Genomic DNA, 91,014 nt, shown 5'->3' with positions numbered 1-91,014 from the left:
CTTGCCGACCACACCGCGAATGTCATATGCCTTGAAGATGGATTGGGAGATCATCGATTCTCTCTGGGTTGCGTGCATGGAAAATAATCTGGCCGCCTTTCGCGCATGCCGGCCATCGTACATGCGGGCCTTGCGGAACAAGGAACGGGACGGCTGGAGCGGCCCCGATCCCACTTATAATCGCGGGTTTTGATGACGCGTATTTTGTCCATTTTAATGCCTAGCCGCTCCGCCGCCGCCAACCCGCCGCCTTCGGGCGCCCTGCCGGCCGCCTTCCGCTCGCGCGGCTGCCCCGCATGCTGAAGCGATTCGGCAACCCGGACGTCGCGAAGGCCGTCGCGAATCTCGTCTGGCTGGGGCTCGAACGGCTCACGCAGATCGGCGTCGCGATCGCGATCAGCGGTCTTCTGGCCCGTTATTTCGGGCCGGACGTGTTCGGCAAATGGCAGTATGCGAATACGCTTCTCCTCGTACTGGCGCCGCTCACCTGGGTGTGCGGCGCCGAAATCCTGGTTCCGACCATCGTCCAGCGCCCGCCCGCGCAGCTCGGCGCGGTGCTTGGCAGCGCCTTCGTGCTGCGCATCGGCGTGTCCGCCGTCGCGCTCGTCGCGACCTGGATCGCGATCGGCGCCGGCGCGTTCGACCCGCTGGTCGGCGCGATGCTCGCGGGCCTCGCGGTCACGATGGTGTTCCGCGAGCCGTTCGTCGGCGTGATCAACGCGTGGCTGCAGAGCCTGACCTACAGCAAGCCGCAGCTCGTGACCAGCATGCTCACCGCGCTGGCGAAGGCGCTGCTCGTCTGGCTGCTGGTCCGCGCGGCCGCCGGCCCTGCCCGCTTCGCGTGGCTGTGGGCGCTGGAGGCCGCCGTGATCGGCTTCGCGCTGCTCCTCTACTTCCGCCATCGTAACGGCGGCGCGCTCGGCTGGACGTTCGACAAACCGCTGTTCAGGCACTTTGCCACCGCCGGCACCGTGTTCTGGCTCGGCCTGATCTGCATGTACCTGTTCCTGAAGCTCGATCGCCTGATGCTCGAGCGTCACGTGTCGTTCGCCGACCTCGGCCGCTACTCGGCGGCCCAGCAGCTCAACGAGAACTGGATCACGCTCGCGCTGATGCTCGCGCAGACCATCGCGCCCGCGTTCGTGTACCGCGTGCAGGACGTCGCGCGGCTGCGCCGCAACATCGTCCGGCTGATCGCGATGACCGCCGGCCTGATGACGGCCGGTGCGCTGGTGCTGGACGCGGCCGCGCCGCTCATCGTCGGCAAGGTGTTCGGCCGCGGTTACGAGGCGTCGGTCGACATCTTCCGCTGGGCGGTCTGGCTGTCCGTGCCGGCCGGCATCGAGGCGATAGGCAATCTTATCGTTCTCAAATATCAAGCAAAATTCGTGTTGCTGGCGAAATGGGTGCTCGCGCTCGCGATCGCCGCGCTCGTCAACGTGTTCGCCATCCCCCGGCTCGGCCTGTACGGCGCGCTCGTCGGGCTGGCGGCCGGCTATGTCGCCGCCGCCGCCGTTAATTTTTATTACATTCGTTTCAAGCTGCGCCCATGACGTCTCCCGATTGCCCGCCCCCGCTCGACGATGTGGCCGTGCTGATGCCGGCCTACAACGGCCACGACGACGTCGTGCGCACTCTCGCGTCGTTTCGCGAGGACACGCCGGTGCACGTGCTGATCGTCGATGACGGCAGCACGCCGCCGATCGTGGCGCCCGACCTACCCGGCCTTGCGGTCGAGGTGCTGCGCATGCCGCGCAACGGCGGCATCGAGCGCGCGCTCGAGGCCGGCATCGACGCGCTCGCGGCGCGCGGCTTCCGCTTTGCGGCCCGCATCGACGCCGGCGACCTCGCCGCGCCGCGGCGCCTCGCGAAACAGCGCGCGTATCTCGATGCGCACCCGCGCGTCGCCTGCGTCGGCATGTGGACCCAGGTCGTGTCGCGTGCCGGCGAGCCGCGCTTCATGCTGACCCCGCCCGCCGACCCGCGCACGCTGCGCCGCACGCGCTTCCTGCGCTCGCCGCTCGTGCATCCGTCGGTCATGCTGCGCATCGACGCCGTGCGCGAAGTCGGCAATTACCGCGCGAAGTATCGCGCGGCCGAGGATCTCGATCTTTTTTTACGGTTAATGCAACGCTACGATTGCGCGAACCTGCCCGAGCTCGGCCTCTACTACGAGCTCAACGAGGGCGGGATCAGCGCGACCAAGCGCCGCCGCCAGCTGATATCGACGCTATCGCTGCTGCTGCGGCACTTCAACGTGCTGAACCCGTACGACTGGGCCGGCCTCGCCAAGAACCTGCTGCATTTCGTGACGCCGTACCGTACGCTGCAGCGGATCAAGCAGACGCTGTTCGCGGCGCGGCCGTCCGCGTAGCCCGCCTCCGGCATTTTCGACGCTTTATTTTTTGCTTTTTTTCATGTCCGCTACCTCCTCGCTGCGCATCGCGCTCGTCTGCAACACGGCCTGGGCGATCTACACGTACCGCCACGGGCTGATCCGTGCGCTCGTCGCGCGCGGCGCCGAGGTCATCGTGATCGCGCCGCACGACCGCACGGTGCCGCTGCTCGAGCAGATGGGCTGCCGCTACGTCGCGCTCGCCGTCGCGTCGAAAGGCACGAGCCCGCGCGAGGATCTCGGCACGCTTGCCGCGCTGGTGCGCCATTACCGCGCGCTCGAGCCCGATCTCGTGTTCCATTACACGATCAAGCCGAACATCTACGGGTCGATCGCCGCGTGGCTCGCGCGCGTGCCGTCGATCGCGGTCACGACCGGCCTCGGCTATGTGTTCATCCAGAAAAGCCGTGCGGCGAGCGTCGCGAAGCGCCTGTACCGGTTCGCGTTCCGCTTTCCGCGTGAAGTCTGGTTCCTGAACCGCGACGATCTCGCGACCTTCACCGACGAGCAGCTGCTCGCGCACCCCGAGCGAGCGCGGCTGCTGCACGGCGAAGGCGTCGATCTCGACCAGTTCGCGCCGGTGCCGCTGCCCGCCGGCCGTGGCCCCGTGTTCATCCTGATCGGCCGGCTGCTGTGGGACAAGGGCGTGCGCGAATACGTCGAGGCCGCGCGCGTCGTGCGGGATCGCTACCCGGACGCGCGCTTCCAGCTGCTCGGGCCGCTCGGCGTCGACAATCCGAGCGCGATCGGCCGCGCGGACGTCGACGCGTGGGTCGGCGAAGGCGTCGTCGAGTATCTTGGCGAGGCGCACGACGTGCGCCCGCACATCGCGGCGGCCGACTGCGTCGTGCTGCCGTCGTACCGCGAGGGCGTGCCGCGCACGCTGATGGAAGCGTCCGCGATGGGCCGCCCGATCGTCGCGACCGACGTGCCGGGTTGCCGCGACGTCGTCGCCGACGGCGAAACCGGCTTCCTGTGCCGCGTGCGCGACAGTGCGAGCCTCGCGGAGCAGCTGATCCGCATGATCGAACTCGGGACCGCCGGACGCGACGCGATGGGCGCGTGCGGCCGCCGCAAGGTGAGCGCGGAATTCGACGAGCAGCAGGTCGTCGAACGCTACCGGCAGACCATTCATACATTGACCGGCATCACACTCTGAAGGAGCGCATCAGCATGACCGCTAAAGGCACCATCCTCGTTACCGGCGGTGCGGGCTATATCGGCTCGCATACGGCCGTCGAGCTGCTCGACAACGGCTACGATGTCGTGATCGTCGACAACCTCGTCAACAGCAAGGCCGAGTCCGTCCGGCGCATCGAGCGGATCACCGGCAGGACGCCCGCGTTCCACCAGGTCGACGTGTGCGACGAAGCCGCGCTCGCGAAGGTGTTCGACGCGCATCCGATCACGGGCACGATCCATTTCGCGGCGCTCAAGGCGGTCGGCGAATCGGTCGCGAAGCCGCTCGAGTATTACCAGAACAACCTTGGCGGGTTGCTCTCGGTGCTCAAGATCATGCGCGAGCGCAACGTCCGGCAGTTCGTGTTCAGCTCGTCGGCGACCGTGTACGGCGTGCCGGAGCGCTCGCCGATCGACGAATCGTTCCCGTTGTCGGCCACCAACCCGTACGGCCAGTCGAAGCTGATCGCCGAGCAGGTCCTGCGCGATCTCGAGGTATCGGACCCGTCGTGGCGCATCGCGACGCTGCGCTACTTCAACCCGGTCGGCGCGCATGCGAGCGGGCTGATCGGCGAGGATCCGGCCGGCATCCCGAACAACCTGATGCCGTACGTCGCGCAGGTCGCGGTCGGCAAGCTCGAGAAGCTGCGCGTGTTCGGCTCCGACTACCCGACGCCGGACGGCACCGGCGTGCGCGACTACATCCACGTCGTCGATCTCGCGAAGGGGCACATCGCCGCGCTCGACGCGCTCGCGAAGCGCGATGCGAGCTTCGTCGTGAACCTCGGCACGGGCCAGGGCTACAGCGTGCTGGAAGTCGTGCGCGCGTTCGAGAAGGCGTCGGGCCGCCCGGTGCCGTATGAACTCGTCGCGCGCCGCCCGGGCGACATCGCCGAGTGCTACGCGAATCCGCAGGCTGCGGCCGACCTCATCGGCTGGCGCGCAACGCTCGGGATCGACGAGATGTGCGCCGACCACTGGAAATGGCAGGAGGGGAACCCCCGCGGTTTTGTATAATCCGCTGTCCATTTTTCGAGCGATCCCATGCTCAGCTTCGCGTCCGGCTTCATCGTCTCCCTGCTCGTCACGTTGTTCATCGTGCGCTATGCACATCTGCACGAGAAATTCTCGGTCGACAGCGACCTGGCCGGCGTGCAGAAATTCCACGTACGGCCGGTGCCGCGTGTCGGGGGCATCGGGATCCTCGCCGGGGTCGTCATTGCCGCGCTACTCGTGTCGCGGCGCTATCCGACGATCGCCGGCAGCATTCTCGGGATCGTCGCGTGCGGGATGCCGGCGTTCCTGTCGGGCCTCGTCGAGGACCTGACCAAGCGCGTGTCGCCGCGCGCGCGGCTGCTCTGCACGATGGGCGCGGCCGCGCTGGCGTTCTGGCTGCTGGGCATCGCGGTCAAGCGGATCAGCGTGCCGCCGCTCGACTTCCTGCTCGGCTACGTGGCCATTTCGGCGTTCATCACGGTGCTCGCGGTCGCGGCCCTGGCCAACGCGATCAACATCATCGACGGCTTCAACGGCCTCGCGTCGATGGTCAGCTTCATGATGTTCGCGTCGCTTGCGTATGTCGCATTCCACGTCAACGACCCGGTCGTGATGTCGGCGTCGATCATCATGATGGGCGCCGTGCTCGGCTTCTTCCTGTGGAATTTCCCTGCGGGGCTGATCTTCCTCGGCGACGGCGGCGCGTATTTCATCGGCTTCATGCTCGCCGAACTCGCGATCATGCTCGTGATGCGCAATCGCGAAGTGTCGGCGTGGTATCCGGTGCTGCTGTTCATGTATCCGATCTTCGAGACGTGTTTCTCGATCTACCGGAAGAAGTTCATCCGCGGGATGTCGCCGGGGATTCCGGACGGCGTGCATCTTCATATGCTCGTGTACAAGCGGCTGATGCGCTGGGCCGTCGGGACGAAGCACGCGCACGACCTCACGCGGCGCAATTCGCTGACGTCGCCTTATCTTTGGCTGTTGTGCCTCGTTGCGGTGATTCCGGCGACGCTGTTCTGGCGGCACACGGTGCATCTGTTCGTTTTTGTCGTGCTGTTCGCGCTGACGTATGTGTGGCTTTATCTCAGCATCGTCAGGTTCAAGGTGCCGCGGTGGATGGTGGTGAGAAAGGAAAGACGCGGGCAGTGAGTCCAGCACCCAAAACGAAAAAAGCGCCTCGCGGGGCGCTTTTTTCATGCTCGGGGCCAACGTGGGCGGCGTCCGCGAGAGCTCATTCGTTCGATACGGCTCGCGCCATTGGCACGCTCTGCAGCACCGGGGCGACGGTCGTCTGATATTCCGGCACCCAGCGCCGCAGATCCCGGCGCACCTCGTCGTCGCTCAGCACGCGGTGCTGCATCAGCCACGGCAACAGCTCGTCGAGCAGATGGTCCGGCACTTCCCGCGCACGTGCAATCCGCAGCTTCGGATGCGGCGTGCGCGTGGTCGTCTCGTCGTCCGCGAGCAGTTCCTCGTAGAGTTTCTCGCCCGGACGCAGCCCCGTGAATTCGATCCGGATCTGCCCTTCCGAGAAGCCGTAGAGACGGATCAGATCGCGCGCGAGATCCACGATCTTGACCGGCTCGCCCATGTCGAGAATGAAGATCTCGCCGCCGTGCCCCATGCTCGACGCCTGCAGCACGAGTTGCGACGCTTCAGGAATCGTCATGAAGAAGCGCGTGATCTCGGGATGCGTGACCGTCACCGGGCCGCCCTTCGCGATCTGCTGCTGGAACTTCGGGATCACGCTGCCGGCGCTGCCGAGCACGTTGCCGAAACGCACCGTCTCGAACTGCGTGCCTTCGCTCGTCTGCTGCAATGCCTGGCACGCCATCTCCGCGAGCCGCTTGCTCGCGCCCATCACATTGGTCGGATTGACGGCCTTGTCGGTCGAAATCAGCACGAAATGGCGCACGTTGTGGCGGATCGCCGAGCGGGCGACGCGATAGGTGCCCAGCACGTTGTTGCGCAGCGCCTGCCACGCGTTGTGCTCCTCCATCAGCGGCACGTGCTTGTACGCGGCCGCGTGGAAAACGATATGCGGCGCATAGCGCGACATCACCTGGTCGAGCAGCAGCGAATCCTTCGCGTCGCCGATGATCGGTACGACAGGCTGGTCGGGGAAGCGCTCGCGCAGTTCCTCGGCGAGCCGGTACATCGCATATTCGGAGAGATCGAACGCGACCAGTTGCGCCGGCTTGAAACGTAGGATCTGCCGGCACAGCTCGGAACCGATCGAACCGCCCGCGCCGGTTACCATCACGACGCGGCCGCGCAGCAGCGCCTCGACGTGCGGCGTGTCGATCGTGACGGCATCGCGTCCGAGCAAGTCCTCGAGATCGATATTGCGCACCTGCGACAGGAACCCCTGCCCCGGCATCAGCGCGGTCAGCGACGGCAGCACCATCGCCTTCACGCCGGCGCGCACGCACAATGTCGCAACGCGGCGCTGTGTTTCAACGGATGCCGACGGAATCGCGATGATCGCGTATTCGACCTTCATCGCATCGGTCCAGTGCTTCAGGTCGTTGAACGAGCCGAGCACCTTGTAGCCGTAGATCTCGCGCCCCTGCTTGGTCGGATCGTCGTCGAGGAGGCCCACCAGACGCCATTCCCCCGAACGCGACAGTTCGCGCGCGAGGCTCGCGCCGGCCGTGCCGGCGCCGAGCACGAGCACCGGCTTGCCCTGCCCGACGAGCCCGCCGTACAGGTAGAACTCCTTCGTTGCGCGGTACAGCGCGCGGGCGCCGCCCATCGCGAGGAACAGCATCAGCGGCGACACGAGCAACACCGAACGCGGGATGATCGGCGACGGCTGGAACATCACGGCGCCGATCATCACGATCACGCCGCCGCCAATCACCGCCTTCGAAATCCGAACCAGGTCCGGAAGGCTCGCGAACACCCACAGGCCGCGATACAGGCCGAACACGTGGAACATCAGCGCGTAGACGGGCAGCACCCAGACGAGCGCCGTCAGCGCGCCGCCCATGAAATCGGACGGAACGCTGCCGTTGAATCGGACGAGATAGGCGAACAACCACGCGGCGGTGACCGCCGTCAGGTCAAACAGGAAAGCGCTCAGCGAAAGCCATGATGCTTTGGATCGCAACATCGGCAGGAAACCTCAAGAGTTATTTTCGGCGGCCGACTGAAACCGGCGCCAGCGCATGTCGATTACCAGTCCGATACATGCCAGGACGCCGTACCACGCGAAGAACGACAGCCACTGCTGCAGTTCCGGGCGGCCCTTTGCCCACACGGCGACGATTATGCCCGCGAGCATGATGAGGTACCAATAAAGAGCGGTCCGGCGGTGACCTACGCCCGCCCGGACCATCCTTTGATAATAATGCTCCCGGTGCGCTTGCCAGAACTTTTCGCCACGTAACAGACGTCTCAAAAGTGTTACAGATGCGTCGGCAATAAAGGGCGCGAACACCAGCGCCGGGAACCAGATCGGCCAGACGCCGGCCCGCCAGCCCCAATAGCCGAGCGCACCAGCCAGGAATCCGAGCGGAATCGAACCCGCATCGCCGAGAAACAGCCGGGCCGGATGGAAGTTCAGCAGCAGAAAGCCGAGCGCGGCGCCGGCGACAGCCGAGCCGGCCACGGCCAGATCCGGTGACGGCATCGGGCCGGTCAGCGCCGCGACCGCATATGCGCCGAAGCCGAACAGCGCCATGCCGCCCGCGAGGCCGTCGGCGCCGTCCATGAAGTTGTACAGGTTCGTCAGCCACACCATCGCGAAGCCGATGCCGACCAGCAGCCACCACGGTGCGTCGGCCGGGAACACGGCGATCAGCGCGACGACCGCCGCGAGGTGCGCCGAGAATCGCACGCGGGCGGGCAGCCCGCGCCGGTCGTCGATCTGCGACATCGCGGCGAGTCCGGCGGCGGCGACGGCGATCAGCCACAAGTGCGGCGCCAGCGCGAGCAGCGCAACGACGCAGACCGGTACGATGCCCCATCCGCCGACGCGCGGCGTCGGCAGCGTATGGAGCGAACGGTCGTTCGGAATGTCGGTGGCAAGGCGCCACGCGAGGCCGGTCGCGAGCAGCATGCGCAGGATGGCCGTGGACGCGATGGCTGCGGCCAGCGCCACCGCGGCCGCTTCGGGCCACGTGGATATCGGGAGAAACATGGCGATTATTGTTGTGTGTTGCGCGAACGATACCATGCGGCCGTCGCTTCGAGGCCTTGTCTTGTCGTATAAGGCGGATGCCAGTCGAGCACGCGCGTGATCCGGCCCGTATCGAGCTGGAGGCTGCCGGTCAGACGGTCGATCGCCGCGCGGCGGCCGGTCAGTGCGCCGAGCGCCCGCAGCACGGAGGAAGGGACAGCGATCAGGCGCGCCGGCTTGCCAAGCGCATCGCCGACCAGGCGCAACAGGCCCGTGACCGACGGTGCGTCGTCGTCGGCGACGTGGAAGCATTCTCCGGCCGCGCGCGGATCGATCGCGCATCGCAGCAGTGCGTCGGCCAGGTTGTCGACGTAGACGATGCTGCGGCGTGCCGGGATGGAACCGAGCGGCAGCGGCATCCCGCGCGCAACCGCGTCCATCATGCGCAGGAAGTTGGCGCGGACGGTCGGACCGTAGACGAGCGGCGGGCGCACGACCACGACGTCGAGCCCGTTCGCCGCACCGAACTGTGCCAGCTGCCGCTCCGCGCGCAGCTTCGAGCGGCCGTAGGCATCCTGCGGGTCGGGACTCACCGCTTCCGACAGCGGCACCCCGCCATCGCTCTCGCCGACCGCCTTGATGCTGCTCGCGTAAACGATGCGGCGCACGCCATGCTGGCGCGCAGCTTTAGCGAGACGCAAGGTACCGGCGACGTTGGTCGCGTCGAATGCGGCGTCGGGGTCTGGCGACTCGTCGCGCATCACGTGCACGCGTGCCGCGAGATGAATGACGCAGTCGGCGGCAAGATCCGCTGGCCATCCCTCGTCGAGGCCATCGAAATCGGCTGCGTCGTGCACCCATTCACGCACGCCTTCGATAGTTGCGCCCGGACGCCTCACCAGGGCGGTCACGGTATGTCCGGCCTCCAGCGCGCGGCGGCAGACCGCACGGCCGACGAAGCCGTTCGCACCGGTCACGACGAGATGACTCACCACAGCCTCCAGCCGAAACGGTTGTAGAACTTGAACGCGGATGCCGCGAACATGCGGATGTGTGCGAAGCCCTTGCGGGACGCGCCACCGCCGTGATGGATCACGCGGACCGACGGCACATACGCGACGCGCGCGACATCGTGCGTGCGCAGGCTGAGATCGTAGTCCTCGAAGTAGAGGAAATAGCGCGGGTCGAAACCGCCCAGTTTCTTCAGCACTTCCGTGCGGAACAGCATGAAGCAGCCGCTGACGATGGGTGGATCCCAGACGATGTCGTGATCGTTGATCACGTCGCGCATTTCGTAGTGGGCGAGGCGTCGTCGGAAAGGCCTCCGGAGGGCTTGGGGCAGAAAGCCCCGAGTAAACAGATCAAGCAGCGCGGGGTAACGTCTGCAGAGGTATTGCATATCCCCACGCTCATCGTCGATTTGCGGTGTAACGAGGCCAACGTCGGAATGTGCGTTGAGGAAGTCGAATGCTGCCACAAGGGAATCCCCGTCCAAGTCGATATCGGGATTCAGAATCAAGTGGTAGGAGCTCGCTGCTTGTTCAATAGCAAGATTGTGGCCGCGACCGTATCCGACGTTGCCATGTCCTCCGATGTGGGTACAGCAGACATTGTGCGAACGCAATGCATCGATTGCTGGCAGTGATTTCGGCCCATCGCCGTTGTCAACAAGATATAGCGCCGTCGCAGCGCCCGGGCGCACAGCATCGATGCGCTCGAGAGCGTCGAGCAGACTTGTGAGTGTCCCCTCCAATTGCCCCAGATTCGGTCTGTAGACAACGATCGACACCGTCAGATAGTTTGATTGGGATTGATGCACCCGTTGATAAGCCTGTATCCGATAAACACTTTTGATTCAACCTGCCAGCCGCTTTAGAGCCGAGGCTGTATCCGCCGATACAGCGCCTTGATGCGGCGGCGCCATCCAGCCTGGGTCGATAGCAGGGAACGCATGAACGGCACCCGCGCCAGCTCTTTCCGTACCGCCTGACGTGAGATATGAACGACAGCCATTCGGCGCGCCTGCTCCTCCCCCATCGCTACAACTTCGAACGGGCTGAGCGTCACGCGCATCGCGCGTTGCCGCTCCAGGGCCAAAACATAAGCTTCGTGCAACTTCGCCTGACGGGCAAGCGCGACCTTGCTCGACATCGGTACTCTGTAACGCGATGTGACTCGCATAACTGACGAGAAATCCGTCGCACACGAATAGCGCACCCACAGCACCCAGTCTTCGAGTTGGTCGAGATCTTCGTCGAACCCGCCAAATTCGTCATACAAGCTACGATGAAACAGAACGGCTTGAATAGGAGCAAGATTCTCCTGCCAAAGCACTAAGCGCGAATATTCGCGATATTTCAGCGCAACCGGACCTTCGCGATACGTTACCGAGTCGGCAGTGAGCTCCAAAATCTCCGTCGGCACTTCATGCGAAGCACTGTAGACGACGCGGTTTGAACCATCTTTTGCGACCTGCATCAACGTCTCGACATGGTCTGCATAAAACTGATCGTCGTCGTCGAGGAATCCGATCCATTCTCCGCGCGCGATCGACAAGCCGAGATTTCCGGCCGCGCTCCGGCCAACCGGCACACCGGTCGCTTCATAACGCACGTTGAGGCGACCGGAAAACTCGGTGTCGACCATATCACGGCTATCTGCCGGCCCGTCCTCCACAACGACGACCTCGATGCGCGGATAAGTCTGATGCGACAGGGACATAAGCGCTTCGCGTAGCAATGCCGGACGGCGATGGGTGCGTACGACAATCGAAACCAGCGGCACTACATCAGCATCGAGTTCCTTGGTAGCAAACGCAAAAAATGCTCCATCACGGCGCTCGCCATAACCCCAGAAACGAAAATCCGGACGAAAACCCGCGTCCCGATAGCGAGCTCCCGTGCGCCGGAAATAGGCTGCGGTTTCCATGTATCGGATCAGGGTTGATACATGCTGGCGCCTCGCAGACGGAAAGCGCTGGGGTCGCGCGAATTCCAGGAGCCAACATCCATAGCCTCGCAACACGTCGCCCCAGAATCCAAAGCGAGTACGCAGTTGCAACGAAGCTAGCACGCCGCCGGTGATCTGGAGCGGCTTGACTTCCCTCGGCTTCGAGTAACTATCGTGTATGACGATCGCACGCGGTTCATACCGTAACCCCCATCCCGCGGCTCGCAATCGCCAGGACAGGTCGACGTCTTCACCATACATGAAGATTCGTGGCTCGAATCCGGCTGCTTGTGCAAACGCGGCCCGCCTGAACACGACTGCTGCGCCGGTCACCCAATCGGTCCGAAGTGTAACGGGGTCGTAAAGCTTGGGGTGCTCGTACGGAACTTGCCGCAACTCCCACGCACCGATGTTGTCGGGCGAGCCGATAATAGCCGTTTGCAACTCCGTCATCGCGTTTGAATGCAAACGTATGTCCGGATTCAACACGAAGAAAAAAGGCGCGGCCGCCAATTCAAACGTGGCATTGTGCGCAGCACCGAACCCTACATTCTGTTGTGAATGTACGATCGATATTTCAAACGGATAGCGGCCGCAATTGCAGGCAAACCGATCCCACCTTGCCGCATCGGCGGGATCGTTGTTGCGAAGCCAGAGACGGATTTCGATACCTGCGCAAGACTTTTGAGCAGCGAGACTGTCCAGTAGGTCGGCAACGATTGCTTCCGCCTCACGATATACCACGACGGATATGTCAAATCGCATTTCTCATCCTGTCTTCGTGATCGACGACATCCATCGTCAACATCGCGGCATCACCCCAATCGCCTAACAATTCTTCTAGCGACGATCCTCGAACTGTCATACGTCTTCCGAACGATTCGGTACAAGCGCGGATGCTTGATGAAAAATCGACGTAACGCATCCAGCTTGGCAGCCCCCTGGAGCACGGCGATGTCACTCTCAAGTTTTTTGATCCAATTTCGCTGATCGACAATGAGCTTGATAGTCCCAGGAGGGAAAACATGATACTGATCGTTGTGCTTCGCAACGATTTTCGCGTAATCACGCTGCCACTCAGCTTGCGAATGAACCGAGAACGACGATTCTCCAGAACGCCATTTTCGATAAATACCGGTGATCTCCGGGCTACTCTCGACGCCACAGACAAATGCAACACGCATTTCGAAATCCCAGTCCTCCGCCGTATCGAGCGACTCATCAAATCGAATGCCCATCTCTTGGAAGGCAGCGCGAGGAAACGCAAGGGAAAGAGGCGGAGAATAGTTCTGCGACAGATGTTCGAAAAAGTCGAAGTGCGACGGGTACGGCGTCGTGATTGCAGAAATAGTTCGATAGCCGAGCGCGCCATCCGGCCTGATGCCGGTCGACACAATGTCCTGCTCTGCGGCTGTTGCGCGCAATACGCAGCCCGCTGCCTTCTCGCTCAACTTCTTGAATGTCTCGACCCAGTGCGCAAACACTATTTCATCGTCGTCCAGGATCGCAACATAGTGCCCCATGGCGGCGGCAAAGCCGTCGTTCAACGGCGCGGTACGTCCGCCCCGATCACAACGAATTACGCGAACGCGATTCCGGATGTACTCAGGCAGATCTTCCGCGACACGCTTCACCGCGTAATACTGTTTCTCTTCAGGCTTGTGCGCAACGACAAGTACTTCAAAATCCTGGCAAGTCTGTGCAGTCAAACAAAGCAAGGTATCGCGTAGATTACCCAGGCGCTTGCCCTGCGTGCGAGTAATAATCGACAAAAATGGACGGCTTTGCTTGGGATCCGCGAGCAGAGGCGTATCCTGACGAGCTCCCGGTAAATAAGCACGCACTAGCTCATTGACTACCCCGAACTCGTCCGAGGCACTACGGATCTGCCACAGATAGCGCGACGCGAAAGTCTTTCCGGTCAATAGCGGATGTGCGTACGGGAATGCCTGGTCGCTCGACTCAAGATCATAGTCGCGTGCGCCCACTTGGTGCCACCCTGCCCGCTTCGTCATTGCCCCAAGCAATCTGTCGGTGTGGTGAATGACGTGCGTATGATCAAGCAGGCCGACTTCGGTATAGTCCCAGTGCCCGGTCAGCAGTTTAGCTCCGAGATCCCGATGGCCACCGTTCGGCACGCTGATCACGAGCAATATCGAACGCTGTGCGGCAAATTCGCGCAAGCGGTCCAGCAACGCCAGTCCGTTGGTTATATGCTCAAGCGTATCGATAATCGATATCGACGCGACTTGGCGGCCTTTGAGCACTCCATCGATTTCGGCGAATACACCGTCGAGATGATGAAGGTCGATTCGCCTCGTTTCGAAGCCCCGCGATTCGAGGTTCTGGAGCGCATCCGGATCCGCATCGAAACCGATGTAGGTGAGTCCGAGGTCGCGAATCGGTTCCGCAACCGCACCATATCCGCAGCCGATATCCAGGTGTACGCCACTACCGGTGCCGAATTCCTGGACCAGCGCGACGACGTTGCTGTAAATCGAATATTCGTGATATTGAAATTGATAGGTCGCTGAATTCATAGTTTAGAAGCGATGTTTCGCGTAGAAGCCGTCGATGAATTGAGCTACCCGATGCTCTCGGTCGAGCTGAGCCGGCAATTTGCCTGCATCCTTCAGTTCACGATATTTTCTTGCTGCCTTTTTCTCGACTTCGCTACCGCACGCGAGCAACTGGCGCTCGATACGGTCCGCCAACGCACCGTTCGAGAACTTATGCGCAAGGATCATCGCGGCTTCAGCGGAGTAATACTCCTCAGCTCCACCCACGATCCACTTGCCGGCCGTCGACAAGCGCTTGTCGTGGAACAGCGCAGCCGACGGCTGGAATACCACTTTGTAACCCGCTAGACGAACTCGCCACGAGAAATCCACGTCGTCGCAATATAGAAAGAACGCGTCGGAATCGAAACCGTTCACCTCTTTGGCTACGGCAGCCGAAACAAGAGCGCAGGCGGTCGTTGCCCAGCTCGTCTCACCAGTAACCTGATCGTAGTCCTTGGGATGCTCGATCGGCACCTGCCTTGCTTCGACGATAGCCACGCCGTGCTTGCGCATCGGACGAACCAGTTCGCCAAAAATATTAGGCGCCACTACCGTATCGGGATTCAGAATCAGCACGAGATCCGTATGCAGATCGGCGAGCAGCCGATTCTGCCCGGCTGCCGACCCAAGATTGGCGTCGAAAAACGTGTACTGGATCCGAGCGATACCTTGCGGACGAAGTTTCGCCGCCCGGCTCTCGATCTCTTCAGGCGTGAAGACGGGCTCCGGCGAACAATCGCCAAGCGCGACTTCCACCGATGACAATGCACCGGACGCAATCGCGAGATCTGCGGCGCGCGCGATACTTTCAAGCGCAACGTCAATATGTTCTTGACTGTTGTTGTACAGAACCGATTGAATCCGCAATGATGCGGGACCGGTGATTGTCGTGTCGTGCAGTGGCACTGGTAACCTCTGTTGTATAACTAGTTCTTTCGATCGAGCTCTCGCGCAATCCAAGTCTGCAATTCGCTGATCCCTCGCTCCAACGACCACTGAGGTTTCCACGCGAGGTTCGCCAGCGACTCACTCAAATCACAGGCCGCGTGTCTCACGTCGCCGTCGCGAAATGCACCGTTCACCTGGGGAGCAGGCGCACCGTAGTGATTGGCGATGATACGAGCCATCTCCAGGATGCTCGTTGCCTGACCTGAGCCGATATCAAAAACGGACAACGGCGCCGATTCACGCATCAGCGTCGCGACGATAGCATCTGCGACATCGTCGATGCTTACGAAGTCGCGCGTCACATTACCGTCTTCGTACAACGGAATGACCTTTTTTTCACGCGCAAGGCGGGAAAAGAGTGCGACTATCCCCGTATAGGAATTAGTCAACGACTGACCGGGGCCATAGACGTTTTGCAAACGTAGAATCGACAACGGTGTCTTGGTCGCAAGCGCCCACGCGCTCAGAACATGTTCCTGCGCAAGTTTCGTCCCACCATAGACGCTCGTCGGTCTCGGCTCAGTTCGATCTGCGCGGGAGGGCAACATCGTCATCCCCGGGAAATCCCACTGCGCCGCCTCAAGCTGTGCACGTCCGCGCTGACCGGGATAGACCACCGTCCCGTCATCCTTCCTCCAAGCACCTTCGCCATAGATCGCGCGGCTGCTGGTCAGCAAGATATGCTCGACGGCGACGCCGTGCTTGACGAGCGCATCCGTAAGTCGCGTCGTACCAACGACATTGACGAGCGAATGCCGGCTCGCTTCCGTCAATGACTGCCCGGTCCCGGTTTCGGCTGCAAGATGGATAACAATGTCAGGCTGGAAATCGGGCAACAGCGCATCCCAAGCTTCGGCCTCCGTAACGTCTGCGACGAAGAGCTCTGCCTTTTCATCGAGTGCATCGGGCCGAACCGCACGCTCGTGAATCTGCGGATGCAGGTTGTCCATTACAACATAGCGGCCTGCACGCGGCGCAAGACGTTTCGATATCGCACAGCCGATAAAACCCGCCCCCCCCGTTACGAGAACTTTTTTCCCGTCGATCAAGCTTGCGTTCACGTCGCTCATCACACTCCCTCTTTCTTCAAAATCGACTTACCCCAACAATTCTTCCAACCGCGCCCGGGCCCCCAATCTTTCAGTTCAAGGGCACGCTTCTCGATCAAATGCCAACTGAGCCATGCGCAGATGCATGTAAAGAAAACGGAGGCAGTCAGATATAAAACGAATCCATACTTGTAAACACCCGCGTAGGCCAGCAATTGCTGCACAAGGAATCCAAAAACGTAAATTCCATACGAGTAGTCGTTCTTGGAGCCTATCCTGCGTGCCCACAGTGGCAAACGGCATGCGAGCCAGAGGATCGCGTACACCATTGCCGGATAGCCAAGCAGCAGATAACCGCCCTTGAACAAGGAAACGAGGTAGACGACGATCGAAAACATGCCCAGTTTGTCGGTGATCGGCAAGGATTTCGAATACGCAGCCGCAGTCGATCCGATCAGAAAAATAGTTCCATACTGTATGAGGTGACGATCGCTCGCCCATGGAACAAGCTGCGCGGAAAATGCCGGATTCACGGTCTGAATAGCAAGCATGAGCCATGCAATGAACGTCGCGGCAAGCAGCACTCTTCGATGCTCCGTCAGCAGCCCGAACACGGCAAAAATACCGACCATCACGTAACATTTCGCCTCGTAGATCAGCGTCCAGATCGATCCGTTGAACACGCTTTCGGAAATCGAGCGGCCATAGGGCGTGGTATCACGAAGCAGATTGTTTATCCCGTATTGACCAATCGTAAGTTGCCAATTGTTCACGAGATATCCGAGGGGTCCACCGATGTTCGAATTCCAATACCCGTCCAGCGTTCCCGCCTGCAAGTAATGGAGCACGGGGCCGACACCGAACGCAGTCACCACTAGCACCGCCCAATAGGCTGGAAAGATTCGCACGCATCTGCGCCATGCGAACTGCAATAGATCTGCCCTCATGCCACTCTTGGCGATAAGGAAGCCGCTGATCGCAAAAAATCCAGACACACAAATCCCGCCCATCGAATCCTGACCGAGAGTCAGACGCCACATCGGGTCGGAGCCGAATCCACCAAGTGGGAATGCATGGTCCCAAAGGACCATCGTTGCAAACACGAGACGCAACAGCCCGAACCCGTTGTCATGGCTCGACAGCCGCTCCGAGGATTTCGATACTTGTGATGTCGCGACGCGGGCCGGCCCCGATGCAGGCGTCACTGCGACATCGCCGAATCGGTCCGGAGCAGTGACAGGGAGATCGGGTTTCATTGCAGTGCCTCCATCTTGTTTGATTCTTCCCGCTCAAGTGCAATTTCATGCATTGGGATCCCGATCAACCCCGTGCTCACGCTCGTCGAATGCGACTTAAGCAGTACGGCATCGTGCAACCATTGATGGATCACATGGTCGCTTTGCGATCCATCGGCAACGGCGACGGTCACCGAGTAGTCCCCAACTGGCAATACAGGCATCCGAAAAACAAACTTGACCGAGAAGACTTCGCCAACAGCGACGGAAAACGGCTCCTGCAGCGTCGTGAGATAGGTATTGTCACCGAACAGATTCTGCCCGAGGCGATCGCGGATGATGAATCCGACAATCGCACGCTCCAATGCCTGCAGCGCTTTGACGCTGATATGAACGCGGACGATCTCGCCGCCCACGATCCAATTCAGCGGCGCGCCCGCCTCATCTTCAATACGAACATGCTCGATCAGGGCGCCGCCAAGGCCGAAATTTTTTGCGTCGTGGCTGAACTGAAACAGTTCGACGTCGTTTCGCAACTTCGACGCGTTGATGAGTTGTTCGCGCTGATCACGCACATCACCTTCAGATATCGTCCGAACGACCGAGCTACGTTCGGCCGAACGCTTCTGCCGCCCAGATACTCGATGCTGTTCCTCGTAAAAGGCCTCGAGATACGAATCGCACACATCCTTCGCGGCTCCGATTTCTCTCACGTGACCCTTGTCGAGCCAAACGACGCGCGTGCATAAATTGACCACCGCATTCGTATCATGGCTGACGAACAAGATCGTTCCCCGCTCCATAAAAGCGCGAAGAAAACGCATGCACTTTTGCGTAAAGAACGCATCCCCGACCGCCAGTGCCTCATCGATCACCAGCACGTCCGCATCGACATGCGCGATAACCGCAAATGCAAGCCGCACATACATGCCGCTTGAATAGGTCTTGACAGGCTGGTCTACGAAATCGCCGATGTCAGCAAATGCAAGGATGTCGTCGAGCCGCTCCTCTATCTGCGTTTTCGATAACCCAAGCAACGCCGCATTCATGAAGACGTTTTCGCGGCCGGTAAACTCCGGGTTGAATCCCGCCCCCAGTTCAAGCAGTGCGGCAATCCGTCCGTTGATCGCGACGCGTCCGCTCGACGGCGTCAGCGTACCGCAAATGATTTGGAGCAGTGTCGATTTTCCCGATCCGTTCCGACCGATGATTCCAATCGTCTCGCCTCTTTGCACATGAAACGAGACATTTCGCAGTGCATGAAATTCTGCTGGGCCTTCTGTACCAAGGAATCGCGCTGGCACCAGCTTCGCGAGACCGCCGATGCGATGACGCAAAGCGGTCTTGAGCCGGTCGGCCGGCTTGGCGAAAACGCGAAAGTGCTTGCTGACACTCTCGACGCTGATTGCGGGAGTTTCACAGGACATCGGCAAACCCCTTTCGCATCAGCTGAAAATACTTGAAACCTGCGCATGCGATCACCGTGCCGCCGAGCAGCGCAAGGCCGAGCGAGTAAAAATCCGGCGTTCGACCATCGAGAAGTATCCCGCGCGATTGCTCGATAAACAATGTCAGCGGATTGAGTTCCAACCAGAAACGATACTTCTCCGGCAACGCGGACGCCGGGTAAAACACCGGCGACAAAAACATCAACACCATGGTGAACAAACCGGTAATCTGCCCAACGTCCCTGACGAACACGCCGGTCGCTGCGAGAAACCAAGCGACGCCAAGCGCCATCAGCATCAGCGGCAGAAGAACGATCGGCAGATACAACGCTGTCGCAAAAATGAAATGCTTGAATAACGCGAAACCGAGAAGCAAGACGACAAGGCTGACGAGTGTATGAAAGAACGCGGACAGCAACGCGACAAGCGGCAGTATTTCCAGAGGAAACACGATCTTCTTCACATAACTCGGGTTATTCAGGATCAATGTCGGCGCCCGGTTGACACATTCGGCAAACAAGCCGTGAATCGTCATCCCTACGAACAGCATCATCGCGAACTGCGCGCGCCCTTGATCGGCTCCGCTCCCCCATCGCGACTTGAACACGAAAGAGAAGACGAACGAATACACCGCCAGCATCAGCAGCGGATTGAAGAAGGACCACGCCAGTCCCAGCACCGACCCGCGATAGCGCCCGACGACTTCCCGTTTCGTCATCTGCCAGATGAGCGAAGCGTTTCGCGCGATCGAGCCTACGAGACTTCGCGGAGTAGTAACGAAAATGCTGATTATCGACATCGTGTGAAACAGGTTGGGCTCTCTTGCTTCATTTGAAGAACAGATCTCTTACGCACAGATCGACTGCGTATCTCCAGTCGGGAAGCTCGATGCCAAAGCGTGCGCTCAGCGCATCGTTCGACAGCACCGAGTTGGCCGGACGCTTCGCCGGCACTGGATAAGCGCTCGACGGAATCGGCATGACCGTTTTCACTGCAAGCGGCGACGCGCCCGGCAGTGAACGCCACGACTCAAAAACAGCCTCGGCAAAGTCATGCCATGAAGCCCGACCTGCGGACGTCATGTGATAGAGGCCCGATTCAAATGACCCGGCCTTGCGTTCGCGAATGGCAGCGGCCAACGCATGCGCAGTACCGTCGGCAATCGAGCGTGCCCAAGTCGGCGCGCCGAACTGATCGGCAACCACGCTCAATTCCTCCCGCTCCTTCGCAAGACGAAGCATGGTTCGAAGAAAATTCTTGCCACGCGCCGCAAAAACCCAAGTTGTGCGAAAGGTAAGCCAGTCTCCGCCCGCCTGCTCGACTGCCAGTTCTCCGCCCAGCTTACTTGCGCCGTAGGCATTTACAGGACAGGTAGCGTCCGATTCCATATACGGGGACGTTTTGGTTCCGTCGAAGACGTAATCTGTCGAATAGTGGACAAACAATCCGCCGATACGCTTGGTTGCGCTGGCCAGTTCACCGACCGCCTCCGCATTGATCACGTTCGCCGTCTCGATGTCCGTTTCCGCCGCATCGACTGCGGTATAGGCGGCAGCGTTGACAACCACATCCGGCATCAACTTGTCGATGGCGCGCGAGAGCGTGTCCGGGCGCGCGAGGTCCGCATCTTGACGCATCAGTGGAACAACCTGCCCTAGGACCGACAGGCTGCGGGACAACTCCCAGCCTACTTGCCCGTTGGCACCCGTTACGACGATCTTCATTCGTACACCTCGGCTTCGCCCAACCGCTTGCCCGCCGCATCCTTCGCAGCGAGCAGTGGCTCGAAATCAATCGGCCACTGGATGCCGATTTCGGGATCGCTCCACACAATGCTGCGCTCGTGTTCGGGGAACCAGTAGTCGGTCGTCTTGTAGAGGAACTGCGCCGCATCCGACAGCACGACAAAACCATGCGCGAAGCCGGGCGGCACCCACAGCTGGCGATGATTGTCCGCCGACAGCGTCACACCAACCCACTTGCCGAAGTTCGGCGAGCTCTTGCGAATGTCGACCGCGACGTCGAACACCTCGCCCTCCACCACGCGCACGAGTTTGCCCTGAGCGTGCTGGATCTGATAATGCAACCCGCGCAGCACGCCCTTCGCCGAGCGCGAATGGTTGTCCTGCACGAACTCGATACCGGTTTCGACGAGCTCGGCGAACTCATGCCCGTTGAAGCTCTCGTAGAAATACCCGCGCGCGTCGCCGAATACCTTCGGCTCGATGATCTTGACTTCCGGCAGCGCCGTTGCCGTTACTTGGATGGCCATGCGACTTGATCCGTGAGAATGTTCTTCAGGTACTGCCCGTATCCGTTCTTGGCGAGCGGCTGTGCCAGCTTCAGCACCTGCTCGGCATCGATCCAATGACGGCGATACGCGATTTCCTCCGGGCATGCGACGACCAGCCCTTGACGCTTCTGCAGCGTTGCGATGAACGTCGCCGCCTCGATCAGCGAATCATGCGTACCGGTATCGAGCCACGCATAACCGCGCCCCATGATCTCGACATTGAGCGCGCCGTCCTTGAGATAGCGAGAATTGATGTCGGTGATTTCCAGCTCGCCGCGCGGCGATGGCTTGATGTCGGCCGCGATGTCGCACACCCGGTTGTCGTAGAAATACAGGCCGGTCACCGCGTAGTTCGAACGCGGCTGCGCCGGTTTCTCTTCGATCGACAGCGCGCGGAACGACTTGTCGAACTCGACGACGCCATAACGTTCCGGATCGTGCACGTGATACGCGAACACCGTCGCGCCGGCTTCCTGCGCGTGCGCACGCTCGAGCTGCTTCGCGAGATCGTGGCCGTAGAAGATGTTGTCGCCGAGGATCAACGCCGACGGATCGTTGCCGACGAATTCCTTGCCGATGATGAACGCTTGCGCGAGGCCGTCGGGCGACGGCTGCACCGCATACTGAATGTTCATCCCCCACTGGCTGCCGTCGCCGAGCATCGACTCGAAGCGCGGCGTGTCTTGCGGCGTCGAGATGATCAGCACGTCGCGAATGCCTGCGACCATCAGCGTCGACAGCGGGTAGTAGATCATCGGCTTGTCGTACACCGGCAGCAGCTGCTTCGATACGACGTGCGTGATCGGATACAGCCGCGTGCCCGAACCGCCCGCCAGGATGATGCCTTTACGTGCCATCGTGTTTCTCCTCAGCTGCGCTTCGCATAGTTGGTTTCGACCCACTTGCGGTACTCGCCCGACGCGACTTCGTCGGCCCAGACCTGATTGTCGAGATACCAGTCGACGGTCTTCGCGAGGCCGGTCTCAAACGTTTCCGCCGGCTTCCAGCCAAGCTCACGCTCGAGCTTGCGCGCATCGATCGCATAGCGGCGATCGTGGCCCGGGCGATCCGTCACGTAGGTGATCTGGTCGCGATACGAACCGGCCGCCTTCGGGCGCGCCTTGTCGAGCAGATCGCACAGCGTATGCACGACCTCGAGGTTCTTCTTCTCGTTCCAGCCGCCGACGTTGTACGTCTCGCCCGGCACGCCGCGCGCGAGCACTTCACGGATCGCGCTGCAGTGGTCGCCGACATACAGCCAGTCGCGCACGTTCTGGCCGTCGCCGTACACGGGCAGCGGCTTGCCGGCGAGCGCATTCGCGATCATCAGCGGGATCAGCTTCTCGGGGAACTGGTACGGGCCGTAGTTGTTCGAACAGTTCGTCGTCAGCGTCGGCAGGCCGTACGTATGATGGTACGCGCGCACCAGATGGTCCGAGCCCGCCTTCGTTGCCGAATAGGGGCTGTTCGGCGCATAGGGCGTCGTCTCGGAAAACTGCGGATCGGTCGCCGACAGCGAGCCGAACACCTCGTCGGTCGACACGTGCAGGAACCGGAACGCCGCCTTGTCGGCGTCGTTCAGGCCGTTCCAGTATTGGCGGGTCGCCTCCAGCAGCGTGAACGTGCCAACGACGTTGGTCTGCACGAAATCGGCCGGGCCGTGGATCGAGCGGTCGACGTGGCTTTCGGCTGCGAAGTGCAGGACCGCGCGCGGCTTGTGCTCGGCGAACAGTGCGTCGAGCGCGGTACGATCGCAGATGTCGACGCGTGCGAACACATGTTTCGGATTGCCGTCCAGTGACTGCAGCGTACGGAGGTTGCCGGCATAGGTCAGCTTGTCGACATTGAGCACGGCCTCGTCGGAATCGCGCAGCCAGTCGAGTACAAAGTTGGCACCGATAAAGCCCGCGCCGCCCGTAACCAGAATCATGAGACTCCCTCAGTAGTAATGCGCGGCGGACGCCTCCAGGCGGTCGCCACGTCAAAATTCGAAGCACTTGGCGATGGTCGCCAGATCAGACCGCGAATTTTAACCGGTCGACATGTCCGCCAAAGTCATGAAATGCTAATTTTGTTCGGGAAAACGACAATTATAGGGAGCCGCGCGGCGCAAAAGCCATGCTGCTAACAACTTGATACAGCGCTCCGCACCCTCGCCGGCAACGGAATTTCCCACCAAATCAAGCGCATTTCCGAGAACATCGACCAAAAAATCACGCTGAATTCCGATTACTTTTCTTTTTTCCGGGAAACCCGGAGGATCCGCCTCTCATGACCCCCACCCCCATCGCCATCGGCGACATCCAAGGCTGTCATTCAGCTTTCCAGTCGCTGTCCGAAAAGCTTTCAGCCCCCGCCGACACCCCGCTATGGATCGCCGGCGACATCGTCAACCGCGGCCCCGACTCCCTCGCCGCGCTGCGCGCGCTGGTCGACCTCGGCCCGCGCGCGACCGTCGTGCTCGGCAACCACGACCTCCATCTGCTGGCGGTGTCAGCCGGCATCCGCACCGAACGCCCGGGCGACACGATCGGCGAAATCCTCGACGCCCCCGACGCCGACGCGCTGCTGGACTGGGTCCGCCACCGCCCGTTCGCGCACTTCGAAAACGACATGCTGCTCGTGCACGCGGGCGTACTGCCGCAATGGGACACATCGCTCGCGCTCGAACTCGCGGACGAACTCCAGCGCGCACTGCGCGCCCCCGACTGGCGCGACACGCTTCAAGGCCTGTACGGCAACGAGCCGAATCAATGGAGTCCGAACCTGAAAAAACGCGACCGGATGCGCGTCGCGTTCAACGCGTTCACGCGCTTGCGGTTCTGCACGCCCGATGGCGCGATGGAGTTCAAGACGAACGGCGGCCCCGACAGCGCGCCACCGGGCTACCTGCCGTGGTTCGACGTACCGGCGCGCCGCACCGAAAACGTAACGGTCGTGTTCGGGCACTGGGCCGCGCTCGGCCTGATGCTGCGCGACAACCTCGTCGCGCTCGATTCGGGGTGCGTATGGGGAAATCAACTGTCGGCCGTGCGACTGACGGCCGACCCGGCACAGCGTACGGTCACGCAGGTGCAGTGCGACGCGTGCCGCACGCCGGGCGGCGAGTAGCCCGCACGCGCGGCGTGCGGACGAAATGAAGCATCACCCTTCGCGCCCAGGCACCGGCTGTTCGGCAGCCGCATCGCCCGCCGTGCCGGCGCCGATTTCGGTCGCCGGATACGCATGCTTCGCCAATTCAGCCAGCGACTCGGGCGACGGCTTGCCGACCCTCGCCTGCAGCGTCTCGAGCGCGGCCGCGATCGCATCGCGCGCCGCCGCCGACGTCGCGCGCCGATCACCGCCCGGCGCGATCGGCTCGCACACGTACAGGTGCGCGACGAGCGGACCACCGCGCAACACCATGTCGAGCGACATTCCGAGCGACAGCTCGCCCGTATACGCCGGCGCGACCGACTGCCGCCGCTGCGCGTCCTCGTACATGAGGCAGATCGGCTGCACCGCGCAGCCGGCCGACACCGCGGCCTGAAACAGGTTCGCGTGGAACGGCAGCAGCGCCTGCCCGTCCGACGTCGTGCCCTCCGGAAACACACACATCACACCGCCGTTGCGCAACCGGTCGGCCATCTCGTGCATGACCCGCATCGCCTCGGTGCGCTTCTCGCGCTGCAGGAACACGGTGTCGAGCTTCTCCGCCAGCCAGCCGACCACCGGCCATTGCCGCACCTCGGCCTTCGACACGAACGGCGTCGGCCGCCACGCGTTGACGGTGTAGATGTCCAGCCACGACACGTGGTTGCCGACGACGAGCGCCCCCGCGTCGAGACGCGCCCCGTCGTTGTGGACGACGAGGCGCATCCCGCAGATCCGCAGCAGCTTGAGCGACCAGCGGCGCGTGAGTTCGAGGCGCCGCGCGGGGCCGACATGCGAAAAGCGCAGCGCGACGATCGCCATGCCGCGCAGCAGGTGAAAGACGAGACGCAGCTTGCGAAGAGCGGTCATGGCGAAGATCCGGCTGGGTTCAGTGACGCTCGAACGCGACCTGCCCCGCCACGAGCGTCGCACGCACGCAGGCCGGCAGTTCGTAGCCGAGGAACGGCGAGTTGTGGCCCTGGCTCTTCAGCACGCGCGGCTCGACGCGCCAGTGCGCGCGCGGGTCGAACACGCACAGGTCGGCCGCGCCGCCTTCGGCCAGGCGGCCCGCCGGCAACTGCAGCACGTCGGCCGGCGCGGCCGTGATGCGGCGCAGCGCCTGCGCGAGCGGCGTGTTCGTTTCATCGGCCCACTTCACCGTGAGCGACAGCAGCAGTTCGAGCCCCGTCGCGCCCGGCGTCGCTTCGGCGAACGGCAGCAGCTTCTCGTCGTCGTCGACCGGCGTGTGATCGGAGCAGATCGCATCGATCGTGCCGTCGGCGAGCGCCGCGCGGATCGCTTCGCGATCGCGCTCGCCGCGCAGCGGCGGATCGAGCCGGAACTGCGAATCGAAGTAGCCGATGTCGACGTCGATCAGGTGCAGGTGGTTCACGCCGACGTCGCACGTCACGGGCAGCCCCTCGGCCTTCGCCGCGCGCACGAGCGCAAGGCCGGCCGCCGACGACAGGCGGGCGAGGTGCACGCGCGCGCCCGTCACGCGCATCAGTTCGAAGATCGTGTGCAGCGCGATCGTCTCGGCCGCGACCGGCACGCCGGACAGCCCGAGCCGCGACGCGAGCGCGCCGCTCGCGGCGACGCCGCCGCGGCCGATGAACGCGTCGAGCGGCCGCAGCCACGTCGTGTAGCCGTAGGTGCTCGCGTATTGCAGCGCGCGCAGCAGCACCTGCGTGTCGCGCACCGGCACGTTCGCATGCGTGAAGCCGACGCAGCCCGATTCGGTCAGCGCGACCATCTCGGTGATCACTTCGCCCTTGAGGCCGACGGTGAGCGCGCCGAGCGGATGGACGTTCGCCTGGTGCAGGTTGCGGGCACGGAACTTGAGCATCTCGACGAGGCCCGGCTCGTCGAGCACGGGGTCGGTGTCCGGCGGGCACACGAGGGTCGTCACGCCGCCCGCGACGGCCGCGGCCATCTCGGACGCGAGCGTCGCCTTGTGCTCGTAGCCGGGCTCGCGCAGCCGCGCGCACAGGTCGACGAGACCGGGCGCGACGATCAGGCCCGACGCGTCGATCGTCTTCTCCGCGTCGAAACCGGCCGGCGCCGTACCTGCTGCCGCGAGCGCGGCGATCTTGCCGTCCGCGACGAATACGTCGGCCTGCCGCTCGGTGCCGGCGACCGGGTCGATCAGCGTGCCGCCTTTGATATGAATCTTCATGCGCTGTCTGTAAATGCGTTGATTGCGTGAATAAGGATGCGCGAAAGCGGGCTCAGTCGCTGTTGCCGGCGACGATGCCCATCACCGCCATCCGTACGGCGATGCCGAACGTGACCTGGTTGAGGATCACCGACTGCGGGCCGTCGGCGACCTGCGAGTCGATCTCGACGCCGCGGTTCATCGGGCCCGGGTGCATCACGATCGCGTCGGGTGCGGCGAGCGCGAGGCGCTCGGGCGTCAGGCCCCACGTCTTGAAATATTCCTGCGCGGACGGCAGCAGCGCGCCGCTCATCCGCTCGTTCTGCAGGCGCAGCATGATGATCACGTCGACGCCCTTCAGGCCTTCGTCGAGGTTGTGGAACACCTTCACGCCCATCTGCTCGAGGCCGCCCGGCAGCAGCGTGCGCGGGCCGATCGCGCGCACTTCCGGCACGCCGAGCGTGGTGAGTGCGTGGATGTCCGAGCGCGCGACGCGCGAATGCAGGATGTCGCCGACGATCGCCACGCGCAGCTTCGTGAAGTCGCGCTTGTAGTGACGGATCGTGTACATGTCGAGCAGGCCCTGCGTCGGGTGCGCGTGCCGGCCGTCGCCCGCGTTGATCACGTGCACGTGCGGCGCGCAGTGCTCGGCGATCAGGTACGGCGCGCCGCTCGACGCATGGCGCACGACGAACAGGTCGGCATGCATCGCCGACAGGTTGTTGATCGTGTCGAGCAGCGACTCGCCCTTGCTCGTCGACGACGCGTTGATGTTCAGGTTCAGCACGTCGGCCGACAGGCGCGTCGCGGCGATCTCGAAGGTCGTGCGCGTGCGCGTCGAGTTCTCGAAGAACAGGTTGAACACCGACTTACCGCGCAGGAGCGGCACCTTCTTCACCTCGCGGTCCGTCACGCTGACGAACTGCTCGGCCGTGTCGAGGATGTGGTTGACGATCGAGCGCGGCAGGCCCTCGATCGACAGCAGGTGTTTCAACTCGCCGTTTTTCGTGAGCTGCGGGTTGCCCTTCAGGAAACCGTAGCGGAACCGCTCGGGGCTCGCGGCCGCGGCGGGATTGCCGGTGCGGCCAGTGGTGTCGGTGGTCATGGTGTGCGTGATTCCAACTATGCAAACGGGCCGCGGTACGAACCGGCGGCCCGGGATACGGTTGCGCGGTTCGCTCAGGCGCCGTGCGCCTCGATGCGCAGCGTGAGCTGCGCGGCTTCGTCGCGCGCGAGCACGAGCGTCGCATCGGCCGGCACGTCGAGGGTGCCGCCCGCGAAACGCGCGGCGACCGGCAGTTCGCGGCCGCCGCGATCGGCGAGCACCGCAAGCTCGACCGCGGCCGGACGGCCGTAGTCGAACAGTTCGTTGAGCGCGGCGCGCACGGTGCGGCCGGTGTACAGCACGTCGTCGACGAGCACGATGCGCGCGCCGTCGACCTCGAACGGCAGCGACGTGGGGCTCGCCTGGCTGTGCAGCCCCTTCTTCGCGTAGTCGTCGCGATGCAGCGCGACGTTCACGACGCCGAATCCCGGCGCGCCGAGATCGCGCGCGAGGCGCTCGGCGAGCCAGGCGCCGCCGCTGTGAATGCCGGCGAGCCGCGGGCCGCCCGGCTCGGCGAAGGCCGTGCCGTATGCGTCGCGGATCTGGTCGAGCAGGACGCGGTAGAGCGCGTCGGCATCAATGGTGCTCATGGTCGGACAATTGATCGAGATACTGTTGAAGGATCACGCGCGCGGCCTCGGCATCGAGTATCTCGGCGCGTGCGCGCCCGCGCACGTTGCGCTCGCGCAGCCCGGCCTCGGCCTCGACCGACGAGTAGCGTTCGTCGACCCACGTGACGGGAAGCCCGAAGCGGCCGTTCAGCTGGTTGCCGAAACGCTTCGCCTGCTGCGTCATGTCGTGCGGCGTGCCGTCCGGATGCATCGGCAGGCCGACGACGAGCGCGTCCGGCCGCCATTCGGCCAGCAGTTCGCCGACCGCCTTGAAGCGGTGCTCGCGGTTCAGGTTGGGAATCACGACGAGGGCGCGGGCCGAGCGCGTCAGCGCATTGCCGATCGCGACGCCGATCCGCTTCTCGCCGTAATCGAACGCCAGGAGCGTCGCATCGCGCGCGCTCGCGCCACTCATGCGTGCCCTGCTTCGCCGGACAGCATCGACGAGCTGACGCCGAGCAGGCCAAGTGCGGCTTCGAAACGCTCCTCGGCCGGCGTGTCGAACACGATGCGCGGATCGGCGGCGACCGTCAGCCAGCCGTTGCGGGAAATTTCTTCCTCGAGCTGCCCGGCGCCCCACCCGGCATGGCCGAGCGTCAGCAGGAAGCGCTTCGGGCCGGTGCCCGTCGCGACCGCCTCGAGCACGTCCTTCGACGTCGTCATCTCGAGCCCGCCCTCGACCGACATGGACGAGTTGTAGTTCGCGCCCTCGACCGGCTCGTGCAGCACGAAGCCGCGCTCGGTCTGGACCGGGCCGCCGAAGTACACGGGAATGTGCAGCAGCGGCTCGATGTCGAGCTTCAGGTCGATGCGGCTGAACAGCGATTCGAGGTCGATGTCGGTGGGCCGATTGATGACGAGGCCGAGCGCACCGCGCTCGCTGTGATCGCAAAGATAGACCACCGTTCCTGAAAACGTCGGATCCGCCATGTTCGGCATGGCGATCAGGAACTGGTTGGTGAGATTGATGCGATCGGAAGGCTTTGACATGGTTTGAATTTTAGCAAAGACGCCGCGGCCTGACCGGGCCGCGATCAACAAGCAACGCCGCACGACGCTGGCAACGACGCGCGCGGATCACACGGCACTCTAACACGCGCGCGGGCGCTGTCGGCAGCGTGTTGCCGGCCCGCGTGGCAAGGGCTGCCGCGGCGGTCGCGCCCCGTTGCGCGTCAGCTCCGGGCAAGCGCCGCGCCGAGCGCCTCGGACGCCGCGGTCAGGTCCGGCGGCGCCACCCCCGCGGCGATCTTCAGCAGCGCGCCGCGCAGCAGGTCGGATGCCCGGCCGTGCGCGTCGAGCCCGCCGTCGGCGAGCGGCAGGCCGTGTGCGGCACGGCGCCACGCGAGCCCGAGCGTGTCGGCCAGCAGCGCCGCGTGACCGAGCCCGAGCGCGCATGCGGCCGTACCGACCCGGTAGGCGGCCGCGGACGCGCGCCATGCGGCCCCCGCATCGGCCGTGGCCGCATCGACGGCCAGATCGGCCATCGACGCGTCGGCCGTCTGCAGGAAATCCTCATACGCGTGCGCGTTGACGGTCACGACGCCGAGCATGCGGGTGGGCGCCGCCGCGACCGCCTCATGCTCGGCCTGCGCCGCGCCGGCTTCCCACAGCGCCTCGGACGCGGGCGTGCCGGCGACGTGCCAGTCCACGGTCAGCCCATAGTCGTGCAGCACGTCGACGAGCGCGACGTCTTCCGCGGCCGCGCCGAACAGCGCGAAATCGCGCCACAGCAACGCAACCGTCTCGCGCACGAGCGCCGGCGGCGCGCGGCGCCTGCCCTGCGCGTGCTCGCCGAGCAGCAGGTTGGTCCGTGCGAGGAAACGCTTCAGTTCGGGCGCGGCGCTCGCGCGCAGCGCGCGCAGGCACGCGGCGGCGAGCCGCCAGAAGTCGTACGGCGCGTCGTCGGCCAGCGCGGTCAGGATCGTGTCGAGCTCGTCGAGCGCCGCGTCCGGCGTGCCGTGCGGCGCCCGCAGCACGCCGAGCAGCGCCTGCTCGTAACGGGCCCGCGCGCGGCTCGCGAATGCGTCGGGCAACGCGCGCAGCGTCGCCGGCGGCGTCGCGCGCCCGACGAGTGCCAGCGCGTCGAGCGGCACGCTCGCGTGCAGGTCGGCCGAGCCTTGCGCGCGCAGCGCACGGAAATGGTCGAACAGGACGGGCGAGCAGGCCAGCTCGCGCAGATTGTGGCGCCCGACCGCCGCGCTGAAATCGCGCAACGCGAGGCGCCAGGCGGCGCAAGCCGGTTCGGCGGCGACGAGCGGCGCCGCGGCGGCGAGTTGCGCCGCGAATCGGGCGGCCGGCAGCCAGCCGGCCTCCGCCAGCACGGCGGCGGCGGCCGACAGCGGCGCGGCCGCGTCGTCGCGACGCTCGAATGCGTCGGCGGCCGCCGCGAGCCACGCGTCGGCCGCGCGCACGGCCCCGCCGCGCGGGTTGGGTAATGCGTCAGGGTGGGGAACGTTCGCCGGATCGGCCGTCATGGACACGCGCGCCTGTCATCGTCAAGTCGCTCGCGCCGGCCTCGGCGCGCAAGCACCGGGCAACCGCGAGGCCGCAGCCGGGTGTCCGTTGGCCAAGGGTCCGGTCAGATCTGGACCATCTCGAAGTCTTCCTTGCGAGCGCCGCATTCGGGGCACGTCCAGTTGATCGGGACGTCTTCCCAGCGCGTGCCCGGGGCGATGCCCTCTTCGGGCAGCCCGGCTTCTTCGTCATAAATCCAGCCACAAATCAGGCACATCCAGCTCTTGTATTCCATCTTAAGCCGCGTCGGGAAAAGTCGGTAAATTCGGGAGCCATGATGGTACCGTGTCGGGGCCGGACTGCCTAGCAATCGCGCTGGAGTACGGCGACTACGTTGCGCTGCGCTAAAAAATCCGTCGTGCGGGCCGGATTCCGCCGCATAATGGCTGGAAAGTGCGGCCTGCCGGGCAACACAGGGCCCAAACGCCCACTTCGCCTCGCCGTCCGCAGTTCCGTCGCTTCCCCGTTTTTTTCTTGCCCCATTTTTACATGTCCAGCAACGCCCCTCCGATCGTCCTCACCTTCGGCCTGTCCGATCCCACCGGCGGCTCCGGCCTCCAAGCCGATCTGATGACACTGGCGAGCATGGGCTGCCACGGCGTGTCCGTCCTGACGGGCTATACCGTGCGCGACTCGGCCGCCTGCGACGAAGTGACCGGTCTCGATCCCGATGTCGTCGCCGCCCAGGCGCGCATGCTGCTCGAGGACATGCCGGTCGCCGCGTTCAAGATCGGCGCGGCGACGCGCGCGGAAGTCGTGAGCGCGATCGCCGAAGTGGTCGCCGACTACGACGGCGTGCCGCTCGTGCTCGCGCCGGACTTCACGCTCGACGACGAGCACGTGCTCGCCGCCGACGACCTGCGCGAATCGATCGCCGACCTGCTCGCGCCGCAGACGACGCTGCTGGTCGCCGACCACGCGACGCTGATCGCGCTCGCGCAACCGGACGGCGATGCCGAGGCGCCGAATCTCGACGCGGCCGTGTCGCACCTGCTGTCGCAGGGCTGCGAGTACATCCTGTCGTCGGAGACGGGCTCGCACCGGCTCGTCAACACGCTGTACGGCGAGGAAGGCCAGCTTCGCGAGGACATGTGGGATCGCTCGCCGCACCGGTTGATGGGCATCACCGATACGCTCGGCGCGGCGATCGCGGCCCTGCTCGCGAATGGCCAGGAGCCGCCCGAGGCGGTGCGCGAGGCGCAGGAATACCTGTACCAGGCCGTGCGCGACGCGTTCCGGCCCGGCATGGGCGCGTACCTGCCCGACCGGTTCTTCTGGGCCCGCAGCAACGATGAGGAAGGCGGACGCCCGGTGACGGAAAGCAGCAAAACCTCGCCGCGGATCGCCCGGCATTGAACCCGCACGGCGGCCCCGCGCCGCCGTTGCACGCGGCTCACCCTCGCGCGGGGGCGGCAGGTCCGCCGCCGAATGTCCGCCCCTTTTTGCGCGCACATAAAAAAAGACCCGCATCGCTGCGGGTCTTTTTCTTTGGCTGGAACGCGCATCGCTGCGCGCCCCGGACACCATCGACCGAAGTCGATTACATGTCCATGCCCATGCCGCCCATGCCGCCCGGCATGCCGCCCGGCATCGGTGCATCTTCCTTCGGCAGTTCTGCGACAGCTGCGTCCGTCGTCAGCAGCAGGCCTGCAACCGAAGCTGCGTTCTGCAGCGCGGTGCGCGTGACCTTGGTCGGGTCGACGACGCCGGCTTCAACCATGTCGACGTACTCGCCCGTTGCTGCGTTGTAGCCGTAGTTGCCCGTGCCTGCAGCCACTGCCGCCACCACGACGCTCGCTTCTTCGCCGCCGTTCGTGACGATCTGGCGCAGCGGCTCTTCCATTGCGCGCAGCACGATCTTGATGCCGGCGTTCTGGTCGGCGTTCGCGCCGGTCAGGCCTGCGATCGCGGTGCGAGCGCGGATCAGCGCAACGCCGCCGCCTGCCACGATGCCTTCTTCCACAGCTGCGCGCGTTGCGTGCAGTGCGTCTTCGACACGTGCCTTCTTTTCCTTCATTTCGACTTCGGTCGCAGCACCGACCTTGATCACTGCCACGCCGCCGGCCAGCTTGGCCACGCGCTCTTGCAGCTTTTCACGGTCGTAGTCCGACGTCGCTTCTTCGATTTGCGTGCGAACTTGCTTGACGCGCGCTTCGATGTTCACGGCTTCGCCTGCGCCGTCGATGATCGTCGTGTTTTCCTTGCCCACTTCGATGCGCTTCGCCTGGCCCAGTTCTGCCAGCGTTGCCTTCTCGAGCGTCAGACCGGTTTCTTCCGCGACGACTTGACCGCCGGTCAGGATCGCGATGTCTTCCAGCATCGCCTTGCGACGATCGCCGAAGCCCGGCGCCTTGACCGCAACGGTCTTCAGGATGCCGCGGATGTTGTTGACGACCAGCGTTGCGAGCGCTTCGCCTTCGACGTCTTCTGCGATGATCAGCAGCGGACGGCCAGCCTTCGCGACTTGCTCGAGCACCGGCAGCAGATCACGGATGTTCGACACCTTCTTGTCGTGCAGCAGCACGAACGGGTTGTCGAGGACGGCAACTTGCTTGTCCGGGTTGTTGATGAAGTACGGCGACAGGTAGCCGCGGTCGAACTGCATGCCTTCGACGACGTCGAGTTCGTCAGCCAGCGACTTGCCGTCTTCGACGGTGATCACGCCTTCCTTGCCGACCTTGTCCATCGCTTCAGCGATGCGATCGCCGATCGACGTGTCGCTGTTCGCCGAGATCGAGCCGACCTGTGCGATTTCCTTGTTCGTCGTGCACGGCTTGCTGATCTTCTTCAGCTCTTCGACAGCCGCTGCGACTGCCTTGTCGATGCCGCGCTTCAGGTCCATCGGGTTCATGCCCGATGCGACGTACTTCATGCCTTCGCGAACGATCGATTGCGCGAGGACGGTTGCCGTCGTCGTGCCGTCGCCTGCGTTGTCGCTGGTCTTGGAAGCGACTTCCTTGACCATTTGCGCGCCCATGTTCTGGAGCTTGTCCTTCAGCTCGATTTCCTTCGCGACCGACACACCGTCCTTGGTGACCGTCGGGCCGCCGAAGCTGCGCTCGAGCACGACGTTGCGGCCCTTCGGACCCAGCGTGACCTTGACTGCGTTGGCGAGAATGTTCACGCCTTCGACCATCTTCGAACGGGCGGAATCGCCGAATACGACGTCTTTAGCTGCCATCTTCTAACTCCTTGAATTCTTGGGAATATGTACCGTCGGTGGACGCTTACTGCGCGTTGACCACGGCCATGATGTCTTCTTCGCGCATGACCAGCAGTTCCTGGCCGTCGACCTTGACGGTCTGACCAGCGTACTTGCCGAACAGCACGCGATCGCCGACCTTCACGTCGAGCGCGATCGCCGCGCCCTTGTCGTCGCGCTTGCCCGGGCCGACCGCGAGGATCTCGCCTTGATCCGGCTTCTCAGCAGCAGCTTCGGGGATCACGATGCCCGAGGCGGTCTTGGTTTCCTGATCCAGGCGCTTGACGATCACGCGATCGTGCAAAGGACGAAGGTTCATATTCACTCCTCTCTTGACTGAGATTGAAGAACGCTTAGGGAATCTGCCCGGCGGGTCGCCCGGCAGAGAATTGTTAGCACTCTCGTGCAGCGAGTGCTAATTATATGGACGGGTTTTGACAAATTCAAGAAGGGGAGCGGGAGGTTTTTTCGTGCGGGGCGGAACGGCGAGAAAACGGGGATAAATCAAGAAAGATCATTCAAAACAATCACATACACATCAACCCCGCACACCGGGAGCGGACGGGGATACGGGATATCCCGACCATCGCCCCAATTTGACACGGGGCAGGCACCGAGTTCCCGCGGTCGTCCGGTATCGCATGAAAAGGGCCGCTCGGACGCCAACGAGGCCGGGACAGACCGCGAGATCGTCACATGTCAGGACAGCCGGCGACCGGCTGGAACGTCCGGCCGTCGGTCTCGACCGTCGCGCCCAGCCGGCGCGCGAGCCCTTTTGCGCCTTCGCGCATCACGACATCGTGATTCCAGGCGAACAGCGGGCGCGCGACCGGCTCCAGCCAGTTCATCCAGCGCTCGCGCGTGCGGATGTGCCAGTCGTAGCGCACGACGGTGCGCGTGCCGTCGCCGGCGAACGACCAGCAGCCGTCGCCTTCGATCGCGCCGCTCGCGCGGCCTTCGAGCGCATGCAGCCGCTCGACGCGCAGCACGCGCATGTCGAAGGTCAGCCGGTACGGCAACGCGCCTTTCCACGTGTAGCGCTGCAGCGCGCCGACGCCGCGCGCATCGCCGGGTTCGATCTCGACGGTCCGCACGGCGCTCTTCCACCAGTCGGGCCAGCGATCGACCTGGTAGATCGCGTCCCAGACCGCCGCGAGCGGCGCGTCCACGCGCCACGTCGTCGAAAACCGGTATTCCGCCATGCTGCCTCCGGCATGAGTCGTCGGGATCAGGAATCAGGGGGAGAAAAAGCGGGCGGGAAACGCGACGTCGATCTCGACGTCGTCGAGCGTGACCGTCTCGAGCGGCGCGCCGTCGTCGTCCGCGAAGCTGACCACCTTCAGCGGAAAGCCGTCCTCGGTGTCCAGCCACAGACGATAGCGATGCACGCCGTCGACCACGTGCGCGGGTGCGCCCGTCACCGACACGCGCAGCGTGGTGCGGCCGCCGACGGTTTCCTGGCCCTCCGTCACCGTCGCACCGCCCTGCTGCAGCGCATGCACGTTGCGCAGCAGCACGCCGACGTCCGACCGGTCGACGCGATGGCCGCTGCGATTGCGCAGGAGCGGATTGGACGGCGACAGCGTCAACGCGGGCAGCGCATGCTCGCCGAACGGGCGCAGCCGGACCTTGCCGTCGCCGGGATCGTACGCGAGCACCGCGCCGTGATGCGGCGACACGAAGTCCATCCGGACGAAACCGGGTTTCAGGTACGCATAGTGGAATTCGGCGTGCTCGCCGCTTCGCGCCGACGAGCGGATCGTCGCGCGGTACGAGTGGACCTGGTCGAAATGCGTCTGCGCGACGGTCACGGGATCGGCTGTCATGCTCGCTCCTATCAGGCTCGCGGCCAGCAACGCGGCGATCACGGCGCCGCCTCGACGTCGAGCACGCCTTCCATTCCGCGCTCGCGATGACTGCGCAAGAACAGCAGCCGATGCGTGCAATAGTAGGCGAAGCGGCCGGGCGTCGTCGGCGTGAAGCGCAACGTGCGCGGCGTCGTGCCGAGTTCGGTGCGCACCGCGATGCCGGCCTGCGGCGCGTCGATCGCGAAACTGTGCGGCACGACGCCCGGTTCGGCCGATACGGTCAGCTCCACCGGCACGTGCGCGCGGACGATCACGTGGTTCGGGCGAAAGAAATAGCTGCCGCCGACGATCGCCACCCGCTGCACGCCGTCGGCGTCGACCGGCACGCGCACCGGGGCATCGCCGTCCGCCCGCGCGAGCCCGGCGCATGCCGCGAGCGCCACCGTCACCATCGCCACCTTCGCGTTCATCATTGGCTCCCTGCGGATGCCGCGTGCATCATCCCTTCCACGCGTCGGTCGGCCCGCCGAGCGCGCCGCATGCCTCGATCGCGAGTTCGCGCAGGCGTCGTTCGTCGGCGCGCCCGGAGAGCGCAAAACCCATGCCGCGATCCGACCAGAAATACGTATGGCGGCCGTCGGCCGACATCGCCTGGGGCGCGAAACGCCGCGCGTCGTAGGCCGTCATGTAGAGCGTCACGCGCTTGCCGTCCGCGCGCTGGTACATGAGTTGCGCCGCCGGCCCCGCGTCGCCCGGCAGCAGCCGGCCGCCCAGCAATGCATAGCCGTATTCGTCGAGCGACGGCGCGCGCACGGGCCGCCCGAGACGCGCGGACAACCACGCGGCAAGACGCGCCGGATCGCGTGCGTCGACCTCGACCGGATGCTCCCGCTCGGCCGCGTACACGGCGTAAGCGACGTCCGCGCGTGCGGCGAATGCCGGCTCCGCGCCGAACGTCGTCCAGCCCGCGTGCAGCGCGATGCCGATCACCAGCCCGGCCGCCAGCCCCGCGAACGCATAGGCAAGGCCACGCCAGCGCGGCGCGCGCCGCTGCACGAACAGCGCGGGTGCGGCAGCCGGCAGCGGGAACAGCGCGTGCAACGCATCGCGCTGCGCGCCGTAATGCGCGAACCGGTCGGCCTCCCGCGAATCGGACCGCAGCCGCTCGAGCACCTCGCGGCGCTCCTGCCCGGACAGCTCGCCGTCGAGCAGCGCCGACAGCAGCTGGGCCGACACGGCATCGTCCCGATCGTTCGAAGGTTTGCGCGGATCGTCGTCGTCCATCATGTCTTCCCGATCACCCGTAACGCGGCCGCGCCGTGCGCCGGCGGCTCGCCGGACAACAGCGCACGCATCTGTTCACGCGCCCGTGACAGCCGCGACATCACAGTCCCCACCGGCACGCCGAGCACCTGTGCGGCGTCGCGGTAACTCAGCTCCTCGAGCGCCACCAGCAGCAGCACCTCGCGCTGCTCGACCGGCAGCCGGTACAGCGCGCGCTGCACGTCGCGCAGCAGCAGGCCGCCGATCTCGTCGTTCGGCGCGGCCATCGTCTGCCACGGCGCGGTCGCATCGTCGACCGCGATCTCGCGCCGCGCGCGCAACTGGTCGATGAAGCGGTGGCGCAGCAGCGTCAGCAGCCACGCGCGCAGGTTGCCGCCGTCACGCGGCGGCCGGTTCAGCGCGCGTTCCAGCGTGTCCTGCACGAGATCGTCCGCCCAGGCCCGATCGCCCGTCAGCGCGCGCGCATAACGGGTGAGATGCGGCAGCCACACCAGCAGGTCCGATTCGTAGCTCATCCGGATGCCTTGCGCGTCGCCGCGCCGTCAGCCCGTCAGTCCGTTCTCATGGGCGCGCGACGTGCCACATGCCGCCGACGCCGTCACCGCCCGCGTCACCGGCCTTGTGGTCCATCTTCCAGCGGTACAGCGGACGGCCGCGGTACGCCCATTGCTTCTTGCCGTCGTCGCGCGTGACGAGGCTCAGTGCGCCCGACGCCTTGTCGTATCCGTCGGCGAGCGCAGGCGGCCAGTTGGCCGCGCAGGTGCCGGTGCACGTGCTCTTGCCCGGCGCGTCGTGATCGAACACGTACAGCGTCATGTGATCTTCGTCGACCAGTTTCCCGTCACCGGCCTGCGGCGGCTCGGCGGCCGCGGGCCGCACGATCGCGGCCATCAGCGCGATGGCGAACAGCATCGTCTTCATTCCCGTTCTCCTTGGCATGGCATCGCGGCACGGCGGCGCCGGACGGGACGTCGACTACGTCATGACCATTATCCCGCTGTCCGGCTGCGCCGCGACTCGGTAAGTAAACGGACGAATCCGGCCGGTTATTCCATTCCGCCCCGCAATTCAGTGCCATTCCTCCCGTGAGACAGACCGGGAACCCCAAAAAAAACGCGGCATGACATTGCTGTCATGCCGCGTTGTGCGACCCGTTGCGCGCGGCAGGCGATGAACCGTCGCCGCGCGCGCCGGCCGGTTACCTCGGCAATGCGCCCGTCACCGCCTGCAGCAGCGTCGACACCGGTGCGAGCGGGTTGTTCGCCGAGTTGTTGCCCGAGTGCGGCGTGACCGACAGGCTCGGCGTGGAACCCAGCGCCGTGCCCAGCGTCGTGCCGGCCGCATTGACGACCGTCGCCGTCGCGTTGCCGCCCGTCGACAGCAGCGAACCGGCTGCCCCCGCCGTGCTGCCCGCCGCGCTCGCGCCCGAGCCGAGCAGGCTGCCGCCCGCTGCAGCCGTCGAACCGGCCGCGCCCGACAACGCGCCGGCCGCCTGCCCGAGGGCCGCCGGACCGTTCGCCAGGGCCCCCGTCACCGAACCGAGCGCACCGGTCAGCGCGGCGGCCGGGTTGCTGCCGCCGGTCAGGCCGCTGACGAGGTTCGTGATCGGCGCGATCGGGCTGCTGCCGCCTGCGCCCGACAGCGTGCCGACGACCTGGTTCACGACGCCCTGCACCGGCGCCAGCGGGTTCGTGCCGCCGAGGCTGCCGAGTGCGCCCGTCACCGAACTGACCGCGTTGCTCAGTGCGCCGGCCGGGTTGCTGCCGCCGAGCGTACCGACCACCTGGTTCACGACGCCCTGTACCGGGGCCAACGGGTTCGTGCCGCCGAGGTTGCCGAGTGCGCCCGTGACCGAGCTGACCGCGTTGCCCAGTGCGCCGGCCGGGTTGCTGCCGCCGAGCGTGCCGACGACCTGGTTCACGACGCCCTGTAGCGGCGCCAGCGGGTTCGTGCCGCCGAGGTTGCCGAGTGCGCCCGTGACCGAGTTGACCGCGTTGCCCAGTGCGCCGGCCGGGTTGCCGCCCGTCGGCAGCGCGTTTTGCAGGCCGCTGACGAGGTTCGTGATCGGCGCGATCGGGCTGCCGCCGCCGGCGCCCGATAGCGTGCCGACGACCTGGTTCACGACGCCTTGTACCGGCGCCAGCGGGTTCGTGCCGCCGAGGCTGCCGAGCGCGCCCGTCACCGAGTTCACAGCGTCCGTCAGTGCGCTGGCCGGGTTGCCATTGCCGAGCGTGCCGGCGAGTTGCGTGACGGCGCCTTGCACCGGGGCCAGCGGGCTCGACGCGCCACCGATGTTGCCGAGCGTACCCGTGATCGTATTGACCGCGTTGCTCAGCGCACCAGCCGGATTGCCGCTGCCCAGCGTGCCCGTGACCTGGTCGACGACGTTCTGGATCGGCGCCAGCGGGTTCGTGCCGCCAACGTTGCCGAGTGCACCCGTCACCGTGCCGAGGGCGCCGGTCAGCGCGCTGGCCGGGTTGCCGCCGCCGACGTTGCCGAGTGCACCCGTCACCGTGCCGAGGGCGCCGGTCAGTGCGCCGGCCGGGTTGCCGCCGCCGAGGTTGCCGAGTGCACCCGTCACCGTGCCGAGAGCACCGGTCAGTGCGCCGGCCGGGTTGCCGCCGCCGACGCTGCCGAGCGCACCCGTCACCGTGCCGAGGGCGCCGGTCAGTGCGCCGGCCGGGTTGCCGCCGCCGACGCTGCCGAGCGCACCCGTCACCGTGCCGAGGGCGCCGGTCAGCGCGCCGGCCGGGTTGCCACCACCGAGCGCCCCCGTCACTTGATTGACGACACCTTGAACCGGCGCCAGCGGATTCGCACCGCCGCCGACGTTACCCAGCCCGCCCGTCACCGTGCCGACCGCATTGCTCAACGTCCCCGTCGCCGTATTCAGCGCGCCGCTCAACGCACCGGCCGGGTTGCCGCCACCGAGCGCTCCCGTCACCTGGTTCACCACGCCTTGTACCGGCGCGAGGGGCGTCACCGCGCCGCCACCGCCGCCGAGCGCGCCCTGCAGCGCGTTCACCGCGCCCGACAACGCCTGCGCCGGATTGCCCAGCGACGTCTGAATCGCGCCGGCCCCACCCGTCGCAACGGTGACCGAACCCAGCGGCGACGTGCCGGTCGCGGCCAGCCCGATCGATACGCTGTTGGTCGGCGGATTCACGACGACTTGCGGAATCGGCAGCGCATCGAGCGGCCCGGCGACAGCCGAACCGGAAACCAGTACCCCGAACACCGTCGTGACCGACAGCGCCACACCCGTCAATTTAAAGTTTTGTCTCATCCTTACCCCATCTCGTTGGCACTACGTTGATAAAGCATGGGGATCGATTGCACGAAGTGTGCCATCCGGATAAAACGGATTGATTCGTTGGCCTATTGCAAGCCAATAACGGTTTTATATGGATTTCCGGGTAAATAAACGGGTCGCGCAGCCGCAATCATCTGACGATAAATGTGTCGGGAGCGCGGATGTAACGTAACGTTTGCGAGGCCGGAAGTAACGTGTTCCGGTACATCCCGGGTCACATCGGAACGTCCGTTGCGAAACGTCGCCGGATGGCCCGGACGGACCGCCTGCTTCGCATTTCATCTTCATGAAATTTCATTAATAAATCGCGTGTTTTCTGTTTTGCTTATTTCGCGATTTCTTTCCGGTCAATTGCGCAGATCATTTCCGGCTGCAAGACTTCACTCAATACGGACAGCCGAATGAAAAACTGTGACGGCCGCACACGCGGCGGCCGTCGTATCGCAACGGGTTCAGTCGAAGCGCGCGGGCCGGTACGGATGGGGATCGATGAAGGTCGGCGCGCCCGTCATCATCTCGGCGAGCAGACGCCCGGTCGCGGGGCCGAGCGTGAGCCCGTGGTGACAGTGGCCGAACGCGAACCACAGATGACGATGGCGCGGCGCAGGCCCGATCACGGGCCGCATGTCGGGCGTGCACGGCCGCATCCCGAGCCACGGCGCCGGATCGAGCCGCTCGCCGATGCCGAACGCGTCGCGCGCCAGCGGCTCTGCACGCGCGAGCTGCACGCCGGTCGGCGGCGCGCCGCGCAACGCGATCTCGACGCCGGTCGTAAGCCGCAGGCGGCCGCCTTCCATCGGCGCGACGACGAAACCCTCCTCGGTATCGCACACGGGCACGTTCAGCGGCGCGCGGGTCGGCCGGTAATGCATGTGATAGCCGCGCTTCGCGCGCAGCGGAATCCGGTAGCCGAGCGGCGCGAACACGTGATCGGACCACGGCCCGAGCGCAACCACGGCCGAACGGGCCGCAATCGGCCCGTGCTCGGTATCGACCTGCCAGCCGTCGCGCACCTGCGCGAGCGTCGTCGCGTCGCCGCGTACGAACGTGCCGCCGTCGCGCTCGAACAGCCGCGCGTACGCCTTCGTGAGGCCGCCGGGGCTCGACACCGTCTTCGGGTCCTGCCAGTGGAATGCGCCGCAGAACGCGTCGCCGATGCCGGGCTCGCGTTCGCGCAACGCGCGCGCGTCGAGCACACTCATCCGCAACCCGTGCGCGTCGGCCACCCGCTGCTGCGCGCGCGTTTCCGCGTCGAACAGCGCGGGCGAGCGGAACGCCTCGATCCACCCGCCGTCATGCACGAGCGGCTGCGCGTCGGTGCGCGCGAGCAGCGCGTCGTGCTCGACGACGCTCGCCGCGACGAGCGGCAGCATGTCGCGTGCGGCGGCCGCGAGCCGCTGCGGCGACGATTCGCGCCAGAAACGCGCAAGCCAGCCCGCATACGCGGGCAATGCTTTGTAGTCCCAATAGAGATCGACCGAGCGGTTGCGTGCGTAGCGCAGCAGCGTGCCGAGCCGGCGCGGGAACGCGTACGGCACGACCGACGAGCGCTCGATCAGCCCCGCATTGCCGTGGCTCGTTTCCTCGCCGGGCGCGCGCCGGTCGACGAGCGCGACACGCAGCCCGCGATCCTGCAGATGCAGCGCCGACGACACGCCGACGATGCCGGCCCCCAGAACGATGACGTCGAAATCCATGCTTCCCCGTACTGCGTCGAGATTCGGTGCGACGCGCGCCGGCACCGCGGCCGGCGCGCGGCCTGGCTTACTTCGCGACGATGTCGCGCTTGAAATACTTCTGCGACAGCGCGCTCAGCGTGCCGTCCTTCTTCAGCGCGTCGAGCGCGCCGACGATCTTCGCCTGCAGCGCCTTGTCGCCCTTGCGCAACCCGAAGCCGGTGCCTTCGCCGAGCGTCGCGGGATCCTTCAGCGGCTCGCCGACGATCTGGTAGTCGCGGCCGGCCGGCTTGTCGAGGAAACCGTCCTGCGCGGTCTGCGCTTCCTGCACGGCCGCGTCGAGACGACCGGCGACGAGATCGGCATAGATCTGGTCCTGGTCCTGATACGACACGACGTCCACGCCCGCATTGGCCCAGTGCGCCTTCAGGAAATCCTCCTGCGACGAGCCCTGCAGCACGCCGACGTGCTTGCCGCGCAGGCTCGCGGCATCGGGCCGCAGCGGCGAGCCGCGGTGCGCGACCATCACGATCGGCACCACGTAGATCGCCGGCGTGAAATCGATGCTCTGCTTGCGCTTCGCGGTGATGTTCATCGCCGAATTGATCGCGTCGAACTTGCGCGCCTGCAGCGCCGGGATCAGCCCGTCGAACGCATTCTCGACCCACACGCAATTCATGTTCAGCTTCGCGCAGACGGCATTGCCGACGTCGACGTCGAAACCCTGCAGCTGGCCGGCCGGCGTCTTGCTCTCGAACGGCGGATAGGCGGCTTCGATCCCGAAGCGCAGCGTGGTCTGTTCCGCGTGGGCGGTGACGGCCGCGCACGCAAGCGCCGCGACGGCGCAGAGGGAAAGCTTCCAGTTCATGACGATGTCCTTCGATTCCGGATTGAGGCGATGAAGACCGTTCGCGCGACGCCGTCGCCGGGCGCCGGATCGGCATGCGATGCATGCCGGCCGCCGGGCGGCAACATGCCGGTCCGCATGTGAAATATAGACTCTTAGTCTACTATAGACTATAGGGGATACGATAATCACGGCCTCGCTGCTGCCCATCGAGATTCCGTCGATTACGCAAAATGCCTTTGATTCATCGATGTTTTTTCGACTGACAGTGGCTCGGGCCTGTCCTGAAAAGAAAAATTCACCCGACTTATTTTGTCTATATTAGACTTTTAATCCATCACGAACACCGCCGGACGCCCGCTTTCGAGACTGTCCTGTCCGGCCCCGACCGGAGAAGTTCCATGACGCAACCCGCCCCGACCCTGCCGCTGACCGTCGACGAAGCCGCGGTGCGCGCGGCGCTGCCGTCGCTCGACGTGCTCGGCACGCTGCGCCGCATGTTCGCGTCGCTCGCCTCGGCCCGCGCGGTGCAGCCGCCGCAAACCCTCACGCTGTTCCCCGAGCAGGCCGGCGATTTCATCACGTATCTCGGCGCACTCGCCGACGAGCAAGTGTTCGGCGCGAAGCTGTCGCCATACGTCGTGACGGGCGGCAAACCGATCGTCACGGCGTGGACCGCGCTGATGTCGATGCGCACCGGCCAGCCGCTGATGTGGTGCGACGCGGGGCTGCTGACGGTCGAGCGCACGGCCGGCACGACGGCGCTCGCGGTCGACTGCCTCGCGCCGCGCGATGCGCGCCGGCTCGCCGTGATCGGCGCGGGCGCGGTGGGCCTCGCACATCTGCGCCATACGGCGACATTGCGCGACTGGGCATCGATCAGCGTCCATTCGCCCGCGCTCGCCGGCGACCCGGCGCTGCAGGCGACACTCGCGCGGATCGATCCGCGCGCCCGTGCGGCCGCCAGCGTCGAGGCGTGCGTGCGCGACGCGGACGTCGTGATGCTGTGCACGTCGTCGGGCACGCCGGTGCTCGCCGACGGCATGCTCACGCGCCCCGCGCTCGTCACCTCGATCAGCACCAACGTCGCGCGCGCGCACGAGATCCCGCCGGCATGGTTGCCCGACATGGACGTGTACTGCGACTACCGGCACACGACGCCCACGAGCGCGGGCGAGATGCAGATCGCGGCGGCCGGGCACGGCTGGACGCCGGAGCGGATCGTCGGCGACCTGCCCGCGCTCGTCGCAGGCACCTGCGCGGCGCCGTCGCGCACGCGTCACGCGTTCTTCCGCTCGATCGGCCTCGGGCTCGAGGACATCGCGATCGCACACGCGCTGTACATGCATCTGACGCGCGCATGAGCGGCACGCGCACGCGGGGCCGATACAATGGCGCAACCGCCGCGGCGGCAGCGCGGGGGCGCACGGGCGAGCCGGTGGACGGCACGCCGGCGCGCCGTGCCGACGCACCGCCCGGCTCCCGCTCACCCGAGATGGCGATTCCGATGCGCAAGAAGCAATCCCCCGTCAAAGACCTGCTACTCACCCGCTACGCACCGATCGCCGACGGCATCGCGGCGCTGTTCTTCCCGTACGCGGAAGTCGTGATCCACGACCTGCACGACCAGACCGTGCTGTACCTCGCGAACAACCTGTCGAAGCGCGAGGTCGGCGACGATTCGGCGCTCGAGGAAATCGATCATTCGGCGCGCGAGCGCGTGATCGGCCCGTACGAGAAACTGAACTGGGACGGCCGGCGCATGCGTTGCGTGAGCAACGTGCTGTTCGACGACGAAGGCCGGCCGGCCGGGATGATGTGCATCAACTTCAACATCGCGGTGTTCGACGACGTCCGCGCGACGCTCGACGTGTTCATCAAGGGCGCGGGCATCGTCGCGCAACCGGACGAGCTGTTCCGCGACGACTGGCAGGAGCGCATCAACACGTTCCTGCACGGCTGGCTGCGCGAGCGGCAGGTCGGCCTGAACGGCCTCACGCGCGAGCACCGGCGCGAGCTCGTCGAGGCGCTTTATGCGGAAGGCGCGTTCCGCGGCAAGAGCGCCGCGAACTACGTCGCGAACGTGCTCGGGATGGGGCGCGCGACCGTCTACAAGCACCTGAAGCATCTGAAGGAAACGCAGGGCGACGTGTGAGCGACCTGTGCTGCGGGCGTGGTTGCTTGGTCGCTTGGTCGCTTGGTCGCTTGGTCGCTTGGTCGCCAAGCTTGCCGCCTTCACCGTTCACAATCACTGACATCGGCCCCGCTACCGGTTCGCGCGGTCCGTGACTATGCTTCGTGATACGTCAGGGGCCGGCCCGTTCCACGCGGGCCAGCCCACGGCGAAGCATCGAAGCGTCGAAGCGTCGAAGCACAAAATGCTATAGTCCCGGTTACATTTATTTGCCGCCCCGGACCGCCCATGACGACCACCCCCGCCCCGACTGCCCGCCCGATCCTGACCGTCGAAATCTGGTCCGACCTGATCTGCCCGTGGTGCTGGATCGGCAAGCGCCGCTTCGACGAGGCGCTCGCCGCATTCGCGCACGCGGAGCACGTCGACGTCGCGTTGCGTGCGTACCGGCTGATGCCGGGCCAGCCGGTCGAACCGGTGGAGGCGATGCTCGCGGGCAAGTACCGGATGTCGCCCGCGCAGGTCGACCAGATGTTGCGCCAGGTGACCGACGCGGCAGCGAGCGTCGGGCTGAGCTACGACCTGCCCGGCACGTTCGTCGGCGACACGCTCGACGGCCATCGGCTCGTGAAGCTCGCGGAAGCCACCGGCCGCGCCCATGCGCTGACCGAGCGCCTGTACCGCGCCTATTTCTGCGAGCACGGCTCGCTGTTCGACCATGCGGCGCTGATCGACTTCGCGGTCGAAGCGGGGCTCGAGCGCTCGGCCGTCGAAGCCGTGCTGCGCAGCGATGCATACCGTGACGAAGTCGAGGCCGACATCGCGCGCGCCGCGCAGATCGGCGGACGCGGCGTGCCGCTGTTCGTGTTCGGCGGCCGCTACGCGGTATCGGGCGCGCAGCCGGCCGACGTGTTCGCGCAGGCGCTCGAGCAGGCATGGCGCGACGGCGCCATCGTCGAATTCGCCGGCGACGCCGCCGCCGCTTGCGGCCCCGACGGCTGCGAACTCCCGGCGCGCGGATAACGTCCGGCGCCGCGCGACACGCGCTGCCGCTATGCGTCGCTCCTGCCACAAACCGGCAGGAAGCGCACGCGAACGACGTCTACAATTCAGCCTTTCAAATAACTATCAGAGAGAAGGCTGCCAGCCATGACCCACGGGATCCACGGCGAGAAGCGCTGGTACGCGCTGATCGTCCTCTGCCTCGGCGTGCTGATGATCGTGCTCGACAGCACGATCGTAAACGTTGCACTGCCGTCGATCAGCACCGACCTCCATTTCACCGAGACGGCCCTCGTGTGGGTCGTCAACGCCTACCTGCTGACGTTCGGCGGCTGCCTGCTGCTCGGCGGCCGGCTCGGCGACCTGTACGGGCAGCGGCGCATGTTCCTCGCCGGCCTCGTCGTGTTCACGCTCGCGTCGCTCGCCTGCGGCCTCGCGCAATCGCAGACGATGCTGATCGCCGCGCGCGCGGTGCAGGGCTTCGGCGGCGCGATCGTGTCGGCCGTGTCGCTGTCGCTGATCATGAACCTGTTCACCGAGCCGGGCGAACGGGCGCGCGCGATGGGCGTCTACGGTTTCGTCTGCGCGGGCGGCGGCAGCATCGGCGTGCTACTCGGCGGGCTCTTGACGAGCACGCTGTCGTGGCACTGGATCTTCCTCGTCAACCTGCCGATCGGCATCGCCGTCTATGCGATGTGCGTCGCGCTGCTGCCGCGCCTGCGCGCGCCGGCCGGCGCCGCGCGGCTCGACGTCGCGGGCGCGATCACCGTGACCGCGTCGCTGATGCTCGCGGTCTACGGGATCGTCGGCGGCAACGAGGCCGGCTGGCTGTCTACGCAAACAGTCGTGCTGATCGGCGCGGCCGTCGTGCTGCTCGCGCTGTTCGTCGCGATCGAGGCGCGCGTCGCGCATCCGCTGATGCCGCTCACGCTGTTCGCCGCGCGCAACGTCGCGCTCGCGAACGTGATCGGCGTGCTGTGGGCGGCCGCGATGTTCGCGTGGTTCTTCCTGTCCGCGCTCTACATGCAGCGCGTGCTCGGCTACGGACCGCTGCAGGTCGGGCTCGCGTTCCTGCCGGCGAACCTGATCATGGCCGCGTTCTCGCTCGGGCTGTCGGCGCGGATCGTGATGCGTTTCGGCATCCGCGGCCCGATCGCCGCCGGCCTGCTGATCGCGGCGTGCGGCCTCGCGCTGTTCGCGCGCGCGCCGGCCGACGGCAGCTTCGTCTGGCACGTGCTGCCGGGCATGACGCTGCTCGGCATCGGCGCGGGCGTCGCGTTCAATCCGGTGCTGCTCGCCGCGATGAGCGACGTCGATCCGGCCGATTCGGGGCTCGCGTCGGGCATCGTCAACACCGCGTTCATGATGGGCGGGGCGCTCGGCCTCGCCGTGCTCGCGAGCCTCGCGGCCGCGCGCACCGATGCGCTCGCGGCGGCACACGCCTCGCCGCTCGACGCGCTGAACGGCGGCTACCACGCCGCGTTCGCCGTCGGCGCCGCATTTGCGGCCGCGGCCGGGCTGCTCGGTCTCGCGCTGCGCATCCGCCGCCAGGACGCCGTTGCGGGCGCCGGCCCCGCGATGCATTGACGGCCGTCCGGCCTGAATCGGGGAGAGTTCCGCCCCGCCGCACCCGATGGCCCGCCATCGGCGTCGCAACCCGGCAACGCCGGCACGCCACCCCGCCCGGCCCGGCGCCTGTTCAAACGTTCGTTTGACCCGCCGGGAACGGCCCGTCCGGCGGGCCTTCCCGGCCGATTTTTAACGTAGTCGTACACCGAAGCGCCACTTTTGCGACAATGGCGGACTTTGATGCGCGCGCCGCGGCCGCGCGCCGCCGCCGAACGCCGCATAACCGCCTGCTTCCGATGTCGCTTCCCCATATCGATCTGCTGTACTCCCTGTCCGGCCTGTTCGTCGGCGTTCTCGTCGGCCTGACGGGCGTCGGCGGCGGTTCGCTGATGACGCCGATCCTCGTGCTGCTGTTCGGCGTCCACCCCGCGACGGCGGTCGGCACCGATCTGCTGTACGCGGCCGCGACCAAGGCCACCGGCACCCTCGTCCACGGACTGAAGGGGTCGATCGACTGGCGCATCACCGGCCGGCTCGCGGCCGGCAGCGTCCCGGCCGCGGCCGTCACGCTGTGGGTGCTGCACACGCACGGGATGAACTCGCCCGGCACCGCGCGAATGATCCAGCTGGTGCTCGGCATCGCGCTGCTGCTCACGTCGCTCGCACTGATCTTCCGCCCGCAGTTGACCGCGCTCGCCGCGCGCAACCCGCTCCCGCCGAATCCCGCGCGCACGTTCTGGTCGACCGTGCTGACGGGCGCCGTGCTCGGTGCGCTCGTGTCGATGACGTCGGTCGGCGCCGGCGCGATCGGCGTCACCGTGCTGTTGCTGCTGTACCCGCTGCTCGCGACCGCGCGCATCGTCGGCTCCGACATCGCGCACGCAGTGCCGCTCACGCTCGTCGCGGGCATGGGCCACTGGCTGCTCGGCTCGGTCGACTGGTCGATGCTGCTGTCGCTGCTGCTCGGCTCGCTGCCCGGCATCGTGCTCGGCAGCCTGCTGTCGGCGCGCGCGCCCGAGCGGCTGCTGCGCAACCTGCTCGCCTCGACGCTCGTCGCGGTCGGCGTGCGGCTCGTGCTCGCGTAAGCGGCGCAGCGGCCGCCCGCCACGGCGGACACCGCCATCTTCCCGCCCCTGACGGAAGAGATCGGCACGATTTGTCGGTGGAGAATTTCCCTCGATACAGGGACATGCATTCCCCTTTCGAGGATCAAGCCGCTGCGAATCTCACGCGGACCCGACAACGCCCCGTCGGTCGACGACTCACGGGCACCGTGGAAGCTCACAGCATCGCGAGCCGCATGCGCGATGTGATGCATGACCGGCCAGCACGCGCCGCCGGCTTCCCCCGCCGCAAAAAAACAGCCCGACCGGCCTGCGCCGATCGGGCTGTCGTCCATCCGGGGCCTCGCGAACTCGGGCCGCCCGGCCCACGGCCGGGCAGCGCAAGTCGCTCGCGATCCTTACTGCCCCTGCTGCTTCAACTGTTGCTGCTTCATCTGTTGCGTGCGCGCCTGCAGCTTCAGCACGCGCTGCAGCGCGGTACGGTTCGCGAGGATCCCGTCGTAGAAGTTGCCGAGGTCGCCCTTCAGCGCGGTCCGCGACGCGTCGTTCAGGTAAATCATGTGGCCCGACGGATAGTTCTTGATCGTCAGGTTCTGTGCCTTGAGCGTCGGATCGAGCGGCATCTGCGCGAGCGTCAGCTCGGTCTGGTGGAACGGCGTGACCGCATCGAAATAGCCGTTCGCCGACAGCACCTTCAGGTCCGGGTTCACGCTCATCGTCGCCGCGAGGTCACCGGCCGTGTACAGCGTATTGCCGCCGCCCCGGTTCGCGCCGGTCGGGTCGGTGTGGCTGAAGTCCCAGTTGTTGAAGACCTGGTCGTTCAGGTCCACGAACGACGACGTCGACGTGTACTTGAGGTCGGTGTTGATGTAGCTGTTCCACAGCACCGTGTACGCGCCGCCGACGTTCGTGATCGACGGATCGTTGCTGCCCGAGTTCGGCAGGATGTACGGCGCGATGCCCTTGCCCGTGAAGTTCGCGCGACCGTCGTACTGGCCGATCTGCGTGCCCGGCACGAGCGTCAGGAAGAACGTGTACGGCGGGTTGTCGTCCGACGACGGCACGTTGCCGAGCGCGGCCGGGTTGCCGAACGTCTGGATCAGCGACGTCGGATCCGTGCCGATGTACGCACCCATCTGCTGCGCGGTCTGCAGGTTCAGGTTCAGCCGCACGTTCACGAAGCCGCCGTCCTGCGGGTTCGGCTTCTGCGCGAGCGGCGCGAGCGTGTTGTCCGCGTAGTTGCGGGCCTGCACCATGTATGCGTCGAGATCGGTCGGCGTCGGGTTGAGCGTCGTCTTCTTCCAGTAGAACGCGTCGGCCGCGAGCGTCGGGAAGGTACCCGGCGCGGACAGCGCATTCGCATAGTCGAGGATCGACGACTGCAGCGTGATCCCGTTCAGGTCGATGCCGTCCTCATGCAGCACCCATGACACGACCGCGCTGCGCGCGGTGCCGTACGACTCGCCGTACAGGAACTTCGGCGAGTTCCAGCGCGAGTACTTGGTCAGGTAGCGCTGGATGAAGCGGTCGATCGAGCGTGCGTCCTGGTCGGTGCCCCAGAAATCCTTGTTCTTCGCCGGGGCGATCGCCGCCGAGTAGCCGGTGCCGACCGGGTTGATGAACACCAGGTCGGTGCGGTCGAGCAGGCTGTCCGGATTGTCGAGCAGCTTGTACGGGGCCGGCGGCGTGAAGTTCGGGAACGACGACTGCAGGCGCTTCGGCCCGTACGAGCCGAGCAGCAGGTAGACCGACGACGAGCCGGGGCCGCCGTTGTAGAAGAACGTGACCGGGCGCGGCTTCGACGGGTCCGGGTTGTCCTGCGTGTACGCGACGTAGAACATCTTCGCGTTCGGCGCCGACGTGATCGGGTCGATCGTGGTCAGGTGGCCGGTGGTGGCCGTGTACTGGACGGTCTTGCCGCCGATCGTGACCTGGCGGTGCACGACCGCGGCCCCTTCGGTCGAATCCGTGACCGCGTCGTTCGGCCCGGTGCCGTACACGTCGTTGTCGACGTACGGCTGGTCGGCCGGGACGGCGGCCGTTGCATTGGTGCTGGCCGACGTGCTGCCGTTCGACGTCGTCGCGGCTGCCGCGGTGGCGGCGGTCGGGCCCGCCCCGTCGTCGCCGCCGCATCCCGTGACGAGCAGCGCCGCGGCCGCGGCTGCGGCGAGCGGCACGCTCAGCGTCGTTCCAAATAGCGCGAAACCGTCTTTCAAGGACTTCAGTGTCGTCATTATTGCCTCTCGAACAGAACGATAAATACCGCCGGTCGCAAAGGATCATTTGCGCCGGCGCTCCGCACCGGGAGCGCATTCGTTTTGCGATGCACCCCGAGTTTTTTACCGCATCGGCGAATACCGACCGGCATGATTTACCCCACCCATATTCCGCGATCGCACAATGGAATCAATTCCATTGCAAACGACGATTCAATAATGTGCGGCACTGCGAATTCGCCCTCGCCATCCGCACGCGCGAGAAACCGCAAGCAAAAGCATCCCCTGCAAAGGCCGCCAGACAAGGCGCCTTCGCTTCGAACAGACGAACGATTCCCTCGACGAAATGCCGGTCAATCGCGAAAGGGCGACCAACCGCAACTCGAGCCGATTTAATAAAATCGAAAGGATCGATTAACTATACGGAAAGGAATATTGTCTTTACGGGAATTTATTAAATTAAGTTAAAATATCGGCGCATAATAGATTCCGGATTTTCCGCCGTAAAGCGATAATTTGTTACAGCGCATGCCATTCGGACCAAGGGCAATGCGGGACCGATTCCAGACGCTGAAAATAAAAAAGCCGGACGAGCGTCCGGCTTCCGTATCGCGGTGGGGCGGGTGCCGTCAGAGCGGCACATCGATCGCGCCCGCGCCGGCCGTGATCGCGTTCGCGCCGGGGGACGCCGAGATCGGCGGCAGGTTCGCGCTCGTCAGCGCCGGCGCGGCGCCCGGCGTGCCGCCGCGCGGCAGCGTGCGGACCACCTGTGACGGCGGCAGCGCGGCACCGTTCTTCAGGTGCCGCCACATCAGGTTCAGCGCCTGCAGGTTGTAGTAGTGGACCGGCACGAAGCGCGTGTCGAAGCCCGCGACGGGCAGGAACGCATCGAAGTGCTGCCCGTTCGTCACCTCGTAGAACACGAGCTGGCTGCGGCCGCCTTCACTGATGCCGTTCTGCGCGACGTACGCGCGCGACGCGTGATTCACGGGCACGAGCGCGTCGCTGCGGCCTTGCACGATGATCGCCGGCTTGCCCTGCAGGTTCGCGTTCACGCGCACCGCATCGACGTTCGCCGGCATGTCGAGCATCCCGTTGGTCCACAGCTGGCGCAGGCACAGCGCGCCCGCGAAACTCGCGTCGGGCGTCGCGAGCCGGTGGTCGACACCCGCGCCGGTGTTGAACACGAGATTGACGCCTGCCGTCGGCGGCACGCCGTTGCCGAGGCCGAACACGGCCGGCATCGGCGAGGCGGCGGGCGGCGCCACCGCGCCCGTCGCCGCATTGGTGGTCGCGAAGCTGAAATTGCACAGGTTGTCGGTCACGCGCGAGCGCGTGTACGCGTTCGCATAGGTGACCGCGATCGCCGGAATCGCCTGCGAATCCCACATCGGCGCCTGCAGCAGGTCGGAATCCGCGAGATAGCCGGCCGCGTGCAGTTGCGCGAGCGCGTCGGCGGCCTGGCTCTGCGTATCGGCCCCCGACACGAACCCGGCCGCGGCGAGCGTCGCGCAGCGCTGCGTGCGGATCGACTGCGTGGTGGCGGCCGGCAGCGCGCTCAGGTACGGCGCGCCCGCGAGCGACGACGACGCGGCCGCACACGGCTCCAGCAGGTTCGCGAGCGTCGCGTAGTCGGCCAGCGGCCGGCCGAACGACGGCACCGGCTGGCCGCCCTCGCGCACGACCGCGTTCGGCGCCATCCGCACGTTGACTTGCGGCTCGCCGACCACGACCGCGGTAATCCAGCGGCGCGTGTCCTGCTCGGCCGCCGCGAGCGCCGCGCCGCCGCCGTTGCTGACGGACGCGGCGATCGTCGTGATGTCGCCCGGGCGGTAGCGCACGCCGTGATGCGAGCCGTCGACGAGCGGCCCGAACTGTTCGTTGAGCGCCCAGTACGCGAATTCGACCGCCTGCAGCGTCGCGTGTCCCCAGTCCTGCTCCGGATTCTGTTGCGAATGCGCGTGCTTGAACGCGTAGCGATTCGGGAAGCGGCTGTTGAACGCGGCCAGGTCGCTGCTCGTCACATTGGCGGTAAAGAGACTCGCATTGCCGGCGAGCACCGCGTCGGCGAGCGTGCCGTCGATCAGCGTGATCGTGTCGGTGCCGAGCTCGTGCGCGCCGTTGCCGCCGCCCTTGTCGTTGTACGCGACCGCACAGCCGCGCTTGAGGCCCCACTCGCCGGCCGCCGAGATCGCGCCGTACACGCCGCGCGAACCGGACGACGTCGCGGTGACGATGCACGGCTGCGCGGGATCGAAGCTCGCGGGCACCTGCACGAGCAGCGTCACGTTCTTGCGGCCGCTGCCGTCGTCGGAATACGCGAGATATTCGGTGCCGGGAATCTTGCCTTCGCCGAGCGTGTCGTTGCCGTCGAGGTCGACGTTCGGTCCCCAGAAGCGGCCGTAGCCGCCGTTGGCGCTCATGTCGACGAGCGCGCGGTAGTTCGACCAGATCGCGAGCCGGCGCAGCTCGGCGCTCGTCGGCCGCGACGGATTCGCGAACGCCGGCGCGGTGGCGGTGGCGAGGCCCGTCTTGCCGAGACCGGCCGTCAGCAGGTCGTCGCCCGTACCGTCGTAGGCGGTGGTGCGCACGCTGCCGGACACGAACCCGGGCAGCCGGTTGCGTTCGGACGACTCGTCGCCGTTGCAGGCGCCGAGCAACGTGATCGCGACCAGCGCCGCGCCCCAAAGAATCCGACTGCCCCACCCGTGCGTTGTCATTGCCGCCCTCTCGATATCGTTATCGGTGCGCCGCTGCGTCGTGCGCGGCTCGCGGCCTGTCGGGAAAACGCCGGGCCGCCCAAGGTTTTCCGCCCCGAAGGAAGTTTCCTTGGGGGACGCCCGCTCCGGGGCCTGGCGCGAAGCGGCGGGCCCGGGGGGCATTCAAAAGTGCAAACGGGCCCCGGCACGCCGGGGCCCGCGTGAAAGCGGGCGCGCGGCGCTGGCGCGCCGCCGCCCGGCATCATTGCTGCTGAACCGTCAGCTTGTTCGTGACCGACGTCACGCCCTTCACGCCCTTCGCCGCCTCTTCCGCCTTGTCGATCTGTGCCTGGTCGGGCACCGTGCCCTCCAGCGAGATCGCGCCGCCCTTCGAGCGCACGACGATGTTCGCCACGTCGATGCCGCCTGCCTTCGTAATGGCCTTGCGCACCGCATAGCCGAGCTGGCGGTTGGCCTTCTTCGCGGTCTTGGCCGCCGCCTTCGGCGAGCTCGCTGCCGCGGCCGGCGCTTCGGTGGCCGCCGCATCGCTCGACTGCGCGTACACGCTGCCCGTCAGACAGGCCGCCACGGCCGCAACACCCAACGCTCTCAACACGATCGACTTCATGCTATCTCCTTGTAACTCCGGAACGGCCGTGCACAGTACGGCCGGATACCCCCAAAGGCAGCCGGCCCGCGCGCGAACGGGCGGGACGGCCGATGATTTCCACGGCGATGCGAGAGAGGCGACACGGGCCGGCGGCCGGCGCGCGCGAATGCGGGCCGGCCGGGCCGGACAGCCGCCGGCCGGGCGCGCCCGGTCTCATAACGTGCCGGGTCGTGCGCGAATCGGGCGCGGCTGCGTCGCACAATGTAATCCAGCGCCAGCCGAAGCGCAAAGCTTTTGACGCGTGGCCGCCCGCCATCCGCCCGCGCGCGCCCGTGTCCGCCGCCGCGCGACGGCGCCGGACTCGCGCACGCCGGGCGAAACCGGGTACCATCGCCGCCAGAACGCGCATCGCGTGCCTTGTCCGCGACGGCCGTCATCGCTGCGTCACGCCCGTGTCATCCGCCGACTCCATGAAGCCAGCCCGCCCCCGCCCGCCCCGCCGCATCCTCGCCCGCTTCGTCGCGGTGTCGTGGCGCGACCTCGCGCTGTCGATCGGCCCCACCGTGCTACTCGCGGTCGCGGCGGTCTGGTTCGCGGTCAAGCTGATCCAGCCGGCGCCGCCGTCCACGCTCGTGATTTCGTCCGGCCCGCCCGGCAGCACCTACTGGAACGCCGCGCAGAAATACAAGGCGATCCTCGCGAAGAACGGCGTCACGCTCGACGTCCAGTCATCCGAAGGATCCGCGCAGAACCTCGCGCGGCTGTCGAATCCGGACGCGCCGGTCGGCGTCGGCTTCGTGCAGAGCGGCATCGGCCCGAAGGAGCGCGATGAACACCTGGTCTCGCTCGGCAGCATCGGCTACGTGCCGCTCGCGATCATGTACCGCGGGCCGGTGGTCGCACGCCTGTCCGACTTCAAGGGCAAGCGGCTCGCGCTCGGCGCGGAAGGCAGCGGCGCGCGCGAATTGAGCCTGGCGCTGCTGAAGATGAACGGCATCGTGCCGGGCGGCTCGACCGAACTGCTGCCGACCGCCGGCGAGGACGCCGCGGCCGCGCTGCTCGACGGCAAGATCGACGCCGCGTTCCTGTCCGGCGACTCGACGCAGATCCCGGTGATGGCGAAGCTGTTCCGCGCGCCCGGCGTGCACGTGTACTCGTTCACGCAAGCCGAGGCCTACGCGCGGCGCTTTCCGTACCTGACCGCGATCACGCTGCCGATGGGCGTCTATGATCTCGGCCTCAACCTGCCGCCCGCCGACATCCACACGGTCGCGCCGACGATCGAGCTGGTCGCGCGCGATACGCTGCACCCCGCGCTGTCCGACCTGCTGATCGAGGCCGCGCGCGAAGTGCACGGCCACGCGACGATCCTGCAGCACGCGGGCGAATTCCCGTCGGCCGTCACGCGCGGCTTCCCGCTGTCCGACGACGCGGGGCGCTATTACAAGTCGGGCAAGTCGTTCCTGTACCGGCGGCTGCCGTTCTGGGTCGCGAGTCTCGTCGACCGGCTGCTCGTCGTCGTGGTGCCGCTGATCGTCGTGCTGATCCCCGGGTTGCGGCTGGTGCCGTCGCTGTACGGCTGGCGCGTGCGTTCGCGCATCTACCGCTGGTACGGCGCGCTGATCGCGCTCGAGCGCCGCGCGCTCGGCGAGCATACGGCCGAAGAGCGCGTCCAGCTGCTCGACGAACTCGACGATATCGAGGAAGCCGTGAACCGGATGAAGATGCCGCTTGCGTACGCGGGGCAGTTCTACGTGCTGCGCGAGCACATCGGCTTCGTGCGCGAGCGGCTCACCGCGCACGATCACGACGTCGCATCGGGCACGCCGGGCACACCCGGCGCCGGCGGCCGTGCAGCGGCGCGCGGCGGCGCCGCGGCGCCGGCCGGCGAGCCCCCCCGGGCGACTCCCGGTTCCGCATGAGCGGCCGATCCGCGATCATTGCTGCATCCGCGCGGTTGCATCCGCGCGCCGCAACGTAACATGAAGGCCGCCGCCAGGCGCGCACGCCCCACCCTCTGGAGATCGCCATGACAACCGGCCTCGACACTGCCCAGCCTGCCTGGTTCTTCGACTTCGTGTCGCCGTTCTCCTACCTGCTGCTCGAACAGCACGACAAGTGGCCCGACGTGCCGTTCGACCCCGTCGCCGTGTCGCTGCCCGACCTGCAGCGCCACTGGGGGCAGCGCCCGAGCGCCGACGTGCCGGCCAAGCGCGTGTTCACGTACCGCCACGCGCTGTTTCGCGCCGAACAGCTCGGCATCCGCTTCAAGATGCCGCCCGCGCATCCGTTCGACTCCGACAAGGTGCTGCGCCTCGCGATCGCGCTGCGCGCCGACATCGCGACCGTGCTGGAAATGTTCCGCTTCATCTGGCACGACGGCAACGATCCGTCGACGCCGGACGGGTTCGCGGCGCTGTGCGAGCGCGTCGGCGTCGGGCATGGCGACGAGCTGATCGAATTCGAGGAGACGAGCGCGCAGTTGCGCCGCAACACCGACGACGCGATCGCGCTCGGCGTGTTCGGCGTACCGACCTTCTGGATGAACCAGCAGCTGTTCTGGGGCGAGGACGCGCTGCCGATGGTGCTGTACTGCGCGCGCACGCCGAACTGGCTCGAGTCGCGCGAGGTCAAGCGGATCAGCGTGCTGCCGAAGGGGCGCACGTGATGGCCGGTATCACGCACGGCAACGTGCGGCTGCGGTAAGGTTACGCTTCTCCCGAACACCGCTCGCCGATGGAAGACGACGATCGTACCGCCTCGCTCGATATCTGGCTCGTGCGCGTATTGCGCACGCTGCTGCTCGAGCGCAGCGTCACGCAGGCCGCGCTGCGCCTGAACCAGACCCAGCCCGCGATCAGCACCGCGCTGCGCAAGCTGCGCGAGACGCTGAACGACCCGATTCTCGTGCGCGGCAAATCCGGGATGGTGCCGACCGAGTACGGCGCGTCGCTGCTCGGTGCCGCGTCGCGCGCGCTGCGCGAGGTCGACTTCATCGCGACGCCGCACGGCGACTTCGATCCATCGTCCGCGCGGCGCACGTTCCGCGTGGCCGCGCCCGACTACCTGAACGATTTCTTCATGCCGACGCTGATCGAGCGCTTTCGCGACGCGGCGCCGCATGCGCATCTGGAAATCGACTCATTGAATCCCGCGCTCGATCACGCGGAGGCGCTCGAATCGGGCGCGCTCGATCTCGTGATCGGCAACTGGCCGAAGCCCGACCCGCGGTTTGCGCGCCAGGACCTGTTCTCCGACACGATCGTGTGCCTGATGCGCGACGCGCATCCGCTCGCCCGCGAACCGCTCACGCGCGAAGCGTACGCGTCGGCCGCGCACGTCGCGCCGACGCCGTACACCGGCGACAAGCGCAACGCGATCGAGATCGGCCTCGCCCGCGCCCGTCTCACGCGACGGATCGTGACGACGCTGCCGTACTTCGGCATCGTGCCGCAGGTGCTGCTGCAGTCGGACCTGATCTTCACGACGACGCGCCGCTTCGCGACGCACTACGCGCAGCTGCTGCCGCTCGTCGTCGTCGCGCCGCCCGTGCCGTTCCCGCGCATCAAGAGCTACCTGCTCACGCACCCGCACCCCGATCGCCCGACCGACATCGCGTGGCTGTGTGCGCTGACGCAGAGCGTGTCCGACGAGCTGACGGCCGCACGCGGCCGCAAGCGCTGAAGCGGCGCTCAACCCGCGCGGAATCGCCCGCGCACGATCACGCGGCGCGGCCGCTCAGGCCGTGCAGAAGGTTTCCTGCAGATGGGTCCAGCGCACGACGCCTGCCGCGTCGCGCGCGAACACGGCGGTCGCGCGACGCGCGGGCAGTTCGCCCGACGCCGCCTGCTGCGCTTCGAGATAGGTGAGCACCGCATGCGACGCGTCTGCCGCGAGCACGCGGATGTCCGACAGTGTGATGCGCAGCCCCGGCTTCGCGCCGCCGAGCTTCGCGAACAGCGCGCGCGTGTCGTCGCGGTCGAACGCGCGACCGTCGGTCATGATCATCGTGAATTCGGCGGAGAAAGGCGCGAGCAGCGCATCGAGCGCCGCGGGTGAAGTATCGGCGCCGGACAGCCAGCGCTCGATGACGACGAGGCTCGCATCGAGCGCATCGAGATAGACCTGATGATCGGACATGGTACCTGCACGAAAGAACGCGCGGCCCGCTGCCGCGCGATCCGTGCAGTGTAGGCAAAAACGCGCGGACGTGGGTCGGGCGTGCCGCCCCTGATCGTTACCGCGCGCAACGCGCGTCGTCGCGCAAGCGCCCCGCCGCGGCCGCCTTCGCATCGGCCACCGGCATGCCCGAGCGGGCCTGCAGCAGTTCCGCGCAGACGGCCACCGCGATCGCACCGGGCGCCTTGTCGACGATGCCCGCGACGCCGATCGGACACACCATCTCGGTGAGCCGCGCCGGATCGACGCCGCGCGCGGCGAGCCGGCGCTCGAACTTCACGCGCTTGGTACGCGAACCGATCATCCCGAAGTACGCGAAGTCGCGCCGCCGCATGATCTGCGCGGCGAGCGAGAAGTCGAGCGCGTGGTTGTGCGTCATCACGAGGAAGTACGCGCCGGGCGGCGCCGCGTCGACGACGGCCTCGGGTATGTCGGTCGGCTCCGGCTGCACGTTCGGCGGACATTCGTCCGGGAACAGCTCGTCGCGCGTATCGACCCACTGCACGACGCACGGCAATGCGCCGAGCAGCGTGACGAGCGCATGGCCGACGTGCCCCGCGCCGAACAGCACGATGTGCATCGGCGCGGACGTACCGGTCGCGCGGTTGCGCTGGCCGGTACCCTGCGCGAATGCCGGGGTCGTCGCGGTGCGAAACGAACGTGCAGGCCCGTTCATCTCAACCTGCCTGACCGGCGCGCGCAGCACGCACCGCAGTGATCGCGCGCAGGATCGACTCGCCGGTGGCCGGCGCGTCGAGCGGCGGATTCACCCGGTAGTCGCCGACCGCCGCAATCGCGTCGCGCACCGCGAAGAACACCGAGAACGGCAGCAGCAGCGGCGGTTCGCCGACGGCCTTCGAACGATGGATGCTGTCCTCGACGTTGCGGTTCTGGAACAGCCGCACGTTGAATTCGGGCGGCGTGTCGTTGACCGTCGGGATCTTGTACGTGGACGGCGCATGCGTCATCAGCTTGCCGCCCTTGTTCCACCACAGCTCCTCGGTCGTGAGCCAACCCATTCCCTGGATGAACGCGCCTTCGACCTGGCCGATGTCGAGCGCCGGGTTCAGCGATGCGCCCACGTCGTGCAGCGCGTCGACGCGCAGCGTGCGCATCTCGCCCGTCAGCGTGTCGATCACGACCTCCGACACGGCCGCGCCGTACGAGTAGTAGTAGAACGGCCGGCCCTGCAGCTTCGACTGATCCCAGTACAGCTTCGGCGTCGCGTAGAAGCCGTCGGACCACAGCTGCACGCGCGCGAGATACGCCTTCGCGATCACCTCGCCGAACGGCACGCTCGCGCCGCCGATCCACACGAAGTCGTTGCCGAACTTCACGTCGGCCGCATCGACCTTGCCGTCGCCGAACTGCTTCGCCGCGAACGCCGCGAGGCGCCCGCGCAGCTGGCGCGCCGCGTCCTGCGCGGCCTTGCCGTTCAGGTCGGAGCCCGTCGACGCGGCCGTCGCGGACGTGTTCGCGACCTTGCTCGTGTCGGTCGCCGTCACGCGGATCCGGCCGAAGCGGATGCCGAGCTCGTGCGCGACGACCTGCGCGACCTTCGTGTTGAGCCCCTGCCCCATCTCCGTGCCGCCGTGGTTCACGAGCACCGAGCCGTCGGTGTAGATGTGCACCAGCGCGCCCGCCTGGTTGAAGTGCGTGACGTTGAACGCGATGCCGAACTTCACCGGCGTGAGCGCGATGCCCTTCTTCAGCACCGTGTTGCGTGCGTTGAATTCGCGCACGCCCGCGCGCCGCGCGCGGTAGTCGCTCGTCGACTCGAGTTCGCCGAGCAGTTCGTGCAGCACGTTGTCCTCGACCGTCTGCCCGTAAGGCGTCACGTTGCGCTCGGTCTTGCCGTACAGGTTCGCGTAGCGCACGTCGAGCGGATCGCGGCCGAGCGCGCGCGCGACGTCGTCGAGGATGTATTCGATTGCGAACGCGCCCTGCGGGCCGCCGAAGCCGCGGAACGCGGTGTTCGACTGCGTGTTGGTCTTGCCGCAGTAGCCGGCGATGTCGACGTCGCCGAGCCAGTACGCGTTGTCGAAGTGGCACACCGCGCGCGTCATCACCGGGCCCGACAGGTCCGCCGAGAAGCCGCAGCGCGACGTCATGTCGAGCGCGACGCCGTCGAGGCGGCCGTCGTCGTCGTAGCCGACGTCGAAGCGGTAATGGAAGTCGTGTCGCTTGCCGGTGATCATCATGTCGTCGTCGCGGTCCGGACGCAGCTTCACCGGGCACAGCAGCTTCCACGCGGCGAGCGCCGCGCAGCATGCGAACAGGCCCGACTGCGATTCCTTGCCGCCGAACCCGCCGCCCATCCGGCGGCATTCGACCAGCACGTTGTGCGACGCGACGCCGAGCACGTGCGCGACGAGGTGCTGCATCTCGCTCGGGTGCTGCGTCGAGCAGTACACGTGCATCCCGTCGTCGTCCTTCGGCACCGCGTACGCGATCTGCCCTTCCAGGTAGAACTGCTCCTGGCCGCCGAGCAGCATCTCGCCCGACTCGCGATGCGGCGCGGCGGCGAGCCGCGCGGCCGCGTCGCCGCGCGCGAGTTTCAGCGGCGGGATCACATAGGTTTCGGCCTGCCGCGCTTCCTGCGCGGTCAGGATCGCGGGCAGCTCCTCGTAGTCGACCTGCGCGCGGCGCGCGGCGAGCCGCGCGGTTTCGTGCGACGTCGCGACGACGATGAACATCGGCTGGCCGACGAACTGCACGATGCCTTTGGCGAGTACCGGATCGTCGTGGATGATCGGGCCGCAATCGTTGACGCCGGGGATGTCGTCGGCCGTGAACACGGCGACCACGCCGGGCGTCGCGCGCACCGCGTCGAAGTTCATCGACACGATCTTCGCGTGCGGCTTCGCGGACAACCCGAGCGCCGCATGCAGCGTGCCCGCGACGAGCGGGATGTCGTCGGTGTAGGTCGCGCGCCCGCTCACGTGCAGGTGCGCGGATTCGTGCGCGCGCGAGACGTGCACCTGCGCGGCGTCGGCCTGCGGGTCGAGGGTGTTCAGGAACGGTTCTGCTTGCTGGTTCATGTTCGGTGTTCTCCCTCGTCAGACGCGCGCCACGTCGTCGGCAACTTCGGCGGCCACTTCACGCACGTTCAGCGCCTGCGGCGGCAGCGGGTCGTGCGGGCGCGTCTCCAGCCAGAATCGGTACATCAGGTTCTTCGCGGTATCCAGGCGATACGCGCTCGTCGCACGCATGTCGGTGAGCGGCTGGTAGTCGCGCTCGAGCGCCTGCATCGCGGCCTGCGCGGTGGCTTCGTGCCACTGCGCGCCGTCGAGCAGGCTCTCCGTATGCGTCGCGCGCTTCGGCGTCGCGGCCATCCCGCCGAACGCGATGCGCGGCTCGCGGATCAGCTCGCCGTCCGCGATGAACGCGAACGCCGCGCACACCGCCGAAATGTCGGAGTCGAAGCGCTTCGACAGCTTGTAGGTGCGGAACTGCAGCTTCGCGCGCACGCCGGTGCGGGTCGGCACCTTCAGGCCGACGACGAATTCGTGCGGCGCCATGTCCTTTTGCTGATAGCCCGTGTAGAGCGCCTCGAGCGGCAGCTCGCGCACCGTGTCGCCGCCGCGCAGCACGACCCGCGCGCCGAGCGCGATCAGGCCCGGCATCGAGTCGCCGATCGGCGAGCCGTTCGCGACGTTGCCGCCGATCGTCCCCGCGTTGCGGATCGGCAGCGACGCGAAGCGCTTCCACATTTCGGTCAGTTCCGGATACGTGCCGGCGAGTGCCGCATAGCCGTCCTCGACCGTCACGCCCGCGCCGATCTCGATCCAGTCGTCGCCGTGCACGATTTGCTGCAGTTCAGCGATCTGGCCGACGTAGATCAGGTCGTCGAGGCGACGCATCTGCTTGGTGACCCACAGGCCGATGTCGGTGCTGCCGGCGAGCAGCCGTGCATCCGGGCGCTCGACCTTCAGCGCGGCCAGCGCGTCGAGCGTGCGCGGCGCGGCGAAGCGCGCGCCGTCGAGCGCCGTGTAGTCGAACGTGTCGTCACGCTTGAGCGACGCGAGCGTGCGCGCCAGCGCGGCCGTATCGACCGGTGCCGTCGGCGCCGGCGCACCGAACATCTGCACGGCCGCATCGACGATCGGGCGATAGCCGGTGCAGCGGCACAGGTTGCCGGTGAGCGCATCGGCGATCTCGGTGCGCGTCGGCACGTCCTTCGCCTTCGCGCACGTGCCGGCGCAGCCTTCATGGCCGTGCTTCTCGTACAGCGCCCACATCGACATCACGAAACCGGGCGTGCAGAACCCGCATTGCGAGCCGTGGCAATCGACCATCGCCTGCTGCACCGGATGCAGCGAACCGTCCGGCTGGCGCAGGTCTTCCACCGTCAACAGCGCCTTGCCGTCGAGCGTGGGCAGGAACTGGATGCAGGCATTGACGGCCTTGAACGCGACCGTACCCGTGTCGGTCAGCTCGCCGACGACGACCGTGCACGCGCCGCAGTCGCCTTCCGCGCAGCCTTCCTTGGTGCCGGTGCAGTGCGCATCCTCGCGCAGGTACTGCAGCACGGTGCGGGTGACGTCCGCGCCGCTGACTTCGCGGACCGCGTGACGATGGTAGAAGCGGATCGGCTCACTCATGTCTCTATCGTTCTTCCGGTGGGGGCAAGGCGGCCTGCGCGGGGCGCTCGACCGACGTTTCTCTGACAGTTTGCACGCTATCACCGTCAAATTCCGCAACCCATAGCCCATCACGCATGGGGCCCATATAACTGCCGCGATATGCGCGCCGCGGCCGCCCGGCAGGCGTCGGGCGCCTTGCCCGGCCTGGGTTCCGGCCTGCCCGCAGTGCCCCGTCGGCAATTCTCCGATGATGAAAATGGGTCGCGATTAACTAAATGGTACCTGCGTGAAAACCGGTTCCATGGGAAAATCCCGATTCCGTTTTTCGCCGCTTTCCGCTCCGTTTCGTCCATTCGATCCGACCCCATGTCAACCGATTCCGCCACACCGCCGCGCAGCGGGTTTGCCGTCACGCTGCAAATCGTGTCCGTCGTCTGTTTCACGTTCATCTGCTATCTGACCATCGGCCTGCCGCTCGCGGTGCTGCCGGGCTTCGTCCATGACGACCTCGGTTTTTCCGCGATCGTCGCGGGCGGCGCGATCAGCGTCCAGTATTTCGCGACGCTCGCGTCGCGCCCGCTCGCCGGGCGCTTCGCCGATACGCTCGGGCCGAAGCAGACGGTGCTGCGCGGGCTGATCGGCTGCGGCGTGTCGGGCGTGCTGCTGCTCGTCGCGCTGCTGCTGGCCCACTGGCCGGTCGCGAGCCTCGTGCTGCTGGTCGCGAGCCGGCTCGTGCTCGGCGTCGGCGAGAGCCTGTGCGGCACCGGTGCGATCCTGTGGGGCATCGGGCGGGTCGGCGTCGCGCACAACGCGAAGGTGATCTCGTGGAACGGCATCGCGACCTACGGGGCGCTCGCGCTCGGCGCGCCGGTCGGCGTCGCGATCGCGCACACGCTGAATCCGGCGCTGATCGGCGTGATCGTGATCGCGCTCGCCGCGATCGGCTTCTATCTCGCGCGCCTGATCGCTTCCGTGCCGCTCGTGCACGGCGAACGGATGTCGTATGCGAGCGTGTTTACGCGCGTACTGCCGCACGGCCTCGGCCTCGCGCTCGGCTCGGCCGGCTTCGGCTCGATCGCGACCTTCGTCACGCTGTACTACGCGGCGCGCCATTGGCCGAACGCCGCGCTGTCGCTGACCGTGTTCGGCACGCTGTTCATCGGCGCGCGACTGCTGTTCGCGAACACGATCAAGACTCACGGCGGCTTCCGCGTCGCGATCGTGTCGTTCGCGTTCGAATGCTCGGGCCTCTTGCTGCTGTGGCTCGCTCCCGTGCCGCACGTCGCGCTCGTCGGCGCCGCGCTGACCGGCTTCGGCTTCGCGCTGATCTTCCCGGCGCTCGGCGTCGAGGCCGTGGCGCTCGTCCCGCCGGCGAGCCGCGGCGCGGCGCTGTCCGCGTATTCGGTGTTTCTCGACCTGTCGCTCGGCATCACGGGCCCGCTCGCCGGCTATGTGGCCGGTGCGTTCGGTTATCCGCAGGTGTTCCTGTTCGCGGCGGTGGCCGCGGCGGCCGGCGTCGCGCTGTCGATGGTGCTGTACCAGCGGCAGGCGCGGCTCGCCGGGAGCGGCGCGGCGGCGTGAGTCGTGCTGCCGCGCGCGCAACGCCGTTCAACGCAGCAACACGTTGAAGTCGCGCAGCACGCGGACGGCTTGAGGATGACGCCGGAACGGAACGGCGTCCCGGAGCGAGAGCTTGGGTTCGGCACGATCGAAGAGCACGAGGGCTTCCGACGTGTTCAGATGGCGGGACATGTACAGGAACCCGTCGACCCGCCGCTGATGCCGGTGGACGGCCAGCGACCACTGCTGCGGAACGTCGTACGGCACGATCGTCGACAACGCACCGTCGCCGCCAAGGTTCTTCAGCGGCAAGCCATGCAGGACGGCCACGGCCAACGGCGCACCGTCGAATGAAAGCACGTAGCGATCGAGCTCGGTCGTGACGAGCGGGAAACCGCCCAGCACCAGATCGGCGACTTCGTCGTGCAGCACCGTCTCCGCGAATGCGCAAGAGTGCCTGATGCCCCGGTCAAGCCACGCGCAGGAACAACCGGCGCGTCAGGTCGAACGCAACAAGATTGCCGGCCAGCACGAGCAGCAGCCCGATCACCGCGAGCGGCGACCACTGGTAGCCCTCGAAGACCGTCGACACGGCCAGCGCGACGATCGGGAACAGCACCGTGCAGTACGCGGCGCGCTCCGGCCCGATCCGCCCGACGAGCGTCAGGTACGCGGTGAACCCGATCACCGAGCCCGGCACGGCCAGATAGACGAGCGCGCCGAGATAACGCGGGCTCGGGTCGATCATGAACGGCAGCCCGGCCACCGCACTGCCGACCGTCAGGATCGCCGCGCCGATCAGCATCGCCCAGCCGTTGGTCGCGAGCGGATGCAGCCCCATCGATTGCATCCGGCTCGACAGCAGGTTGCCGGCCGAGAAGCACATCGTGCCCGCGAACGCGATCGCGAGGCCCGTCCAGGTCGCGTGATCGTCGAGGTGGCCGGCCATCTGCTGCCAGAACAGGCAGGCGATGCCGGTCAGCCCGAGCAGCGCGCCGGCAATCGCGGACGGCCGCAGCGGGCGGCCCATGAACAGCCGGCCGTTGATCGAATTCAAGAGCGGCGCGGTCGAGAAGATCACCGCGACGAGGCCGCTCGGCACGACCTGCTCCGAGTAGTAGAAGCACAGGAAATTCAGGCAGAACAACGCGAAGCCCTGCGCGACGAGGTAGCGCCACGCCTCGCGCGGCGGACGCACCGGCCGGCGCATCACGCGCAGCAGCGCGAACAGCACGGCGGCCGCGAGCCAGAAGCGCCACGCGATCGACACGGGCGGCGGCACGGCGCCGAGCTGCCATTTGATCGCGATCCAGGTGGTGCCCCAGATCAGCACGGTGACGAAATAAAGCGACAGGTTCATGGCGGCAACGAAGCGAAACGAGTGAAACGGACTCAGACTGTGCCGCCGCCCCGCCCGCGCGGATTGTCCGGAATTGCGGTCTTTTTCGGGCGGCCGCACGGCGCGCCGCGCGCGCGCTTATACTCGTCGCACCATGAGTCCGCCCCTGTACGCCCCGCCCGCCGATCACGCCGCTGCCCTTGCCGGCGGTGCGATGCCGTTCGGCCTGCAGTCGGTGTGCCGCACGCTCGCCGAGGCGAACGCGACGCTCGAGCGCTTCACGTGGCTCGGCGATCATCTCGCGATCGCCGAATGGACGCGCATCACCGACGAAAGCGAGACGATCTACGAACAACCGGGCCACCACACGCTGTCGTGCTATCTCGACGGCGGCTACCGGACGGAGCGCGAACGCGTGCCGCGCTACGGCGCGCCGAGCCTGCTGTGCGCGCTGCCGGGGGACCATGAATCGCGCTGGTGGGTGCGCGGCGAGATGCACTTCATCCACCTCTACTTCCTGCCCGAGCACTTCACGCAACGCGCGATCCGCGAACTCGATCGCGAGCCGCGCGAGCTGAAGCTCGCCGACCGCACCTATTTCGAGGATGCGCGCGTCGCGGCGCAGTTCCGTTCGCTCGCGCTGGAGCGCTGGGACGATGCCGACGGGCGGCTGCGCGTGAACGAGGCCGCGCACGACGTATTGAGCCTGCTGCTGCGCGGCCAGAGCACGACGCGCACCGACGTGCCGTTCCGCGGCGGACTCGCGCCGGCCGTGCGCCGCCGCGTGCGCGACTACATCGACAGCTACCTGTCGCAACCGCTGACGCTCGGCGAACTGGCGGAGGTCGCCGCGCTGTCCGAATATCACTTCTCGCGGATGTTCCGGCTGTCGTTCGGCCGCGCGCCGCACGCGTGGGTGGCCGAGCAGCGGCTCGCGCGGGCGCGCCTGCTGCTGCGCACGACGGCGCTGCCGCTCGCGCAGGTCGCGGCCGAATGCGGCTACGCGAACGCCGGCCACTTCAGCCATCGCTTTCGCGACGCGCACGGCACGACGCCGAACGCGTACCGGCGCGCGATGCAGGGAGGCTGAGCCCCGCGCGCACCTTCAACGTGCCGGCTGGCGCAGCGCGCACCCGGCACGCATCACCGTCTCCGCTTACGCGCCCCGCTGCGACAGTTCCTGCTCGAGCGCGGCCACGCCGGCCGGCAGGTCCACCGGCACCTTCAGGTCGATCATCGTGCGGCCGAACGCGTGCAGCGTGCGGAACAGGTTGTGTTCGCGGCACTGTTCGCCCATCTGCCCGATCCGCACGATCGGCAGCCCGAACGAGCCCGAGATCTCGACCTGGTACTGCTTCGAGATATGGCCGCACACCATCCCGGGCGTCAGCCCTTCGGGCGTCTCGATCCCGACCACCGAGTTGAGCCGGCAGTCCTTCGGCGCATAGAGCGCGAGCCCCATCGCCTCGACGCCCGCCTGCAACGCGAGCGAGCAGCGCAGGTGGCGCGCGAAGCGGCTTTCGAGCGTCTCCGCGCAGACGAGCCGCAGCGCCTCGTGCAGCGCGAGCACGCCCGACACCGGCGCCGTGTAGTGGTAGCCCGCGTTGTGCCAGAAGTTCTCCGCGAGCGCCATGTCGAGGCACCAGTGCGCATTCGGTTCCGGACGCTGCTTCATCCGGTCCCACGCGGCGTCCGAGAACGCGATCAGCGATACGCCGGGAATCGACGACAGCCCCTTCTGGCCGCCCGTGATCACCGCATCGATGCCCCACGCGTCCATCTCGAGCGGCATCGTCGACAACGTGCACACCGCGTCGACGACGACCAGCGCGCCGGCCGCCTTCGCGAGCGCCGCGATGTCGCGCAGCTCGCGGTTCCACACGGTGTTCGACGTCTCGCCCTGCACGATCGTGACGATCTCGGGCCGCTCGCGCGCGATCGCGTCCGCGATCTCGTCGAGGCTCGCGACCGAGCGGTCGGCCACTTCAAGCGTGGCGACGTCGGCGCCGACGCGCGTGGCCATCTCGGCCATCCGCGCGCTGAAGAAGCCGTTGCGGATCGACAGCACGCGCGTGCCGCGCCACGCGAGGTTCGAGATCGCCATTTCCATCGCGGCGGAACCGGGGCCGGCGACGCCGAGCACCCACTTCGTGCGGGTCTGGAACACGTAGCGCGCCATCTCCTTCACCTGCTCGATGATCTTCGCCATCGTCGCGCCGAGGTGGTTGATCACGATCGTATTCGCCTTCGCGACGGCGGCCGGGATCGGGACCGGGCCGGCCCCCATCATCAGCAGCGGTTCTTCGGGCAGGATCGCGTCGAGCGGCACGACGACGGGACAGGGAATCGGCGAGTAATCGATGGACATGGCTGGTAAAAGAGGAACGGAGAAAACGCTCGGACGTCGTTCGCCGCACGGCACGGCGAACTGGTCGATCATTCCGCGTTCCGCGCCCGTGCGCAAGAGGCACGCGCGCCCGGACAGCGTGACGCTGGCCCGGTCGACGGACCGGGCCAGCCGGCCGCGCCCGCGCCGCACGACCGGGTTTCGTATTGCCGCGGCATTGCCGGCCGCATGCGAAACGGTTCCAACGGACGGTCGATGCCCGCGATTTTCTCCAGCAATATTGAGACGCGCATCCTGACGCCCGAGTTCAGCATGCCGCATGCATCTACCGGAATACCGGTCACCACGACAAAAATCGCGCGACTGGCATCGGCACACGAAAACCAGACCGGCACAAAAACATCCACTATCGCAGCATCTATTGGTGAGCGATTTCACCCATTACCGCACGACGTCGCATCCAGACCGCATCAACATATTGATTTATATGAGCAATATTAAAATACAAGGCGAACCTTCCGAATACACGCCGGACTAACCCAGGCGCATGCCAGCGCCGCCGATCCGTTAAATCGATACCCGCGATTTCGATTTTACGCAAGCCGCCCCTTTTCTCAGGTTGACGATATCGCTTCCGTAATGAACAATCGTCTGCAGAATCGAAAACCGATTTTTCGAGACGAACGAGACCCGGGGGTTGCGCGACGGTTTTCCAGGTCGTTTGACGAAAAATCCCAACCAAAATCAATCAACCGGGCCAGAAATTCGCGAGCCATGAACCAGATTCAGACCATGCGTGTGTTCGTCTGCGTCGCCGAGCAGCAGAGCTTCCGGCGCGCGGCGCACCATCTAGGCGTGTCCAACGCGCTCGTCACGCGCTCGATCGCGATGCTCGAGTCTCACCTGAACACGCGGTTGATCCACCGCACCACGCGCAACCTGTCGCTGACCGAGGCCGGCCTGCGCTACCTCGACGGCTGCCGTGCGCTGCTCGAGGAATTCGACCATCTCGAGGCATCCGTCGCGCACGCCGTGCGCGAGCCGGCCGGCACGCTGCGCGTCGTCGCGTCGGGCCTGCTGTCGCCGCTCGCGCTGACGCCGCTCGTCAGCCGTTTCCGGCACCGCTACCCCGAATTGCGCGTGCAGCTCACCGTCGCCGAGGGGCCGCTCGACGTGCTCGATTCGGGCTACGACGTCGGCATCGTGACCGGCAACCGGCTCGACGGCAACCCGACGCTGATCGGCCACGCGCTCACGCCGAACCCGTTCGTCGCCTGCGCGGCGCCCGCCTATCTCGAACGGCGCGGCGAGCCGCGCGCACCCGACGACCTGCCGGGCCACGACTGGGTCGCGCTCGCGCCGCACCAGCATGCGCCCGCGTGGCGGCTGGTCGGCCACGATGGCGTCACGCATTCGGTCACGGTGCGCCCGACCTGCACGGTCAACCAGCTGGCGCTCGTGCACGCTGCAACCGTCGCCGGGTCCGGCATCGCGGTACTGCCCGAGCCGAGCGTCGCCGACGCACTCGCCACCGGCACGCTGGTGCGGCTGTTGCCCGCTTACCGGATCGACGACCCGGACGCGCAGCTGTCGCTCGTCTACCCGAACCGCCAGTACGTGCCGGCCCGCACGCGCAGCTTCGTCGAGCATGCGCTCGAGCATTTCGGCGCGCAGACGGCCCGCGAGCGGACCGGCTACGGCTTCCTGCACACGCCCGATCGCGCCGAGATCGTCGCGGGCCGGCAGACGGGCCTGCAGTAAACTGCACGCGACAGCCATCGGAGGTGCAGCGTGCGCGTGATCCTGTTCAGCAGCCGGCAGTACGACGACGAATCGTTCACCGCCGCCAATCGGTCATTCGGTTATCGGCTGCACTTCCAGCCGTCGCACCTCGACGCGGAAACCGCGATCCTCGCGCACGGCTATGAGGTCGTCTGCCCGTTCGTCAACGACACCGTCGACGCGGCCGTGCTCGAACGGCTCGCCGACGGCGGCACGCGCCTGATCGCGCTGCGCTCGGCCGGCTTCAACCATGTCGACCTGGCGGCCGCCGAGCGGCTCGGCATCGCGGTCGTGCGGGTGCCCGCATATTCGCCGCATGCGGTCGCCGAACACGCGGTCGCGCTGATCCTCGCGCTCAACCGCCGGCTGCCGCGCGCGGTCGCACGCACGCGCGAAGGCGACTTCTCGCTGAACGGCCTGCTCGGCTTCGACCTGCACGGCAAGACCGTCGGCGTGATCGGCACGGGCCTGATCGGCCGCGTGTTCGCGAAGATCATGATGGGCTTCGGGATGCATGTGCTCGCACACTCGATGCCGCCGTACGACGAGGAGCTGATCGCGTACGGCGCGCGCTACGTCGAGCTGGACGAACTGCTGCACCATGCCGACATCATCAGCCTGCACTGCCCGCTGCTGCCGTCGACGCACCATCTGATCAACGCGCAGACGCTCGCGCGGATGAAGCACGGCGCGATGCTGATCAATACCGGCCGCGGCGGCCTGGTCGATGCGCCGGCGCTGATCGACGCGCTCAAGAGCGGCCAGCTCGGCCATCTCGGGCTCGATGTCTACGAGGAGGAAAGCGGCCTCTTCTTCGAAGATCACTCCGACCTGCCGCTGCAGGACGACGTGCTCGCGCGCCTGCTGACGTTCCCGAACGTGATCGTCACGTCGCACCAGGCGTTCTTCACGCGCGAGGCGCTCGCCGAGATCGCGCACACGACGCTGCTGAACATCGAGGCGTGGCACGCCGGCACGCCGACCAACGTCGTCACGACGGGGCGCTGAGCCACGTCGTTCCGCACGGCGTTGGCGGAGCGCCTGAGCGCACGCGATCCATCAACGATTCGTCAATTTATTTCGACTGATGTAACGCTGCGCGCGCGGCGTCTGCTATCGTTGCGCCGACCTCCCCCTGCTTCTGCCGCTCATGCGTTTCGACGACTCCGCCATTGCCGCGGTCTACCGCGCCATCTTCGAACGGCGCGACATGCGCCACTTCACGCCGGCGCCCGTCGATCCGGCCACGCTCGCGCGGCTGCTGCGCGCCGCGCATCACGCGCCGAGCGTCGGCTTCATGCAGCCGTGGCGCTTCATCCGCATCACCGATCCCGCGCTGCGCACCGCGATCCATGCGCTGGTCGAGGCCGAGCGCCGCGCGACCGCCGACGCGCTCGGCGAGCGGCAGGACGAATTCATGCGGCTGAAGGTCGAAGGCGTGCGCGAATGCGGCGAACTGCTGGTCGTCGCGCTGACCGACGACCGCGAGCGCCACGTGTTCGGCCGCCGCACGCTGCCGGAGATGGACCTCGCGTCGGCCGCCTGCGCGATCCAGAACATGTGGCTCGCCGCGCGCGCCGAAGGGCTCGGGATGGGCTGGGTGTCGCTGTTCGATGTCGACGCGCTGCGCACGTTGCTCGGCATGCCGGCCGGCGCGAAGCCGATCGCCGTGCTGTGCGTCGGGCACGTCGACGCGTTTTATGCGAAGCCGATGCTCGAGGAAGAGCGGTGGGCCGCGCGGATGCCGATCGAGGCGTGCCTGTTCGAAAACGGCTGGGATGCGTCGGCGGCCGGGGTCGCCGATGGCAACGCAGCATCCGGCGCGACCGGCGGATCATCGCCGTCGCCCGAGGTTGCCGCAGCGGACGACCGCTCCGGCTCGACACCCGCCGGCGCCGTGTCCGACCGCTGACGGGATGCACGAGGCACGGAACGGCCGCTTCGCCGGTCTTGCTCCGACCCGATATTACGCCTCGCTCTCGCTCTCGCTCTCGCTCTCGCCTTGCCTTGCCTTGCCTTGCTTTGCTTTGCCACCGCGCCGCCACCGAGCGCCGAGCACTGAGCACTGAGCACCGCCAAATCCCACACTTTGGGCGCACCCTGGCCGTCACCCGTCGCACGCCGGCAACAACCATTTTGACCCCGAGCATAGGGGTTTTCACTGAAGTAGAATCGCGGCTGATATCTCCTCGCCCCGCCCCTTCCGCGCATGCCGCGCCGATCTCGGGCCGCGGCCTTTTCCGTAGCCCACCGCGATGCCATTACCTCTTTTCGCCCTTGCCGTCGCCGCATTTGGAATCGGTACCACTGAGTTCGTGATCATGGGGCTGCTGCCCAACGTCGCCCGCGACCTCGGCGTATCGATCCCGGCCGCCGGGATGCTCGTGTCGGGCTACGCGCTCGGCGTGACGATCGGCGCGCCAATCCTCGCGATCGTCACCGCGAAGATGCCGCGCAAGCGCGCGCTGATGGGCCTGATCGGGCTGTTCATCGCGGGCAACCTGTTCTGCGCGATCGCGCCCGGCTATGCGGTGCTGATGGCCGCGCGGGTCGTCACGGCGTTCTGCCACGGCGCGTTCTTCGGGATCGGCTCGGTGGTCGCGAGCAACCTCGTCGCGCCGAACCGCCGCGCGCAGGCGATCGCGCTGATGTTCACCGGCCTCACGCTCGCGAACGTGCTCGGCGTGCCGCTCGGCACCGCGCTCGGCCAGGCGTACGGCTGGCGCGCGACGTTCTGGGCCGTCACCGGCATCGGCATCGCCGCGGCTGCCGCGCTCGCGGTGTGCCTGCCGAAGCACCTCGCGATGCCCGACAGCAGCATCACGCGCGAATTCAGCGTGCTGAAGCACCCGCAGGTGCTGATGGTGCTCGGCATCAGCGTGCTCGCGTCGGCGAGCCTGTTCAGCGTGTTCACGTACATCACGCCGATCCTCGAGGACGTGACGGGCTTCTCGCCGCGCCAGGTCACCTACGTGCTGCTGCTGTTCGGTCTCGGCCTGACCGTCGGCGGCACGCTCGGCGGCAAGCTCGCCGACTGGCGCCGGATGCCGTCGCTGATCGCGACGCTCGCGCTGATCGGCATCGTCCTCGCGCTGTTCGCAGGCACGATGCACCTGCCGTTCGCGGCACTCGCGACGATCTTCGTCTGGGGCATCCTCGCGTTCGCGATCGTGCCGCCGCTGCAGATCCTGATCGTCGATCGCGCGAGCGACGCGCCGAACCTCGCGTCGACGCTGAACCAGGGCGCGTTCAACCTCGGCAACGCGACGGGCGCCTGGCTCGGCGGGATGGCGATCGGATCCGGCGTGTCGCTCGTGAACCTGCCGTGGGTCGGTGCAGCGATGGCGGTCGCCGCACTCGCGCTCACGCTGTGGTCGGCGTCGCTCGAACGCCGCCCGGTGAGCGGGCCGACCGGATACGTATGACGCGTGCGCGGCGGCGACGCGCGGCGGCACGGCGCGCGTCCGCGCCCGCGCGCCGCCGCGATCGTTGCGCACGCAACCCCATTCGATCCTGACGGCCTTCATGGACCTTTCAGGGGCCACGGTGTAGCATCGCGGCCGATGAAAGCCATTCTCAATCGTGATTTCCTCGCGCTGATCCTCAGCGTCGCGGTGGTCGGTCTCGGCACCGGCGCCACGATGCCCCTCACCGCGCTCGCCTTGACCGAAGCCGGACACGGCACCAACGTCGTCGGCATGCTGACGGCCGCGCAGGCCCTGGGCGGTCTCGCGATCGTCCCGTTCGTCACCGCACTCGCACGGCGCATCGGCGCGCGCCGCGCGATCGTCGTGTCGGTCGTGCTGCTCGCCGCGGCCACCGCGCTGATGCAGTTCACGTCGAACCTGATCGTGTGGGGCGCGCTGCGCGTGCTGTGCGGCGCGGCGCTGATGCTGCTGTTCACGATCGGCGAGGCATGGGTCAACCAGCTCGCCGACGACTCGACACGCGGCCGCGTGGTCGCGATCTACGCGACCAATTTCACGCTGTTCCAGATGGCGGGCCCGGTGCTCGTCAGCCAGATCGCCGGCGCGACGCGCATCCGCTTCGCGCTGTGCGGCGCGCTGTTCCTGCTCGCGCTGCCGGCGCTCGCGACGATCCGGCGCGCGCCGCTCGCCGGCGACGACGCACATCACGCAGCGCACGACAGCTGGTTCGCCGTGCTGCCGCGCATGCCCGCGCTGATCATCGGCACGGGCTTCTTCGCTCTGTTCGATACGCTCGCGCTGTCGCTGCTGCCGCTCTATGCGATGGATCACGGCGTCGCGAGCGCGACCGCCGTGCTGCTCGCGTCGATCATGCTGTTCGGCGACACCGCGATGCAGTTCCCGATCGGCTGGCTCGCGGACAAGCTCGGCCGCGAACGCGTGCACCTCGGCGCCGGCTGGATCGTGCTCGCAGGCCTGCCGCTGCTGCCGTTCGTGATCGCGAACCCGTGGTTATGCTGGCCGCTGCTGTTCGTGCTGGGCGCGGCGGCCGGCAGCATCTACACGCTGTCGCTCGTCGCGTGCGGCGAACGCTTTCGCGGCGCGGCGCTCGTCACCGCGAGCTCGCTCGTGTCGGCGTCGTGGAGCGCCGCAAGCTTCGGCGGTCCGCTGGTCGCCGGCGCATTGATGGAGCAACTCGGCAGCAACGCGCTGATCGGCGTGCTGGTCGTCTGCGTCGCCGCGTTCGTCGCGGCAGCGCTGTGGGAACGACGCGCCGCGTTGCAGCGCGCGGTCTGACGGGCGCACACGCGCCACACCCCGCCGACAAAACGAAAACGGCCCACTTAATGCGGGCCGCCCTGTCCTTCCGGACTACGCGCTACGTGTCGCGCCGCGATCCGTCACGCGCCCCGCGCGGGAAGGATCTTGCCGGCACAGGTGCCGAAGCCGACGCGATAACCATCGCCCTGGCACCACCCGGCGAGCGTGAGCTCGTCGCCGTCCTCGATGAACGCGCGGCTGCCGCCGCCGTTCAGCGCGAGCGGCTCCTTGCCGTTCCACGTCAATTCGAGCAGGCTGCCGAACGAATCCTTCGTCGGCCCGCTGATCGTGCCCGAACCCATCAGGTCGCCCACGCGCGTGTTGCAGCCTGCGACCGTGTGATGCGCGAGCTGCTGCGCCATCGTCCAGTACATGTGCCTGAAGTTGGTGCGGCAGATCGACGTCGCTTCGGGCGCACCTTCGGCGCGCAGCGTCACTTCGAGCGCGATGTCGAATGCATGCTTGCCCGCGTGCCGCAGATACGCGAGCGGCTGCGGCGACTGTTCGGGCTGCGCGACGCGAAACGGTTCGAGCGCGTCGAGCGTGACGATCCAGGGCGAGATCGTCGTCGCGAAGCCCTTCGAGTTGAACGGGCCGAGCGGCACGTATTCCCACTGCTGGATGTCGCGCGCGCTCCAGTCGTTCAGCAGCACCATCCCGAAGATGTGCGCTTCGGCATCCTCGCACGCGATCGGCTCGCCGAGCGCATTGCCGCGGCCGACGATGAAGCCCGTCTCCAGTTCGATGTCGAGCTTGCGGCACGCGCCGAACACCGGACGTTCCTGGTCGGGCAGCTTCAGCTGCCCATTCGGGCGCCGCACCGGCGTGCCGCTCACGACCACCGACGACGCACGGCCGTTGTAGCCGATCGGCATCTCCGACCAGTTCGGCAGCAGCGCATTCTTCGGATCGCGAAACATCGAGCCGACGTTGGTCGCATGCTCCTTCGACGAATAGAAATCGGTGTAGCCGGGAATGTCGACCGGCAGGTGCAGCGTCGCGTCGCGCTGCGCGACGAGCGCTTGCGCGCGCAACGCGGCGTCATCGCGCAGTCGCGCGTCGTCGCGCGAAAACAGCGTCGACAGCTGCACGCGCACGCTGCGCCACGCATCGCGGCCGAGCGCGATGAACGCATTGAGCGTCGGCGCGGCGAACACGTCGGCGCCGGCCGGCAGCGTCACGAGGCCCGCACGCGCGAGCGCGGCGAGGTCGACGATCTGGTCGCCGAGCGCGACGCCTGCGCGGCGCGCCGGTTGCTTCGCATCGCTGAAGATCCCGAACGGCAGGTTCTGGATCGGGAAATCGCAGGCGGGATCGTTCGCCGTCTCGACCCAGCTCTTGCGAGCCGGGTCGAGCGTCGCGCGCCAGTCTTGGGTATCGCTCATCGTTGCTCCGGATTGAAGTGTTTCCTGATGCCTTGCCAGCATTCGAAGTAGTCGGCCTGCAGCTGCGCGGTGTCGAGCGCATAGCGCGTCGGCCGGATCAGCGTGCGGGTTTCGAACATGAACGCCATCGTCGCGTCGACCTTGTGCGGCTTCGTCGTGTCGCTCGCCGACGCCTTCTCGAACGTGTCCGCGTCCGGCCCGTGGCCCGACATGCAGTTGTGCAGGCTCGCGCCACCCGGCACGAAGCCTTCGGCCTTCGCGTCGTACGCGCCGTGCACGAGCCCCATGAACTCGCTCGCGACGTTGCGGTGGAACCAGGGCGGGCGGAACGTATCCTCGGCCGCGAGCCAGCGTGGCGGGAAGATCACGAAGTCGATCGTGTCGACGCCCGGCGTGTCGCTGGGCGACTGCAGCACGAGGAAGATCGACGGATCGGGATGGTCGAAGCTGATCGAGCCGATCGTATTGAACAGGCGCAGGTCGTATTTGTACGGCGCGTAGTTGCCGTGCCACGCGACGACGTCGAACGGCGAATGGCCGATGTCCGCGCGCCACAGGCGCCCGTTCAGCTTTGCGACCAGCTCGAACGCGCCCTCGCGATCCTCGTACGCGGCCTGCGGCGTGAGGAAATCGCGCGGGTTCGCGAGGCCGTTCGAACCGATGGGGCCGAGGTCCGGCAGGCGCAGCAGCGCGCCGAAGTTCTCGCAGATGTAGCCGCGCGCATCGCCGTCCGGCAGCGCGACGGAAAAACGCACGCCGCGCGGAATCACCGCGATCTCGAACGGCTCGACGTCGAGCCGGCCGAATTCGGTCGCGATGAAGAGCCGCCCCTGCTGCGGCACGATCAGCAGCTCGCCGTCGGCGCTGTAGAAAAAGCGGTCCTGCATCGAGCGGTTCGCCGCGTACAGGTGGATCGCACAGCCGTTCATCGCGGCCGCCGAGCCGTTGCCGGCCATCGTCACGAGCCCTTCGACGAAATCGGTCGGCTCGACCGGCATCGGCAGCGGATCCCAGCGCAGCTGGTTCGGCGGCGTCGGCGGCACGTCGGCCGAGTCGCCGAATTCCGACACGAGCCGCTGCGGGCCCGTGAACGGCTCGAACGGCCGGTGCACGGCCGCCGGCCGGATCCGGTACAGCCACGAGCGGCGGTTGTGGCTGCGCGGTGCGGTAAACGCGGTGCCCGACAGCTGCTCCGCATAGAGCCCGTACGGCGCGCGCTGCGGCGAGTTGCGGCCGTGCGGCAGCGCGCCGGGCAGCGCCTCGGTCGCGAATTCGTTCGCGAATCCGCTCAGGTAGCCGGCGGTCGCCGGTTTCGACAGGTCAAGCGTCATCGTTTCCTTTCTCCATCAATTCAAGGCGGCGTTCGGCGCCTGCGCCCCGCTGCGCCGCGTGACGCCGGCCAGGCCCAGCACGAACAGCGCCGAGCACAGCACGGGCACCGCGGCCGCATGGAACAGCGCGCCGTTGGTCCAGTTGAGCGCAATCAGTTGTCCGCCGACGAGCGGCCCGAGCACCGAGCCGATCCGGCCAATGCCGAGGCTCCAGCCAATGCCGGTCGAGCGCAGCGATGTCGGGTAATACTGGCCCGCGAGCGCGTTCACGGCCGGCTGCCCGCCGACCACGCAGAACCCGCCCGCGAACACGACGAGCAGCAGCCACGGCAGCGCATGCGCGACCGAGCCGATCAGCCCCACCGACACGGCCGCGCATGCGAAGCACGCGAACAGCACGCGCACGAAGCCGTAGCGTTCGATGAACCAGCCGAGCGACAGCGTGCCGATCACGCCGCCCGTCTGCAGCACAGTGCCGACGATCACCGCCGTGCCCGGCGAATAGCCCGCGTCGCGCATCACCGTCGGCAGCCAGTTCGACAGGAAGTACAGGTCGATCAGGTTCATGAAGCTGATTGCCCACAGCAGCAGCGTGACCGGCAGGCGGCCATGACGGAACAGCTCGGCGACCGGCGCGCCGCTCGCCGCGCGCTCGCGCACGACGAGGCGCGTGTTCGCGTCGATGCCGGCCTGCGGCGCGAAGCGCGCGAGCCAGGCGCGTGCCTGCGCGTCGCGCCCTTTCAGCACCAGGAACTGCAGCGATTCGGGCAGCCGCGCGAACATCGCGAGCGTCAGCACCAGCGGCACCGCGCCGCCGACGAAGAACACCGAGCGCCAGCCGAGCGCCGGAATCAGCGCGGCGCTGATGAAGCCGCCGAGCGCGGCGCCGAGCGTGAAGCCGCACGACACGATCATCATCCGCTTCACGCGATGGGCGGCCGGGCTGAACTCGCCGACCAGCGCCATCGCGTTCGGCATGATGCAGCCGAGGCCGAGGCCCGTGACGAAGCGCAGCGCCATCAGCACCGGGATCGAACCCGCGAACGGCGTCGCGAGCATCGTCACCGCGAAGAACAGCGTCGAGCCGATCAGCACCGGGCGCCGCCCGATCCGGTCGGCCAGCACCGACAGCCCGAGCGCGCCGAGCAGCATCCCGAACAGGCTCGCGCTGAACACGGGCCCGAGCGCCTGCTTCGGCACGCCCCATTCGGCGATCACGCTCGGCGCGACATACCCCATCGCCTGCGCATCGAAGCCGTCGATCACGAGACACAGCCCGCACAACACGAGCAGCATCCAGTGAAAGCCCGGGCGATGCGTGTCGTCGATCACGCGCTCGACTTCGAGCACGCGCGCGTCGGCCGGCGCCGCGCTCATTGCGCCGCCTCGGCGGCCGGATGCACGGGCGGCGTCACGCCCTGGCGCGCGAGCGCCATCGCTTCGCGCAGCACGTCGGCGTCGCCGATCTGGTTCGCGAGCAGCAGGATCAGCTTCGCGTTGACGAGCTGGCTGTCGGCGTCCGACAGGTCGCGATGCATGTCGATCAGCGCTTCGTAGAACGCGTCCGGATCGGCCAGGCGCGGGCGGGTGTCGAGTCGGGGCATGACGGGTGTCTCCGGTATCGTTGTCGTGGTCAATGCGCGGTTGCGCGTGCGCAGGTCCCGCGCGCCAGTGCGTCGGCGATCGCCTGGCGCTCGAGCGTGCGCATCCGTGCGCAGACGTGCTGGTCGGGACGCAGCAGGTAGAACGTGCCGGGCTTCGCGTCGTAGCGTTGCGCGACGAAACCGTCGACGTCCTCCACGACGTCGACGCCGGCCACCGGTTGCGCGTGCCCGGCCGGCACGACCAGCACCGGCCGCACCGGCAGCGCGAGGCCGTCGAGCGCCTGCGCGAGCGCGGCGGCGTCGCCCGGCAGCCCGAACAGCATGCCCGCGAAGCCGTCGCCCAGATGCCGCAGCAGCCAGCCGGACGCACCCTGCGCGCGCACCGGCGCATCGGCCGCCGCCGCGCCCGGCCGCATCGCGCACGCGAACGCGTCGCCGTTGCGGTCCGGCGTGTTCAGCGGCGAATCGGTCAGCACGGCAGGCACCGACAGGCGGCCGCTGTTCACGAGCTTGCGCGCGAATTCGCAGTCGCGCGCAAGCTTCAGTGTCGCGTCGCGGAACACGCGCGACACCGCGCTCTTCGGCGTGATGAAATCGGTCGAGCGCGTCGAATTGCGGATGTTCTCGTCGGCCGCGAACTCGCGCTCGCTCGCGTAGGTGTCGAGCAGGCGGTCGTGCGCGCGGCCGTCGAGCACGAGCTTCAGCTTCCACGCGAGGTTGTCCGCGTCCTGCACGCCGCTGTTCGCGCCGCGCGCACCGAACGGCGACACGCCGTGCGCGGAATCGCCCGCGAACAGCACGCGGCCGTGACGGAACGTGTCCATCCGCTGGCAGCGGAACGTATAGACGCTCACCCATTCGAGCTCGAACTCGACGTCCGGCCCGAGCAGCGCGCGCACGCGCGGGATCACGCGTTCCGGCTGCTTCTCGGCGACCGGATCGGCGTCCCAGCCGAGCTGGAAGTCGATGCGCCACACGTTGTCGGGCTGGCGGTGCAGCAGCACCGACTGGTTGCGATGGAACGGCGGATCGAACCAGAACCAGCGTTCGGTCGGGAATTCCGCCTTCATCTTCACGTCGGCGATCAGGAAGCGGTCCTTGAACGTGCGGCCGCGGCTCTCGAGGCCCATCGCCGCGCGCATCGGGCTGCGCGAGCCGTCGGCCGCGATCACGTATTGCGCGCGCAGCGTCTCGATCCCTTCGGGCGTCTCGACGGTGAGCGTGGCGTGTTCCGCCGATTGCGCGACACCCGTCACCTTGTGCTTCCAGCGAATGTCGAGGTTGGGCAGCGCGAACGCGCGCTCGGCCAGATAGCCTTCGACGTAGTACTGCTGCAGGTTGATGAACGCGGGACGCGCGTGGCCTTCCTCCGGCAGCAGGTCGAACGCATACAGCTGTTCGTCCTGCAGGAAGACCTTGCCTACATGCCAGCTCACGCCCTTGTCGACGAAGCGCTCGCCGCAGCCGAGCCGGTCGAAGATCTCGAGCGTGCGCTTCGCGAAACAGATCGCGCGCGAGCCCGTCGACAGGGTGTCGTCGTCGTCGAGCAGCACGACCGGCACACCCTGCTGCGCCAGGTCGATCGCGGCCGACAGGCCCACCGGGCCCGCGCCGACGACGATCACCGGGTGGAGGGTCGCGTCATCGCCGGCGGCGCGCGTCGCGCGCGGCCGGTAGTCGAACTTCAGCGTCTGGTAATCGATGCTCATGGTCGCCATCCGCTCCTCAACCCTGCCGTGCGCATGCCGGCGCGCGCACCGTCGTTCCGCTCATGCCCGTTGCCCGCCGCCGCCGCGGCCCGCCCTGTTCCGTCCACTTCCTGTCAACCGCCACGTCTCGCTCCTTGCTTCCTGTTGATCCGATTCGGGAAACGGCACCGCTGCGGGCGCCCGAACGCCGCTTTTCTTGATCGGCGACACATTCTTGGATTTACGAATAGTAAAACCAATTACGAATAGTGAAATCAACGTAAACCCTAGCCGCCGGTTCCGGAACGGGATAACCATATGAGCGAAACGCCAAGCCGAGCCGGGCTCGCGCTGCTAATATCGAGAGATGAGGCGGCCCTTTCGGCCGCCATTTTTTCCTTCCCACGCCGATGATTCCGCCCAACATTCCCGAGCTGGTCGTCCGTGCCGGGCAACTGCCGTATCTGCGGGAACACCTTGCGCTCGCCGAGGGCGGCACCGCGTGCGCCAATCTGCCGGAGCGCACGCTCGCGAGCGCCTATGAACCGATCTACGACGTGACGATGCCCGGCGCGCCGCAGTCGACGTCGTTCGCGGACGCGATCGAGCGCTACGGCGACGAACTCGGCTTCCAGGCCGTCACGCTGGTCACGGGCACGCCGCACGACCCGGTCGATTCGGCCGTCGACGACCAGACACTCGTCGCGATCGACCGGCTGTCGCGCGCGCTGCACGCGATCAACTTCTTCGGCGCGCAACGTCACGGGCTGCTGTTCCTGCGCGTGCACGAACGGCTGCTCAAGAGCGTGAAGTACGACCACGGCAAGCATTTCTCGTCGGTGCTGCAGCGCTTCGGGCTGCCGACCGAGCGGATCGTGATCGAGCTGCCGGCCGTCGCGGTCGCGCACAAGACCTTCCTCGGCTACCTGACGCGCAGCTACCAGCATCACGGCTTCAAGGTCGCCGACAAGCTGCCCGACCCGGGCCGGATCCTCGCGGTCGAATCGGAGATGGCGCGGCCCGACTACATCAAGATGGATGCAGGCATCGCGCTGCGCGACGGGATGGTGAAGGCGCTGGTCGCGTATGCGCAGCGCGTGCGGATTCCGCTGATTTTCGACGGCGTCGTCGACGAGACGCAGTGCGAGCTGCTGCGCCAGCACGACGTGCGGTTCATGCAGGGGCCGGTGTTCGCGAAGGTCGTCACGGCCTGATTGGCGGTGTGGCTGCCGGCGTGCGGGAGCAGCCGGCGCGTGGAGCGCGCCGCGCAGGATCGTGGATTCGATTCAGCGAGCGGGTTGCGGCGGGGATCGGGAGGTCGGTACGATCGTTCGTGACGCGATGCCGAACGGCAGCCGGTGCCTGATTCATCACGCGCAAAGATCGGAGCTGCGTTGAGCACGTTCGCGCGGCCGTGTCGCCGCGTCGGCCTCGATGGCCGCCGCCTACGCTCTTCCGCCGTCAGCGTACTTCGGCAGATCGTCGTCGACCTCGATACCCGGGAAACGATCCCCGTACCAGACATGCCATGCGGGACGCAGCCGCGCCGGCTCGTCGAGCGTTGCGTAGTTGATTTCCACGGTCGTCGGCGCATTCGCCAGCCGGTACTCGAGCTGCGCGCCGCAGCGGCCGCAAAAGCGCCGCTCGCCCCACGCGCTCGACGCATAGACCGTCGGCTCACCCTGCACATACTCGAATGCGTCGATCGGCACCGAGGCCGACGCGACGACCGCCGCGCCCGTCGTGCGCTGGCAGAGCCGGCAATGGCAAAAGCCCGCATCGGTCGGAACGCCGGCGATCCGGTAGCGGATCGCCCCGCATGCGCAACCGCCTTCCAGGGTTTCCGGGTGTGACATCGCGAACCTCGTCAGCGTCGGGAAGCAGGTGGACGATGATGAGCGCGGTTCGCGCGCGGTGCAACCGGCGGCAGCGCCCGCTCGCGTGCCCGGGCGCCCCGGCGACACGCCGCGCAGGGCCCGTTTCAGACCGTCTGCCCGAGCCGCTGCGCGAGCGCCTTCAGCTTCGGCCCGACCTGCGTGCGGAACACGTCCTCGTCCATCGACGACGCAGGCCCGCTGCAGCTCAGGATCAGCCAGCGCCCCTCGCGCGGCTCGCGAAACGGCACGGCCGCCGCGTTCACGTCCATGTGCCACGCGCGGAACGAATAACAGCATCCGCCCGCGGAGAATTCGGCCACCGCGTCCTGTGCGGCCGCGACGAGCGCATCCGCGTCGGCCGCGCCGCCCGCCGCCCGGTGCAGATCCGCGTAGAGCGCGCGGCGCACGTCCTCCGGCTGCACGGCCAGGTACGCGCGCCCCATCGAGCTCGTCAGCATCGACAGCCGCGAGCCGGGCGCCAGCCCGAGCGTCAGCGCCGTTTCGCTGCGGATCGTCTCCAGATAGATCATGTCGAGCCCGTCCCGGCAGCCGAGCGACACGGCCGCGCCGATCTCGCGCGCGAGCGCCTGCATGTGCGGCCGCGCGAGATCGAGGGTGCCCGAGCCGGACAGCAGCGCGTAGCCGAGCGACAGCACGCCGGCGTCGAGCGCATACTTTCCGAGCGTCTCGTCGTAGCGCAGGTAGCCGAGCACGGTCAGCGTGTAGGCGAGCCGGTTCACCGTCGCCTTCGGCAGCCCGGTGCGCTCCGCGAAGTCGCGATTGCCGAGCATCGTCTCGCCGGGCCGGAAGGCGCGCAGCAGGTCGAGCCCGCGCGCGAGCGCAACGACGAACTTGCGTTCGTCGATCGTGGTTTCGTCGATGGTTGAAAGCGTCATCTGATGCTACACTGGGTTCGTTTTGCAAAACATTGTTCCGCACAGCGGAACCTGAGTCAAGCGAACTTTAGACATCGGGCCAGGCGGCGAAGCGCCAACCCGGGGCCGACAGGAGATGAAACGATGGCTGCTGCAACCTTTCATTGGGACGATCCGCTGCTGCTCGACCAGCAACTGACCGAAGAAGAGCGGATGGTGCGCGATGCCGCGCACGCGTACGCACGGGACAAGCTCGCGCCGCGCGTGACCGAAGCGTTCCGCCATGAGCGCACCGACGCCGAGATCTTCCGCGAGATGGGCGAGATCGGCCTGCTCGGCCCGACGATTCCTGAAGAATACGGCGGCCCCGGTCTCAATTACGTGAGCTACGGGCTGATCGCGCGCGAAGTCGAGCGCGTCGACTCCGGCTACCGCTCGATGATGTCCGTGCAGTCGTCGCTCGTGATGGTGCCGATCCACGAATTCGGCTCGGACGCGCAGAAGCAGAAATACCTGCCGAAGCTCGCGAGCGGCGAATGGATCGGCTGCTTCGGGCTGACCGAGCCGAACCACGGCTCCGACCCGGGCAGCATGGTCACGCGCGCGAAGAAGGTGCCCGGCGGCTATTCGCTGTCCGGCGCGAAGATGTGGATCACCAACTCGCCGATCGCCGACGTGTTCGTCGTGTGGGCGAAACTGGAAGAAAACGGCAAGGACGCGATCCGCGGCTTCATTCTCGAGAAGGGCTGGAAGGGACTGTCGGCGCCGGCGATCCACGGCAAGGTCGGGCTGCGTGCGTCGATCACCGGCGAGATCGTCCTCGACGAAGTGTTCGTGCCCGAAGAGAACCTGATGCCCGACGTGAGCGGCCTGCGCGGCCCGTTCACGTGCCTGAACTCGGCGCGCTACGGGATCGCCTGGGGCGCGCTCGGCGCAGCCGAGTCCTGCTGGCACACCGCGCGCCAGTACGTGCTCGACCGCAAGCAGTTCGGCCGCCCGCTCGCCGCGAACCAGCTGATCCAGAAGAAGCTCGCCGACATGCAGACCGAAATCACGCTCGGCCTGCAAGGCGTGCTGCGTCTCGGCCGGATGAAGGACGAAGGCACGGCGGCCGTCGAGATCACGTCGATCATGAAGCGCAACTCGTGCGGCAAGGCACTCGACATCGCGCGGCTCGCGCGCGACATGCTCGGCGGCAACGGCATCTCGGACGAATTCGGCGTCGCGCGCCACCTCGTGAACCTCGAAGTGGTGAATACGTACGAAGGCACGCACGACATCCATGCGCTGATCCTCGGCCGCGCCCAGACGGGCATCCAGGCATTCTTCTGATCATTCTGATGCGCGGCGCGGCGCCCTTCGCGCCGCATCGTCGCCGCTGAAACGACACGGCCCGCCCGGCATCGCTGCCGGGCGGGCCGTTTTCATCGACGCGCGTTCGTCACGCGGCGCCGATGCGGCAGCCGCTCCTTACTTGTTCGGCTGCGGCGTGAGGCGCAGGTACGGCCGCACGGCGTTGAAACCCTTCGGGAAGCGTTTCTTCAGCTCTTCCGGATCCTGCAGCGACGGCACGATCACGACGTCGTCGCCGTCCTTCCAGTTGCCGGGCGTCGCGACCTTGTAATTGTCGGTCAGCTGCAGCGAGTCGATCACGCGCAACACTTCGTCGAAGTTACGGCCGGTGCTGGCCGGATAGGTGATGGTGAGCCGCACCTTCTTGTTCGGGTCGATCACGAACAGCGAGCGCACCGTCAGCGTTTCGTTCGCGTTCGGGTGGATCATGTCGTACAGCTGCGAAACCTTGCGGTCCGCGTCGGCGATGATCGGGAAACCGACCACGGTCGACTGCGTTTCGTTGATGTCGTTGATCCAGCCCTTGTGCGATTCGACGCCGTCGACCGACAGCGCGATCACCTTCACGTTGCGTTTCTCGAATTCGCCCTTCAGCTTCGAGGTCAGCCCGAGTTCAGTCGTGCACACCGGCGTGTAATCGGCCGGGTGCGAGAACAGGACACCCCAGCTGTCGCCCAGCCACTCGTGAAACTTGATGGGGCCCAGGCTCGATTCCTGCTCGAAATCCGGTGCGATGTCGCCAAGACGCAGACTCATGATGTTCCCTCCTCGAACGATGCTGGTTGAAACCGCGCGCTGGATGGCGCGGGACAGTCCATCAGCTTACGGGAAGCAATGAGACATGCGAACGATTATTACGTTTGATATTCATACTTTTTTGTCATTTTTGCCGGGTGGCGGCGCGGCACGAATGGCGCCCAGGGAAACTTTTCGTATCGTCTGAAGCTCTGTTGACGATTACGAGTCGTTTACCATGCAGTCTTGCACTGCCGCCGTTTATTTGTCCCGGCTCGCCAGCGGGCAGGCGTTTCGCTAGGATGTGAACCTGCAGCATGACAGCATGAAGGGAGTTGCAATGTCGGAAATCAACAAGGAGAAACTGATGTCGGATATCAAAACCGTTCTCGCGGACGCCGAGGATCTGCTCAAGCAAGCGGCGAGCAGCACGGGCGACCGTGCGGCCGAACTGCGCGAAAAAGCCCTGTCGCGCCTGAAGCAGGCCAAGGAAAAGGCAACCGACGTCCAGGTCGTGGTGGTCGAGAAAGGCAAGAAGGCCGCACGCGCGACCGACGACTACGTGCACGAGCATCCGTGGACGTCGATCGGCGTCGCCGCCGGCGTCGGTGTGCTGATCGGCCTGCTGATCAACCGCAAGTAACGCGCTCGGCGCCGTTCCGCCCCATGCGCCGCCCGGTGCGGCACATGGGCGCCGAAGCCGGCCGGCGGTTCGCCGCCGGCCAGCTTTGACCTAGACGCTCACTGCGCGCGCAAGCGCCTTATTCATGACGACAGACACCCACTCGCAGCCGTCCGGCCAGGGACCGTTGCGCCGCTTCGTCGGCTCCGCGATCGGCCTGCTGCAGACGCGCCTCGAACTGGTCGGCATCGAACTCGCCGAGGAGAAGGAACGCCTGATGGGCGTGCTGTTCCTCGGGCTCGCGGCCATGATGCTCGCGACGATGGCGCTCATCAGCCTGACCGTGCTCGTCACGATCGCGTTCTGGGACACCTACCGGTGGCAATCGCTCGCGGTCATCACCGCGCTGTACGCGATCGCCGGTATCGCATGTGCGCTGAAGGCGCGCACGGGCCTGCGCGAGGCGCCGACCGTGTTCGAAGCAACGCTCGCCGAGCTCGAGAAAGACCGCGAGGCTTTCCGCGGCAGGCCGTGAACGCAGTCGCGTTCACCCCTCTCACCTACTTCGCCGACGCGCCATGAGCCAGAACGTCACGGGCCACTCGCCCCGCCCCCATTCGTCGCGATCGAAGTGGAGCGCGTCGCAGCATCGCGCGCTCCGCAAGGAATTGCTGATCCTGCGATCCGAGGTCGAGCGGCTCGAGCTTACCGAAGCCGCCGCCGAAATGCGCCACGCCGTCACGCGCTTCAGCTGGCTCAAGGTGTTCATCCCCGGCCTGTCGAGCGGCAAGTTGAGCCAGTCCGCCAAGAACCTGAACGCGAACCTCGGCCAGCTCGTCAACCAGTATCCGATGCTGAGTTCGCTCGCGTCGCTCGTGCTGGCGAAACCCATTCGATCGCTGCTGCGCGCGAGCGCGGGCCCCGCGCTGAAGTGGGGCACCGTCGGCTTCGCCGCGTGGGAGTTCTACCGGATCTGGAAACAGTCGCGCGATGAACGCGCAATGGCCGCGAACGACGACTGATACGCAACGACGGGCGTGCACGGCCATCCGGCGGTGCGCGTTTTCCGTGCGTGATCGGACGATCGGGTAATCGGGCGATCAGCGCACGCCCCAGCATGTCCGCTCCAGTGTCTCGGACGCTGCGTCGCTCGATCCCGTATTGCCTTTCGTGCCGTCCGAACGCAGCGTGAATGCGCCGCATGCATCGGCACGCATCGGGCCTGCCTCGAGCGGGTTCGCAACGAGTTCGTAGACGACCTGCGCATCATCGCCGACCGATCGTTTCAGCCCCACGCGGTAAATCGCCTGCCCGTCCGGCGGTGCCTGTGCGTATGCGTCCGGCAACGTCTGCGGCGCCGGGCCGTCGAGCGTTTCGAGATATTGAGCGGCGCGATACAGCGCGGCAACCGCGGACGCGCGATGCATGCGCGCGACATGTTCGCGATATGACGGGACGCCCCACGCGGCCAGCACAGCGACGATCGCAAGCACGATCGTCAGTTCGAGCAACGTGAACGCCGCCGACCGGCGCAGCAATCCAGGCGCTTTCATCGATGCACCGCCGCGACGCGACGCCAGCGCTGCGCCACGATGCGTCCGTCGCGCAGCGCGACCTGGCTCTGCAGCCAGACCACGCTCGACGCATGGCCGCCGACACCACGCGCGGTGACGAGGTAAGCGCGACTCCCTTGCGGACCGACGCCTCGCCAGGCTTCGATCAGGCAACGCGGCGGCTGGGCCGCCATCGGCCAGGAGGCGAACGGCGCGAATGCATCGTCGACGCCCAGCGCGGGCGTACGCCGCCATGCATCCGGCTCGCCGGGTGACAGGGGTTCGTCCATGTACGGCGCCCCGCCGCGGAGCAATCGCGCAGTACAGGCTGCCAGTGCTGCGTCGGCCGCGTGAAATGCAATCAACCGGTCCGACAATGCACGCGTGCGGCGCGATTCCGTCAGCGCGGATTCGAACCATGTACCGGTCAGCGCGGCGACCGCCGCGCCGACAGCGATCACGGCAGGCAGTGCAAGGCCCGCGTCGCGACGCCAGCCGCGGCTGGCGGATGGAAAGCGTGCGCGCGTCGTTCTTCCGCTCAGCATGAGGCCCTCACCGCTTGCTGTGAGTCGAAGAAAGCAACGATGCGCCCCCTTGCGCGGACGGCCGCGATTCGCATCGCAAGCTCGCCGACGAATCCGGTTGCATGGATCATCGCGCTACCTCGTGGTCCTGCGCCGCGTCACGGACGGGATCCGCGAAGGCGACCGCGGCATTGCGCAACGCGACGATTCGATGCAGCACCAGATGCGCGCGATCATCCCGCGAAACGGCCGTGCGGCCGTCGCAATCGACATGACGCGCGGGCCCGTCAATCGGTTCGCCACGCGCCCGCACGCATACATGCACGGCGATGACATCGTGCCAGTCGCCGGCACCCATCGCCTCCGCGTCGACGAACCGCGCGCCTTCGCGACGCAGGTAACGGACCCGCAGCTGATCGATGCCGGACACGACAGGCTGCGGCGTACCCAGGCGCCCGCTTCCCTCGCAGTACAACTCGGGCTCGCCCGTCGACGGGCTGACATGCGCGTCGAAACGGTTTTCCACGAGCGGCCGCTCACCGGGAGCGCCGACACCCTGCCCGAGACAATCCGACACCTGTGCACCGACCGTCGGCCACGTCGACACGGCATCGCCGACATACCGAACCAGCACCGCATCCGACGCTGCGCGCACGGCTTCGCAGCGCACCTGCGCGCCATCGCCTCGCACGCGCCCCGCGGAACAACCGAACACCGGCGGCAGCGATGACGCCCCTTCGACATCGAGCGGACGAAACCCGGCCATCTGGATCTGCTGGCCGATCAGCATCAGCGCGGTCGCGGCCGCATCGCGCATCCGGAACCCGTCTTCCGCGCGCCGCTGCGCGATGCGCTGGGCGTGGTACAGCGCACCGGCCGCGGCAAGCACGAGCAGGCCGACGGTCATCGCGATCAGCACTTCGAGCAGCGTATGCGCGCGGCTGCGGCGATCAGCGTTCGTCCGCATCGGCATGGGCCTCCCGAAACGGTATCCGCACGCACGACGCCGGCTTGACCGTAGCGCCCGCACCTTCACATCGCGTGGAAGTCGCCGCGTAGGCGTTGGTGTCGCGCCAGCCGACCACCACGTAGCGGACACCGGCCGGCCCATCGTCGAGCGTCATCGTGCCGCCGGGCAGCGATGCAGCCGCGAGCGCCGCGATGCCGTCGTCGGCGCCCGTCGCCGCGCGCCGGCGCTCGATGCGAGCGTCGGCCAGCCACAGCGCGCGTTCACGCCAGATCGTCGCCCGCTGCGCGCGCGTCATCGTGAGCTGACTGCCGGCCACGGCCAGCATCACGGTTGCGAGCAGCGCGATGGCCAGCACCGCTTCGAGCAGCGACGTGCCGCGCATCGACTTGCGCGCGCACGTCATGCCGCGTCGCAACGACCGGCGACGACGCGTGCCCGACCGCCCGCCGCGATCCGGATGCAGCGCGATACGCGTGCGTCATCGCCGGGCAGCGCACGCTGCGGACGTAATTCGAAACGCCGGATCCCGCCGATCACCTGGCCTGCCGACGGCGCAAATGCCAGATCGTGCGCCGCGCCCGCGATAGCGACGTCGGCATCGCGCGGATAGCGCCGCAGCACGCGCGGCTGCCCGTCGAACTGCCCGCTGACGATCCAGCCGCACGACCATTCCGCCGGATCGCACCGCTCGCCGGGCCGCACGCAGTCGCCATCGCGCCCGGCCCTGCACAGCGTGACACGCACGCCGAGACGCGTCGCCTCGGTGCGCGCGAACGACAGCGCACCAAGCAGCGCGAGCGCGCGGGCCTCCACGCGTTCGCGCATGCGCCACTGATCGAATGCGGGTGCGGCGTAGAGTCCGATCGCGGCTGCCAGCGCGATCGCGACCATCAACTCGACGAGCGTGAAGCCGCCGCATCGCATGCGTTTTTCAACACCCTGCCGGTGCAGTCCCATCGCGATCGCCCTCCGTCAACGTGATGCGTCGACTGTAGCGACGCGAGCGAACGCGCGCCATTGGCCGAACGGCCGACTGGCGACATGCGATCGCAGCCGACACAATCGGCGCGAACTGAACCCACGGAGAAGACGATGAACGGACGCAGCGCGTCAGCGCTTACGCGGAGGCTTGGAGGGGGACGCGCGACGGAACTCTTCGATCACGTCGGCAAATTCGGAAACGTCCTCGAACCGGCGGTAAACCGATGCGAAACGGACATAGGCGATCGTATCGAGACCGCGCAGCTCGTTCATCACGAGCTCGCCGAGCTTCTCGCTACGCACTTCACGCTCGCCGGTTGCGAGCAGCTGATATTCGATGCGGGCAACCGCCGCGTCGATCGCGTCAGCCGCAACCGGCCGCTTGCGCAGCGCGAGTTGCATGCTGGCGACGATCTTGCGACGGTCGAATTCCGTGCGGCTGCCGTCCTTCTTCACGACGGCCGGCAGGTTCAGCTCGACCCGCTCGTACGTCGTGAAGCGCTTGTCGCAAGCCGAGCAACGACGGCGCCGACGAATCGCGGCGCCATCTTCGGACACGCGCGAGTCGACGACCTGCGTGTCCTCATGCCGGCAGAACGGGCAGCGCATGCCGGATCAGCGATAGACCGGGAAACGCTTCGTCAGCTCGGCCACTTGCGCGCGCACGCGCTCGATCGTCGCTGCATCTTCCGGGTTCTCGAGCACGTCGGCGATCAGGTTGCCGACCTGCTCGGCTTCCGCCGTGCCGAAGCCGCGCGTCGTCATCGCCGGCGAGCCCAGGCGGATGCCGCTCGTCACGAACGGCTTTTCCGGATCGTTCGGGATCGCGTTCTTGTTCACCGTGATGTGCGC

87 protein-coding genes and 1 pseudogene are annotated in these 91,014 nt (G+C 66.7%); 29 read left to right on the top strand and 59 right to left on the bottom strand.

Features of this window, described 5'->3' with window-relative positions; translation table 11 throughout:
* The 6 genes from DIE16_RS36935 to DIE16_RS24925 form a co-directional block, all read left to right on the top strand.
* Positions 1–193, top strand: a 193-nt coding sequence (locus DIE16_RS36935; RefSeq protein ID WP_221622538.1) for a hypothetical protein, incomplete at its 5' end; no start/stop codon positions are given.
* Between the two features lie 103 nt (positions 194–296).
* Complete coding sequence (locus tag DIE16_RS24945; RefSeq protein ID WP_124893603.1) at positions 297–1,553, top strand: oligosaccharide flippase family protein; 1,257 nt, start codon at positions 297–299, stop codon at positions 1,551–1,553.
* The gene (locus tag DIE16_RS24940; RefSeq protein ID WP_124488764.1) at positions 1,550–2,374 is read left to right on the top strand and encodes a glycosyltransferase; all 825 of its coding nucleotides are present in this window, start codon (positions 1,550–1,552) and stop codon (positions 2,372–2,374) included. The genes DIE16_RS24945 and DIE16_RS24940 overlap by 4 nt, the downstream gene beginning before the upstream one ends.
* A gap of 43 nt (positions 2,375–2,417) precedes the next feature.
* Complete coding sequence (locus tag DIE16_RS24935; RefSeq protein ID WP_124488763.1) at positions 2,418–3,554, top strand: glycosyltransferase family 4 protein; 1,137 nt, start codon at positions 2,418–2,420, stop codon at positions 3,552–3,554.
* 14 nt (positions 3,555–3,568) lie between these two features.
* Complete coding sequence (galE, locus tag DIE16_RS24930; protein ID WP_044846276.1) at positions 3,569–4,591, top strand: UDP-glucose 4-epimerase GalE; 1,023 nt, start codon at positions 3,569–3,571, stop codon at positions 4,589–4,591.
* Between the two features lie 27 nt (positions 4,592–4,618).
* Entirely contained in the window at positions 4,619–5,725 is a 1,107-nt protein-coding gene (locus tag DIE16_RS24925) for a glycosyltransferase (protein WP_044846277.1), read from the top strand.
* A gap of 82 nt (positions 5,726–5,807) precedes the next feature.
* Here the strand turns inward: DIE16_RS24925 and DIE16_RS24920 are convergent, their stop codons facing one another.
* The 15 genes from DIE16_RS24920 to rfbB all read right to left on the bottom strand — a co-directional run bounded on the left by DIE16_RS24920 (position 5,808) and on the right by rfbB (position 23,112).
* Positions 5,808–7,691, bottom strand: a complete 1,884-nt coding sequence (locus tag DIE16_RS24920; RefSeq protein ID WP_044846278.1) for a nucleoside-diphosphate sugar epimerase/dehydratase — start codon at positions 7,689–7,691, stop codon at positions 5,808–5,810.
* Positions 7,692–7,703: 12 nt separating this feature from the next.
* Positions 7,704–8,720 carry a glycosyltransferase family 4 protein gene (locus DIE16_RS24915; protein WP_124571697.1) on the bottom strand — a complete coding sequence of 339 codons (1,017 nt, stop codon included), beginning with the start codon at positions 8,718–8,720 and terminating at the stop codon, positions 7,704–7,706.
* Positions 8,721–8,725: 5 nt separating this feature from the next.
* Positions 8,726–9,691 (bottom strand): SDR family oxidoreductase, encoded by a 966-nt coding sequence (locus tag DIE16_RS24910; RefSeq protein ID WP_124893602.1) that lies wholly within the window; start codon positions 9,689–9,691, stop codon positions 8,726–8,728.
* Entirely contained in the window at positions 9,688–10,488 is an 801-nt protein-coding gene (locus DIE16_RS24905) for a glycosyltransferase family 2 protein (RefSeq protein ID WP_185735514.1), read from the bottom strand. Before DIE16_RS24905 ends, DIE16_RS24910 begins: the two co-directional genes overlap by 4 nt.
* Positions 10,489–10,571: 83 nt before the next feature.
* Positions 10,572–12,413 carry a glycosyltransferase gene (locus DIE16_RS24900; protein WP_124893600.1) on the bottom strand — a complete coding sequence of 614 codons (1,842 nt, stop codon included), beginning with the start codon at positions 12,411–12,413 and terminating at the stop codon, positions 10,572–10,574.
* A gap of 50 nt (positions 12,414–12,463) precedes the next feature.
* A complete protein-coding gene (locus DIE16_RS24895; protein ID WP_124893599.1) occupies positions 12,464–14,188 on the bottom strand; it encodes a methyltransferase domain-containing protein in 1,725 nt (574 codons plus the stop codon).
* A 3-nt stretch (positions 14,189–14,191) separates the two neighbouring features.
* The gene (locus DIE16_RS24890; protein WP_124893598.1) at positions 14,192–15,115 is read right to left on the bottom strand and encodes a glycosyltransferase; all 924 of its coding nucleotides are present in this window, start codon (positions 15,113–15,115) and stop codon (positions 14,192–14,194) included.
* 20 nt (positions 15,116–15,135) lie between these two features.
* Positions 15,136–16,227 (bottom strand): dTDP-L-rhamnose 4-epimerase, encoded by a 1,092-nt coding sequence (gene wbiB, locus DIE16_RS24885; RefSeq protein ID WP_124893597.1) that lies wholly within the window; start codon positions 16,225–16,227, stop codon positions 15,136–15,138.
* Positions 16,227–17,462, bottom strand: a complete 1,236-nt coding sequence (locus tag DIE16_RS24880) for an acyltransferase (RefSeq protein ID WP_124893596.1) — start codon at positions 17,460–17,462, stop codon at positions 16,227–16,229. Before DIE16_RS24880 ends, wbiB begins: the two co-directional genes overlap by 1 nt.
* The gene (locus tag DIE16_RS24875; protein ID WP_124893595.1) at positions 17,459–18,868 is read right to left on the bottom strand and encodes an ABC transporter ATP-binding protein; all 1,410 of its coding nucleotides are present in this window, start codon (positions 18,866–18,868) and stop codon (positions 17,459–17,461) included. Before DIE16_RS24875 ends, DIE16_RS24880 begins: the two co-directional genes overlap by 4 nt.
* Positions 18,858–19,688, bottom strand: a complete 831-nt coding sequence (locus DIE16_RS24870) for an ABC transporter permease (protein ID WP_124893594.1) — start codon at positions 19,686–19,688, stop codon at positions 18,858–18,860. The genes DIE16_RS24875 and DIE16_RS24870 overlap by 11 nt, the downstream gene beginning before the upstream one ends.
* A 28-nt stretch (positions 19,689–19,716) precedes the next feature.
* Positions 19,717–20,613: a dTDP-4-dehydrorhamnose reductase gene (gene rfbD / locus DIE16_RS24865; RefSeq protein ID WP_124893593.1), complete on the bottom strand. Its 897-nt coding sequence runs from the start codon at positions 20,611–20,613 to the stop codon at positions 19,717–19,719.
* Entirely contained in the window at positions 20,610–21,161 is a 552-nt protein-coding gene (gene rfbC / locus DIE16_RS24860) for a dTDP-4-dehydrorhamnose 3,5-epimerase (RefSeq protein WP_124571685.1), read from the bottom strand. The genes rfbD and rfbC overlap by 4 nt, the downstream gene beginning before the upstream one ends.
* Complete coding sequence (gene rfbA, locus DIE16_RS24855) at positions 21,146–22,039, bottom strand: glucose-1-phosphate thymidylyltransferase RfbA (RefSeq protein ID WP_124893592.1); 894 nt, start codon at positions 22,037–22,039, stop codon at positions 21,146–21,148. The genes rfbC and rfbA overlap by 16 nt, the downstream gene beginning before the upstream one ends.
* A gap of 11 nt (positions 22,040–22,050) precedes the next feature.
* Positions 22,051–23,112 (bottom strand): dTDP-glucose 4,6-dehydratase, encoded by a 1,062-nt coding sequence (rfbB, locus tag DIE16_RS24850; protein WP_124893591.1) that lies wholly within the window; start codon positions 23,110–23,112, stop codon positions 22,051–22,053.
* A gap of 341 nt (positions 23,113–23,453) precedes the next feature.
* On the opposite strand from rfbB, the gene DIE16_RS24845 reads away from it, so the two are divergent.
* Positions 23,454–24,293, top strand: a complete 840-nt coding sequence (locus DIE16_RS24845) for a symmetrical bis(5'-nucleosyl)-tetraphosphatase (protein ID WP_124893590.1) — start codon at positions 23,454–23,456, stop codon at positions 24,291–24,293.
* Positions 24,294–24,326: 33 nt separating this feature from the next.
* On the opposite strand, the gene DIE16_RS24840 is transcribed toward DIE16_RS24845, so the two are convergent.
* The 8 genes from DIE16_RS24840 to DIE16_RS24805 all read right to left on the bottom strand — a co-directional run bounded on the left by DIE16_RS24840 (position 24,327) and on the right by DIE16_RS24805 (position 30,934).
* On the bottom strand, positions 24,327–25,184 hold the full coding sequence (locus tag DIE16_RS24840; RefSeq protein WP_124893589.1) for a 1-acyl-sn-glycerol-3-phosphate acyltransferase: 858 nt from the start codon (positions 25,182–25,184) through the stop codon (positions 24,327–24,329).
* A 19-nt stretch (positions 25,185–25,203) separates the two neighbouring features.
* Entirely contained in the window at positions 25,204–26,490 is a 1,287-nt protein-coding gene (locus tag DIE16_RS24835; protein ID WP_124488743.1) for a dihydroorotase, read from the bottom strand.
* Between the two features lie 52 nt (positions 26,491–26,542).
* A complete protein-coding gene (locus tag DIE16_RS24830; RefSeq protein ID WP_044846292.1) occupies positions 26,543–27,574 on the bottom strand; it encodes an aspartate carbamoyltransferase catalytic subunit in 1,032 nt (343 codons plus the stop codon).
* 74 nt (positions 27,575–27,648) lie between these two features.
* Positions 27,649–28,164, bottom strand: a complete 516-nt coding sequence (pyrR, locus tag DIE16_RS24825) for a bifunctional pyr operon transcriptional regulator/uracil phosphoribosyltransferase PyrR (RefSeq protein WP_059538920.1) — start codon at positions 28,162–28,164, stop codon at positions 27,649–27,651.
* Entirely contained in the window at positions 28,151–28,600 is a 450-nt protein-coding gene (ruvX, locus tag DIE16_RS24820; protein ID WP_124488742.1) for a Holliday junction resolvase RuvX, read from the bottom strand. The genes pyrR and ruvX overlap by 14 nt, the downstream gene beginning before the upstream one ends.
* Entirely contained in the window at positions 28,597–29,175 is a 579-nt protein-coding gene (locus DIE16_RS24815) for a YqgE/AlgH family protein (RefSeq protein ID WP_044846295.1), read from the bottom strand. The genes ruvX and DIE16_RS24815 overlap by 4 nt, the downstream gene beginning before the upstream one ends.
* A gap of 182 nt (positions 29,176–29,357) precedes the next feature.
* Positions 29,358–30,659 carry a hypothetical protein gene (locus tag DIE16_RS24810; RefSeq protein ID WP_124893588.1) on the bottom strand — a complete coding sequence of 434 codons (1,302 nt, stop codon included), beginning with the start codon at positions 30,657–30,659 and terminating at the stop codon, positions 29,358–29,360.
* Positions 30,660–30,763: 104 nt separating this feature from the next.
* Positions 30,764–30,934: a rubredoxin gene (locus DIE16_RS24805; protein ID WP_004186709.1), complete on the bottom strand. Its 171-nt coding sequence runs from the start codon at positions 30,932–30,934 to the stop codon at positions 30,764–30,766.
* A gap of 254 nt (positions 30,935–31,188) precedes the next feature.
* Here DIE16_RS24805 and DIE16_RS24800 point away from each other — a divergent pair, with 254 nt between their 5' ends.
* Positions 31,189–32,055 carry a hydroxymethylpyrimidine/phosphomethylpyrimidine kinase gene (locus DIE16_RS24800; protein ID WP_044846297.1) on the top strand — a complete coding sequence of 289 codons (867 nt, stop codon included), beginning with the start codon at positions 31,189–31,191 and terminating at the stop codon, positions 32,053–32,055.
* A gap of 184 nt (positions 32,056–32,239) precedes the next feature.
* On the opposite strand, the gene groL is transcribed toward DIE16_RS24800, so the two are convergent.
* The 11 genes from groL to DIE16_RS24740 all read right to left on the bottom strand — a co-directional run bounded on the left by groL (position 32,240) and on the right by DIE16_RS24740 (position 42,850).
* Entirely contained in the window at positions 32,240–33,880 is a 1,641-nt protein-coding gene (gene groL / locus DIE16_RS24795) for a chaperonin GroEL (RefSeq protein ID WP_044846298.1), read from the bottom strand.
* 46 nt (positions 33,881–33,926) lie between these two features.
* Positions 33,927–34,220 (bottom strand): co-chaperone GroES, encoded by a 294-nt coding sequence (gene groES, locus DIE16_RS24790; protein WP_014897904.1) that lies wholly within the window; start codon positions 34,218–34,220, stop codon positions 33,927–33,929.
* A 373-nt stretch (positions 34,221–34,593) separates the two neighbouring features.
* Positions 34,594–35,103, bottom strand: coding sequence for an SRPBCC family protein (locus tag DIE16_RS24785; RefSeq protein WP_124488740.1), 510 nt, complete (start codon positions 35,101–35,103; stop codon positions 34,594–34,596).
* A 33-nt stretch (positions 35,104–35,136) separates the two neighbouring features.
* Positions 35,137–35,769, bottom strand: a complete 633-nt coding sequence (locus DIE16_RS24780; RefSeq protein ID WP_124522837.1) for a DUF1571 domain-containing protein — start codon at positions 35,767–35,769, stop codon at positions 35,137–35,139.
* Positions 35,766–36,179, bottom strand: coding sequence for a quinol oxidase (locus DIE16_RS24775; RefSeq protein ID WP_124488738.1), 414 nt, complete (start codon positions 36,177–36,179; stop codon positions 35,766–35,768). The genes DIE16_RS24780 and DIE16_RS24775 overlap by 4 nt, the downstream gene beginning before the upstream one ends.
* A gap of 28 nt (positions 36,180–36,207) precedes the next feature.
* Positions 36,208–36,993: an anti-sigma factor family protein gene (locus DIE16_RS24770; protein ID WP_409364363.1), complete on the bottom strand. Its 786-nt coding sequence runs from the start codon at positions 36,991–36,993 to the stop codon at positions 36,208–36,210.
* Positions 36,993–37,508 (bottom strand): sigma-70 family RNA polymerase sigma factor, encoded by a 516-nt coding sequence (locus DIE16_RS24765; RefSeq protein WP_044846302.1) that lies wholly within the window; start codon positions 37,506–37,508, stop codon positions 36,993–36,995. Before DIE16_RS24765 ends, DIE16_RS24770 begins: the two co-directional genes overlap by 1 nt.
* A 46-nt stretch (positions 37,509–37,554) precedes the next feature.
* A complete protein-coding gene (locus tag DIE16_RS24760) occupies positions 37,555–37,914 on the bottom strand; it encodes a hypothetical protein (protein WP_124488735.1) in 360 nt (119 codons plus the stop codon).
* Positions 37,915–38,191: 277 nt separating this feature from the next.
* Positions 38,192–40,279, bottom strand: a complete 2,088-nt coding sequence (locus tag DIE16_RS24755; RefSeq protein WP_124893587.1) for a hypothetical protein — start codon at positions 40,277–40,279, stop codon at positions 38,192–38,194.
* 479 nt (positions 40,280–40,758) lie between these two features.
* On the bottom strand, positions 40,759–42,003 hold the full coding sequence (locus DIE16_RS24745) for an FAD-binding oxidoreductase (RefSeq protein WP_124893586.1): 1,245 nt from the start codon (positions 42,001–42,003) through the stop codon (positions 40,759–40,761).
* A gap of 67 nt (positions 42,004–42,070) precedes the next feature.
* A complete protein-coding gene (locus DIE16_RS24740; RefSeq protein ID WP_124893585.1) occupies positions 42,071–42,850 on the bottom strand; it encodes an ABC transporter substrate-binding protein in 780 nt (259 codons plus the stop codon).
* A 380-nt stretch (positions 42,851–43,230) separates the two neighbouring features.
* Between DIE16_RS24740 and DIE16_RS24735 the strand changes: the two genes are divergently transcribed.
* From DIE16_RS24735 to DIE16_RS24715, 5 genes are all read left to right on the top strand, one after another.
* Positions 43,231–44,193 (top strand): ornithine cyclodeaminase family protein, encoded by a 963-nt coding sequence (locus DIE16_RS24735; protein WP_124893584.1) that lies wholly within the window; start codon positions 43,231–43,233, stop codon positions 44,191–44,193.
* Positions 44,190–44,984, top strand: a complete 795-nt coding sequence (locus DIE16_RS24730) for a transcriptional regulator (RefSeq protein WP_124488731.1) — start codon at positions 44,190–44,192, stop codon at positions 44,982–44,984. Before DIE16_RS24735 ends, DIE16_RS24730 begins: the two co-directional genes overlap by 4 nt.
* Positions 44,985–45,251: 267 nt before the next feature.
* A complete protein-coding gene (locus DIE16_RS24725) occupies positions 45,252–45,986 on the top strand; it encodes a DsbA family oxidoreductase (protein WP_124893583.1) in 735 nt (244 codons plus the stop codon).
* A gap of 126 nt (positions 45,987–46,112) precedes the next feature.
* The gene (locus DIE16_RS24720; RefSeq protein ID WP_124488729.1) at positions 46,113–47,552 is read left to right on the top strand and encodes a DHA2 family efflux MFS transporter permease subunit; all 1,440 of its coding nucleotides are present in this window, start codon (positions 46,113–46,115) and stop codon (positions 47,550–47,552) included.
* Positions 47,553–47,830: 278 nt separating this feature from the next.
* Positions 47,831–48,619 (top strand): sulfite exporter TauE/SafE family protein, encoded by a 789-nt coding sequence (locus DIE16_RS24715; protein WP_124522827.1) that lies wholly within the window; start codon positions 47,831–47,833, stop codon positions 48,617–48,619.
* A gap of 377 nt (positions 48,620–48,996) precedes the next feature.
* Here DIE16_RS24715 and DIE16_RS24710 read toward each other — a convergent pair whose 3' ends face one another.
* The 3 genes from DIE16_RS24710 to DIE16_RS24695 all read right to left on the bottom strand — a co-directional run bounded on the left by DIE16_RS24710 (position 48,997) and on the right by DIE16_RS24695 (position 54,141).
* On the bottom strand, positions 48,997–50,832 hold the full coding sequence (locus DIE16_RS24710) for a S10 family peptidase (RefSeq protein ID WP_124893582.1): 1,836 nt from the start codon (positions 50,830–50,832) through the stop codon (positions 48,997–48,999).
* Between the two features lie 611 nt (positions 50,833–51,443).
* Entirely contained in the window at positions 51,444–53,534 is a 2,091-nt protein-coding gene (locus DIE16_RS24700) for a D-(-)-3-hydroxybutyrate oligomer hydrolase (protein WP_124893581.1), read from the bottom strand.
* 241 nt (positions 53,535–53,775) lie between these two features.
* Entirely contained in the window at positions 53,776–54,141 is a 366-nt protein-coding gene (locus DIE16_RS24695) for a BON domain-containing protein (RefSeq protein WP_044844127.1), read from the bottom strand.
* Between the two features lie 452 nt (positions 54,142–54,593).
* Between DIE16_RS24695 and DIE16_RS24690 the strand changes: the two genes are divergently transcribed.
* From DIE16_RS24690 to DIE16_RS24680, 3 genes are all read left to right on the top strand, one after another.
* Positions 54,594–56,045 carry a TAXI family TRAP transporter solute-binding subunit gene (locus DIE16_RS24690; protein ID WP_124893580.1) on the top strand — a complete coding sequence of 484 codons (1,452 nt, stop codon included), beginning with the start codon at positions 54,594–54,596 and terminating at the stop codon, positions 56,043–56,045.
* A 107-nt stretch (positions 56,046–56,152) separates the two neighbouring features.
* Positions 56,153–56,791 (top strand): 2-hydroxychromene-2-carboxylate isomerase, encoded by a 639-nt coding sequence (locus DIE16_RS24685; protein WP_044844125.1) that lies wholly within the window; start codon positions 56,153–56,155, stop codon positions 56,789–56,791.
* Positions 56,792–56,859: 68 nt separating this feature from the next.
* Entirely contained in the window at positions 56,860–57,807 is a 948-nt protein-coding gene (locus DIE16_RS24680) for a LysR family transcriptional regulator (protein ID WP_124893579.1), read from the top strand.
* A gap of 54 nt (positions 57,808–57,861) precedes the next feature.
* Here DIE16_RS24680 and DIE16_RS24675 read toward each other — a convergent pair whose 3' ends face one another.
* The 4 genes from DIE16_RS24675 to xdhA all read right to left on the bottom strand — a co-directional run bounded on the left by DIE16_RS24675 (position 57,862) and on the right by xdhA (position 62,906).
* Positions 57,862–58,263, bottom strand: coding sequence for a polyketide cyclase (locus DIE16_RS24675; protein WP_044844123.1), 402 nt, complete (start codon positions 58,261–58,263; stop codon positions 57,862–57,864).
* 97 nt (positions 58,264–58,360) lie between these two features.
* Positions 58,361–58,978 (bottom strand): xanthine dehydrogenase accessory protein XdhC, encoded by a 618-nt coding sequence (xdhC, locus tag DIE16_RS24670; protein ID WP_124893578.1) that lies wholly within the window; start codon positions 58,976–58,978, stop codon positions 58,361–58,363.
* A gap of 1 nt (position 58,979) precedes the next feature.
* The gene (gene xdhB / locus DIE16_RS24665) at positions 58,980–61,343 is read right to left on the bottom strand and encodes a xanthine dehydrogenase molybdopterin binding subunit (protein WP_124893577.1); all 2,364 of its coding nucleotides are present in this window, start codon (positions 61,341–61,343) and stop codon (positions 58,980–58,982) included.
* Between the two features lie 18 nt (positions 61,344–61,361).
* The gene (gene xdhA / locus DIE16_RS24660) at positions 61,362–62,906 is read right to left on the bottom strand and encodes a xanthine dehydrogenase small subunit (protein ID WP_124893576.1); all 1,545 of its coding nucleotides are present in this window, start codon (positions 62,904–62,906) and stop codon (positions 61,362–61,364) included.
* 348 nt (positions 62,907–63,254) lie between these two features.
* Between xdhA and DIE16_RS24655 the strand changes: the two genes are divergently transcribed.
* Complete coding sequence (locus tag DIE16_RS24655; RefSeq protein WP_044844119.1) at positions 63,255–64,469, top strand: MFS transporter; 1,215 nt, start codon at positions 63,255–63,257, stop codon at positions 64,467–64,469.
* A 27-nt stretch (positions 64,470–64,496) separates the two neighbouring features.
* On the opposite strand, the gene DIE16_RS24650 is transcribed toward DIE16_RS24655, so the two are convergent.
* Together DIE16_RS24650 and DIE16_RS24645 are read right to left on the bottom strand one after the other, a co-directional pair.
* Positions 64,497–64,910 (bottom strand): RES family NAD+ phosphorylase, encoded by a 414-nt coding sequence (locus tag DIE16_RS24650; protein WP_260434441.1) that lies wholly within the window; start codon positions 64,908–64,910, stop codon positions 64,497–64,499.
* Between the two features lie 7 nt (positions 64,911–64,917).
* Positions 64,918–65,808, bottom strand: a complete 891-nt coding sequence (locus DIE16_RS24645; protein WP_124488722.1) for a DMT family transporter — start codon at positions 65,806–65,808, stop codon at positions 64,918–64,920.
* 133 nt (positions 65,809–65,941) lie between these two features.
* Between DIE16_RS24645 and DIE16_RS24640 the strand changes: the two genes are divergently transcribed.
* Positions 65,942–66,877, top strand: coding sequence for an AraC family transcriptional regulator (locus tag DIE16_RS24640; RefSeq protein ID WP_124522823.1), 936 nt, complete (start codon positions 65,942–65,944; stop codon positions 66,875–66,877).
* A 66-nt stretch (positions 66,878–66,943) separates the two neighbouring features.
* Here DIE16_RS24640 and DIE16_RS24635 read toward each other — a convergent pair whose 3' ends face one another.
* Positions 66,944–68,155 carry an alanine--glyoxylate aminotransferase family protein gene (locus tag DIE16_RS24635; protein ID WP_124488721.1) on the bottom strand — a complete coding sequence of 404 codons (1,212 nt, stop codon included), beginning with the start codon at positions 68,153–68,155 and terminating at the stop codon, positions 66,944–66,946.
* 234 nt (positions 68,156–68,389) lie between these two features.
* Here DIE16_RS24635 and DIE16_RS24630 point away from each other — a divergent pair, with 234 nt between their 5' ends.
* From DIE16_RS24630 to DIE16_RS24605, 6 genes are all read left to right on the top strand, one after another.
* On the top strand, positions 68,390–68,635 hold the full coding sequence (locus DIE16_RS24630; protein ID WP_124893575.1) for a hypothetical protein: 246 nt from the start codon (positions 68,390–68,392) through the stop codon (positions 68,633–68,635).
* A gap of 273 nt (positions 68,636–68,908) precedes the next feature.
* Complete coding sequence (locus DIE16_RS24625) at positions 68,909–69,895, top strand: LysR family transcriptional regulator (protein WP_124893574.1); 987 nt, start codon at positions 68,909–68,911, stop codon at positions 69,893–69,895.
* A gap of 30 nt (positions 69,896–69,925) precedes the next feature.
* Positions 69,926–70,924 carry a 2-hydroxyacid dehydrogenase gene (locus DIE16_RS24620; protein WP_124522820.1) on the top strand — a complete coding sequence of 333 codons (999 nt, stop codon included), beginning with the start codon at positions 69,926–69,928 and terminating at the stop codon, positions 70,922–70,924.
* Between the two features lie 142 nt (positions 70,925–71,066).
* A complete protein-coding gene (bluB, locus tag DIE16_RS24615) occupies positions 71,067–71,828 on the top strand; it encodes a 5,6-dimethylbenzimidazole synthase (RefSeq protein WP_124893573.1) in 762 nt (253 codons plus the stop codon).
* Positions 71,829–72,171: 343 nt separating this feature from the next.
* A complete protein-coding gene (locus tag DIE16_RS24610; RefSeq protein WP_124488716.1) occupies positions 72,172–73,341 on the top strand; it encodes an MFS transporter in 1,170 nt (389 codons plus the stop codon).
* A 138-nt stretch (positions 73,342–73,479) separates the two neighbouring features.
* Positions 73,480–74,640 carry an MFS transporter gene (locus DIE16_RS24605; RefSeq protein WP_124488715.1) on the top strand — a complete coding sequence of 387 codons (1,161 nt, stop codon included), beginning with the start codon at positions 73,480–73,482 and terminating at the stop codon, positions 74,638–74,640.
* Positions 74,641–74,744: 104 nt separating this feature from the next.
* Here DIE16_RS24605 and fahA read toward each other — a convergent pair whose 3' ends face one another.
* The 5 genes from fahA to DIE16_RS24580 are packed head-to-tail and all read right to left on the bottom strand — an operon-like array spanning position 74,745 to position 80,702.
* Complete coding sequence (gene fahA / locus DIE16_RS24600; RefSeq protein ID WP_124488714.1) at positions 74,745–76,049, bottom strand: fumarylacetoacetase; 1,305 nt, start codon at positions 76,047–76,049, stop codon at positions 74,745–74,747.
* On the bottom strand, positions 76,046–77,380 hold the full coding sequence (gene hmgA, locus DIE16_RS24595) for a homogentisate 1,2-dioxygenase (protein WP_044844108.1): 1,335 nt from the start codon (positions 77,378–77,380) through the stop codon (positions 76,046–76,048). The genes fahA and hmgA overlap by 4 nt, the downstream gene beginning before the upstream one ends.
* A 15-nt stretch (positions 77,381–77,395) precedes the next feature.
* Entirely contained in the window at positions 77,396–78,757 is a 1,362-nt protein-coding gene (locus DIE16_RS24590) for an MFS transporter (protein ID WP_124488712.1), read from the bottom strand.
* Positions 78,754–78,984 carry a DUF2783 domain-containing protein gene (locus tag DIE16_RS24585; protein ID WP_044844106.1) on the bottom strand — a complete coding sequence of 77 codons (231 nt, stop codon included), beginning with the start codon at positions 78,982–78,984 and terminating at the stop codon, positions 78,754–78,756. Before DIE16_RS24585 ends, DIE16_RS24590 begins: the two co-directional genes overlap by 4 nt.
* Positions 78,985–79,013: 29 nt before the next feature.
* Positions 79,014–80,702, bottom strand: a complete 1,689-nt coding sequence (locus tag DIE16_RS24580; protein WP_124893572.1) for an FAD-dependent oxidoreductase — start codon at positions 80,700–80,702, stop codon at positions 79,014–79,016.
* Positions 80,703–81,082: 380 nt separating this feature from the next.
* On the opposite strand from DIE16_RS24580, the gene DIE16_RS24570 reads away from it, so the two are divergent.
* A complete protein-coding gene (locus DIE16_RS24570) occupies positions 81,083–81,886 on the top strand; it encodes an EAL domain-containing protein (protein ID WP_044844104.1) in 804 nt (267 codons plus the stop codon).
* 231 nt (positions 81,887–82,117) lie between these two features.
* On the opposite strand, the gene DIE16_RS24565 is transcribed toward DIE16_RS24570, so the two are convergent.
* Together DIE16_RS24565 and DIE16_RS24560 are read right to left on the bottom strand one after the other, a co-directional pair.
* Entirely contained in the window at positions 82,118–82,528 is a 411-nt protein-coding gene (locus DIE16_RS24565; RefSeq protein WP_124893571.1) for a GFA family protein, read from the bottom strand.
* Between the two features lie 125 nt (positions 82,529–82,653).
* The gene (locus tag DIE16_RS24560; protein WP_044844103.1) at positions 82,654–83,445 is read right to left on the bottom strand and encodes an IclR family transcriptional regulator; all 792 of its coding nucleotides are present in this window, start codon (positions 83,443–83,445) and stop codon (positions 82,654–82,656) included.
* Between the two features lie 123 nt (positions 83,446–83,568).
* On the opposite strand from DIE16_RS24560, the gene DIE16_RS24555 reads away from it, so the two are divergent.
* Complete coding sequence (locus DIE16_RS24555) at positions 83,569–84,756, top strand: acyl-CoA dehydrogenase (RefSeq protein WP_044844102.1); 1,188 nt, start codon at positions 83,569–83,571, stop codon at positions 84,754–84,756.
* A gap of 138 nt (positions 84,757–84,894) precedes the next feature.
* Here the strand turns inward: DIE16_RS24555 and DIE16_RS24550 are convergent, their stop codons facing one another.
* On the bottom strand, positions 84,895–85,533 hold the full coding sequence (locus DIE16_RS24550) for a peroxiredoxin (RefSeq protein WP_034182833.1): 639 nt from the start codon (positions 85,531–85,533) through the stop codon (positions 84,895–84,897).
* A gap of 319 nt (positions 85,534–85,852) precedes the next feature.
* Here DIE16_RS24550 and DIE16_RS24545 point away from each other — a divergent pair, with 319 nt between their 5' ends.
* The 3 genes from DIE16_RS24545 (at position 85,853) to DIE16_RS24535 (ending at position 87,156) form a co-directional block, all read left to right on the top strand.
* Positions 85,853–86,155: a YqjD family protein gene (locus DIE16_RS24545; protein WP_044844101.1), complete on the top strand. Its 303-nt coding sequence runs from the start codon at positions 85,853–85,855 to the stop codon at positions 86,153–86,155.
* A gap of 124 nt (positions 86,156–86,279) precedes the next feature.
* Positions 86,280–86,669 (top strand): phage holin family protein, encoded by a 390-nt coding sequence (locus DIE16_RS24540; RefSeq protein WP_124893570.1) that lies wholly within the window; start codon positions 86,280–86,282, stop codon positions 86,667–86,669.
* A 43-nt stretch (positions 86,670–86,712) separates the two neighbouring features.
* On the top strand, positions 86,713–87,156 hold the full coding sequence (locus DIE16_RS24535) for a DUF3318 domain-containing protein (RefSeq protein ID WP_124893569.1): 444 nt from the start codon (positions 86,713–86,715) through the stop codon (positions 87,154–87,156).
* A gap of 78 nt (positions 87,157–87,234) precedes the next feature.
* On the opposite strand, the gene DIE16_RS24530 is transcribed toward DIE16_RS24535, so the two are convergent.
* From DIE16_RS24530 to glyA, 7 genes and pseudogenes are all read right to left on the bottom strand, one after another.
* Positions 87,235–87,687 carry a type IV pilin protein gene (locus DIE16_RS24530; RefSeq protein ID WP_124893568.1) on the bottom strand — a complete coding sequence of 151 codons (453 nt, stop codon included), beginning with the start codon at positions 87,685–87,687 and terminating at the stop codon, positions 87,235–87,237.
* Positions 87,684–88,232: a pilus assembly protein gene (locus tag DIE16_RS24525; protein ID WP_124488706.1), complete on the bottom strand. Its 549-nt coding sequence runs from the start codon at positions 88,230–88,232 to the stop codon at positions 87,684–87,686. Before DIE16_RS24525 ends, DIE16_RS24530 begins: the two co-directional genes overlap by 4 nt.
* Positions 88,233–88,338: 106 nt before the next feature.
* Positions 88,339–89,178, bottom strand: coding sequence for a PilW family protein (locus DIE16_RS24520; protein WP_124893567.1), 840 nt, complete (start codon positions 89,176–89,178; stop codon positions 88,339–88,341).
* Positions 89,162–89,584, bottom strand: a complete 423-nt coding sequence (locus tag DIE16_RS24515) for a hypothetical protein (protein ID WP_124893566.1) — start codon at positions 89,582–89,584, stop codon at positions 89,162–89,164. Before DIE16_RS24515 ends, DIE16_RS24520 begins: the two co-directional genes overlap by 17 nt.
* Positions 89,581–90,138 (bottom strand): GspH/FimT family pseudopilin, encoded by a 558-nt coding sequence (locus DIE16_RS24510; protein ID WP_044844096.1) that lies wholly within the window; start codon positions 90,136–90,138, stop codon positions 89,581–89,583. The genes DIE16_RS24515 and DIE16_RS24510 overlap by 4 nt, the downstream gene beginning before the upstream one ends.
* A 153-nt stretch (positions 90,139–90,291) precedes the next feature.
* Positions 90,292–90,771 (bottom strand): transcriptional regulator NrdR, encoded by a 480-nt coding sequence (gene nrdR / locus DIE16_RS24505; RefSeq protein ID WP_006760615.1) that lies wholly within the window; start codon positions 90,769–90,771, stop codon positions 90,292–90,294.
* 6 nt (positions 90,772–90,777) lie between these two features.
* Positions 90,778–91,014, bottom strand: a pseudogene (gene glyA / locus DIE16_RS24500) (serine hydroxymethyltransferase); the annotation flags it as partial.

The organism is Burkholderia sp. Bp9090, assembly GCF_003857985.1.
GTDB lineage: Bacteria > Pseudomonadota > Gammaproteobacteria > Burkholderiales > Burkholderiaceae > Burkholderia.
Note: the sequence above shows the minus strand (reverse complement) of the source record. Positions and strands in the feature narration are given on the sequence as shown.

Coding starts and splice junctions, on each gene's coding strand:
- DIE16_RS24945 (WP_124893603.1), top strand. CDS start 297: ATGCTGAAGCGATTCGGCAACCCGGACGTCGCGAAGGCCGTCGCGAAT.
- DIE16_RS24940 (WP_124488764.1), top strand. CDS start 1,550: ATGACGTCTCCCGATTGCCCGCCCCCGCTCGACGATGTGGCCGTGCTG.
- DIE16_RS24935 (WP_124488763.1), top strand. CDS start 2,418: ATGTCCGCTACCTCCTCGCTGCGCATCGCGCTCGTCTGCAACACGGCC.
- galE (WP_044846276.1), top strand. CDS start 3,569: ATGACCGCTAAAGGCACCATCCTCGTTACCGGCGGTGCGGGCTATATC.
- DIE16_RS24925 (WP_044846277.1), top strand. CDS start 4,619: ATGCTCAGCTTCGCGTCCGGCTTCATCGTCTCCCTGCTCGTCACGTTG.
- DIE16_RS24920 (WP_044846278.1), bottom strand. CDS start 7,691: ATGTTGCGATCCAAAGCATCATGGCTTTCGCTGAGCGCTTTCCTGTTT.
- DIE16_RS24915 (WP_124571697.1), bottom strand. CDS start 8,720: ATGTTTCTCCCGATATCCACGTGGCCCGAAGCGGCCGCGGTGGCGCTG.
- DIE16_RS24900 (WP_124893600.1), bottom strand. CDS start 12,413: ATGCGATTTGACATATCCGTCGTGGTATATCGTGAGGCGGAAGCAATC.
- DIE16_RS24895 (WP_124893599.1), bottom strand. CDS start 14,188: ATGAATTCAGCGACCTATCAATTTCAATATCACGAATATTCGATTTAC.
- wbiB (WP_124893597.1), bottom strand. CDS start 16,227: ATGAGCGACGTGAACGCAAGCTTGATCGACGGGAAAAAAGTTCTCGTA.
- DIE16_RS24880 (WP_124893596.1), bottom strand. CDS start 17,462: ATGAAACCCGATCTCCCTGTCACTGCTCCGGACCGATTCGGCGATGTC.
- DIE16_RS24875 (WP_124893595.1), bottom strand. CDS start 18,868: ATGTCCTGTGAAACTCCCGCAATCAGCGTCGAGAGTGTCAGCAAGCAC.
- DIE16_RS24870 (WP_124893594.1), bottom strand. CDS start 19,688: ATGTCGATAATCAGCATTTTCGTTACTACTCCGCGAAGTCTCGTAGGC.
- rfbD (WP_124893593.1), bottom strand. CDS start 20,613: ATGAAGATCGTCGTAACGGGTGCCAACGGGCAAGTAGGCTGGGAGTTG.
- rfbC (WP_124571685.1), bottom strand. CDS start 21,161: ATGGCCATCCAAGTAACGGCAACGGCGCTGCCGGAAGTCAAGATCATC.
- rfbA (WP_124893592.1), bottom strand. CDS start 22,039: ATGGCACGTAAAGGCATCATCCTGGCGGGCGGTTCGGGCACGCGGCTG.
- rfbB (WP_124893591.1), bottom strand. CDS start 23,112: ATGATTCTGGTTACGGGCGGCGCGGGCTTTATCGGTGCCAACTTTGTA.
- DIE16_RS24845 (WP_124893590.1), top strand. CDS start 23,454: ATGACCCCCACCCCCATCGCCATCGGCGACATCCAAGGCTGTCATTCA.
- DIE16_RS24840 (WP_124893589.1), bottom strand. CDS start 25,184: ATGACCGCTCTTCGCAAGCTGCGTCTCGTCTTTCACCTGCTGCGCGGC.
- DIE16_RS24835 (WP_124488743.1), bottom strand. CDS start 26,490: ATGAAGATTCATATCAAAGGCGGCACGCTGATCGACCCGGTCGCCGGC.
- DIE16_RS24830 (WP_044846292.1), bottom strand. CDS start 27,574: ATGACCACCGACACCACTGGCCGCACCGGCAATCCCGCCGCGGCCGCG.
- pyrR (WP_059538920.1), bottom strand. CDS start 28,164: ATGAGCACCATTGATGCCGACGCGCTCTACCGCGTCCTGCTCGACCAG.
- ruvX (WP_124488742.1), bottom strand. CDS start 28,600: ATGAGTGGCGCGAGCGCGCGCGATGCGACGCTCCTGGCGTTCGATTAC.
- DIE16_RS24815 (WP_044846295.1), bottom strand. CDS start 29,175: ATGTCAAAGCCTTCCGATCGCATCAATCTCACCAACCAGTTCCTGATC.
- DIE16_RS24810 (WP_124893588.1), bottom strand. CDS start 30,659: ATGACGGCCGATCCGGCGAACGTTCCCCACCCTGACGCATTACCCAAC.
- DIE16_RS24805 (WP_004186709.1), bottom strand. CDS start 30,934: ATGGAATACAAGAGCTGGATGTGCCTGATTTGTGGCTGGATTTATGAC.
- DIE16_RS24800 (WP_044846297.1), top strand. CDS start 31,189: ATGTCCAGCAACGCCCCTCCGATCGTCCTCACCTTCGGCCTGTCCGAT.
- groL (WP_044846298.1), bottom strand. CDS start 33,880: ATGGCAGCTAAAGACGTCGTATTCGGCGATTCCGCCCGTTCGAAGATG.
- groES (WP_014897904.1), bottom strand. CDS start 34,220: ATGAACCTTCGTCCTTTGCACGATCGCGTGATCGTCAAGCGCCTGGAT.
- DIE16_RS24785 (WP_124488740.1), bottom strand. CDS start 35,103: ATGGCGGAATACCGGTTTTCGACGACGTGGCGCGTGGACGCGCCGCTC.
- DIE16_RS24775 (WP_124488738.1), bottom strand. CDS start 36,179: ATGAACGCGAAGGTGGCGATGGTGACGGTGGCGCTCGCGGCATGCGCC.
- DIE16_RS24770 (WP_409364363.1), bottom strand. CDS start 36,993: ATGGACGACGACGATCCGCGCAAACCTTCGAACGATCGGGACGATGCC.
- DIE16_RS24765 (WP_044846302.1), bottom strand. CDS start 37,508: ATGAGCTACGAATCGGACCTGCTGGTGTGGCTGCCGCATCTCACCCGT.
- DIE16_RS24760 (WP_124488735.1), bottom strand. CDS start 37,914: ATGAAGACGATGCTGTTCGCCATCGCGCTGATGGCCGCGATCGTGCGG.
- DIE16_RS24755 (WP_124893587.1), bottom strand. CDS start 40,279: ATGAGACAAAACTTTAAATTGACGGGTGTGGCGCTGTCGGTCACGACG.
- DIE16_RS24745 (WP_124893586.1), bottom strand. CDS start 42,003: ATGGATTTCGACGTCATCGTTCTGGGGGCCGGCATCGTCGGCGTGTCG.
- DIE16_RS24740 (WP_124893585.1), bottom strand. CDS start 42,850: ATGAACTGGAAGCTTTCCCTCTGCGCCGTCGCGGCGCTTGCGTGCGCG.
- DIE16_RS24735 (WP_124893584.1), top strand. CDS start 43,231: ATGACGCAACCCGCCCCGACCCTGCCGCTGACCGTCGACGAAGCCGCG.
- DIE16_RS24730 (WP_124488731.1), top strand. CDS start 44,190: ATGAGCGGCACGCGCACGCGGGGCCGATACAATGGCGCAACCGCCGCG.
- DIE16_RS24725 (WP_124893583.1), top strand. CDS start 45,252: ATGACGACCACCCCCGCCCCGACTGCCCGCCCGATCCTGACCGTCGAA.
- DIE16_RS24720 (WP_124488729.1), top strand. CDS start 46,113: ATGACCCACGGGATCCACGGCGAGAAGCGCTGGTACGCGCTGATCGTC.
- DIE16_RS24715 (WP_124522827.1), top strand. CDS start 47,831: ATGTCGCTTCCCCATATCGATCTGCTGTACTCCCTGTCCGGCCTGTTC.
- DIE16_RS24710 (WP_124893582.1), bottom strand. CDS start 50,832: ATGACGACACTGAAGTCCTTGAAAGACGGTTTCGCGCTATTTGGAACG.
- DIE16_RS24700 (WP_124893581.1), bottom strand. CDS start 53,534: ATGACAACGCACGGGTGGGGCAGTCGGATTCTTTGGGGCGCGGCGCTG.
- DIE16_RS24695 (WP_044844127.1), bottom strand. CDS start 54,141: ATGAAGTCGATCGTGTTGAGAGCGTTGGGTGTTGCGGCCGTGGCGGCC.
- DIE16_RS24690 (WP_124893580.1), top strand. CDS start 54,594: ATGAAGCCAGCCCGCCCCCGCCCGCCCCGCCGCATCCTCGCCCGCTTC.
- DIE16_RS24685 (WP_044844125.1), top strand. CDS start 56,153: ATGACAACCGGCCTCGACACTGCCCAGCCTGCCTGGTTCTTCGACTTC.
- DIE16_RS24680 (WP_124893579.1), top strand. CDS start 56,860: ATGGAAGACGACGATCGTACCGCCTCGCTCGATATCTGGCTCGTGCGC.
- DIE16_RS24675 (WP_044844123.1), bottom strand. CDS start 58,263: ATGTCCGATCATCAGGTCTATCTCGATGCGCTCGATGCGAGCCTCGTC.
- xdhC (WP_124893578.1), bottom strand. CDS start 58,978: ATGAACGGGCCTGCACGTTCGTTTCGCACCGCGACGACCCCGGCATTC.
- xdhB (WP_124893577.1), bottom strand. CDS start 61,343: ATGAACCAGCAAGCAGAACCGTTCCTGAACACCCTCGACCCGCAGGCC.
- xdhA (WP_124893576.1), bottom strand. CDS start 62,906: ATGAGTGAGCCGATCCGCTTCTACCATCGTCACGCGGTCCGCGAAGTC.
- DIE16_RS24655 (WP_044844119.1), top strand. CDS start 63,255: ATGTCAACCGATTCCGCCACACCGCCGCGCAGCGGGTTTGCCGTCACG.
- DIE16_RS24645 (WP_124488722.1), bottom strand. CDS start 65,808: ATGAACCTGTCGCTTTATTTCGTCACCGTGCTGATCTGGGGCACCACC.
- DIE16_RS24640 (WP_124522823.1), top strand. CDS start 65,942: ATGAGTCCGCCCCTGTACGCCCCGCCCGCCGATCACGCCGCTGCCCTT.
- DIE16_RS24635 (WP_124488721.1), bottom strand. CDS start 68,155: ATGTCCATCGATTACTCGCCGATTCCCTGTCCCGTCGTCGTGCCGCTC.
- DIE16_RS24630 (WP_124893575.1), top strand. CDS start 68,390: ATGCCCGCGATTTTCTCCAGCAATATTGAGACGCGCATCCTGACGCCC.
- DIE16_RS24625 (WP_124893574.1), top strand. CDS start 68,909: ATGAACCAGATTCAGACCATGCGTGTGTTCGTCTGCGTCGCCGAGCAG.
- bluB (WP_124893573.1), top strand. CDS start 71,067: ATGCGTTTCGACGACTCCGCCATTGCCGCGGTCTACCGCGCCATCTTC.
- DIE16_RS24610 (WP_124488716.1), top strand. CDS start 72,172: ATGCCATTACCTCTTTTCGCCCTTGCCGTCGCCGCATTTGGAATCGGT.
- DIE16_RS24605 (WP_124488715.1), top strand. CDS start 73,480: ATGAAAGCCATTCTCAATCGTGATTTCCTCGCGCTGATCCTCAGCGTC.
- fahA (WP_124488714.1), bottom strand. CDS start 76,049: ATGAGCGATACCCAAGACTGGCGCGCGACGCTCGACCCGGCTCGCAAG.
- hmgA (WP_044844108.1), bottom strand. CDS start 77,380: ATGACGCTTGACCTGTCGAAACCGGCGACCGCCGGCTACCTGAGCGGA.
- DIE16_RS24590 (WP_124488712.1), bottom strand. CDS start 78,757: ATGAGCGCGGCGCCGGCCGACGCGCGCGTGCTCGAAGTCGAGCGCGTG.
- DIE16_RS24585 (WP_044844106.1), bottom strand. CDS start 78,984: ATGCCCCGACTCGACACCCGCCCGCGCCTGGCCGATCCGGACGCGTTC.
- DIE16_RS24580 (WP_124893572.1), bottom strand. CDS start 80,702: ATGGCGACCATGAGCATCGATTACCAGACGCTGAAGTTCGACTACCGG.
- DIE16_RS24570 (WP_044844104.1), top strand. CDS start 81,083: ATGATTCCGCCCAACATTCCCGAGCTGGTCGTCCGTGCCGGGCAACTG.
- DIE16_RS24565 (WP_124893571.1), bottom strand. CDS start 82,528: ATGTCACACCCGGAAACCCTGGAAGGCGGTTGCGCATGCGGGGCGATC.
- DIE16_RS24560 (WP_044844103.1), bottom strand. CDS start 83,445: ATGACGCTTTCAACCATCGACGAAACCACGATCGACGAACGCAAGTTC.
- DIE16_RS24555 (WP_044844102.1), top strand. CDS start 83,569: ATGGCTGCTGCAACCTTTCATTGGGACGATCCGCTGCTGCTCGACCAG.
- DIE16_RS24550 (WP_034182833.1), bottom strand. CDS start 85,533: ATGAGTCTGCGTCTTGGCGACATCGCACCGGATTTCGAGCAGGAATCG.
- DIE16_RS24545 (WP_044844101.1), top strand. CDS start 85,853: ATGTCGGAAATCAACAAGGAGAAACTGATGTCGGATATCAAAACCGTT.
- DIE16_RS24540 (WP_124893570.1), top strand. CDS start 86,280: ATGACGACAGACACCCACTCGCAGCCGTCCGGCCAGGGACCGTTGCGC.
- DIE16_RS24535 (WP_124893569.1), top strand. CDS start 86,713: ATGAGCCAGAACGTCACGGGCCACTCGCCCCGCCCCCATTCGTCGCGA.
- DIE16_RS24530 (WP_124893568.1), bottom strand. CDS start 87,687: ATGAAAGCGCCTGGATTGCTGCGCCGGTCGGCGGCGTTCACGTTGCTC.
- DIE16_RS24525 (WP_124488706.1), bottom strand. CDS start 88,232: ATGCTGAGCGGAAGAACGACGCGCGCACGCTTTCCATCCGCCAGCCGC.
- DIE16_RS24520 (WP_124893567.1), bottom strand. CDS start 89,178: ATGCGGACGAACGCTGATCGCCGCAGCCGCGCGCATACGCTGCTCGAA.
- DIE16_RS24515 (WP_124893566.1), bottom strand. CDS start 89,584: ATGACGTGCGCGCGCAAGTCGATGCGCGGCACGTCGCTGCTCGAAGCG.
- DIE16_RS24510 (WP_044844096.1), bottom strand. CDS start 90,138: ATGGGACTGCACCGGCAGGGTGTTGAAAAACGCATGCGATGCGGCGGC.
- nrdR (WP_006760615.1), bottom strand. CDS start 90,771: ATGCGCTGCCCGTTCTGCCGGCATGAGGACACGCAGGTCGTCGACTCG.